General features: G+C 71.1%; 108 protein-coding genes, 2 tRNA genes, 3 pseudogenes and 1 riboswitch (1 of these 114 cut by a window edge). Of the genes and pseudogenes, 58 read left to right on the top strand and 55 right to left on the bottom strand.

Annotated features, from left to right (window positions below; translation table 11 throughout):
• From ACLF5H_RS36350 to ACLF5H_RS36325, 6 genes are all read left to right on the top strand, one after another.
• Positions 1-678, top strand: partial view of a sensor histidine kinase gene (locus ACLF5H_RS36350; protein ID WP_421680335.1) — the 3' portion only. It extends 516 nt beyond the left edge of the window; the window shows 678 of its 1,194 coding nt (coding positions 517-1,194); its start codon lies beyond the left edge, outside the window; the stop codon is at positions 676-678.
• Positions 675-1,256 carry a response regulator gene (locus ACLF5H_RS36345; protein WP_421680255.1) on the top strand — a complete coding sequence of 194 codons (582 nt, stop codon included), beginning with the start codon at positions 675-677 and terminating at the stop codon, positions 1,254-1,256. Before ACLF5H_RS36350 ends, ACLF5H_RS36345 begins: the two co-directional genes overlap by 4 nt.
• Before the next feature lie 67 nt (positions 1,257-1,323).
• The gene (locus ACLF5H_RS36340; protein ID WP_421680254.1) at positions 1,324-1,896 is read left to right on the top strand and encodes a M48 family metallopeptidase; all 573 of its coding nucleotides are present in this window, start codon (positions 1,324-1,326) and stop codon (positions 1,894-1,896) included.
• A 146-nt stretch (positions 1,897-2,042) separates the two neighbouring features.
• Entirely contained in the window at positions 2,043-3,884 is a 1,842-nt protein-coding gene (locus ACLF5H_RS36335) for a TerD family protein (RefSeq protein ID WP_421680253.1), read from the top strand.
• Between the two features lie 11 nt (positions 3,885-3,895).
• Complete coding sequence (locus ACLF5H_RS36330) at positions 3,896-4,576, top strand: AIM24 family protein (protein WP_128791596.1); 681 nt, start codon at positions 3,896-3,898, stop codon at positions 4,574-4,576.
• 17 nt (positions 4,577-4,593) lie between these two features.
• Complete coding sequence (locus ACLF5H_RS36325) at positions 4,594-5,349, top strand: AIM24 family protein (RefSeq protein WP_421680252.1); 756 nt, start codon at positions 4,594-4,596, stop codon at positions 5,347-5,349.
• Positions 5,350-5,444: 95 nt separating this feature from the next.
• On the opposite strand, the gene ACLF5H_RS36320 is transcribed toward ACLF5H_RS36325, so the two are convergent.
• Entirely contained in the window at positions 5,445-5,966 is a 522-nt protein-coding gene (locus ACLF5H_RS36320; protein ID WP_421680251.1) for an NUDIX hydrolase, read from the bottom strand.
• Positions 5,963-7,414, bottom strand: coding sequence for a zinc-dependent metalloprotease (locus tag ACLF5H_RS36315; RefSeq protein ID WP_421680250.1), 1,452 nt, complete (start codon positions 7,412-7,414; stop codon positions 5,963-5,965). Before ACLF5H_RS36315 ends, ACLF5H_RS36320 begins: the two co-directional genes overlap by 4 nt.
• Positions 7,415-7,605: 191 nt before the next feature.
• Here ACLF5H_RS36315 and ACLF5H_RS36310 point away from each other — a divergent pair, with 191 nt between their 5' ends.
• The 4 genes from ACLF5H_RS36310 to ACLF5H_RS36295 all read left to right on the top strand — a co-directional run bounded on the left by ACLF5H_RS36310 (position 7,606) and on the right by ACLF5H_RS36295 (position 10,840).
• Complete coding sequence (locus ACLF5H_RS36310; RefSeq protein ID WP_421680249.1) at positions 7,606-8,730, top strand: SDR family oxidoreductase; 1,125 nt, start codon at positions 7,606-7,608, stop codon at positions 8,728-8,730.
• A 136-nt stretch (positions 8,731-8,866) separates the two neighbouring features.
• Entirely contained in the window at positions 8,867-9,328 is a 462-nt protein-coding gene (locus tag ACLF5H_RS36305; protein ID WP_421680248.1) for a molybdenum cofactor biosynthesis protein MoaE, read from the top strand.
• A gap of 191 nt (positions 9,329-9,519) precedes the next feature.
• A complete protein-coding gene (locus tag ACLF5H_RS36300) occupies positions 9,520-9,693 on the top strand; it encodes a hypothetical protein (RefSeq protein ID WP_167532281.1) in 174 nt (57 codons plus the stop codon).
• A 49-nt stretch (positions 9,694-9,742) separates the two neighbouring features.
• Positions 9,743-10,840 carry a PDZ domain-containing protein gene (locus tag ACLF5H_RS36295; protein WP_421680247.1) on the top strand — a complete coding sequence of 366 codons (1,098 nt, stop codon included), beginning with the start codon at positions 9,743-9,745 and terminating at the stop codon, positions 10,838-10,840.
• 117 nt (positions 10,841-10,957) lie between these two features.
• Here the strand turns inward: ACLF5H_RS36295 and ACLF5H_RS36290 are convergent, their stop codons facing one another.
• Positions 10,958-11,500 (bottom strand): PPA1309 family protein, encoded by a 543-nt coding sequence (locus ACLF5H_RS36290; RefSeq protein WP_421680246.1) that lies wholly within the window; start codon positions 11,498-11,500, stop codon positions 10,958-10,960.
• 164 nt (positions 11,501-11,664) lie between these two features.
• Here ACLF5H_RS36290 and ACLF5H_RS36285 point away from each other — a divergent pair, with 164 nt between their 5' ends.
• The 4 genes and pseudogenes from ACLF5H_RS36285 (at position 11,665) to ACLF5H_RS36270 (ending at position 16,946) form a co-directional block, all read left to right on the top strand.
• The gene (locus ACLF5H_RS36285; protein ID WP_421680334.1) at positions 11,665-14,577 is read left to right on the top strand and encodes a UPF0182 family protein; all 2,913 of its coding nucleotides are present in this window, start codon (positions 11,665-11,667) and stop codon (positions 14,575-14,577) included.
• Positions 14,578-14,618: 41 nt separating this feature from the next.
• Positions 14,619-14,692, top strand: a tRNA-Met gene (locus ACLF5H_RS36280).
• Between the two features lie 250 nt (positions 14,693-14,942).
• A pseudogene (locus ACLF5H_RS36275) lies at positions 14,943-16,759 on the top strand (sel1 repeat family protein).
• Positions 16,760-16,872: 113 nt separating this feature from the next.
• A tRNA-Met gene (locus ACLF5H_RS36270) sits at positions 16,873-16,946 on the top strand.
• Between the two features lie 106 nt (positions 16,947-17,052).
• Here the strand turns inward: ACLF5H_RS36270 and ACLF5H_RS36265 are convergent.
• Positions 17,053-17,469: a Fur family transcriptional regulator gene (locus ACLF5H_RS36265; RefSeq protein WP_421680245.1), complete on the bottom strand. Its 417-nt coding sequence runs from the start codon at positions 17,467-17,469 to the stop codon at positions 17,053-17,055.
• A gap of 145 nt (positions 17,470-17,614) precedes the next feature.
• Between ACLF5H_RS36265 and ACLF5H_RS36260 the strand changes: the two genes are divergently transcribed.
• Complete coding sequence (locus ACLF5H_RS36260) at positions 17,615-19,069, top strand: catalase (RefSeq protein ID WP_421680244.1); 1,455 nt, start codon at positions 17,615-17,617, stop codon at positions 19,067-19,069.
• 99 nt (positions 19,070-19,168) lie between these two features.
• Here ACLF5H_RS36260 and ACLF5H_RS36255 read toward each other — a convergent pair whose 3' ends face one another.
• On the bottom strand, positions 19,169-19,576 hold the full coding sequence (locus tag ACLF5H_RS36255; RefSeq protein WP_421680243.1) for a cyclic nucleotide-binding/CBS domain-containing protein: 408 nt from the start codon (positions 19,574-19,576) through the stop codon (positions 19,169-19,171).
• 148 nt (positions 19,577-19,724) lie between these two features.
• Complete coding sequence (gene hisN / locus ACLF5H_RS36250) at positions 19,725-20,525, bottom strand: histidinol-phosphatase (protein WP_421680242.1); 801 nt, start codon at positions 20,523-20,525, stop codon at positions 19,725-19,727.
• Positions 20,526-20,734: 209 nt separating this feature from the next.
• On the opposite strand from hisN, the gene ACLF5H_RS36245 reads away from it, so the two are divergent.
• Positions 20,735-21,328: a TetR/AcrR family transcriptional regulator gene (locus ACLF5H_RS36245; RefSeq protein ID WP_421680241.1), complete on the top strand. Its 594-nt coding sequence runs from the start codon at positions 20,735-20,737 to the stop codon at positions 21,326-21,328.
• Positions 21,329-21,444: 116 nt separating this feature from the next.
• Here ACLF5H_RS36245 and ACLF5H_RS36240 read toward each other — a convergent pair whose 3' ends face one another.
• From ACLF5H_RS36240 to ACLF5H_RS36225, 4 genes are all read right to left on the bottom strand, one after another.
• A complete protein-coding gene (locus tag ACLF5H_RS36240; RefSeq protein WP_421680240.1) occupies positions 21,445-21,768 on the bottom strand; it encodes a DMT family transporter in 324 nt (107 codons plus the stop codon).
• Between the two features lie 84 nt (positions 21,769-21,852).
• Positions 21,853-22,863: a ribosome small subunit-dependent GTPase A gene (rsgA, locus tag ACLF5H_RS36235; RefSeq protein WP_421680239.1), complete on the bottom strand. Its 1,011-nt coding sequence runs from the start codon at positions 22,861-22,863 to the stop codon at positions 21,853-21,855.
• Positions 22,864-22,872: 9 nt separating this feature from the next.
• Positions 22,873-24,189 (bottom strand): 3-phosphoshikimate 1-carboxyvinyltransferase, encoded by a 1,317-nt coding sequence (gene aroA / locus ACLF5H_RS36230; protein ID WP_421680238.1) that lies wholly within the window; start codon positions 24,187-24,189, stop codon positions 22,873-22,875.
• A 71-nt stretch (positions 24,190-24,260) separates the two neighbouring features.
• Positions 24,261-24,983, bottom strand: coding sequence for a M50 family metallopeptidase (locus ACLF5H_RS36225; RefSeq protein ID WP_421680237.1), 723 nt, complete (start codon positions 24,981-24,983; stop codon positions 24,261-24,263).
• A gap of 50 nt (positions 24,984-25,033) precedes the next feature.
• Between ACLF5H_RS36225 and ACLF5H_RS36220 the strand changes: the two genes are divergently transcribed.
• The 8 genes from ACLF5H_RS36220 to ACLF5H_RS36185 all read left to right on the top strand — a co-directional run bounded on the left by ACLF5H_RS36220 (position 25,034) and on the right by ACLF5H_RS36185 (position 32,540).
• Positions 25,034-25,849: an SOS response-associated peptidase gene (locus ACLF5H_RS36220; RefSeq protein WP_421680236.1), complete on the top strand. Its 816-nt coding sequence runs from the start codon at positions 25,034-25,036 to the stop codon at positions 25,847-25,849.
• Position 25,850: 1 nt separating this feature from the next.
• Complete coding sequence (locus ACLF5H_RS36215; protein WP_421680235.1) at positions 25,851-26,477, top strand: alpha/beta family hydrolase; 627 nt, start codon at positions 25,851-25,853, stop codon at positions 26,475-26,477.
• A gap of 256 nt (positions 26,478-26,733) precedes the next feature.
• Positions 26,734-27,429, top strand: a complete 696-nt coding sequence (sigR, locus tag ACLF5H_RS36210; RefSeq protein ID WP_037660184.1) for an RNA polymerase sigma factor SigR — start codon at positions 26,734-26,736, stop codon at positions 27,427-27,429.
• Complete coding sequence (gene rsrA, locus ACLF5H_RS36205; protein WP_037660188.1) at positions 27,426-27,728, top strand: mycothiol system anti-sigma-R factor; 303 nt, start codon at positions 27,426-27,428, stop codon at positions 27,726-27,728. Before sigR ends, rsrA begins: the two co-directional genes overlap by 4 nt.
• A 217-nt stretch (positions 27,729-27,945) precedes the next feature.
• A complete protein-coding gene (locus ACLF5H_RS36200; RefSeq protein WP_111584863.1) occupies positions 27,946-28,926 on the top strand; it encodes a hypothetical protein in 981 nt (326 codons plus the stop codon).
• Positions 28,927-28,998: 72 nt separating this feature from the next.
• On the top strand, positions 28,999-29,649 hold the full coding sequence (gene def / locus ACLF5H_RS36195) for a peptide deformylase (protein WP_421680234.1): 651 nt from the start codon (positions 28,999-29,001) through the stop codon (positions 29,647-29,649).
• A gap of 435 nt (positions 29,650-30,084) precedes the next feature.
• Positions 30,085-31,170 carry an epi-isozizaene synthase gene (gene cyc1, locus ACLF5H_RS36190; RefSeq protein WP_421680233.1) on the top strand — a complete coding sequence of 362 codons (1,086 nt, stop codon included), beginning with the start codon at positions 30,085-30,087 and terminating at the stop codon, positions 31,168-31,170.
• Positions 31,167-32,540: a cytochrome P450 gene (locus ACLF5H_RS36185; RefSeq protein WP_421680232.1), complete on the top strand. Its 1,374-nt coding sequence runs from the start codon at positions 31,167-31,169 to the stop codon at positions 32,538-32,540. The genes cyc1 and ACLF5H_RS36185 overlap by 4 nt, the downstream gene beginning before the upstream one ends.
• Before the next feature lie 47 nt (positions 32,541-32,587).
• Here the strand turns inward: ACLF5H_RS36185 and ACLF5H_RS36180 are convergent, their stop codons facing one another.
• The gene (locus tag ACLF5H_RS36180) at positions 32,588-33,550 is read right to left on the bottom strand and encodes a GlxA family transcriptional regulator (RefSeq protein ID WP_421680231.1); all 963 of its coding nucleotides are present in this window, start codon (positions 33,548-33,550) and stop codon (positions 32,588-32,590) included.
• Positions 33,551-33,642: 92 nt separating this feature from the next.
• Between ACLF5H_RS36180 and ACLF5H_RS36175 the strand changes: the two genes are divergently transcribed.
• Positions 33,643-33,885 (top strand): hypothetical protein, encoded by a 243-nt coding sequence (locus ACLF5H_RS36175; protein WP_078967568.1) that lies wholly within the window; start codon positions 33,643-33,645, stop codon positions 33,883-33,885.
• On the opposite strand, the gene ACLF5H_RS36170 is transcribed toward ACLF5H_RS36175, so the two are convergent.
• From ACLF5H_RS36170 to nagB, 6 genes are all read right to left on the bottom strand, one after another.
• Positions 33,798-34,808 carry a ribonucleotide-diphosphate reductase subunit beta gene (locus tag ACLF5H_RS36170; RefSeq protein WP_037660197.1) on the bottom strand — a complete coding sequence of 337 codons (1,011 nt, stop codon included), beginning with the start codon at positions 34,806-34,808 and terminating at the stop codon, positions 33,798-33,800. The genes ACLF5H_RS36175 and ACLF5H_RS36170 overlap by 88 nt on opposite strands.
• Before the next feature lie 56 nt (positions 34,809-34,864).
• Positions 34,865-37,222: a ribonucleoside-diphosphate reductase subunit alpha gene (locus ACLF5H_RS36165; protein ID WP_421680230.1), complete on the bottom strand. Its 2,358-nt coding sequence runs from the start codon at positions 37,220-37,222 to the stop codon at positions 34,865-34,867.
• A 123-nt stretch (positions 37,223-37,345) separates the two neighbouring features.
• Positions 37,346-37,480: riboswitch (cobalamin riboswitch) on the bottom strand.
• A 126-nt stretch (positions 37,481-37,606) separates the two neighbouring features.
• Entirely contained in the window at positions 37,607-39,235 is a 1,629-nt protein-coding gene (mctP, locus tag ACLF5H_RS36160; RefSeq protein ID WP_421680229.1) for a monocarboxylate uptake permease MctP, read from the bottom strand.
• Positions 39,232-39,495 carry a DUF3311 domain-containing protein gene (locus tag ACLF5H_RS36155; RefSeq protein ID WP_421680228.1) on the bottom strand — a complete coding sequence of 88 codons (264 nt, stop codon included), beginning with the start codon at positions 39,493-39,495 and terminating at the stop codon, positions 39,232-39,234. The genes mctP and ACLF5H_RS36155 overlap by 4 nt, the downstream gene beginning before the upstream one ends.
• Positions 39,496-39,642: 147 nt before the next feature.
• A complete protein-coding gene (locus tag ACLF5H_RS36150) occupies positions 39,643-40,407 on the bottom strand; it encodes a GntR family transcriptional regulator (protein WP_085566480.1) in 765 nt (254 codons plus the stop codon).
• A gap of 183 nt (positions 40,408-40,590) precedes the next feature.
• Positions 40,591-41,376, bottom strand: a complete 786-nt coding sequence (nagB, locus tag ACLF5H_RS36145) for a glucosamine-6-phosphate deaminase (RefSeq protein ID WP_421680227.1) — start codon at positions 41,374-41,376, stop codon at positions 40,591-40,593.
• A gap of 508 nt (positions 41,377-41,884) precedes the next feature.
• On the opposite strand from nagB, the gene ACLF5H_RS36140 reads away from it, so the two are divergent.
• Complete coding sequence (locus tag ACLF5H_RS36140; RefSeq protein ID WP_421680333.1) at positions 41,885-43,351, top strand: sensor histidine kinase; 1,467 nt, start codon at positions 41,885-41,887, stop codon at positions 43,349-43,351.
• Between the two features lie 235 nt (positions 43,352-43,586).
• Here the strand turns inward: ACLF5H_RS36140 and ACLF5H_RS36135 are convergent, their stop codons facing one another.
• Positions 43,587-43,844, bottom strand: a complete 258-nt coding sequence (locus ACLF5H_RS36135) for a WhiB family transcriptional regulator (RefSeq protein ID WP_003992873.1) — start codon at positions 43,842-43,844, stop codon at positions 43,587-43,589.
• A 320-nt stretch (positions 43,845-44,164) separates the two neighbouring features.
• On the bottom strand, positions 44,165-45,133 hold the full coding sequence (locus ACLF5H_RS36130) for a diacylglycerol/lipid kinase family protein (protein WP_421680226.1): 969 nt from the start codon (positions 45,131-45,133) through the stop codon (positions 44,165-44,167).
• Positions 45,134-45,280: 147 nt separating this feature from the next.
• Here ACLF5H_RS36130 and ACLF5H_RS36125 point away from each other — a divergent pair, with 147 nt between their 5' ends.
• Positions 45,281-45,730, top strand: a complete 450-nt coding sequence (locus tag ACLF5H_RS36125) for a hypothetical protein (protein ID WP_421680225.1) — start codon at positions 45,281-45,283, stop codon at positions 45,728-45,730.
• A gap of 12 nt (positions 45,731-45,742) precedes the next feature.
• On the opposite strand, the gene ACLF5H_RS36120 is transcribed toward ACLF5H_RS36125, so the two are convergent.
• From ACLF5H_RS36120 to ACLF5H_RS36110, 3 genes are all read right to left on the bottom strand, one after another.
• Positions 45,743-46,846, bottom strand: a complete 1,104-nt coding sequence (locus ACLF5H_RS36120; RefSeq protein ID WP_421680224.1) for an RNA polymerase sigma factor SigF — start codon at positions 46,844-46,846, stop codon at positions 45,743-45,745.
• A gap of 20 nt (positions 46,847-46,866) precedes the next feature.
• Positions 46,867-47,283: an anti-sigma regulatory factor gene (locus ACLF5H_RS36115; RefSeq protein ID WP_009190566.1), complete on the bottom strand. Its 417-nt coding sequence runs from the start codon at positions 47,281-47,283 to the stop codon at positions 46,867-46,869.
• 321 nt (positions 47,284-47,604) lie between these two features.
• Positions 47,605-47,865, bottom strand: a complete 261-nt coding sequence (locus ACLF5H_RS36110; protein WP_421680223.1) for a UBP-type zinc finger domain-containing protein — start codon at positions 47,863-47,865, stop codon at positions 47,605-47,607.
• Positions 47,866-47,926: 61 nt separating this feature from the next.
• Here ACLF5H_RS36110 and ACLF5H_RS36105 point away from each other — a divergent pair, with 61 nt between their 5' ends.
• Positions 47,927-49,522: a Na+/H+ antiporter gene (locus ACLF5H_RS36105; RefSeq protein ID WP_421680222.1), complete on the top strand. Its 1,596-nt coding sequence runs from the start codon at positions 47,927-47,929 to the stop codon at positions 49,520-49,522.
• Positions 49,523-49,583: 61 nt separating this feature from the next.
• On the opposite strand, the gene ACLF5H_RS36100 is transcribed toward ACLF5H_RS36105, so the two are convergent.
• Positions 49,584-50,483, bottom strand: a complete 900-nt coding sequence (locus ACLF5H_RS36100) for a 1-aminocyclopropane-1-carboxylate deaminase/D-cysteine desulfhydrase (protein WP_421680221.1) — start codon at positions 50,481-50,483, stop codon at positions 49,584-49,586.
• A gap of 192 nt (positions 50,484-50,675) precedes the next feature.
• Here ACLF5H_RS36100 and ACLF5H_RS36095 point away from each other — a divergent pair, with 192 nt between their 5' ends.
• The 3 genes from ACLF5H_RS36095 (at position 50,676) to ACLF5H_RS36085 (ending at position 53,822) form a co-directional block, all read left to right on the top strand.
• The gene (locus ACLF5H_RS36095; protein ID WP_421680220.1) at positions 50,676-52,082 is read left to right on the top strand and encodes a family 2B encapsulin nanocompartment shell protein; all 1,407 of its coding nucleotides are present in this window, start codon (positions 50,676-50,678) and stop codon (positions 52,080-52,082) included.
• A 112-nt stretch (positions 52,083-52,194) separates the two neighbouring features.
• Positions 52,195-53,331, top strand: coding sequence for a family 2 encapsulin nanocompartment cargo protein polyprenyl transferase (locus ACLF5H_RS36090; protein WP_421680219.1), 1,137 nt, complete (start codon positions 52,195-52,197; stop codon positions 53,329-53,331).
• 158 nt (positions 53,332-53,489) lie between these two features.
• Complete coding sequence (locus tag ACLF5H_RS36085; protein ID WP_421680218.1) at positions 53,490-53,822, top strand: DUF952 domain-containing protein; 333 nt, start codon at positions 53,490-53,492, stop codon at positions 53,820-53,822.
• 23 nt (positions 53,823-53,845) lie between these two features.
• Here the strand turns inward: ACLF5H_RS36085 and ACLF5H_RS36080 are convergent, their stop codons facing one another.
• Entirely contained in the window at positions 53,846-54,262 is a 417-nt protein-coding gene (locus tag ACLF5H_RS36080; RefSeq protein WP_421680217.1) for a VOC family protein, read from the bottom strand.
• Between the two features lie 71 nt (positions 54,263-54,333).
• A complete protein-coding gene (locus ACLF5H_RS36075) occupies positions 54,334-54,777 on the bottom strand; it encodes a helix-turn-helix transcriptional regulator (RefSeq protein WP_421680332.1) in 444 nt (147 codons plus the stop codon).
• Between the two features lie 95 nt (positions 54,778-54,872).
• Between ACLF5H_RS36075 and ACLF5H_RS36070 the strand changes: the two genes are divergently transcribed.
• The 4 genes from ACLF5H_RS36070 to ACLF5H_RS36055 are packed head-to-tail and all read left to right on the top strand — an operon-like array spanning position 54,873 to position 57,884.
• Positions 54,873-56,027, top strand: coding sequence for an inorganic phosphate transporter (locus ACLF5H_RS36070; protein ID WP_421680216.1), 1,155 nt, complete (start codon positions 54,873-54,875; stop codon positions 56,025-56,027).
• A 16-nt stretch (positions 56,028-56,043) separates the two neighbouring features.
• A complete protein-coding gene (locus ACLF5H_RS36065; protein ID WP_421680215.1) occupies positions 56,044-56,271 on the top strand; it encodes a hypothetical protein in 228 nt (75 codons plus the stop codon).
• A 42-nt stretch (positions 56,272-56,313) separates the two neighbouring features.
• Positions 56,314-56,883: a TetR/AcrR family transcriptional regulator gene (locus ACLF5H_RS36060; protein ID WP_421680214.1), complete on the top strand. Its 570-nt coding sequence runs from the start codon at positions 56,314-56,316 to the stop codon at positions 56,881-56,883.
• A gap of 35 nt (positions 56,884-56,918) precedes the next feature.
• A complete protein-coding gene (locus tag ACLF5H_RS36055; protein WP_421680213.1) occupies positions 56,919-57,884 on the top strand; it encodes an alpha/beta hydrolase in 966 nt (321 codons plus the stop codon).
• Between the two features lie 69 nt (positions 57,885-57,953).
• Here the strand turns inward: ACLF5H_RS36055 and ACLF5H_RS36050 are convergent, their stop codons facing one another.
• The 3 genes from ACLF5H_RS36050 to ACLF5H_RS36040 form a co-directional block, all read right to left on the bottom strand.
• Positions 57,954-58,553 carry a cysteine hydrolase family protein gene (locus tag ACLF5H_RS36050; RefSeq protein WP_421680212.1) on the bottom strand — a complete coding sequence of 200 codons (600 nt, stop codon included), beginning with the start codon at positions 58,551-58,553 and terminating at the stop codon, positions 57,954-57,956.
• 22 nt (positions 58,554-58,575) lie between these two features.
• Positions 58,576-59,055 (bottom strand): MarR family winged helix-turn-helix transcriptional regulator, encoded by a 480-nt coding sequence (locus ACLF5H_RS36045; protein ID WP_421680211.1) that lies wholly within the window; start codon positions 59,053-59,055, stop codon positions 58,576-58,578.
• Positions 59,056-59,147: 92 nt separating this feature from the next.
• Positions 59,148-60,410 (bottom strand): cytochrome P450, encoded by a 1,263-nt coding sequence (locus tag ACLF5H_RS36040; protein WP_421680210.1) that lies wholly within the window; start codon positions 60,408-60,410, stop codon positions 59,148-59,150.
• Between the two features lie 143 nt (positions 60,411-60,553).
• On the opposite strand from ACLF5H_RS36040, the gene ACLF5H_RS36035 reads away from it, so the two are divergent.
• On the top strand, positions 60,554-61,027 hold the full coding sequence (locus ACLF5H_RS36035) for a MarR family winged helix-turn-helix transcriptional regulator (protein ID WP_421680209.1): 474 nt from the start codon (positions 60,554-60,556) through the stop codon (positions 61,025-61,027).
• Positions 61,028-61,548: 521 nt separating this feature from the next.
• Here the strand turns inward: ACLF5H_RS36035 and ACLF5H_RS36030 are convergent.
• Positions 61,549-62,073: a MarR family winged helix-turn-helix transcriptional regulator gene (locus ACLF5H_RS36030; RefSeq protein ID WP_421680208.1), complete on the bottom strand. Its 525-nt coding sequence runs from the start codon at positions 62,071-62,073 to the stop codon at positions 61,549-61,551.
• 141 nt (positions 62,074-62,214) lie between these two features.
• Here ACLF5H_RS36030 and ACLF5H_RS36025 point away from each other — a divergent pair, with 141 nt between their 5' ends.
• A complete protein-coding gene (locus ACLF5H_RS36025; protein ID WP_421680207.1) occupies positions 62,215-62,952 on the top strand; it encodes a hypothetical protein in 738 nt (245 codons plus the stop codon).
• On the top strand, positions 62,847-64,421 hold the full coding sequence (locus tag ACLF5H_RS36020) for an FUSC family protein (RefSeq protein WP_421680206.1): 1,575 nt from the start codon (positions 62,847-62,849) through the stop codon (positions 64,419-64,421). The genes ACLF5H_RS36025 and ACLF5H_RS36020 overlap by 106 nt, the downstream gene beginning before the upstream one ends.
• A 43-nt stretch (positions 64,422-64,464) precedes the next feature.
• On the opposite strand, the gene ACLF5H_RS36015 is transcribed toward ACLF5H_RS36020, so the two are convergent.
• Both ACLF5H_RS36015 and sodN read right to left on the bottom strand, forming a co-directional pair.
• Complete coding sequence (locus tag ACLF5H_RS36015) at positions 64,465-64,824, bottom strand: ASCH domain-containing protein (protein ID WP_421680205.1); 360 nt, start codon at positions 64,822-64,824, stop codon at positions 64,465-64,467.
• Between the two features lie 90 nt (positions 64,825-64,914).
• The gene (gene sodN / locus ACLF5H_RS36010; RefSeq protein WP_421680204.1) at positions 64,915-65,310 is read right to left on the bottom strand and encodes a superoxide dismutase, Ni; all 396 of its coding nucleotides are present in this window, start codon (positions 65,308-65,310) and stop codon (positions 64,915-64,917) included.
• A gap of 145 nt (positions 65,311-65,455) precedes the next feature.
• Between sodN and sodX the strand changes: the two genes are divergently transcribed.
• On the top strand, positions 65,456-65,890 hold the full coding sequence (sodX, locus tag ACLF5H_RS36005; protein ID WP_421680331.1) for a nickel-type superoxide dismutase maturation protease: 435 nt from the start codon (positions 65,456-65,458) through the stop codon (positions 65,888-65,890).
• Here sodX and ACLF5H_RS36000 read toward each other — a convergent pair.
• Complete coding sequence (locus ACLF5H_RS36000; RefSeq protein ID WP_421680203.1) at positions 65,794-66,423, bottom strand: CGNR zinc finger domain-containing protein; 630 nt, start codon at positions 66,421-66,423, stop codon at positions 65,794-65,796. The two genes, sodX and ACLF5H_RS36000, sit on opposite strands and share 97 nt — an antisense overlap.
• 100 nt (positions 66,424-66,523) lie before the next feature.
• Here ACLF5H_RS36000 and ACLF5H_RS35995 point away from each other — a divergent pair, with 100 nt between their 5' ends.
• Positions 66,524-67,282 carry a class I SAM-dependent methyltransferase gene (locus tag ACLF5H_RS35995; RefSeq protein ID WP_421680202.1) on the top strand — a complete coding sequence of 253 codons (759 nt, stop codon included), beginning with the start codon at positions 66,524-66,526 and terminating at the stop codon, positions 67,280-67,282.
• An 84-nt stretch (positions 67,283-67,366) separates the two neighbouring features.
• On the opposite strand, the gene ACLF5H_RS35990 is transcribed toward ACLF5H_RS35995, so the two are convergent.
• From ACLF5H_RS35990 to ACLF5H_RS35980, 3 genes are read right to left on the bottom strand one after another with little or no spacing between them, the layout of a single operon-like run.
• On the bottom strand, positions 67,367-68,170 hold the full coding sequence (locus ACLF5H_RS35990) for an amino acid ABC transporter ATP-binding protein (protein WP_421680201.1): 804 nt from the start codon (positions 68,168-68,170) through the stop codon (positions 67,367-67,369).
• Entirely contained in the window at positions 68,167-69,099 is a 933-nt protein-coding gene (locus ACLF5H_RS35985) for an amino acid ABC transporter permease (RefSeq protein WP_421680200.1), read from the bottom strand. Before ACLF5H_RS35985 ends, ACLF5H_RS35990 begins: the two co-directional genes overlap by 4 nt.
• 40 nt (positions 69,100-69,139) lie before the next feature.
• A complete protein-coding gene (locus ACLF5H_RS35980; RefSeq protein WP_421680199.1) occupies positions 69,140-70,096 on the bottom strand; it encodes an ABC transporter substrate-binding protein in 957 nt (318 codons plus the stop codon).
• A gap of 620 nt (positions 70,097-70,716) precedes the next feature.
• Between ACLF5H_RS35980 and ACLF5H_RS35975 the strand changes: the two genes are divergently transcribed.
• Positions 70,717-71,940: an NAD(P)-dependent malic enzyme gene (locus tag ACLF5H_RS35975; protein WP_421680198.1), complete on the top strand. Its 1,224-nt coding sequence runs from the start codon at positions 70,717-70,719 to the stop codon at positions 71,938-71,940.
• A gap of 199 nt (positions 71,941-72,139) precedes the next feature.
• The gene (locus tag ACLF5H_RS35970; protein ID WP_421680197.1) at positions 72,140-73,105 is read left to right on the top strand and encodes a zinc-binding dehydrogenase; all 966 of its coding nucleotides are present in this window, start codon (positions 72,140-72,142) and stop codon (positions 73,103-73,105) included.
• Positions 73,106-73,154: 49 nt separating this feature from the next.
• Here the strand turns inward: ACLF5H_RS35970 and ACLF5H_RS35965 are convergent, their stop codons facing one another.
• Both ACLF5H_RS35965 and ACLF5H_RS35960 read right to left on the bottom strand, forming a co-directional pair.
• Complete coding sequence (locus ACLF5H_RS35965) at positions 73,155-74,129, bottom strand: PadR family transcriptional regulator (protein WP_421680196.1); 975 nt, start codon at positions 74,127-74,129, stop codon at positions 73,155-73,157.
• Between the two features lies 1 nt (position 74,130).
• Positions 74,131-74,982, bottom strand: coding sequence for a DUF4097 family beta strand repeat-containing protein (locus ACLF5H_RS35960; protein ID WP_421680195.1), 852 nt, complete (start codon positions 74,980-74,982; stop codon positions 74,131-74,133).
• 191 nt (positions 74,983-75,173) lie between these two features.
• Between ACLF5H_RS35960 and ACLF5H_RS35955 the strand changes: the two genes are divergently transcribed.
• Positions 75,174-75,353, top strand: a complete 180-nt coding sequence (locus tag ACLF5H_RS35955) for a DUF6104 family protein (protein ID WP_046418474.1) — start codon at positions 75,174-75,176, stop codon at positions 75,351-75,353.
• A 92-nt stretch (positions 75,354-75,445) separates the two neighbouring features.
• Here the strand turns inward: ACLF5H_RS35955 and ACLF5H_RS35950 are convergent.
• From ACLF5H_RS35950 to ACLF5H_RS35935, 4 genes and pseudogenes are all read right to left on the bottom strand, one after another.
• Positions 75,446-79,209 (bottom strand): annotated as a pseudogene (locus ACLF5H_RS35950) (multifunctional oxoglutarate decarboxylase/oxoglutarate dehydrogenase thiamine pyrophosphate-binding subunit/dihydrolipoyllysine-residue succinyltransferase subunit).
• A 302-nt stretch (positions 79,210-79,511) separates the two neighbouring features.
• Positions 79,512-80,630 (bottom strand): ATP-binding protein, encoded by a 1,119-nt coding sequence (locus ACLF5H_RS35945; RefSeq protein WP_085566513.1) that lies wholly within the window; start codon positions 80,628-80,630, stop codon positions 79,512-79,514.
• Between the two features lie 2 nt (positions 80,631-80,632).
• Positions 80,633-81,382, bottom strand: coding sequence for a response regulator transcription factor (locus ACLF5H_RS35940; protein WP_421680194.1), 750 nt, complete (start codon positions 81,380-81,382; stop codon positions 80,633-80,635).
• Positions 81,383-81,493: 111 nt separating this feature from the next.
• On the bottom strand, positions 81,494-82,171 hold the full coding sequence (locus tag ACLF5H_RS35935) for a spermidine synthase (RefSeq protein ID WP_421680193.1): 678 nt from the start codon (positions 82,169-82,171) through the stop codon (positions 81,494-81,496).
• A gap of 186 nt (positions 82,172-82,357) precedes the next feature.
• Here ACLF5H_RS35935 and ACLF5H_RS35930 point away from each other — a divergent pair, with 186 nt between their 5' ends.
• The 3 genes from ACLF5H_RS35930 (at position 82,358) to ACLF5H_RS35920 (ending at position 85,175) form a co-directional block, all read left to right on the top strand.
• Positions 82,358-83,086, top strand: coding sequence for a rhomboid-like protein (locus ACLF5H_RS35930; protein WP_421680192.1), 729 nt, complete (start codon positions 82,358-82,360; stop codon positions 83,084-83,086).
• 342 nt (positions 83,087-83,428) lie between these two features.
• A complete protein-coding gene (locus ACLF5H_RS35925) occupies positions 83,429-83,920 on the top strand; it encodes a DUF4365 domain-containing protein (protein WP_421680191.1) in 492 nt (163 codons plus the stop codon).
• Entirely contained in the window at positions 83,913-85,175 is a 1,263-nt protein-coding gene (locus ACLF5H_RS35920; protein WP_421680190.1) for a hypothetical protein, read from the top strand. Before ACLF5H_RS35925 ends, ACLF5H_RS35920 begins: the two co-directional genes overlap by 8 nt.
• A 463-nt stretch (positions 85,176-85,638) precedes the next feature.
• On the opposite strand, the gene ACLF5H_RS35915 is transcribed toward ACLF5H_RS35920, so the two are convergent.
• Positions 85,639-85,956: a hypothetical protein gene (locus tag ACLF5H_RS35915; protein WP_421680189.1), complete on the bottom strand. Its 318-nt coding sequence runs from the start codon at positions 85,954-85,956 to the stop codon at positions 85,639-85,641.
• 561 nt (positions 85,957-86,517) lie between these two features.
• Between ACLF5H_RS35915 and lon the strand changes: the two genes are divergently transcribed.
• The gene (lon, locus tag ACLF5H_RS35910) at positions 86,518-88,938 is read left to right on the top strand and encodes an endopeptidase La (protein ID WP_421680188.1); all 2,421 of its coding nucleotides are present in this window, start codon (positions 86,518-86,520) and stop codon (positions 88,936-88,938) included.
• Positions 88,939-89,069: 131 nt separating this feature from the next.
• On the opposite strand, the gene ACLF5H_RS35905 is transcribed toward lon, so the two are convergent.
• Complete coding sequence (locus ACLF5H_RS35905) at positions 89,070-89,894, bottom strand: lysozyme (RefSeq protein ID WP_421680187.1); 825 nt, start codon at positions 89,892-89,894, stop codon at positions 89,070-89,072.
• A gap of 251 nt (positions 89,895-90,145) precedes the next feature.
• Here ACLF5H_RS35905 and ACLF5H_RS35900 point away from each other — a divergent pair, with 251 nt between their 5' ends.
• Positions 90,146-90,637, top strand: coding sequence for a MarR family winged helix-turn-helix transcriptional regulator (locus ACLF5H_RS35900; protein WP_037660260.1), 492 nt, complete (start codon positions 90,146-90,148; stop codon positions 90,635-90,637).
• Positions 90,638-90,656: 19 nt separating this feature from the next.
• Here ACLF5H_RS35900 and ACLF5H_RS35895 read toward each other — a convergent pair whose 3' ends face one another.
• Positions 90,657-91,445: a protein phosphatase 2C domain-containing protein gene (locus tag ACLF5H_RS35895; protein ID WP_421680186.1), complete on the bottom strand. Its 789-nt coding sequence runs from the start codon at positions 91,443-91,445 to the stop codon at positions 90,657-90,659.
• A 384-nt stretch (positions 91,446-91,829) separates the two neighbouring features.
• Here ACLF5H_RS35895 and ACLF5H_RS35890 point away from each other — a divergent pair, with 384 nt between their 5' ends.
• From ACLF5H_RS35890 to ACLF5H_RS35870, 5 genes are read left to right on the top strand one after another with little or no spacing between them, the layout of a single operon-like run.
• Complete coding sequence (locus ACLF5H_RS35890; protein WP_421680185.1) at positions 91,830-94,685, top strand: nitrate- and nitrite sensing domain-containing protein; 2,856 nt, start codon at positions 91,830-91,832, stop codon at positions 94,683-94,685.
• The gene (locus ACLF5H_RS35885; protein WP_037660264.1) at positions 94,682-95,173 is read left to right on the top strand and encodes a roadblock/LC7 domain-containing protein; all 492 of its coding nucleotides are present in this window, start codon (positions 94,682-94,684) and stop codon (positions 95,171-95,173) included. Before ACLF5H_RS35890 ends, ACLF5H_RS35885 begins: the two co-directional genes overlap by 4 nt.
• A complete protein-coding gene (locus ACLF5H_RS35880; RefSeq protein WP_037660266.1) occupies positions 95,170-95,583 on the top strand; it encodes a DUF742 domain-containing protein in 414 nt (137 codons plus the stop codon). Before ACLF5H_RS35885 ends, ACLF5H_RS35880 begins: the two co-directional genes overlap by 4 nt.
• Positions 95,564-96,223, top strand: coding sequence for a GTP-binding protein (locus ACLF5H_RS35875; RefSeq protein ID WP_416481291.1), 660 nt, complete (start codon positions 95,564-95,566; stop codon positions 96,221-96,223). Before ACLF5H_RS35880 ends, ACLF5H_RS35875 begins: the two co-directional genes overlap by 20 nt.
• 23 nt (positions 96,224-96,246) lie before the next feature.
• Positions 96,247-97,500, top strand: coding sequence for a styrene monooxygenase/indole monooxygenase family protein (locus tag ACLF5H_RS35870; RefSeq protein ID WP_421680184.1), 1,254 nt, complete (start codon positions 96,247-96,249; stop codon positions 97,498-97,500).
• A 64-nt stretch (positions 97,501-97,564) separates the two neighbouring features.
• Here ACLF5H_RS35870 and ACLF5H_RS35865 read toward each other — a convergent pair whose 3' ends face one another.
• The 3 genes from ACLF5H_RS35865 to ACLF5H_RS35855 all read right to left on the bottom strand — a co-directional run bounded on the left by ACLF5H_RS35865 (position 97,565) and on the right by ACLF5H_RS35855 (position 99,657).
• On the bottom strand, positions 97,565-98,587 hold the full coding sequence (locus ACLF5H_RS35865; protein ID WP_421680183.1) for an NlpC/P60 family protein: 1,023 nt from the start codon (positions 98,585-98,587) through the stop codon (positions 97,565-97,567).
• A gap of 115 nt (positions 98,588-98,702) precedes the next feature.
• Entirely contained in the window at positions 98,703-99,011 is a 309-nt protein-coding gene (locus tag ACLF5H_RS35860; protein ID WP_421680182.1) for a hypothetical protein, read from the bottom strand.
• Positions 98,998-99,657 carry a TetR/AcrR family transcriptional regulator gene (locus ACLF5H_RS35855; protein ID WP_421680181.1) on the bottom strand — a complete coding sequence of 220 codons (660 nt, stop codon included), beginning with the start codon at positions 99,655-99,657 and terminating at the stop codon, positions 98,998-99,000. Before ACLF5H_RS35855 ends, ACLF5H_RS35860 begins: the two co-directional genes overlap by 14 nt.
• A gap of 119 nt (positions 99,658-99,776) precedes the next feature.
• On the opposite strand from ACLF5H_RS35855, the gene ACLF5H_RS35850 reads away from it, so the two are divergent.
• Positions 99,777-100,355, top strand: coding sequence for a HutD family protein (locus ACLF5H_RS35850; protein WP_421680180.1), 579 nt, complete (start codon positions 99,777-99,779; stop codon positions 100,353-100,355).
• Positions 100,356-100,468: 113 nt separating this feature from the next.
• On the top strand, positions 100,469-101,065 hold the full coding sequence (locus tag ACLF5H_RS35845) for a hypothetical protein (RefSeq protein ID WP_421680179.1): 597 nt from the start codon (positions 100,469-100,471) through the stop codon (positions 101,063-101,065).
• Between the two features lie 70 nt (positions 101,066-101,135).
• Here ACLF5H_RS35845 and ACLF5H_RS35840 read toward each other — a convergent pair whose 3' ends face one another.
• Positions 101,136-102,074: an AurF N-oxygenase family protein gene (locus tag ACLF5H_RS35840; RefSeq protein WP_421680178.1), complete on the bottom strand. Its 939-nt coding sequence runs from the start codon at positions 102,072-102,074 to the stop codon at positions 101,136-101,138.
• A 124-nt stretch (positions 102,075-102,198) separates the two neighbouring features.
• Between ACLF5H_RS35840 and ACLF5H_RS35835 the strand changes: the two genes are divergently transcribed.
• Positions 102,199-103,308 (top strand): ferritin-like domain-containing protein, encoded by a 1,110-nt coding sequence (locus ACLF5H_RS35835; RefSeq protein WP_421680177.1) that lies wholly within the window; start codon positions 102,199-102,201, stop codon positions 103,306-103,308.
• Positions 103,309-103,399: 91 nt separating this feature from the next.
• Positions 103,400-104,275 (top strand): hypothetical protein, encoded by an 876-nt coding sequence (locus ACLF5H_RS35830; protein WP_421680330.1) that lies wholly within the window; start codon positions 103,400-103,402, stop codon positions 104,273-104,275.
• Here ACLF5H_RS35830 and ACLF5H_RS35825 read toward each other — a convergent pair.
• The 6 genes from ACLF5H_RS35825 to ACLF5H_RS35800 all read right to left on the bottom strand — a co-directional run bounded on the left by ACLF5H_RS35825 (position 104,259) and on the right by ACLF5H_RS35800 (position 110,466).
• The gene (locus ACLF5H_RS35825; protein WP_421680176.1) at positions 104,259-104,744 is read right to left on the bottom strand and encodes a DUF3291 domain-containing protein; all 486 of its coding nucleotides are present in this window, start codon (positions 104,742-104,744) and stop codon (positions 104,259-104,261) included. The genes ACLF5H_RS35830 and ACLF5H_RS35825 overlap by 17 nt on opposite strands.
• A 44-nt stretch (positions 104,745-104,788) precedes the next feature.
• Positions 104,789-106,246, bottom strand: coding sequence for a penicillin-binding transpeptidase domain-containing protein (locus ACLF5H_RS35820; protein ID WP_421680329.1), 1,458 nt, complete (start codon positions 106,244-106,246; stop codon positions 104,789-104,791).
• A 38-nt stretch (positions 106,247-106,284) separates the two neighbouring features.
• Entirely contained in the window at positions 106,285-107,646 is a 1,362-nt protein-coding gene (locus ACLF5H_RS35815; protein ID WP_421680175.1) for an FtsW/RodA/SpoVE family cell cycle protein, read from the bottom strand.
• Positions 107,647-107,813: 167 nt separating this feature from the next.
• Entirely contained in the window at positions 107,814-109,085 is a 1,272-nt protein-coding gene (locus ACLF5H_RS35810) for an ATP-binding protein (RefSeq protein WP_421680174.1), read from the bottom strand.
• Positions 109,082-109,840 carry a hypothetical protein gene (locus ACLF5H_RS35805; RefSeq protein ID WP_421680173.1) on the bottom strand — a complete coding sequence of 253 codons (759 nt, stop codon included), beginning with the start codon at positions 109,838-109,840 and terminating at the stop codon, positions 109,082-109,084. The genes ACLF5H_RS35810 and ACLF5H_RS35805 overlap by 4 nt, the downstream gene beginning before the upstream one ends.
• 119 nt (positions 109,841-109,959) lie before the next feature.
• Complete coding sequence (locus ACLF5H_RS35800; protein WP_421680172.1) at positions 109,960-110,466, bottom strand: protein-tyrosine phosphatase family protein; 507 nt, start codon at positions 110,464-110,466, stop codon at positions 109,960-109,962.
• 99 nt (positions 110,467-110,565) lie between these two features.
• On the opposite strand from ACLF5H_RS35800, the gene ACLF5H_RS35795 reads away from it, so the two are divergent.
• Complete coding sequence (locus tag ACLF5H_RS35795; protein WP_421680171.1) at positions 110,566-111,369, top strand: nuclease-related domain-containing protein; 804 nt, start codon at positions 110,566-110,568, stop codon at positions 111,367-111,369.
• A 31-nt stretch (positions 111,370-111,400) separates the two neighbouring features.
• Here ACLF5H_RS35795 and ACLF5H_RS35790 read toward each other — a convergent pair.
• Positions 111,401-111,499 (bottom strand): annotated as a pseudogene (locus tag ACLF5H_RS35790) (IS982 family transposase); the annotation flags it as partial.

The following is a 111,499-nucleotide window of genomic DNA, read 5'->3' as shown; positions in this document are numbered from 1 at the left end:
GGCCAACTGGTGCGCACCACGATCGAGTTGCGCAAGGCCCGGGCCACCGTCGCCCAGCTCGCCGCCAACGAGGAGCGGCTGCGCCTCGCCCGCGACCTGCACGATCTGCTGGGCCACTCGCTCTCCCTGATCACGCTCAAGAGCGAGCTGGCCGGGCGGATGCTGCCCGAGCACCCCGACAAGGCGGCCCAGCAGGTCAATGACATCGAACAGGTCAGCCGCCAGGCCCTGGTGGACGTCCGGGAGGCCGTCACCGGCTACCGGCGTCCCCGGCTCGCCGTCGAGCTGGCCGGCACCCAGGTGGCCCTCGCGGCCGCGGGCGTCACCGCCGAACTGCCGGTCGAACCGGACCTCGCCGGGGTGCCCGAGGAGGCCGAGTCGGCGCTCGCCTGGGCGCTGCGCGAGGCGGTCACCAACGTGGTGCGGCACAGCGGCGCCGACCGGTGCGCCGTACGGCTCACGCACCGCCAGACGCTGGACGGGCCGATGCTCGAACTCGCCGTCGAGGACGACGGGTCGGGCACCGGCAACGGCGGCTTCGGCAACGGTCTGACCGGGCTGACCGAACGGCTGGAGAAGGCCGGCGGGACGCTGGAGGCGGGCCGGGTCAGGCACGGCTTCCGGCTGGTCGCCCGCGTGCCCGTGGCCCCCGCGGGGGACGTAGGATCCGGGGCATGACGAGCACCATCAGGGTCCTGCTGGCCGAGGACCAGTCCATGGTCCGCGAGGCGCTGGCCGCGCTGCTCGGCCTGGAGGACGACATCGAGGTCGTCGCGCAGGTCGCACGCGGGGACGAGGTGCTCGGCGCGGTCGCGGCGCACGACGTGGACGTGGCGCTGCTGGACATCGAGATGCCGGGCTGCACCGGCATCGAGGCCGCGGCGCGGGTCAGCCGGTCCACCAGCACGTCCACCCGGCCGTCGGGCAGCTTCAGCCGGCGGCCCTCCGCGCGCAGGAGCGGCAGCCCCCGGGTGCCGTTGAGCAGGTCGAGGAAGCCGCTCGTGGCGGTGTCCATCGGACCCAGCGTCAGGGCGTGCGCGGGAGTCATGCCGAACTGCACCGTGCCGAGATCACGCCAGCCGCGCCGCAGCGCGGGTTTCATCACCGGATGCATGACAGATCCCCCGAATCCATGTATCTGCGTATCTCTCAAGGTATCGGCGGATTGGTCGTGTTCCGCCGACGCCTGCCAGCATGCCCGCTCGGTCCGCGGGGCGTGGAAAGTTATCCACAGGCAGTGGGTGATCTTCATATGAACCGGCAGGCGCGTCGAACCGTCCGGGAGCCGGGACTTTGCCCCGGTCCAGCGGGTAACGTCGGGGCGTGTCCGCCGACCCGCTTCAGCACCGTGCCGGAAAGCCAGAACACAGCGCGACGAGCGCGATCGAGGTCCGCAGGAGTGCCCGGCGCCGCCGGACGGTCTCCGCCTACCGTGAGGGCGATCGCACTGTCGTACTGATCCCCGCCCGGATGTCGAAGGCGGAGGAGCAACGCTGGGTGACCGTCATGCTCGACAAACTCGCCGCCCAGGAGAGCCGGCGGGTGCTCGGCGACGCCGAGCTGGCCGAGCGCGCCGAGCGGCTGTCGGCGCAGTTCTTCGACGGCGGCGCCCGCCCGGCCTCCGTGCGCTGGGTCACCAACCAGAACACCCGCTGGGGCTCGTGCACCCCGGCGGAGGGCAGTATCCGCCTCTCCCACCGGCTCCAGGGCATGCCCGAGTACGTCATCGACTACGTGCTCTGCCACGAACTGGCGCACCTTCTGGTGCCCGGTCACGGCCCCGACTTCTGGCGGCTGCTGGAGGCGTATCCGCGCACCGAGCGGGCCCGGGGCTACCTGGAGGGCGTGGTCGCCGCCGCCCGGCTGCCGCACGTGCCCGACGCGCGGGGCGAGTGACCCCACCCCGCGCGGCTCGCGTGTGTGTGGCCGGAATCGGTTCTGTACCGGGTCTGTACCGACGGGGACCGGCCGGGGTGGTTGTCGGTCACAGCCGTTAGCCTGGCGCGACTCACATATTTCGGGATGGGGGACGGTCGTATCGCATGGCCAGGGAATTCCAACGCGGGCACAAGGCCAGGATCAGTGACCTCACGGCGGGCACCGATCTGTACGTAGGCGTGCAGATCGCCGGCCCCGGACTGACCTTCGACATCAGCTGTTTCGGCCTGGACGCCGCGGAACGGCTCTCGGACGACCGGTACTTCGTCTTCTTCAACCAGCCGAAGTCGCCGGAGGAGTCCATCCAGCTGCTCGGTGCCCAGGCGGGCGACACGGAGTCGTTCCGGGTCACGCTCGACCGGATCCCGGAGGGGATCCGCAAGCTGTCCTTCACGGCGACCCTCGACGGCGCCGGGCAGATGTCGCAGGTCGGCCCCGGCTACCTGCGCATCGTCGCGGGCGGCGAGGAGGTCGCCCGGTACTCCTTCACCGGCGCGGAGTTCTCCACCGAGCGGGCCGTCATGCTCGGCGACATCTACTTCAAGGACGCCTGGCGGTTCGCCGCGGTCGGACAGGGCTTCGACGGCGGTCTGGAGGCGCTGCTGAAGAACTTCGGCGGCGAGGTGCTGGAGGAGGAGGCCCCCGCCGCCCCGGAGCAGGGGCCGCAGCCCGGCGCCGCCCCCGGCTTCGCCCCGCCCGCGTTCGCCCCGCCCACCGAGACCGCCACCCCACCGGCCCCCGCTCCGACCCAGGCGCCGGTACCCGCCGCCCAGGGCTACGCCCCACCGGGCGGCAACACACCCCCGCAGGACTTCACCCTGCCGGGCTCCACGCCTCCTCAGGGCTTCCCCGCCCCCGGCAGCACCCCGCCGCAGGGCTTCACACCCCCCGGCCAGACCCCGCCCCCGCCTCCGGCCCCGGCCGCGCCGGATGTGCACGGCGCGCCGACCGTCATCGCACCCCTGGCCCCGCCCCCCGGGCCGACGGGCACCGTCCCGCCGCCCGCCCCGGCCCCCGCGCCCTACGGGCAGCCCCCGCAGCAGCCGTCGTACGGCGGTCAGCCCCCGCAGCCCTCGCACGGCGGTCAGCCGTCCGCCCCGATGCCTCCCGGCTACGGCGCCCAGCCCGGCGCGCCCGTGCCCCCCGGCTACGGCGCCCAATCCGGCGCGCCCATGCCTCCCGGCTACGGCGCCCAATCCGGCGCGCCCATGCCTCCCGGCTACGGCCAGGTACCCGGTCAGCAGACCGCCTCCTACGGCGTGCCCCAGGGCGCTCCGCAGGGCGGTGCCGGTGTGGGCGTCGCGCTCCAGAAGTTCAAGGAGACGCCCACCGGGCAGCGCTGGACGCAGCAGAACAAGAAGCTCATGCGCGTCGACCTCGGCATCGGCGGGCAGCCGGTGCTGGCCAAGCAGGGCAGCATGGTGCTCTACCAGGGCAAGGTCGATTTCAGCTACAAGGGCGCCGGTTTCGCCGGACGCATCGTCGGCAACGCCACCGGCCAGGAGATGCAGCTGATGCGCTGCACCGGCCAGGGCCAGGTGTTCCTCGCCGAGAACGCCACCTATCTGCACCCGATCGAGCTCCAGGGCGACGCGATCTGCGTGTCCGCCGAGAATGTGCTCGCCTTCGACGAGACCCTCCAGTACGAGGTCCGGCGCGTCGAGGGCCACGGCATCCCCGGCGGCGCGCTGTTCACGATGCAGTTCCAGGGCACCGGCACCATCGTCGTCAAGACACACGGCACGCCCGTGGTGCTGCCGGTCACCCCGACCACCTTCGCCGACTGCAACGCGGTGGTGGCCTGGTCGGCGGCGGCCCAGGTGATCGTCTCCAGCCAGGTCCGGATGCGCCGCAACGCCTACCCGGGCGACACCGGGGAGAGCGTGAACCTCCAGTTCCGGGGCGCGCCCGGCAACTTCATCGTCGTCCAGCCGTACGAGGTCTGAGGGAGCCCGTCATGAACCAGCCGCTCGCGGGCTTCGCTCCCGCACCCGTCACCGCCCGCATGGAGAACCACGGGCACCACATGCTCAAGGTCGCCATGCAGACCGGCAACGACCTCTTCGCGCGCGTGGGCTCGATGGTCGCCTACGAGGGCTTCGTGCAGTACGAGCCCAACCCGCCGGCGGTCCGCCAGATCGCCCGGGACTGGATCACCGGCGAGGGCGCCCCGCTGATGAAGTGCTCCGGGGACGGGCTGCTCTATCTCGCCGACTACGGCGCGAACGTCGTCGTGATCAACCTCAACGGCGACGGCATCTCCGTCAACGCCACCAACCTCCTCGCCTTCGACGCGCACCTGAGCTGGGGCGTGGAGCGGGTGAAGGGGCTCGCGAAGTTCGCCGGGCAGGGCCTGTGGAACACGCGGATCTCCGGGCAGGGCTGGGTCGCGCTGACCTCCCGGGGCACGCCGATCGTCGTGGACTGCGGCGGCGGCGAGGACGAGACGTACGTCGACCCGGACGCGCTCGTCGCCTGGTCGCCGAACCTGAAGGTCAAGGGCAAGCGCAGCTTCAAGGCGCAGTCGCTGATCGGCCGGGGCAGCGGCGAGGCCTACCAGATGGCCTTCTCCGGACAGGGCATCGTCGTCGTCCAGCCCAGCGAGGACAGCACCGACCGCCTGCGGGTCCGGGGCTGAGGGGGAGTCAACACGCCATGCAGAGCCCGATTTTCGCGTACAACGACAACCAGACGCAGGAGCGCTGGAGCCTCCAGAACTCGCAGCTGCTGCGCGTCGTCCTGGAGGGCCACGACGACATCCTCGCCCGCAAGGGCAGCATGGTCGCCTACCAGGGACTGGTCGAGTTCGACGCCGAGTACCGCAGCGGCAACCAGCGGCGCGCGCGTGCCCACACCGGCGAGGGCCTGGACCTGATGCGCTGCCACGGACAGGGCACGGTCTATCTGGCCAACCTCTCCCAGCACGTGCACATCATGGACGTGGAGCAGGACGGGCTGACCGTCGACAGCTCCTACGTGCTCGCCATGGACTCCTCGCTGCACCACGAGGTCATCGCCGTCGACAGCCTCTACGGCATCTCCGGCTCCGGGAAGTACCAGCTGAACATCACCGGGCGCGGCCGGGTCGCCCTGATGACCTCCGGGTCGCCGCTGCTGATGCAGGTCACCCCGGACCGGTACGTCAACTGCGACGCCGACGCGATCGTGGCCTGGTCGACCGGGCTGCGCGTGCAGATGCAGGCCCAGACGCACTCCTCCGGGGTGTGGCGCAGGCGCGGCAACACCGGTGAGGGCTGGGAGCTGAGCTTCATGGGCTCCGGGTTCGCGCTGGTGCAGCCCAGCGAGCTGCTGCCGCCGCAGAACGCGGTGATCGGCCACGGCGTCGCCGCCCAGTTCGGCATGGGCCAGCACGGGGCGCGCGGCGGCAACCAGGGCAACGTCTGGAGCTGACCGCCCGGGAAAAGCGCACCCGTAGGGCAGAAGTAAGGGGCGACCGCTTGGCGGTCGCCCCTTACCGCTTCCCGGGGCAGCCGCCCCTCACCGCTTCACAGCCTCGCGCGGGTCGCGTCCAGGAGTCGTACGACCGACTCGTCGGCCACGCTCGCGACCTCGTCGTAGGGGAACCAGCGCAGGTCCAGGGACTCGTCGCTGATCGCCGCCACCGCGCCGGAGGGCGCCAGCGCCGCGTACTGGACGTCGTAGTGCCAGTGGCACGGCGCGGGGATCGGATGCCGGTCCAGGCGCACCGGGCCGCCGGGCAGCAGCGTGAGCCCGGCCATGCCCGACTCCTCGGTCGCCTCGCGCAGCGCGGCCGCCGAAACGGTGGCGTCACCCGGCTCGCAGTGGCCGCCCATCTGGAGCCACATCCGCAGCTTGCGGTGGAGCGTGAGCAGCACCCGGCCGTGCTCGGGGTCGATCACCAGGGCGCTCGCCGTGACATGGCCCGCCTGACAGGCCTTCCACATGCCGTCGGGGTGGGCCGCCAGGTGGTCCAGGTAGGACCGGCGCAGCTCGTCCTGGCCCTCGTACCCCTTCAGGACGAGGACCGCGTCTTCGTACAGGCTCACTCGGTGTCGTCGCCCTCGGACTTGTCGTCCTTCGCGGCGTCCTTCTCGACGTCCTTCTTCAGGTTCGGCTTGTCGGCGGCCTCGCCGAGCATCTTGTCCAGCTCGGAGAAGTCCATCTGCTCGCGGTGCACGAAGCCGTCCGGGTCGTCCAGGTCGGTCGCGGTCGGCAGCATGTCCGGGTGGTGCCACAGCGCGTCCCGGCCGTCGACACCGCGCGCGTCGGTGAGCGAGGCCCACAGGCGGGAGGCGTCGCGCAGCCGGCGGGGGCGCAGCTCCAGACCGATCAGCGTGGCGAACGTCTGCTCGGCCGGGCCACCGGTGGCGCGGCGGCGGCGCAGGGTCTCGCGCAGGGCGTCGGCGGACGACAGACGGGGCTTGGCGGCCGCGTGGACCACCGCGTCGACCCAGCCCTCCACGAGCGCCAGAGCGGTCTCCAGGCGCGCCAGGGCGGCCTTCTGCTCGGGAGTGTCCTCGGGCTGGAACATGCCCTGCTGAAGCGCGTCCTGAAGCTGCTCGGGGTTCTGCGGGTCGAACTGGCCGACCACGTCCTCCAGCTTGGCGGTGTCGACCTTGATACCGCGCGCATAGCCGTCGACCGCGCCGAACAGGTGCGAGCGCAGCCACGGCACATGCGCGAACAGGCGGTGGTGGGCGGCCTCGCGCAGGGCCAGGTAGAGCCGCACCTCCTCCAGCGGCACGCCCAGGTCCTTGCCGAACGCCTCCACGTTGGCCGGCAGCAGCGCGGCCTTGCGGGCCGGGCCGAGCGGCAGGCCGATGTCCGTGGAGCCGACGACCTCGCCCGCGAGCACGCCGACGGCCTGCCCGATCTGCGTGCCGAACATGGCGCCGCCCATCGAGCGCATCATGCCGATCAGCGGGCCCGCCATAGCCTGCATCTCCTCCGGCAGCACATCGCCCATGGCCGCCCCGACCCGCTCGGCGACCGGATCGACCAGCTCCCGCCAGGCGGGCAGGGTCGCCTCGACCCACTCCGCGCGCGACCAGGCCACCGCGGAGGCGGAGCCCGACGGCAGCGAGGTGGCGTCGTCCAGCCACAGATCGGCCAGGCGTACGGCCTCCTCCACGGCCTTGCGCTCGGACGGGCCGACGCTCGCGTCCTTGGAGCCGTCCGCGGTGCCCTGGGCGACCGTCTGGCGCGCGATCTGCTTGGCCATGTCCCAGTTCACCGGGCCGCCCTCGTAGGAGAGCATCTGGCCCAGCTGCTGGAACGCGGCACCGAGGTCGGTGGGGTTCAGCGAACCGAACATGGCAGCGAGCGGATTGTCGGCGCCGGGGCCGCCAAAGCCACCGGCTCCGGGCATACCGCCGAAACCGAAGGGGTTGGCCGGTCCCTGACCACCACCGCTCTGCTGGTCCTTCTTCTTGCCCTCGTCGCCGTCCTCCGGCTCCTCCGGCGGAAGGCCGAAACCGAATGGGGTGTCACTCACGGGATTCCTCGGCTGGTAAGGCCACCGGTCTTCTCCGGCGGCGCGGCTGCCCGACAACACCACCCAGCGTAGACACCCGGACCCGATCGGGCCTCGATGCTCCGCCCGCGGAAGGCCTGCGGCAGGATGGATGCACCTCGTACGTGCGCGTCTGACACGCCCGTACTGAAGACAACCGCTGGAGATGCCGGGTGAGTTCCCCAGATCCGCAGGTTCGCGCAGCGCGAAACCACTCAGAGGCGTCCGCCGGGCGCAGATCCGCCGTGCGCGGGCCCGTCGTGGCGGTCACCGGCGCGGCGACCGGCGTCGGAGCCCTGCTCACGGCGCGGCTGGCCGCGTCCGAGGAGATCCGGCGGGTCGTCGCGATCGACGAGCGGCGAGGGGAGTGCGAAGAGGCGCAGTGGCACATCCTGGACGTCCGCGATCCGGCCATCGCGGACAAACTGCGCGGCGCCGACGTGGTCGTCCACCTCGCGCTCGACCTGGACCTCGGCAGCGACGCGGCCGCGCGGACCGCTTACAACGTCCGGGGGACGCAGACCGTGCTGACCGCCGCGGCGGCGGCCGGTGTGCACCGGGTGGTGCTGTGCACCTCGGCGATGGTCTACGGCGCGCTGCCGGACAACGAGCTGCCGCTGTCGGAGGACGCCGAGCTGCGCGCGACGGCCGAGGCGACCGGCGTCGGGGACCTGCTGGAGATCGAGCGCCTCGCGCGCCGCGCGCCCCGCGCACACCCCGGCCTGAATGTCACCGTCGTACGGCCCGCCGTCCTCGTCGGCGGCACGGACACCGCGCTGACCAGGTACTTCGAGTCGCCGCGGCTCCTTGTGGTGGCCGGTTCGCGGCCCGCGTGGCAGTTCTGCCATGTCGAGGACCTGTGCGGGGCCCTGGAGTACGCCGTCCTGGAGAAGGTCGAGGGGGAGCTGGCCGTCGGCTGCGACGGGTGGCTGGAGCAGGAGGAGGTCGAGGAGCTCAGCGGGATCCGGCGCATGGAGCTGCCCTCGGCGGTCGCGCTGGGCGCGGCGGCACGGCTGCACCGGATCGGGCTCACCCCGTCCCCGGCGGGCGACCTGGCCTACACGATGTACCCGTGGGTGGTGAGCGGGAGCCGGCTGCACGACGCGGGATGGCGGCCGAAATGGACCAACGAGGAGGTCCTCGCGGAGCTGCTGGAGGAGGCCGCGGGGCGGCATACGGTGGCCGGTCGGCGACTCGGCCGCAAGGACGCCACGGCGGCCGGTGCGGCCGGTGCGACGGTGGCCCTGCTGGGCGCGGCGGCGGTGGTACGCCGGGCCCGCAAGGCGCGCCGCCGGTAGGCCGCGCCCCCGCGAGCGCCGCGGCAGGGTGCGAGCGTCACGGCGCCCGCGTCCGTACGAGCATCCAAGGGGCCCGCGCCCGTGCCGGGTGAACCTCGTATTCCTCGACGTCTTCGGCGTGCGGCACGATGGGGGCATGGCTGAGATGAGCGAGCACCCCGGGGAGCGGGCCGCGCAGGATCCCGTCAAGCTGATCGGCGTCAGGGAGCGCGCCCTCTCGGTGGACGAGGTGTTCCGGGCGGTCGGGGACGAGGCGGCCGGCGGCATCGCGCTGTTCGTGGGGACGGTGCGCAACCACGACGGGGGCGCCGACGTGGACGCGCTCGGCTACTCCTGCCACCCCAGCGCCGAGGCCGAGATGCGGCGGGTCGCCGAGAAGGTCGTCGCGGACCACCCGGTGCGGGCCCTGGCCGCCGTGCACCGGGTCGGGGAGCTGGGCGTGGGGGACATAGCGGTGGTCGTCGCCGTGGCGTGTCCGCATCGCGCGGAGGCCTTCGAGGCGTGCCGGAAGCTGATCGACGACCTCAAGCACGAGGTGCCGATCTGGAAGCACCAGACGTTCTCGGACGGCACCGAGGAATGGGTGGGGGCCTGCTGAAACAGGCGGGCGGCCGGGCTGAGAGGGGCGGGACCCGGCGAAACAGGGCGCGGCACTGCGCCGAACCGGTCACTCCCGGCCCACCGGCGACTCCAGTTGCGTAACCGCCCCCCGCACGTGAGCGTTGTCAGTGCGGATGGTTAATCTGCTGATCAGTCAGTTGCGGACGCTCACGGCGTAGGGAGGTCGGCATGGGCGCGCTTGTCTGGCTGCTGATTCCGCTCATGGGTGCGGTCGGCGGCGGGCTGTGGGGCAGTTGGGCCAACCGGACGCGCAGGGCGCGCAGCGACGGGCCCGAGCTGGACGGATACGCCCGGTTCCGGGAGGCGATGGAGCGGTCCCGCACGGGCGCGGACGGCGCCTGACGGGGGTACCTGACAGTGCGCCGACAGGTGCGTCACGTACTGTCGAGGCATGCCACGCCGCACCGCGACGATGCTCGCCTCCACCCTGATGCTGATCGCGCTCCTGTGCGCCGGAGTGCTCATCCCCGTGCCGTATGCGGAGATGTCCCCCGGCCCGACCGTGAACACGCTCGGGAACCACCAGGGCGAGCCGGTGCTGCAGATCTCCGGACGCAAGACGTATCCGACGGACGGTCATCTGAACATGACCACCGTGCGCGTGACCAGCGTGGACTTCCGGATGAACCTGGTGGAGGCCGTCTACGGCTGGCTGTCGCGCGGCAGCAAGGTCGTGCCGCACGACACGCTCTACCCGAAGGGCACGACGGAGGAGCAGTCCTCGCAGCAGAACGCCGAGGAGTTCAGCCAGTCCCAGGAGAGCGCCAAGGTCGCGGCCCTGAAGCAGCTGGACGTCCCGGTGAAGTCCTGGGTGATCGTCTCTACCGTGGTCAAGGACTCCCCGGCCGAGGGCAGGCTGCACGCCGGTGATGTGATCAAGGCGGTCGACGGCCACGCGGTCAAGCAGCCCTCCGACGTCGCCACGTTCGTCACCAAGCACAAGGCGGGCCAGAAGGTCGTCTTCACCGTCGTCCCGGCCAAGGACCAGGCCGCCGCCGAGAAGGCCCACAAGACGGCCACCAGGACGCAGGACGTCGCGATCACCACGGCCGCGTCCGCCGACAGCGGGCCCAAGCGGGCCATCGTCGGGATCTCCGCCGGGACCGATCACACGTTTCCGTTCAGCATCGACATCAAGCTCGCCGACGTCGGCGGCCCCAGCGCCGGTCTGATGTTCGCGCTCGGCATCTACGACAAGCTCACCCCGGGCAGCCTGACCGGCGGCAAGTTCGTGGCCGGTACCGGCACCATCGACGACAACGGCACGGTCGGGCCGATCGGCGGCGTCGACATGAAGACCCTCGGCGCGCGCGGCAAGGGCGCCCAGTACTTCCTGACGCCCGCCGACAACTGCGCCGAGGCCACCGCGGACAAGCCGAGCGGGCTCACCCTGGTCAAGGTGAAGACGATCAAGGACGCGCTGGGCGCGCTCAAGGACATCCGCGGCGGGAACACCGCGGCCCTGCCGAAGTGCACCGCCAAGGGCTGAGATCCCGTGTGACGTGACAGGACATGACCGGGGGCGCCCACTCTGACGAGGGGCGCCCCCGTTGTCGTACCAGAAGGCCAGAAGGCCAGAAGGCCAGAAGACCAGACGATCAGACGATCAGTCGGCGAACGTCGCCGACAGGGCGTCCGCGAGGCCCGGGACCAGGTCGGGGCCGGTCAGGACCTCGGTCGGGGTGTCCTTCTCGCGCAGCCGCAGCGCCGACTCACGGGTGCCGTCGCGCAGCACCGCCACCGTCATCCGGACCTCCTGGCGCGCGGGGTGCTCGGCCACCCACCTGGCCAGCTTGGCCTCGCTGAGGTTCTTCGGGACCTGCGCCTCGGCGGACGGCGGCAGCATCAGCCGCTCCACGGTGAGCGCGCAGCCGGCCACCGCGTCGGGCCAGGCGATGGTGGCGAGGAACTCGTCGAGCGGCTTGCCGGACGCGATCTCGTCCTGCTCGATCGGGGTGAGACCGGCGGTCTCGGACTCGACCTCAAGGCCCAGCTGGGCCGCGAGCGCGGGTTCCTGGCTGCGCAGCCGAGCGGTGTCTACGAGGGCGAAGAGGCGAGCGGGCTGGTCCCAGCCGAGGCCGGAGGCGTACTCGTCGATCTCGAGTACGGCCCGGGTGAGCGGGTTCGCCGCCATGGGAGTGTTGGACATGGTCACAATCCTGCCTCGTTCCCCACCGGAATCGGGAACCGAGCAGGCGCTGAGTAAGTTGCATATGTGTCGGCCCGCGATCACGGGGGGCCACCGGGGCCCGCGGAGCACGGGGGCCCGATGGATCGAGAGCGATTTTCGAGGGGCGCACCTTGGCTTTCCAGATGCCGGACCGCGGCCAGGGCCCAGCGGGGCCACGGACGGGGGCGGGCCGACCATCCCGGCGGGTCAGGGTCCTGCTCCTGACGCTGGGCGTGCTCGCCGTCCTCGGTATGACATTCAGCATGTTCGCCGGCTTCTGGACGAACTGGCTGTGGTACCGGTCCGTGCACTACTCGTCCGTGTTCACCACCACACTGTGGACCAAGATCGGGCTGTTCTTCGTCTTCGGTCTGCTGGCGGCGTTCATGGTCGGCCTCAACATCTGGCTGGCCCACCGGCTGCGGCCCCCGCTGAGCGCCATGTCCATGGAGCAGCAGAGCCTGGACCGCTACCGGATGGGCCTCGCGCCGTACAAGACCTGGCTGCTGGTCGGCGTCTGCGCCCTGGTCGGGCTGATCGCGGGCGCCTCGGCGGCCGGCCAGTGGCGCACCTGGCTGATGTGGGTGAACGGCGTCTCCTTCCACCAGAAGGACCCCCAGTTCCACCTCGACATCTCCTTCTACGCCTTCGACCTGCCCTGGTTCCGCTTCCTGCTGGCCTTCGGCTTCGCCGCCGTCATCCTGTGCCTGATCGCCGCCGCCTTCACGCACTACCTGTACGGCGGGCTGCGCCTGACCAGCCCCGGCGCGCGCGCCACCGCCGCCGCGACCAGCCATCTCTCGGTGCTGCTCGGCCTGTTCGTCGCCCTCAAGGCGATCGCCTACTGGCTCGACCGGTACGGCCTGGCGGTGAAGTCCAGCGACTTCAAGGCGACCGGTGACTGGACCGGTCTGCGCTATGTCGACGCCAACGCCTATCTGCCGGCCAAGACGATCCTGTTCTGCATCGCCGTCATCTGCGCCCTGCTGTTCTTCGCCACCCTGTGGCGGCGCACCTGGCAGCTGCCCGTCATCGGCTTCGGCCTGATGGTCCTGTCGGCGATCCTGATCGGCGGGCTCTACCCGGCGATCGTGCAGAAGTTCCAGGTCGAGCCCAATGAGCAGGCCAAGGAAGCCCCGTACGTCCAGAAGAACCTCACGGCGACCCGCGAGGCGTACGGCATCGACGACACCAAGGTCACCCAGTACGACGGAAAGTCCACCGCCACGGACGACGCCAAGCTGCGCGCGGACGCGAACGACGCGGCGAGCATCCGGATCATGGATCCGAACATCGTCTCGCCCACGTTCGAGCAGGCGCAGGAGATGAAGGACTACTACAGCTTCCCGGCCAACCTGGACGTCGACCGCTATCCCACCAGGGACGGCAAGCTCCAGGACACCGTCATAGGTCTGCGCGAGCTGAATCTCAAGGGCATCCCGAAGCACAACTGGATCAACGACCACTTCCGTTACACGCACGGCTACGGAGTCGTCGCCGCCAAGGGCACCGAGGCCGACGACGGCCAGCCCGTCTTCACCGAGTACGACCTGCCCTCCAAGGGCGATCTGGGCACCTACGAGCAGCGGGTCTACTACGGCGAGAAGACCACCACCTACTCCATCGTCGGCGGTCCCCAGAAGGAGATCGACCACCCCACCGACAACAACGGCGAGGTGACCACCAGCTATGCGGGCAAGAGCGGGGTGAACCTCGACAACCCGCTCAACCGGGCCGCGTACGCGATGGCGTTCAACGAGCCGCAGATCCTGTACTCGGGCGCGATCGGCAAGGGCTCGCGGATCCTGTACAACCGCACGCCCAAGGAGCGCGTCGAGGCGGTCGCCCCCTGGCTGACCATCGACGGCGACGCCTACCCGGCCGTCGTCGACGGCCACATCCAGTGGATCGTCGACGGCTACACGACGTCGAACGGCTACCCGTACTCCTCCCGTACGACCCTCGGCGACACCACGGCCGACTCGCTGACCGCCGGGAGCGACAACCGCAGCGTGGTGGCCCCGCAGAACCAGGTCAACTACATCCGCAACTCGGTGAAGGCGACCGTCGACGCCTACACCGGTGAGGTCAAGCTGTACCAGTGGGACTCCAAGGACCCGGTGCTGAAGACCTGGATGAAGGCGTTTCCCGGCACGGTGCTGCCGAAGAGCGCGATCTCCCCGACGCTGCTGTCCCATCTCCGGTACCCCCAGGACCTGTTCAAGGTCCAGCGCGAGCTGCTCACCCGCTACCACGTGACGGATCCGCAGACCTTCCTCACCGGCAGCGAGGTGTGGCAGGTGCCCGACGACCCGACCAACAAGTCGGGTGACGCGGTGCCGCCGTACTACCTGAGCATGAAGATGCCCGACCAGAGCAAGCAGGCGTTCTCGCTGTCGACGACGTTCACGCCGACCGGCCGGGACAACCTCAGCGCGTTCATGTCGGTCGACTCCGAGGCGGACAGCGCCGACTACGGCAAGATCAGGATCCTGAAACTGCCCACCAGTACGACGGTCGACGGACCCAAACAGGTCCAGAGCCAGTTCAACTCCGAACAGGACGTCGCCGCCGCGATCAAGTACCTCAAGGGCGGGGACTCGGCGGTCGAGTACGGCAATCTGCTGACCGTGCCGCTGGACGGCGGACTGCTCTACGTGGAGCCGGTCTACGTACGCGGCGGGGGACTGAAGTACCCGTTGCAGCGCAAGGTGCTGGTCACCTACGGGGACCGGCCGCCGGCGTTCGAGAACACCCTCGGCGAGGCGCTGGACAAGCTCTTCGGCACCAGCTCCGCCGCGGCGGGCCCGCCGGACACCGGCTCCAAGGCACCGCCCGCGGCGAGCGATCCGGGCGTCCAGCAGGACCTGGCCGACGCCCAGAAGGCGTTCGACGCGGGGCAGCGGGCGCTGAAGCAGTCCGGCGGTCCCGACTGGGACGCGTACGCGAAGGCGCAGAAGGATCTCAAGGCGGCGCTGGAGCGGGCCCAGGACGCGCAGAAGCAGCAGAAACAGCAGAAGCCGGACCAGTCGAAGCAGCCGAGGCAGAAGGGCTGATCAACACCGTCCCGCGCCGTGATACGGTTGGCTCACAACGGCGCGGGGTGGAGCAGCTCGGTAGCTCGCTGGGCTCATAACCCAGAGGTCGCAGGTTCAAATCCTGTCCCCGCTACTGAAATACGAAGGCCCGGATCCTTAGAGGATCCGGGCCTTCGTGGTGTGTGAATCCGGTGAATCCGGTGAACTCACGGTGTGCGAACACAAGTTGGGGAGGGAGCCACCGCCGCGCGCCGCCGTGAGGAGTTCGGCGCCGTGTGTTTGACTTGTCGTCCTGTGGGCATGTCGACAAAACGCTGAAGTGACCTCACGGGGTGGGGTATACCGGGTGTACCCAGGTTGCGGGTGGTGCGACGATGGACGTTATGGGGGACAAGGCAACTCTGTTCGAGTCAGGGCGATTTGTACAGAATTTCGGTGAGGGGCCGGCCCGCGACGAGGTGGGCGACATGGCCGACGCCGCCGACGAGGTACGCCTCGCGCTCGCCGCACGCAGCGGTGACGAGGAGGCCGCCAGCGTCCTCGGCGCCATGCTGCTGCGCCGCGGTGACCTCGACGGTGCCGAGACCCATCTGCGGGCCGCCACCGCGGCCGGTGACCGGGCCGCCGCCAACAACCTCGGTGTCCTGCTGCACCAGCGGGGGTACGGCGAGGAGGCCGCCGGATGGTGGCGGATCGCCGCCGTCGCCGGTTCCGCGGCCGCCGCGCACGCGCTCGGCCGCTACCACCGCGAACGCGGGGACGAACCCGCCGCCGAGTACTGGCTGCGCCAGTCCGCCGAGCAGGGCCATGTCCTCGGCGCCTACGCGCTCGCCGATCTGCTGGAGCACCGCGGGGACGCGGCGGCCGGGCACTGGATGCGGCTCGCCGCCGAGCGCGGGCACCGGGAGGCGGCCTACCGGATAGCGCGCGCGCTCGACCGGGGGGCCGAGGACCGGGGCGAGAGCGGGGGTGACAACGCTGTCGCGGAGGCCGAGCAGTGGTACCGGCAGGCCGCCGCGCGCGGGCACCGACGGGCCGCGCTGCACCTCGGGGCGATCCTGGAGCAGCGCGGGGAGCTGAAGGAGGCCGGGCGCTGGTATCTGACCTCCGCCAAGGACGGTGAACCGCGGGCCGCCTGCGCCCTCGGCTTCCTGCTGCGGGACGCCGGGGACACCGAGAGCGCGGCCGTCTGGTGGCTGCGCGCGGCCCAGGAGGGCGACGGCAACGCGGCCAACGCCCTCGGCGCGCTGCACGCCGAGCGGGGCGAGACCCAGACCGCCGAGCGCTGGTACCGGGCGGCGCTGGACGCGGGGGACGACAACGGCGCGTACAACCTCGGGCTGCTCTGCGCCGAGCAGGGGCGCACCGCGCAGGCCGAGCAGTGGTACCGGCGCGCCGCGTACGCCGGGCACCGGGAGGCCGCGAACGCGCTGGCCATCCTGCTGCTCCAGGTCGGCGACACCTCCGGCGCGGAGCCGTGGTTCTCCAAGGCGGCCGAGGCGGGCAGCGTGGACGCGGCCTTCAACCTCGGCATCCTGTACGCGGGGCGCGGTGAGGAGCGGATGGCGCTGCGCTGGTACGAGCGGGCGGCCTCGGCCGGGCACACCGAGGCCGCGCTCCAGGTCGGCATGGCGCGGCTGCGTGAGCGCGACGAGCGGGCGGCGGAGCGGCATCTGCGCTGCGCGGCGGGCGGCGGCAGGCGGGCGGCGGCAGCGCGGAGGCGGCGTACCGGCTGGCCGCCCTGCTGGACGCCCGCCGCCCGCCCCGGCCCGCGCACGAACTGGGGGAGAGCGCGCACGAGAAGGCCGAGTGCGAGGAGTGGTACGAGCGGGCGGCGCAGCAGGGCCACCGCCGGGCGCAGGTGCGGGTCGGCATGCTCGCCTCCGCGCGCGGCGACGTGGTCGAGGCGGCGCGCTGGTACCGGGCGGCGGCCGAGGCGGGATCGCGCAACGGCGCGTTCAACCTCGGACTGCTGCTCGCCCGCGAGGGCAGCGAGCCGGAGGCCGTGGTGTGGTGGACGCGCGCGGCGAACGACGGCCACGGACGCGCGGCCCTCCGCCTGGCCCTGGTCTGCGCCCGCCGCGGCGATCTGGACGAGGGGCAGCGCTGGGCGACGCGCGCGGCGGAGCTCGGTCCGGCCGAGGTCACCGAGCGGGCGGGCCGGCTGCGGGACGCACTGCGCGAGGAGCTGTCCGCGTGACCGACCCTCGCGTGACCGGCCCTGGTGCGAGCGGCCCTGGAGTGGCCCTGGTCACTCGGGGCCGAATGGATTTGCCTTCGTCGGCTTCCCCCGCGTAATGTCGTGTTCACCGACGCGGGGTGGAGCAGCTCGGTAGCTCGCTGGGCTCATAACCCAGAGGTCGCAGGTTCAAATCCTGTCCCCGCTACTGAAGGCCGAGGGCCGGAATCCAGAAATGGGTTCCGGCCCTCAGTCGTTTCCGGGGCAAGAGAAAAAGGGGGCTCGCGCCCCCTGAGACTCTCCCGGCCTTCCGGTTACGCGCCCGCGCACTCCGGGCACAGCCCCCGGTACGTCACCTCGACATCCGACACCGTGAAGCCGAAGCGCTCGGTGTCGGGGAGGTCCGCCAGCGGGTTGCCCGTGGGGTGGACGTCGCGGATCGCGCCGCAGCGGGCGCAGACCAGATGGTGGTGCGGCCGGTGCGCGTTCGGGTCGTACCGCTTGGCGCGCTTGTCCGTCGAGACTTCCAGCACCTCGCCGAGTGTGACCAGCTCGCCCAGCGTGTTGTAGACGGTCGCCCGGGAGATCTCCGGCAGCTTGACGACGGCCCGTGCGTGCACCTCGTCGGCCGTCATATGGACGTGCTCGCCGTCGAGGACCTCGGCCACCACGCGTCGCTGCGCGGTCATCCGCCATCCGCGTCCACGCAGCCGTTCCAGAAGGTCGCTCATGGCCACCAGCCTAACAGCAAGGGGGACCAGGACGGGAATAGGTGTGAGATTGGAACTCTGTTTGACTTGGACTAAGTCCAATGTAGGATCGGGAACGGCTTTGGCCGATGGACAGGATCGGCCGGCGTAGACGCAGGAGGCGCACGTGACGCAGGGACCGCTCACCACGGAGGCCGGTGCTCCGGTCGCCGACAACCAGAACAGCGAGACGGCGGGTGTCGGCGGCCCGGTGCTGGTCCAGGACCAGCTGCTGCTGGAGAAGCTGGCCCACTTCAACCGCGAGCGCATCCCGGAGCGGGTCGTGCACGCCCGCGGCGCCGGCGCCTACGGCACCTTCACGGTGACCGCGGACATCACCCCGTACACCAGGGCCGCCTTCCTCGCCGAGGTGGGCAAGGAGACCGAGGTCTTCCTGCGCTTCTCGACGGTGGCCGGGAACCTGGGCTCGGCGGACGCGGTCCGCGACCCGCGTGGTTTCGCGCTGAAGTTCTACACCGAGGACGGCAACTACGACCTCGTCGGCAACAACACCCCGGTCTTCTTCATCCGGGACGCGATCAAGTTCCCCGACTTCATCCACACCCAGAAGCGCGACCCCTGCACGGGCAGCCAGGAGGCCGACAACGTCTGGGACTTCTGGGGGCTGTCGCCGGAGGCGACCCACCAGGTGACCTGGCTGTTCGGTGACCGCGGCATCCCGGCGTCGTACCGGCACATGGACGGCTTCGGCTCGCACACCTTCCAGTGGAACAACGAGGCGGGCGAGGTCTTCTGGGTCAAGTACCACTTCAAGACCGACCAGGGCATCAAGAACCTCACCGCCGGTGAGGCCGCGGTGCTCGCGGGCACGGACCCCGACTCCCACCAGCGCGATCTGCGCCGGTCGATCGAGCGGGGCGAGTTCCCGAGCTGGACCGTGGGCGTGCAGATCATGCCGGCGGCGGAGGCGGCGTCGTACCGCTTCAACCCGTTCGACCTGACCAAGGTGTGGCCGCACGCGGACTACCCGGTCATCGAGATCGGCAAGCTGGAGCTGAACCGCAACCCGGGGAACGTCTTCGCCGAGGTCGAGCAGTCGATCTTCAGCCCCTCGCACTTCGTGCCGGGTATCGGCCCCTCGCCGGACAAGATGCTCCAGGGCCGGCTCTTCGCGTACGGCGACGCGCACCGCTACCGCGTCGGCATCAACGCCGACCATCTGCCGGTCAACCGCCCGCACGCCACCGAGGCCCGCACGCACTCCCGTGACGGCTTCCTCTACGACGGCCGGCACGGCGGCGCCAAGAACTACGAGCCCAACAGCTTCGGCGGGCCCGCGGGGACCGGCCGGGCGCTGTGGCAGCCGTTCGACGGCTTCGGCGGCGGCACCGGCGACCACCCGACCCCGCGGCACGCCGAGGACGACGACTTCGTGCAGGCCGGGAACCTGTACCGGCTGATGTCGGAGCAGGAGAAGGAGCGGCTGATCGCCAACCTCGCCGGGTCGATCTCGCAGGTCTCGCGGGAGGACATCGCGGAGCGCGCGATCGGCAACTTCGCGGCCGCGGACGCCGACTTCGGCAAGCGTCTGGAAGCGGCGGTGCGGGCCCTGCGCGACTGAGACGGCGGCACCCGTCCGCCGGGCGGGCCGGATCCCTGGTGCTCGGGGTCCGGCCCGTTCGTCAGGTCCGGGACTCCTCGCGCTCCCGGTGCGGCGTGCTCAGGAGCCCGCCCGGGCGAGCGCGGCGGGCTCGCGGGCCGGGGACCAGCAGCGGATGATGTCCCGGACCGAGACGATCCCGGCGACCTCGCCCCGGTCGAGGACGATCAGATGCCGGAAGCCGCCGTGCGCCATGGCGCGGGCGGCCTCCTCCAGCGTCCAGGTGGGCGCCGCGAAGACGACGTCGGTGGTGGTGTGGGCGTGGGCGCGCTCGGTGTCGGGGTTCTGCCCGAGGCCGACGGAGTTGAGGATGTCGCGCTCGGTGAGGATGCCGATGCCGCCGGCGTCCGGGTCGAAGACCACGGCGGCACCGATGCGCCGGGCGGACATCAATGTGGCTGCTTCTCGGAGGGTGTGGGCGGGGCCGAGGGTGAGGATCACCGTGCTCATGGCGTCGCGGACCAGCATGGGTGGGGCCACCTCCTGGGATCCAGGGACCTTGTCCCCGGATTCACAAATTCACAAGTGGGGGTGACTCCAGAGTCTCAGGTCAAGGCCGGGTCAACAAGAGGGCGCGCGTGGTCCGCCGGGGGCGTGCGCAAGCGCCCCGCCTGTCTCACTGGCGCCGGTTGAGATACCCCAGCAACTCGTCGTGCAGCAGACCGTTGGACGCCGCCGCGTTGCCGCTGTGCGGTCCCGGGCGGCCGTCGAGCCCGGTGAAGGTGCCGCCCGCCTCGGTGACGACGATGGCGGGGGCGGCCATGTCCCACAGCGAGAGCTCCGGCTCCGCGCAGATGTCCACGGAGCCCTCGGCGACCATCATGTAGGGCCAGAAGTCGCCGTACGCGCGGGTGCGCCACACCTGGCGGCCGAGGTCCAGGAAGCCGTCGATGCGGTCCTGCTCCTCCCAGCCGGACAGGGACGAGTAGGCGAAGGAGGCGTCCGCGAGGGTGTTGACGCCGGAGACATGGATACGGCTCGCGGAGGTCAGATTGCGGCCGGTGAAGGCGCCATGGCCCTTCGCGGCCCACCAGCGGCGGCCGAGCGCGGGGGCGGAGACGAGGCCCACGACCGGGTGGTACCCGCCCTCGCCCGCCTCCATCAGCGAGATCAGCGTGGCCCACACCGGGACGCCGCGCACATAGTTCTTGGTGCCGTCGATCGGGTCGATCACCCAGCGCCGGGGGCCGGTGCCCTCGACGCCGTACTCCTCGCCGAGGACCGCGTCTCTGGGGCGGGCGCGCTTGAGCTGGCCGCGAATGAGCTCCTCGGCCGCCTTGTCCGCTTCGCTCACCGGCGTCATGTCCGGCTTCGTCTCCACCTTCAGGTCCAGGGCCTTGAAGCGGTCCATGGTGGTCGCGTCGGCCGCGTCCGCGAGGACGTGGGCGAGACGGAGGTCGTCGAGGTAGTCGGGCATGCGCATCACGCTATCGGCTGGGCGGGTACGGGAGCCACCGGGGGCGTACGCGTGTCGAACCGGCCGTGCGCGGCGCCCGTGAAGGCGTGAGCGACCGCCGCGCGTCCGCACGCGGTACACGGCCCTCCGCTCCCGGCGAGCGACCCCTTGACATCACCTGAAAGTCCGTCAAATCTGGGCGGAACGCCGTTGACTCCAGGGAGACGACGATGGCTGCTGCCCGGGAATCCTTGCTGGACGCCGCTTTCGCGGCCCTGGCGCGCCGGCCGTGGTCCGCGGTGCGCATGGTGGAGGTGGCCGCGGCGGCGGGCGTGTCCCGGCAGACCCTGTACAACGAGTTCGGCGGCAAGGACGGCCTCGCGCGGGCGCTGGTGCGGCGGGCGGCCGACGGCTATCTCGCCGGTGTGGAGCGTGCCCTCGCGGGCGGCGGCGGCAGCTGGGAGCGGCTCACCGCCGTCGCCGAGTGGACGGCGGCCGCGGCCCAGGAGGACGCGCTGGTACGGGCGTTGCTCACCGGCTGCTGGAGCGAGCGGCTTCCCGCGCCGCCCCGGGGCCCCTCCCCGGTACCGGCACAGCGCCGCCCGGAACAGCCGCTGCCCTCGCCCCCCGACCTCGTCCGGGCGGTCCGCGACCGCGCCGTCATCGCGCTGTCCGGCCCCGGCACGACCCCCGCCGCCACCGTCGAACTGGCCCGCTCCTGCGAACTGGTCGTCCGCCTCGCCCTCTCCTGCGTCACGGCACCACCGGGGGAGGGCGGGGTCGCCGGACTGATCCGGACCGCCGCACCCCGCACGGCGCACTGACCGACGCCGACAGAACGGCTTTCGCCTGCCCCCGAGTCGGGCGCCGACCAGCCCGCCGTCCCGGCACGGAGCCTCTCTGGCCGAGGTGCCCCGGGGACGTGCCCCGCGCCGGACCTCTAGTGGCTCGACCCCGACAGTTGCAGACCGATGATCCCCACGATCACGAAGCCGATCGAGATGATCTTCAGGGTGGAGACCAGGTCGCCCAGGAAGATCATGCCGTAGACCGCCGTGCCGGTCGCGCCGATGCCGGTCCAGACGGCGTACGCGGGGCCAACGTCCAGTTTGCGCAGCGAGAGGGTCAGCAGGCCGAAGCTGCCGAGGGCGAAGGAGGCGAAGGCGATGGTCGGCCACAGCCGGGTGAAGCCGTGGGAGAGCTTGAGGCACACGGCGAAGCCGGTCTCCAGCATTCCGGCCACGATGACCAGCAGCCACGCCATGCGCTGTCCTCCCGTTGATCCGGATCTCCGGCCCGGTGCGATTATGCACTTGCCGCACCGCGCCCCGGGCAAACAACGCGAAGGTCAGTCGCCCTCCGTGCGCTCCCGCGTCGCCAGCAGCCGCCGCAGCGAGTACAGCCGCGCCGGATCCGCGTGCCCCGCCTCGACCCACGCGTCCAGCGCGCAGTCCGGCTCGTCGTGGCTGCACGCGCGCGGGCAGTCCGCCGTGCCGGGCTCCAGGTCGGGGAAGGCGTGGATGACCCGGGACGGATCGATGTGGGCCAGGCCGAAGGACCGTACGCCCGGAGTGTCGATCACCCAGCCGCCGTCGCCCGCAAGCGGCAGCGCCAGCGCCGATGTGGTGGTGTGCCGGCCGCGGCCCGTCACCGCGTTGACATGTCCCGTCGTACGCCGTCGCTCCTGCGGCACCAGCGCGTTCACCAGCGTCGTCTTGCCCACGCCGGAGTGCCCCACGAACGCGGTGATCCGCCCGTGGAGGAACTCCCGCACCCGGTCCGCCGCGTCCCCGTTCTCCAGCTCCTCGCGGCTGGTGACCACGTACGGGATGTCCAGATGGCCGTACAGCTCCAGGAGTTCGTCCGGCGCGGCCAGATCGGACTTGGTCATCACCAGCAGGGGTTCGAGCCCCCCGTCGTACGCCGCGACCAGACAGCGGTCGATCAGCCGGGGCCGCGGCTCCGGGTCGGCGAGGGCCGTGACGATCGCCAGCTGGTCGGCGTTGGCGACCACCACGCGCTCATAGGGGTCGTCGTCGTCCGCCGTGCGCCGCAGCACCGACGCCCGCTCCTGGATCCGTACGATCCGCGCGAGCGTGTCCTTGTCGCCGGACAGATCGCCGACCAGCATCACCCGGTCCCCGACCACCGCCGCCTTGCGGCCCAGCTCGCGCGCCTTCATCGCCATCACCACCCGGTCCTCCACCAGGCAGGTCAGCCGCCCCCGGTCCACGGTCAGGACCAGGCCCTCGGCCGCGTCCTCGTGCTTGGGCCGGATGTTCGTCCGCGGCCGGTTGCCCTTGCGGTTGGGGCGGGTGCGGATGTCGTCTTCGTCGGTGTGCTTGCCGTAGCGGCGCATGGCGTGTCCCTACTGCCCGAGCATCCCGGTCCACAGCTCGGGGAAGTCCGGCAGGGTCTTGGCCGTCGTCCCGATGTTCTCGATGCGTACGCCCTCGACCGCCAGGCCGATGATCGCGCCGGCGGTGGCCATGCGGTGGTCCTCGTAGGTGTGGAAGGTGCCGCCGTGCAGAGCGCGCGGGCGGATGTGCAGACCGTCGGCCGTCTCCGTGACGTCACCGCCGAGCTCGTTGATCTCCTTGGTGAGCGCGGCGAGCCGGTCCGTCTCGTGCAGCCGCAGATGGGCCACCCCGCGCAGCGTCGAGGGGGAGTCGGCGAGCGCGGCGACTGCCGCGATGCCGGGGGTCAGCTCGCCGACGTCGCTCAGGTCGACGTCGATGCCGTGGATCGCGCCCGAGCCGGTGAACACCAGCCCGAACTCGGTGAGTTCGCAGGTGCCGCCCATCTCGGTGAAGATCTCGCGCAGCCGGTCACCCGGCTGGGTGGTGCGCTCCGGCCAGTCCGGGATCAGCACCTTGCCGCCGGTCACCAGGGCCGCCGCCAGGAACGGCTGCGCGTTGGACAGGTCCGGCTCGATCGTCAGATCCCGGCCGAGCAGCGCGCCCGGCGTCACCCGCCACACGTTCGGCTCGCCGCCCGACTCCGGGGTGTCCACCTGGGCGCCGACCGCGCGCAGCATGTCCACCGTCATCCGGATGTGCGGCATGGACGGCAGGCTGGTGCCGGTGTGCCGGACCTCGACGCCCTGGTTGAAGCGGGGGCCCGAGAGCAGCAGCGCGGAGACGAACTGCGAGGAGGACGACGCGTCGATCGACACCGGGCCGCCGTCCAGCGCCCCGCCGCCGTGCACGGTCAGCGGCAGCGCGCCCCGGCCGTCGTCGTCGATCCGCGCGCCGAGCTGACGCAGCGCGTCGATCACGCCGTGCAGCGGACGCTCGTACGACCGCGGGTCGCCGTCGAACCGGATGGGTCCGTCGGCCAGCGCGGCCACCGGCGGCAGGAAGCGCATCACGGTGCCTGCGTTGCCGACGTCCACCGTGGCCGGGCCGTGCAGGCCGGTCGGCAGCACCCGCCAGGCCTCGCCGGTGCCGTCGGGTCCCACGCCCTCCTCGATCTCCACGCCCAGCGCGCGCAGCGCGCCCGCCATCAGCAGGGTGTCCCGGGAGCGCAGCGGGCGGCGCAGCCAGCCGGGCTCGGAGGCGAGGGCGGCCAGCACCAGGGCGCGGTTGGTGACCGACTTGGACCCCGGCACATGGACGGTGGCGTCGACGGCGCCGCTCGCGTGCGGAGCGGGCCAGAGGGCAGGGGAGGCGGTGTTCGGGGCCATGGGCCCACTTTATAAGGAGGGCGGGGCCGCAACCTTCCGGCAGCGGCCCCGCCCGTGCGCTCGAACGGCCCTCAGACCTCCAGCAGCCAGCGCCCGCCGCCGATCAGCGAGCACAGCGAGACGGCGTAGAACAGGAACAGCCACAGAGCCGCCGGGACATGCGTCAGCCGGGACAGCTGGTCCGCGTCCGAGTCGCCGGCCTCGCCCCGCCGCCGCTTGCTCTGCAGCTCGAACGGCGGTCGTACGCCCCCGAACAGCAGGAACCACACCACCGCGTACGCGAAGGCCGCCTGCACCTGCGGTCCCGCGAGCCACGACACCAGGAGGAACGCGCCGCCCGCGAGCACCACGGTGAGCACGCCGTACGCGTTGCGGATCATCACCAGCATCACCGCGAGCAGGGCCGTGGCCGCCCACAGCAGCAGCGTGATGCGGCCCGCGGCGAGCAGCGCCGCGCCGCCGAGGCCGAGCAGCGAGGGCGCGATGTAGCCCGCGGCGGCGGTGAGGATCATGCCGAGCCCGTACGGCTTGCCCCGGCTCACCGTGAGCCCGCTGGTGTCGGAGTGCAGCCGGATACCGGTGAGCTGCCGGCCGGTGAGCAGGGCGACCAGCCCGTGGCCGCCCTCGTGCGCGATGGTGATCGCGTTGCGCGACACCCGCCACAGCGGATGCGGCACGACCACCACCAGCGCGGCGGCGAGGGTGGCGAGCACCACCCACAGATCGGGGTCGGGCTGGATACCGGTGAGCCGGTCCCAGAGGCCGGACGGCGCGAGGGCGGCGAGGCTGTTCATGAGTCCGAGTGGCTCCCTGGTGGCGGGCGGAGTCTGGCAGTGTGGCACGTATGTGCGGACGGTATGCAGCCAGTCGTGGGCCCGAGGACCTCGCCAAGACCTTCGGGATCGAGAGGTGGGAACCCGAGGAGACCCTGGAGCCGGACTACAACGTGGCCCCCACCAAAGAGGTCCACGTCGTGCTCGACCGCCCCTTGAAAGACGCGGACTCACCGCGTCCGGTTCGCCAGCTGCGCACGCTCAGATGGGGACTGGTGCCGTCCTGGTCGAAATCCCCCGAGGGCGGCGCCCGGATGATCAACGCCCGCGCGGAGACCGTGCACGAGAAGCCGTCCTACCGCCGCGCCTTCGCCGCCCGCCGCTGCCTCGTGCCCGCCGACGGCTACTACGAGTGGGTGACCGGGGAGCAGGAGCGTGAGCTGGAGGTCGAGGGGCGCAAGAAGCGGCCCCGCAAGCAGCCGTACTTCGTGCTGCCCGCCGACGGCTCCGTGTTCGCGATGGCCGGCCTGTACGAGTTCTGGCGCGACCGCACCCTGCCCGACGACCACCCCCGGGCCTGGTGGGTCACCTGCTCGGTGATCACCACGGAGGCCGAGCGGACCCCGCTGGCCGTGGCCCCCGCCGACGGCCCCCGCTCGCTCGCCGACATCCACCCCCGGATGCCGCTGATGCTCACCCCGGACCGCTGGGACGCCTGGCTCGACCCCTCCCGCACCGACCCCGAGGAGCTGCGGGACCTGCTCGCCCCGCCCCCGCCCGGCCTGATGCGCGCCTACCCGGTCGCCACCGCCGTCAGCAACGTCCGCAACAACGGCCCGGAGCTGCTGAAGGAGCTGGAAGCCCCCGAAGAGGGCACACTCTTCTAGCGTGATCGAGATCATCGAGACCGACGCCGGAACCACCCGCATCACCTGGCACCGGGCCACCGAGCCCCGCGCCGTCCTCGCGCTGAGCCATGGCGCGGGGGGCGGCATCGAGGCGCGTGACCTCCAGGCGCTCGCCGGGGCCCTGCCCGGACACGGGGTGAGCGTGGCCCTCGTCGAGCAGCCCTGGCGGGTCGCGGGCAAGAAGGTGGCGCCCGCCCCGAAGACGCTGGACACCGGATGGCGCGGGGTCTGGCCCGCGCTGGCCGGCATGGAGCTGCCGGTGATCTCCGGCGGGCGCAGCGCCGGTGCCCGCGTCGCCTGCCGCACCGCCCGCGAACTGGGCGCCCGCGCCGTGCTCGCCCTGAGCTTCCCGCTGCACCCGCCGGGCAGGCCCGAGAAGTCCCGCGCGGGCGAACTGCTCGGCACCGGTGTGCCCACCCTCGTCGTACAGGGCGGCAACGACCCCTTCGGCGGGCCCGCCGAGTTCCCCAAGGGTGACTTCCGGCTGATCGAGGTGCCCTACGGCGACCACGGCTTCGCGATCCCCAAACGCGCCGGGATCGGCCAGGAACAGGCCCTGGAGACCCTCACCGACGGGGTCGTCGAGTGGACCGCGTCACTCGTGTGACCCCCGGGAATGCCGTGCGCGGGAGCGCTGTTGTCACGCACAGAAGTGCTGAGGCCTCGGCACCGACGTCGTGGGAAGGGAAGTCCGCCGCATGGGTTCGACCATCTGCCCGGCCCGTCAGACCGGCGCTGAGCTGGACTGGACGGTGCTGCGCGCGCCCAAGACCACCTCAATTCGAGGGGCGGCGGGTACGGGTCGTGTTCTATCCTCCGAATCGAGTGGGACCACTCCCGGTCCTGCCCGGGATCTTGAGGAGGTGGGTCCGGTCACAGGGACCGACGCGGGGACCGACAACGGCCAGGCGGAAGAGCCCGAGGGCCGGGGCACGAGCGCGGAGGCGTCCGCCGAGTCGACCGCGGAGCGCAGCGCGCGCTTCGAGCGGGACGCGCTCGAGTTCCTCGACCAGATGTACTCGGCCGCCCTGCGCATGACGCGCAACCCGGCCGACGCCGAGGACCTCGTGCAGGAGACGTACGCCAAGGCCTACGCCTCCTTCCACCAGTTCCGCGAGGGCACCAACCTCAAGGCGTGGCTGTACCGGATCCTCACCAACACCTTCATCAACTCGTACCGCAAGAAGCAGCGTGAGCCGCAGCGCTCCGCCGCGGAGGAGATCGAGGACTGGCAGCTCGCCCGAGCCGAGTCGCACATGTCGACGGGGCTGCGCTCCGCCGAGTCGCAGGCGCTCGACCATCTGCCCGACTCGGATGTGAAGGAAGCGCTCCAGGCGATCCCCGAGGAGTTCCGCATCGCCGTGTATCTCGCGGATGTGGAGGGGTTTGCCTACAAGGAGATCGCGGACATCATGGGGACACCCATCGGTACGGTGATGTCCCGGCTGCACCGGGGCCGCCGTCAACTGCGCGGCATGCTGGAGGACTACGCCCGTGAGCGCGGGCTGGTCCCGGCGGGCGCCGGAGAGTCGGACGAAGCGAAAGGCTCGGGCTCATGAGCTGCGGAGAGCCGCACGAGACGGACTGCGGTGAGGTCCTGGACCATCTGTACGAGTTCCTCGACAGCGAGATGCCGGACGTCGACCGCGACAAGTTCCGGCACCACTTCGAGGAGTGCTCGCCGTGCCTGGAGAAGTACGGCCTGGAAGAGGCCGTGAAGAAGCTGGTCAAGCGGTGCTGCGGCCATGACGACGTGCCCGCCGACCTGCGCGCCAAGGTCATGGGGCGGCTGGACCTGATCCGCTCGGGACAGCCCGCGCCCGACCACGACATCACCTCCACGGCCCAGGACAACTGAGCCCGCGCGCCGCCCGCGCCCCGCACCCTCCCGCCGAGCCCGCCCGGCCGCGCCCCGGCTCGGGCGAGACGTACGGCACTGTCTGATCCCGCCTGCACCTGGGTAACCCATGGGTAATGAGCGCCGTTCCCACCGCACGTGGTTGGATGCGAGGGAGAGGGCGCCTGGGGGCACAAGCCAGCCCACTGTGCGGAACTGGAACTGGCAGGCGGGAATCGTGAGGATCTTCGGCAAGGTACGGCACCGGCCCTCCGCCTCCTGGCGGCAGGCCACCGACCGCGCGTTCACGCTCATCGGCGACGGCCGGTACGAGGACGCGGGCGAACTGCTGACCCGCGCCGCCGACCTGGAACCCTGGCTGTCGGAGTCCTGGTTCAACCTCGCGCTGCTGCACAAGTTCCGGCACGACTGGGAGCAGGCCCGCGCCGCCGGACTGCGCGCCGTGGCCCTGCTCGACCGCGAGACCGGCGCCCCCGACTGGTGGAACGTGGGCATCGCCGCGACCGCCCTCCAGGACTGGCCGCTGGCCCGCCGCGCCTGGCAGGCGTACGGCCTGAAGGTGCCCGGGGGCGCGACCGCCGCCGGGGAGCCCCTCGGCATGGAGCTGGGCAGCGCGGCCGTACGGCTCTCACCGGAGGGCGAGGCCGAGGTGGTCTGGGGCCGCCGGCTGGACCCCGCGCGGATCGAGGTGCTGTCCATCCCGCTGCCCTCCTCGGGGCGGCGCTGGGGCGAGGTCGTGCTGCACGACGGTGTCCCGCACGGGGAGCGCACCACGTCCGCCGGGCACAGTTACCCCGTCTTCGACGAGATCGAGCTGTGGGCGCCCTCGCCCGTGCCCACCTGGGTGGTCCTCCTGGAGGCGGCCACCGAGGCGGACCGGGACGCGCTGGAGCAGCTGGCCGCGGACGCCGGGTTCGCCGCGGAGGACTGGTCGTCCTCGGTGCGGCTGCTGTGCCGGATGTGCAGCGAGTCCCGGATGCCGTCCGACGAGGGCGAGGGGGAGCACCTGGACCCCCACGACCACAGCGAACCGGGCCACCCGGGCCCCCTGGGGCACCGCACGGACGGGCAGCTCTGGGTGCCGGAGCGGGAGTGCGGGGTGGCCGCGCCGCCCTCGCTGGTTCGGGGGCTGTTGGACGGATGGGTCGCCGACAGCCCGGATTCGCGGGACTGGCGGGATCTGGAAGAGGTTTGCTGAGCAGCGGGTGACCGGCCCCTTTAGGCTGTACACGCAGAATTTTCCAGGCTTGCAGGAAGGCGTACGTCGGTCATGGCGCAGCAGGACACCGATCAGCAGCACGCGGGCGTGCTCCCCGTCGACGACGAGGGCTATGTCGTGGACACGGAGGACTGCGAGGAGCGCGAGACGGCCTGGCGGGAGAGCGGCACCTCGCGGCCGATCACGGTCGTCGGCAATCCGGTGCTGCACAAGGAGTGTGGGGACGTCACCGAGTTCGGCGAGGAACTGCGGCAGCTGGTCGCCGACATGTTCACCAGCCAGCGCACCGCCGAGGGCGTGGGCCTGGCCGCCAACCAGATCGGTGTCGGTCTGAAGGTCTTCGTCTACGACTGCCAGGACGACGAGGGCGTCCGGCACGTGGGCGTGGTGTGCAACCCGAAGCTGGTCGACCTGCCCGCCGAGCGGCGCCGGCTCGACGACAACAACGAGGGCTGCCTGTCGGTGCCCGGGGCCTACGCCGAGCTGGCGCGTCCCGACTACGCCGAGGTGACCGGCCAGGACGAGCGGGGCAACCCGATCAAGGTCCGCGGCACCGGGTACTTCGCACGGTGTTTGCAGCACGAGACCGACCACCTCTACGGCTACCTCTACATCGACCGGCTGTCCAAGCGCGACCGCAAGGACGCGCTGCGGCAGATGGGCGAGAACGAGCCGCGCTACCCCGTGGTCGCCAACGACTAGAGCCCGTGGGGCCGTTGGGGGGGGGGGGGGGGGGGAGGCCGGGAATTTTCCCTCCTTCTTTTTCCCCCCCCTCCCCCCCCCCTTCTCCCCAACCAGTACTTTTTTTTTTAACCGCCCTTTTCTCCCTTGTTGTCCAAACAACCGGGGTCGTGTGGGTCTTTGGCGCACTGGACCGACCCCCCCCCCTCCCCGGCGCCCTTCTTCTTGCCCTTCTTCGCTCATCAGTGCGTCGCACAAATGGTCGTTTCTGTGGTGCTGGTGATCATTAATCAGTCACACAGGGGAGGAATCTCGGCACCATGGGGTAGTGAGGGGCGCAAATCCGTTCCCACGACGGTCAGTTGTGGTGCTGAATGGGAACTGCGGGATAGGTAACGAGACGCACCGGCCCCACCCGAGCGGGTGCGTATCCGGCGGCTGAGAGGGGTTTGTTCTGTGCAAGCTTTCCCACACAGCACCACAGAGACGACGACGGCGGTCGTGGTACCACCCTCACTGGCGCTCCCGGTGATCGAGTCCGGCTTTCCCCGGCGACTGCACCCGTATTGGCCGCGGCTCCAGGAGAAGACCCGGCTGTGGCTGCTGGAAAAGCGGCTGATGCCGGAAGACAAGGTGCGGGAGTTCGCCGACGATCTGCGCTACACCGACCTCATGGCGGGCTACTACACGGACGCCCGGGACGAGGTGCTCCAGGCCATAGCGGACTACAGCGCCTGGTTCTTCGTCTGGGACGACCGGCACGACCGCGACATCGTGCACGCGCGCACGGGCGACTGGCGGCGGCTGCGCCACCGGCTGCACGCGGCACTCGACGCACCCAGGCACCATCTGCACCACCCGGACCCGCTGGTCGCGGGGTTCGCCGACAGCGTGCTGCGGCTCTACGGCTTCCTGCCGGACACCTGGAACCAGCGCTTCGCCCGACACTTCCACACGGTCATCGAGGCGTACGACCGTGAATTCCGCAATCGCACCCAAGGGTATGTGCCCGGCGTCGACGAGTATCTCGCCCTGCGCCGGCTCACCTTCGCGCACTGGATCTGGACCGACCTTCTCGAACCCAGTGCCGGATGCGAACTCCCCGACGCCATAAGGAAGAATCCATCCTATCGCCGGGCCGCCCTGCTCAGTCAGGAATTCGCCGCCTGGTACAACGATCTGTGCTCGCTCCCGAAGGAAATAGCGGGCGATGAGGTCCACAATCTCGGAATCAGTCTCATCACCTATGAGGGGCTGACGCTCGAAGCGGCGGTCGACAATATCAGGCGGCGCGTCGAGACCTGCATCGATGAATTTCTCGCGGCCGAACGCGAAGTGCTCAGGTTCGCGGATGCACTTGCCGACGGCACCGTGCGCGGAAAGGAATTGAGCACCGCCGTCCGTATCTGCGTCGGCAATATGCGCAACTGGTTCAGCTCGGTCTACTGGTTCCACCACGAGTCCGGCCGTTACATGGTGGACAGTTGGGCCGACCGCTCCACACCCCCGTATGTCACCAACGAAGCGGCAGGTGAGAAATGACCGTAGAGTCCGTGCAGCCCGAGACCTCCGTCGACCCGGTACAGCTGCGTGAGCCCCCTCTGGCCGGGGGTGCCGTCCCGGTCTTCGGGCACGGTCTCCAACTGGTGCGCGACCCGCTGGACTTCATGTCCTCGCTGCGCGCCCACGGCGACATCGTGCGGCTCAGGCTCGGCCCCAAGACCGTGTACGCCGTCACCACCCCGGAGCTGACGGGCGCGCTCGCCCTCAGCCCCGACTTCAAGATCGACGGCCCGGTGTGGGAGTCGCTGGAGGGCCTGCTCGGCAAGGAGGGCGTGGCCACCGCCAACGGCCCCCTGCACCGCCGCCAGCGGCGCACCATGCAGCCCGCGTTCCGGATGGACGCCATACCCAACTACGGCCCCGTCATGGAGGAGGAGGCGCACGCGCTGACCGAGCGCTGGCGCCCCGGCACCCCCATCGACTGCACCTCGGAGGCATTCCGGGTGGCGGTGCGCATGGCCGCCCGCTGCCTGCTGCGCGGCGACTTCATGGACGAGCGCGCCGAGCGGCTGAGCACCGACCTCGCCACCGTCTTCCGCGGTATGTACCGCAGGATGGTGGTGCCGCTGGGGCCCCTGTACAAGCTGCCGTTTCCGGCCAACCGTGAATTCAACCGCGCATTGGCCGATTTGCATCTGCTCGTGGACGAGATCGTCGCCGAGCGAAGGGCATCTGGTCAAAAGCCGGACGATTTGCTGACGGCATTGCTGGAAGCGAAGGACGACAATGGGGATCCCATCGGGGAACAGGAGATCCACGACCAGGTCGTCGCGATAATCACCCCCGGCGCCGAAACGATCGCGTCCACGATCATGTGGTTGCTCCAGGCGCTGGCGGAACACCCGGAGCATGCCGAGAAGGTGCGCGCCGAGGTCGAATCCGTGACCGGCGGCCGGCCCGTCGGATTCGAGCACGTCCGCTCCCTCAGGCACACCAACAATGTGATCCTGGAGGCCATCCGGCTGCGCCCCGCCGTATGGATTCTGACGCGCCGGGCGACCGCCGACACCGCGCTCGGGGAGTATCGCATTCCGGCCGGGGCCGACATCATCTACAGCCCGTACGCCATTCAGCGCGACGCCCGCTCGTACGACCGACACCTCGACTTCGACCCGGACCGCTGGCTTCCGGAGCGGGCCAAGGAGGTGCCGAAGTACGCCATGAGCCCCTTCAGCGTCGGCAACCGCAAGTGCCCCAGCGACCACTTCTCCATGGCCCAGCTGAGCCTGATCACCGCGGCGATCACGGCGAAGTACCGCTTCGAACCGGCCGACGACAGCGACGACTCCGTCCGGGTGGGCATCACGCTGCGCCCGGACAACCTGCGGCTGCGGCCGCTGCCCTGGTGAGACACCCCGGGTGACCCCGGGAGGGACGTGCCGCTACCGGCGCGTGTTCAGGCGGCCTGCGGGCCCCGGAACGCGCGCCGGTAGGCGTTCGGGGTGGTACCGAGCGCCCGCACGAACTGGTGGCGCAGCGCGGCCGCCGTACCGAACCCGGTGCGCGCGGCGATCGCGTCCACCGTCTCGTCGGTGCCCTCCAGCAACTCCTGGGCGCGCAGCACCCGTTGCCGCAGGATCCAGCGGTACGGCGTGGTCCCCGTCTCCTGCTGGAAGCGGCGGGCGAAGGTGCGCGGCGCCATATGGGCGCGGGCGGCGAGCTGTTCGACGGTCACCTCCAGATCGAGGTGCTCCTCCATCCACACCAGCACCTCGCCGACGGTGTCGCACGGGGCCTTGGGCAGCGGCCGTTCGATGTACTGGGCCTGGCCGCCGTCCCGGTGCGGGGGCACCACCATCCGGCGGGCGATCTTGTTGGCGACCTCGGGGCCTTGCTCCTTGCGCACCAGATGCAGACAGGCGTCGATGCCGGCCGCGGTACCGGCGGAGGTGATCACCGGGTCCTCGTCCACATAGAGCACGTCCTGCTCGACGGCGAGCCGCGGATAGCGCCGGGCCAGCTGCTCGGCATGGTGCCAGTGCACCGCGCACCGGCGCCCGTCCAGCAGCCCCGCGGCGGCCAGCACGAACACCCCGGAGCAGACGCTGAGCACCCGGCAGCCCCGCTCGACGGCCCGGCGCAGCGCGGCGAGCAGCTCGGGCGGATAGTCCCGGTCCACATAGCTCTCACCGGCCGGTACGGCGATCAGATCGGCCTCTTCCAGCCGCTCCAGGCCGTGCGGCGTGGATACGGTGAACCCGCAGTGGGTGCCGAGGTCGGGCCCCTCGGCCGAGACCACGGCGAAGTCGTACACCGGCAGTCCCTCGTCGCTGCGGTCGATGCCGAACACCTCGCAGACGACGCCCAGCTCGAAGGGGTGCACTCCGTTCAGCAGCACGACGGCCACGTTCTTGAGCATGCCCCCAGTGTGCCTCAGGGCTGGCAGTAATTCGAGGGTGCCCGGCAGTCCTGCCACTCCCGGTCAGCAGTGTCCGGCAGGACAGTAGTGGCATGACTGGAAACCAGATCCAAGGCCTGATCGGAATGACCGCGACCCTCGGGATCCTCGTCCTCCTGGTCCTTCCCTCCGTGCTCGGCATCCTGCGCGAGCGGCGCATCGACCGGCAGATCAGGAAGGCCCAGGAGGCCCATGGGGAGAAGGAGGCTCAGAAGTCCTCGTCCAGGTCGACGGTGCCCTCCACCGCCACCTGGTACGCCGACGGGCGGCGCTCGAAGAAGTTGGTCAGCTCCTGAACACCCTGGAGCTCCATGAAGGAGAAGGGGTTCTCCGAGCCGTAGACCGGCGCGAAGCCCAGCCGGGTCAGGCGCTGGTCGGCCACGCACTCCAGGTACTGCCGCATGGAGTCGGTGTTCATGCCCGGGAGGCCGTCACCGCACAGGTCGCGCGCGAACTGCAGCTCGGCCTCGACGGCCTCCCGCAGCATGTCGGTGACCTCCTGCTGGAGCTGGTCGTCGAACAGCTCCGGCTCCTCCTTGCGGACGGTGTCGACCACGTCGAAGGCGAAGGACATGTGCATCGTCTCGTCGCGGAACACCCAGTTGGTGCCGGTGGCCAGGCCGTGCAGCAGGCCCCGGCTGCGGAACCAGTAGACGTACGCGAAGGCGCCGTAGAAGAACAGGCCCTCGATGCACGCGGCGAAGCAGATCAGGTTCAGCAGGAAGCGGCGGCGCTCCGACTGCGTCTCCAGCCGGTCGATCTTGTCCACCGAGTCGATCCACTTGAAGCAGAACTCGGCCTTCTCGCGGATCGAGGGGATGTTCTCGACGGCCGCGAACGCCGCCGCGCGGTCCTCCGGGTCGGGCAGGTAGGTGTCCAGCAGCGTCAGATAGAACTGGACGTGCACCGCCTCCTCGAACAGCTGACGGCTCAGGTAGAGCCGCGCCTCGGGGGAGTTGATGTGCTTGTACAGCGTCAGCACCAGGTTGTTGGCGACGATCGAGTCACCCGTCGCGAAGAACGCGACCAGGCGGCCGATCAGGTGCTGCTCGGCCGGGCTGAGCTTCGCGAGGTCGGCGACGTCCGAGTGGAGGTCGACCTCCTCCACGGTCCAGGTGTTCTTGATGGCGTCCCGGTAGCGCTCGTAGAAGTCCGGGTAGCGCATCGGACGCAGGGTCAGTTCGAAGCCCGGGTCGAGCAGGTTCTGGTTGCGGATCATTGCTTTCGGCGCGAAGCGCCGTCCTCCAGGGGTGGTGGTCGGGTGGCGGGTGGGAATTACTGGCAGGCCTCGCAGGACTCGGGGTTTTCCAGGGAGCAGGCGACGGCGTCGGGGTCGGCGACCTGCTGGACGGGGATGGTCTTCTGCGCCTGGGCGGCGCGGGCGATCCGGGTCGCCGGGCGCGAGCGCAGGTAGTACGTCGTCTTCAGCCCGGACTTCCAGGCGTACGCGTACATCGAGGAGAGCTTGCCGATCGTCGGCGTCTCCAGGAACAGGTTCAGGGACTGCGCCTGGTCGAGGAACGGGGTGCGCGCCGCCGCCATGTCGATCAGACCGCGCTGCGGGATCTCCCACGCCGTGCGGTACAGCGCCCGCACCTCCTCGGGGATCCACGCGAAGCCCTGCACCGAGCCGTTGGCCTCGCGCAGCGCCTCCCGGGTGCGCGCGTCCCACACGCCCAGGTTCTTCAGATCCCGCACCAGGTACGAGTTGACCTGGAGGAACTCACCGGACAGCGTCTCGCGCTTGAACAGGTTGGACACCTGCGGCTCGATGCACTCGTAGACACCCGCGATGGAGGCGATGGTGGCCGTCGGCGCGATCGCCAGCAGCAGCGAGTTGCGCAGGCCGACCTTCGCGATCCGGGTCCGCAGCGCCGCCCAGCGCTCGGGCCAGCTCTCCTCGACGTCGTAGTGGTCGGGGTGCAGCACACCGCGCGCGGTCCGGGTCTGCTCCCAGGCCGGCAGCGGGCCGCTGCGCTCGGCGAGGTCGGCGGACGCCTCGTACGCGGCGAGCATGATCCGCTCGGCGATCTTGGTGGACAGCGCCTTCGCCTCGGGGGAGTCGAAGGGCAGCCGCAGCTGGAAGAAGACGTCCTGGAGGCCCATCGCGCCGAGGCCCACCGGGCGCCACCTGGCGTTGGAGCGGCCGGCCTGCTCGGTCGGGTAGAAGTTGATGTCCACCACGCGGTCGAGGAAGGTGACGGCCGTGTGGACGGTCTCGTCCAGGCGCGCCCAGTCGATGTCCCCGTCGACCACGAAGGCGCCGAGGTTGACGGAGCCCAGGTTGCAGACCGCCGTCTCGCCGTCGTTGGTGACCTCCAGGATCTCCGTGCAGAGGTTGGAGGAGTGGATGACCTGACCCGGCTCGGCGGTCTGGTTGGCCGTGCGGTTGGCGGCGTCCTTGAACGTCATCCAGCCCTGGCCGGTCTGCGCGAGGGTGCGCATCATGCGGCCGTACAGCTCACGGGCCGGCATGGTCTTCTTCGCGAGGCCCTTGCGCTCCGCCTCGCGGTAGGCGGCGTCGAACTCCGCGCCGTACAGGTCCACCAGCTCGGGCACGTCCGCCGGGGAGAACAGCGACCACTGGCCGTCGGCGTTGACCCGGCGCATGAACTCGTCCGGCACCCAGTGCGCGAGGTTCAGATTGTGCGTACGGCGGGCGTCCTCACCGGTGTTGTCCCGCAGCTCCAGGAACTCCTCCAGGTCGGAGTGCCAGGTCTCCAGGTACACCGCGGCCGCGCCCTTGCGCCGGCCGCCCTGGTTCACCGCGGCCACCGAGGCGTCCAGGGTCTTCAGGAACGGCACGATGCCGTTGGAGTGCCCGTTCGTACCGCGGATCAGCGAACCGCGGGCGCGGATACGGGAGTACGACAGACCGATGCCACCGGCGTGCTTGGAGAGCCGGGCGACCTGGTGGTAGCGGTCGTAGATGGAGTCCAGCTCGTCCAGCGGGGAGTCGAGGAGGTAGCAGGACGACATCTGGGGGTGCCGGGTGCCGGAGTTGAACAGGGTGGGGGAGGAGGGCAGGTAGTCGAGCCGGCTCATCAGGCGGTAGAGCGCGGCGACCTCGTCCACGGAGCGGGCCGAGTCGTCCTCGGCCAGGCCGGCGGCGACGCGCAGCATGAAGTGCTGGGGCGTCTCGATGACCTGACGGGTGATCGGGTGGCGCAGCAGATAGCGGCTGTGCAGGGTGCGCAGGCCGAAGTAGCCGAAGCGGTCGTCGGCGGCGCGGTCGATCAGGTTGTCGAGCCGGGCGGCGTGGATCCGGGTGAACTCGGCCGTCCGGTCGGCGATGAGCCCCTCGCGGTGACCGACGGCGACCGACTCGGTGAAGGACGTCACGCCCTGCGAGGCGGCCTCGGCGCGGATGGAGATGGTCAGCAGCCGGGCGGCGAGCCGGGAGTACGCGGGGTCCTCGGAGATCAGTCCGGCCGCGGCCTCGGTCGCGAGCTCGCGCAGCTCCGCCTCGTCGGCGTGGGCGGAGCGGCCGCGCAGCGCGGCGGCGGCGACCCGGCCCGGATCGGCGTCGGGGAGGTCCCCGGTCAGCTCGGTCAGGGTCCGCAGCAGCGCGGTACCGGGACCGTCGTTCTCCAGGCCCTGGGCTGAAGCCGGTTCGGCTGGCGCGATGGTCACGTGGGGCTCTCCCTCGCTCGGCACGGGGCCTGGCGGAGGGCAGGGGCGGTCACGAGCGCACGGGGCGTCGCGTCCACCGGCCCACTCCGCGAGGCCCGGACGTCTCAGAGCACCCGAACCGGTGGGCCGGGTGCGCTGCCGGCAGGTCCTCGGACTGATCCCCGTGCGCGGATACGCACAAGTACACCGTTGCGGGACAGTTCCGGATTCGCACCGGATTCCCCTGCGACGACAGCGACCATGAGCATACATCTAGTGCCGGGTCGTCATGCCACCCCCAGATGTTGTGTCACGTTGTGTCTACGGGGGGTATGCGAAACGGGCCGCCGACGCCCTTGGCACCGACGGCCCGCCCCTGGCCGCCCGGGTTTCCCGGGCGCCTCGCTAGTGCGTGCTGCCCGCCGTGGCGGGCGGCAGCTCGACCTGTACGCCGGGGTCGCCCGCGTCCGCCGTGTAGTCCTCGGGACGGGTCTCGTCGACGCCCTCGGGGGCCTTCACGGCCTTCAGGACGACGGTCAGGACGACCGTGACGAGGACGTTGAGGACGAAGGCCGTCATGCCGATGTAGCCGATCTGGCCGATGCCCGGGATGTCGTCGGCGGAGCCGCCGAAGTGCTTCTGGGTCGGGGAGGCGACACCGTACGCGGCGAGGGTGCCGTAGACCATGCCGACCGCCCAGCCCGCGAGCAGCGCCCAGCGGTGGAACCAGCGGGTGAACAGACCGCCGACCAGGGCCGGGAAGGTCTGCAGGATCCAGATGCCGCCGAGCAGCTGGAAGTTGATGGCGACCGTCTTGTCCATGCCCAGGACGAAGATCAGCGCGCCGACCTTCACCAGCAGCGACACGAACTTGGAGACCTGCGCCTCCTGCTTCGGCGTGGCGTCCGGCTTGATGAAGTCCTTGTAGATGTTGCGCGTGAACAGGTTCGCCGCCGCGATCGACATGATCGCCGCCGGGACCAGCGCGCCGATGCCGATCGCCGCGAACGCCACACCGGTGAACCAGTCCGGGAACATGTCCTCGAACAGCTGCGGGATCGCCAGCTGCCCGTTGGTGACCTTCACCCCGGCCGCGATCGCCATGAAGCCCAGCAGCGCCAGCAGGCCCAGCATCAGGGAGTAGAGGGGCAGGATGGTGGTGTTGCGCCGGATCACGTTACGGCTCTTGGAGGAGAGCGTCGCGGTGATCGAGTGCGGGTACATGAACAGCGCGAGCGCGGAACCGAGCGCCAGCGTGGCGTACGTCCACTGCCCGGCGGGCGCCGGTGCGAGCGCCCCGCGCGGCTTGCCGGTGGCCGGGTTGACCTGGCTGAACGCGTGCGCCGCCTTGGCGAAGACGTCGTCGAACCCGCCCAGCTTGATCGGGATGTAGATGATCGCCACCAGGATGACGAGGTAGATCAGACCGTCCTTGACGAACGCGATCAGCGCGGGCGCCCGCAGACCCGAGGAGTACGTGTACGCCGCCAGCACCGCGAACGCGATCAGCAGCGGCAGGTCCTTCACGAACCCGTTGGTGTGGTCGCCGCCGCCGACGCCCATCACGTCCAGCACCGCCTGGATGCCGACGAGCTGGAGCGCGATGTACGGCATCGTCGCCAGGATGCCGGTCACCGCGACCGCGAGCGAAAGGCCCTTCGAGCCGAACCGGCCGCGCACGAAGTCGGAGGTGGTGACGTAGCCGTGCCGGTGCGAGACCGACCACAGCCGCGGCAGGAAGGTGAAGATCAGCGGGTAGACCAGGATCGTGTACGGCACCGCGAAGAAGCCGGACGCGCCCGCCGCGTAGATCGCCGCCGGTACGGCCACGAAGGTGTAGGCCGTGTAGAGGTCGCCGCCGAGCAGGAACCAGGTGATCCAGGTGCCGAACGACCGGCCGCCCAGCCCCCATTCGTCCAGCGTGTGCTCGTTCTCGGCCCGGCGCCAGCGCGCGGCGAGGAAGCCGAGGACCGTGACGGCCAGGAAGAAGAAGATGAAGACGCCCAGTGCGACGCCGTTGACTCCGGTCTTCACTTCGCGGCACCCCCCTGCGCGTCACGACGGGAGCGCTGGTCGTGCTGCCAGAGCTTGTACGCGATCATGGTGAGGGCGGTGGAGATCAGCACCCAGACCATCTGGTACCAGTAGAAGAACGGAATGCCGATGAACGTCGGGTCCGTCTTCGCGTAGGAGCCGACCCAGAGCATCGCCACGAAGGGCGCGACGAGACAAATGCCGATGACCACGCGGAGCGGTGTCACCACCGGTGGTCCCACTTCGGGCGTTTCTGACATGCTGCGGCTCCGTCCCCTCGCTGATCACCTGTGTAATGCGCAGGCAATCTAGGTGACGGTATCCAGCTGGTGGAAGACCTCGTCTCAAGCTGTGTGTATCGATTCGGCGAAGGAACGGACGCCTCCGAACCGGCCGCGGGAGACTCCCTAGTCCATCGGGCGCTTGAGGCGGGCGACGAACTTGTAGCGGTCGCCGCGGTACACCGAACGGACCCACTCGACCGGCAGTCCCGCGCGGTCCAGCGAGTGCCGGGAGAGCATCAGCATCGGCAGCCCGACGTCCGTACCGAGCAGACCGGCCTCGCGCGGGGTGGCCAGCGAGGTCTCGATGGTCTCCTCGGCCTCGGCGAGATGGACGTCGTACACCTCGGCGAGCGCGGTGTAGAGGGACGTGTACTTCACCAGTGAACGGCGCAGCGCGGGGAAGCGCTTGGCGGAGAGATGGGTGGTCTCTATGGCCATGGGCTCGCCGTTGGCCATGCGCAGCCGCTCGATGCGCAGCACCCGGCCGCCGGCGGAGATGTCGAGCAGCTCGGCGAGCCGGTCGTCGGCGGTGATGTAGCCGACGTCCAGCAGCTGGGAGGTCGGCTCCAGGCCCTGGGCGCGCATGTCCTCGGTGTAGGAGGTGAGCTGGAGCGCCTGGGAGACCTTGGGCTTGGCGACGAAGGTGCCCTTGCCCTGGATGCGCTCCAGGCGGCCCTCCACGACCAGCTCCTGAAGGGCCTGGCGGACGGTGGTGCGGGAGGTGTCGAACTCCGCGGCCAGCGTGCGCTCCGGCGGGACCGGCGTGCCGGGCGCCTGCGTCTCCGTCATGTCGAGCAGGTGCTTCTTCAGGCGGTAGTACTTCGGCACACGCGCGGTACGGACGGTCGTGCCGGCCTCGTTCTCCGCACTGCTGACATCGGTGCTCATGCTCCGCCTTCCCGGCTCCGGATGCCGAAAGCGACCGGCATCCCCATCGGCCACGGCTCACATCGTGGCACGGCTTACTGTGTCAGGACTCCACCCGCACGCTCCGTGATCCCCTCTGTATACCGTCGGGACCCGAGCTGGTCTAGTCCAACAGGGGTCCCTCGGGCACCGGGTCAGGGCGTCCTAGATCCCCTGCCACCGCGGCTTGTTCGCGTAGGTGTGCCGGAAGTAGTCCGCCAGCTTCAGCTTCGAGGCGGCCGCCTCGTCCACGACGACGGTGGCGTGCGGGTGCAGCTGGAGCGCCGAGGCCGGGCAGACGGCCGCCACCGGACCCTCGACCGTCGCCGCGACCGCGTCCGCCTTGCCCTCGCCGGTCGCGAGCAGCACCAGGTGCCGGGCCTCCAGGATGGTGCCGATGCCCTGGGTGATGACGTGGTGCGGGACCTGCTCGATCTCGCCGTCGAAGAAGCGCGCGTTGTCCACCCGGGTCTGCTCGGTCAGGGTCTTGATCCGGGTGCGGGAGGCGAGCGAGGAGCAGGGCTCGTTGAACCCGATGTGCCCGTCGGTGCCGATCCCGAGCAGCTGGAGGTCCACCCCGCCGGCCGCGGCGAGCGCGCGGTCGTACGCCTCGCACGCCGCCTGGACGTCCCGCGCCGTGCCGTCGGGGCCGAGGAAGGAGTCCATGCCGATGCCGAGCGGCTCCAGCACCTCGCGGCGCAGCACCGAGCGGTAGGACTCGGGGTGCTCGGCGGGCAGCCCCACGTATTCGTCGAGCTGGGCTATCCGGGCCTGCGCGGTGTCCACGGCCCCGGCCCGCACCCGGGTCGCGAGCGCCTGGTAGACGGGCAACGGGGTGGAGCCGGTGGCGACGCCGAGCAGGGCGTCGGGCTTGCGTCGCAGCAGCTGCGCCATGGCCTCGGCGATCAGCTCGCCACCCGCCGCGGCGTCCGGAACGATGACAACTTCCACGCTGGGCCTGCCGTTCTGGAGAGGGCTCGTGCGTCTATGTGGTTTAGACCAATCTAACAGAGCGGGCCTCTCGCGCCGATGCCTCGGTGCCAGGGCTCACGGAAAATACCGGCGCCTTCTGTCCCCATGGTCGACCCGGGCGGGCTAGGCTGCGTGGCATCGAGTGCCATGGGCCGCGTCTGCCGTAAGGGCATGGACATGCCCCATGGTCTAGTCCACAATCGAAGAGACTGTTCGAACAAGCGGTTCGAAGCGACACGCGGGCGAACAGTACGAAGCGAACAAGCCCCGTCTTCCCCGCACAGGAAGGCGGATCGAGGAACCGGCGCTCTCTGCCCTGACTGCCCCGGATCCTCGGCCTTCGGCCGACCGGGACCGCACACCCCACGGCCGATGATGCTCCGGGCTGCGGTGCCGGGAGGGTTGAGGGTCCCTTCCAGGCGCCGCGGCCCGCGGGTGTTTTTCGGCCATGCCGAGGCCCGCGGGTACCCTCGCGAACGTGCCCTCCATGAACGAGCTGGTCCGCCAGCACACCGCCCTCGACGACTCCGATCTCGAGTGGCTCCATCTGCTGGTCTCGGAGTGGCAGCTGCTCTCCGACCTCTCCTTCGCCGACCTGGTCCTGTGGGTGCCCACCCGGGACGGCACCCGGTACGTCTCGGTCGCCCAGATGCGACCCAACACCGGCCCCACCTCCTACCAGGACGACATGGTCGGCCACCTCGTACCGCGCGGCCGGCGGCCCATGCTGGACGTGGCGCTCGACGAGGGCCGGATCGTGCGCGAGGGCGACCCGGAGTGGCGCGAAGAGGTCCCCGTACGGGTCGAGTCCATCCCCGTACGACGGGAGGGCCGGGTGCTCGGGGTGATCGCCCGCAACACCAACCTGCTCACCGTGCGCACCCCGAGCCGCCTGGAGCTGACCTACCTCCAGAGCGCCTCCGACCTCGCCCAGATGATCGCGGCCGGGTCCTTCCCCTTCCTCGGCCAGCAGGTCGACATGGACGCCTCGCCGCGCGTCGGCGACGGACTGATCCGGCTGGACGCCGACGGCATCGTCCAGTACGCCTCCCCGAACGCGCTGTCCGCCTACCACCGCCTCGGCCTCGCCGCCGACCTGGTCGGCCACCACCTCGGGCACACCACCGCCGAACTCGCCCCGAGCCGGGGCCCGGTGGACGAGGCGCTGGCCAAGGTGGCCAGCGGCTGGGCGCCGCGCGAGTTCGAGATCGAGTCGCCCGACGGGGTGATCCAGTTCCGGTCCATCCCGCTCAAGCCCAAGGGCACCCGGATCGGGGCGCTGGTGCTGTGCCGGGACGTCACCGAACTGCGGCGACGCGAACGCGAGTTGATCACCAAGGACGCGACCATCCGGGAGATCCACCACCGGGTGAAGAACAACCTCCAGACGGTGGCCGCCCTGTTGCGGCTCCAGGCCCGGCGCATCGACTCCGAACGCGGGCGCGCGGCCCTGGAGGAGGCGGTACGCCGGGTCGGCTCCATCGCCATCGTGCACGAGACGCTCTCCCAGAACCTGGACGAGCGGGTGGAGTTCGACGACATCGCCGACCGGGTGCTGTCGATGGTCGCCGAGATCTCCCCGGGCAAGGTGACCGGCCGGCGCAGCGGGCGCTTCGGGATACTCGACGCAGAGGTGGCGACACCGCTGTCGATGGTGCTCACCGAGGTGCTCCAGAACGCCCTGGAACACGGGTTCCGCGAGGGCGAGACCGGCACGGTGGAGGTCTCGGCGGTGCGCGGCGGCAGCACGAAGGAGGCCCGTCTCCTCGTCACCGTCCAGGACGACGGCGTCGGCCTGCCCGAGGGCTTCGACCCGCACCGCTCGGGCAATCTGGGGCTCCAGATCGTACGGACCCTGGTGGAGGGCGAGTTGGGCGGCACGTTCGACATGGTCCCGGCGCCGGAGCGGGGGACGAGGGTGATCCTGGACATCCCGGTGCGCGCGCAGAAGTAGTCAACGGCCCCCGGGGGAGGGGGCGGTTGGTATGAACCAATGGCGGTGGACGCGCCGGGGGCGGTTCCGGACAGCAAAAAGCCCCGGACCGTCTTTGGTCCGAGGCTCGTGCTCGTTGCTGCGCTGCTGTTCGCTGGGCGGCATCGGGGGATACTGCGCGCTGCTGCTCGGGGGCGGGAGATGCGTGCTCGATGCACGCGCCGCCAAGCTCAGGCTGTCAGCTGGGGTGGGTGTGTCAGGCGGAGGCCTGACGGGCCCGGTTGCGGGCGGCACGGCGCTTCATCGCGCGACGCTCGTCCTCGCTGAGGCCACCCCAGACGCCGGAGTCCTGGCCGGACTCAAGCGCCCACTGCAGACACTGCTCGATCACCGGGCAGCGACGGCAGACGGCCTTGGCTTCCTCGATCTGCAGCAGCGCGGGACCGGTGTTGCCGATGGGGAAGAAGAGCTCGGGGTCTTCCTCGCGGCAAACGGCGTTGTGACGCCAGTCCATGGCTGCTACCTCTCCTTGGTATTACGTGCAAGTTGCTTGTGAATGTGAACGCTTTCACGAATCCCTCGACAAGTGAAGGGCCGAACGCCGAGTCTTCCCCGGCGGGGTCCTTGGTATGAAGAGGGGTTCCGGTGATCAGTGGAGGCCGGTGTTGGGGGCCGTCCCGATCGCCACGTAGAGACTCGCAAACCTCAGCGGCGGATACAACCCCTTCCGGAAAGTTTTTTTTGATTCCTCGGTGTCGACTGGGTCACAGCCGTACTTCCATGGGGTGGATCCTGGCCTAAACGTTCGAGTGAAAGGACTTTCGCCTCTTCCACTCACACAATCACACGCAGTGCGCGGCGTACGCCTGTGAACGTCACGCTCCTGCGCAGCCCCAGGTGGTCACCGTCCATCTGCAGAGGCAGAGGAGCCTTCGAATGCAAGGTGAAGCGGTCCAGATCATGGAGCGGGAACGCATGCCTGCCATGGGGTCCGCGCTCGGGGGACGAAGTGAGCAACTGGGTGCCATACCGGGCAACCGCGGCCGTCGACAGGCGGCTGAGACCGAGCACGTCGATGCCCGTGTCGAACGAAGCCTTAGGCGATGTGTACATGGGGCGATTGCCGAGATACGTCCAAGGGGACGTGTTCGAGACTATGGCGACAACAAGATCCTCGATCGGGTCCTCGCCGGGCCGCTCCAGAGTGATCAGGCCGTGCCGGCGATTGGCCTCGCCGAGGAACTGCCGGATCACCTGCCGTACGTACAGCGCGTGCGTCGACTTCTTACCCAGCTCGCGCTGCTGCTCGACCCGGCCGACGACGCCCGCGTCGAAACCGAGTCCCGCGTTGAAGGTGAACCAGCGGGCCGGCACCCCTTCGTCCTCGGTACCGGGGGTGCCGGAGGCGAGGCCGAGGCCCACCACCCGCTCCCGCTTCTCGCGCAGCGCGTCCAGCAGGGCGCCGGTGGCCTCGACGGGGTCGTTGGGCAGGCCGAGGGCGCGGGCGAAGACGTTGGTGGATCCGCCGGGCACGACGGCGAGGCCGGGCAGCCGGTCCAGCTCGGGTCCCGCGTGCAGCAGCCCGTTGACCACCTCGTTGACGGTGCCGTCGCCGCCGAGGGCCACGACCATGTCGATGTCGTCGCTCTCCGCGGCCTGCCGGCCCAGGTCCCGGGCGTGTCCGCGGTACTCGGTGGTGACCGCCTCCAGCTTCATCTCGCTGGCGAGCGCGTGGGTCAGCACATCACGCCTGCGTGCGCTTGTGGTGGTTGCCGCCGGATTGACCACGAGGAGAGCACGCATGCACGTCAGCGTACCTACCCGGCGGTACCGGGCCCAGGCCGAGGTAGGGAACGGGTAAGAGGGGAGGGCGTGAGCCCGCACACGCGGGCGGGCGCCGGTGACCGAGCCCACCCCCGGCCCGCTGCCGCCGACGGCTACCCTGCTGAGGTGAGCAGTGAGCAGACCTCCGTACCGGACACGGCCGAAGCCGACGGCACCGGCCCCCGCCCCCGTCGGCTGACGTACGCCGCCACGCTGGCCGGCCTGGAAGGCGTCGCGTTGTTCGGCGGCGGCCTCTGGGTCCTCGTGCTCGGCATCACCGGCGCCCCCGACGACCGGCAGCAGGCCGTGACGCTGGGTATCACCCTCGCCGTACTCGCCCTGCTCCCGCTCCTCGCCGCCCGCGGCCTTCTGCTGCGCCGCGGCTGGAGCCGGGGTCCCGCCGTGATCACCCAGCTGATGGCCCTGCCGGTGGGGCTGAACATGCTCAAGTCCGGCGGCCTCGCCGTGCCGGTCGGTATCGTCCTCGCCGTCGTGGCCGTCACGGCTCTCGTGCTGCTCGTCAACCGCGAGACGACCCAGGCCCTGAACATCAAGGGCCCGGGCCGCGCCGAGTAGGGCGGGCGCGCTCTACTCCTCCACCAGCAGCTTCTCCCGCAGCTGCGCCAGGGTGCGCGCCAGCAGCCGGGAGACGTGCATCTGGGAGATGCCGACCTCTTGCGCGATCTGGGACTGCGTCATGTTCCCGAAGAACCGCAGCAACAGGATGCGCTTCTCCCGCGGCGGCAGATCCTCCAGCAGCGGCTTGAGCGACTCCCGGTACTCCACTCCCTCCAGCGCCTCGTCCTCCGCGCCGAGCGTGTCGGCGACCGCGGGGGACTCGTCGTCGGTGTCGGGGACGTCCAGGGACAGCGTGGAGTACGCGTTCGCCGACTCCAGGCCCTCCAGGACCTCCTCCTCGGAGATCGCGAGCTTCTCCGCCAGTTCGTGCACCGTGGGGGAGCGGCCGTGCAGCTGGGACAGCTCCGCCGTCGCCGTGGTCAGCGCGAGCCGCAGCTCCTGGAGGCGGCGCGGCACCCGGACCGCCCAGCCCTTGTCCCGGAAGTGCCGCTTGATCTCGCCGACCACGGTCGGCGTGGCGTACGTGGAGAACTCCACGCCCCGCTCCGGGTCGAACCGGTCCACGGACTTGATCAGACCGATCGTGGCGACCTGGGTGAGATCGTCCAGCGGCTCGCCGCGGTTGCGGAACCGGCGCGCCAGGTGCTCCACCAGCGGCAGATGCATACGGACCAGCTGATTGCGCAGCTCCGCGTACTCCGTGCTGCCCGTGTCGAGCCCGCGCAGTTCGACGAACATCGCACGGGCCCCGCTGCGGTCGTGCGGGTCGTGCGGTGCGGCCTCCGCGCTCAGCGCGCCGTCGTCCGCGTATCGCTCGTGCTCGCTCATCGTCCCGCCCGTAGCCCTTCCCCGAGCCCTCGCCCCCGCGCGGCCGGCGGGAGCGTCCCCGCCGCGCGCCTCGGGCGGGGTGTCGGGGCCTGCGCCCGCACCGCCTGGCCCTGCGGAGTGGTCCTCCGGGTGTGGCCTGGCCTGCTCGGGGATGCCGTCGATGCCGTCCGCCATGCGCCGGGAACCGTCGCGGGGGTTCTCCCCGGAGGTCTCCGCCGCACTCGACCAGGGGGCACCCCCGTCCCCGGTCGGCAGCTCACGCGTGCCGCGCTCTTCGTCCCGCACCGGACCGTCCCCGTTCTCCCTCACGCCGGCCCGGGACCCGCGCCGCGCTGTTTGTAGAGGCTGATGGACACCGTCTTGTCCTCGTCGACGGCGGACGAGACCTTCCCCGCGAGGGCCGACAGCACGGTCCAGGCGAAGGTGTCCCGCGAGGGGGCATGGCCGTCCGTGGTCGGGGCCGACACCGTGACTTCCAGCGAGTCGTCGACGAGCCGGAAGACACAGCTGAGCACCGAGCCCGGCACGGCCTGCTGCAGCAGGATCGCGCAGGCCTCGTCCACGGCGATGCGCAGATCCTCGATCTCGTCCAGGGTGAAGTCCAAGCGGGCCGCCAGACCGGCCGTGGCCGTCCGCAGCACCGACAGGTAGGCACCCGCGGCCGGCAGCCGGACCTCCACGAAATCCTGGTTCGCCGCGGGTTCGCCTGCGATCTGGGACACCCTCACCTCCATGGTGGTACAAGCTTTACAGGGGCCGAGGGTCGCCCCCCGGGGCTAACGCGTAGGTGGTTCAAGCGGTGACGCTATCGCGCGCCGAATGTTTCCGTCCCCAGGACCCCGACCCCCTGGCGTCACTCACAGTAAAGCTGTGGATACGCTCCGTGTCTAGGGGGTGTGCGGCCCCAAATCGGAAGAGCGCGCGCCGGGTTGACGTACCCAGACGTCAGACGCCCGAACCGTCGTGCGTGCGCCGCCGCATGCAGTGTCACACGACACAGTGCCCGAACGAGAAGATGATCAACGATCGGACCCGGGTACCGCTCAGACGAGTACGTGGTCCACGAAGCACCACCGCCAGTCCTCGCCCGGTTCGAACGTCCGCATCACCGGGTGCCCGGTCTGCTCGTGATGCCCGGTGGCGTGCCGGCCCGGTGAGGAGTCACAGCAGCCGACATGGCCACAGCTCAGGCAGAGCCGCAGCTGCACCGGGTGCGTCCCGCTCGCCAGGCACTCCGGACAGGTCGCGGAGCGCGGCTCGGGTTCCGGATGTGGCAGCGCGTCGGCGTGCGTGCACTGTTTCATGATTGCCAGATTACGACGGGTGTGCGGGTGACCGCGCGGAAAATGAGGGTGGGCGAGAAGCATGGACGTGATGCCCCTGCTGTTGCTGGTCGCGGGCAGTGCCGCGGTCGCCGGGATCGCCCGGCGCACCCCGGTGCCCGCGCCGCTGCTGCTGGTCGCGGTGGGCCTGGTGATCTCGTACGTGCCCGGCATCCCCGACTACACGCTCGAACCCGATGTCGTGCTGCCCCTGGTGCTGCCCCCGCTGCTCTACAAGGAGGGCACCGAGAGCTCCTACCTGGACCTGCGGGCCCAGATGCGCCCGGTGGGGCTGCTGTCCGTCGGCTACGTGCTCTTCGCGACCTTCGTCGTCGGCTGGGCCGCCTATCTCGTCGTACCGGGGCTGCCGCTGCCCGCCGCGCTGGTGCTCGGCGCGGTCGTGGCGCCGACGGACGCGGTGGCGGCCGCCGCGATCGCCCGCCGGGTCGGGCTGCCGTCCCGGATCACCACGATCCTCCAGGGCGAGTCGCTGCTCAACGACGCCACCGCGATCACCGCCTACAAGGTGGCCCTCGCCGCCGCCGTCGGCGCGGGCTCCACCTGGGCGGGCGGCATCGAGGAGTTCCTGCGCGCGGCGGTCGGCGGCGTGGTCGTCGGCCTGGTGCTCATGGTGCCGATCCACTGGCTGCGCACCCGCCTGACCGAGGCGCTGCTCCAGAACACCCTCTCGCTGCTGATCCCGTTCGTCGCCTACGGGGTCGCCGAGCAGCTGCACGCCTCCGGAGTGCTCGCGGTCGTCGTGGTCGCCGTCTACCTCGGGCATCACGCCTGGGAGGTCGACTTCGCAACGAGGCTCCAGGAGGAGGCCGTGTGGAAGATGGTCGCCTTCGTGCTGGAGTCCGCCGTGTTCGCGCTGATCGGCCTCCAGCTGCCGCCCATCCTCAAGGGCCTCGCGGCCTATCACGGGGCCGACGCGGCCTGGTACGCGATCGCCGTCTTCCTGGTCGTCGTGGCCGCCCGGTTCGTCTGGACGTTCCCGGCGACCTTCCTGCCGCGCGTGCTGTCCCGGCGCATCCGGGAGCGCGAGGAGGACCCCACCTGGCGGGCGCCTGTCGTGGTCTCCTGGGCGGCGATGCGCGGCGTGGTCTCCCTGGCCATCGCCTTCTCCATCCCGGAGACGGTCCGGGGCGGCGCGCCCTTCCCGCAGCGCAACCTGATCCTCTTCCTGACCTTCACCACGGTCATCGGCACCCTGGTCGTGCAGGGCCTCACCCTCGCCCCGCTGATCCGCCTGATGAAGTTCCCCGGCCGCGACCGCCAGGCCGAGACCCTGGCCGAGGCCAACGCCCAGGCGCAGGCGTCCCTGGCCGCCGAACGCCGCCTGGAGGAACTCCTCGCCGACGAGCGCAACGCGCTGCCGCCGCCGCTCGCCGACCGCCTGCACGACGTTCTGGAGCGCCGCCGCAACGCCGTCTGGGAGCGCCTCGGCCAGGCGAACCCTGTCACCGGCGAGTCCGTGGACGACACCTACCGCCGGCTGTCCCGCGCCATGATCAGCGCCGAGCGGGAGGTCTTCGTACGGCTGCGCGACCACCGCTACATCGACGACGAGATGCTGCGCGCCCTGCTGCGGCACCTGGACCTGGAGGAGGCGGCGGCGTACCGGGAGACGGCGTAGCCCGCCGTGTCGCCAGGGCTCGGGGCCGCCAGGGCTCGGGGCCGCTGGGGCTTCGGGGCCGCTAGGGCTCGGGGAACGGCCGGCCGGTGACGACGGCCGCCAGGGTCGTGCCGCGCGGGAAGGCGCCTTCCTCGGCGAGGGCGGCAAGCCCGTGGAGCAACTTGGCGACATAGAGACGTTCCACGGGCAGCCCGTGCCGCTGCTCGAAGTCCTCGGCGAACGCGTCGAGTTCGGGGGTGGTCCGCGCGTACCCGCCGCAGTGGAAGCGGTCGTCCAGCGACCAGTCGCCGGTACGGCCGCCGAAGGCACGTTCCTGCAACGCCTCGACGTCGGCCGTCAGGAAGCCGCCCCTGAGGACCGGCACGCCGAGCGCGCGCTGCCCCTTCGCCAGCCCGCCCGCGAGCCCCGCGAGCGTGCCGCCGGTGCCGCAGGCGACCGCGACGACATCGGCGTGCCCGCGCAGTTCCGCCCCGAGCGCCGTGCAGCCACGCACCGCCGCCGCGTTGCTGCCGCCCTCCGGCACGACGTACGCCCCCTCGGCGCCGGCCGCGCGCAGGATCGCCGCCAGCGTCTCCGGCTCGGCCTTGTGCCGATAGGTCGACCTGTCGACGAACCGCAGCCGCATCCCGTCCGCCGCGCACCGGGCGAGGGAGGGGTTGAGCGGCCGGTCGGCCAGCTCCTGACCGCGCACCACACCGGTGGTGGCGAGCCCGAGCAGCCGTCCGGCGGCCGCGGTGGCGCGCAGATGGTTGGAGTAGGCCCCGCCGAAGGTGACCAGCGGCCGCCCGTCCGCCGCGGCGATGTTCGGCACGAGCTTGCGCCACTTGTTGCCGATCAGCTCCGGGTGGATCAGATCGTCCCGCTTGAGCACCAGCCGGATCCCGCGCCGGTCGAACCGCTCGTCCCGAAGCTCCCGAAGGGGCGAGGGAAGGCGGGAGGCGAGGGGATCGCTGCTGGTCACGGTGTCATTGTCGCCGACCTCGCGGACCCGCACCCGATCGAGGCCCCTTTTTCGCGGTCCTCCTTTCTGCCCACTAGTCCGATGATCCATTCCCCCTCTTTCGGGTAATGGCGTGGCAACCGTGCGTGATGGGACGCTCGATGCGAGACCGGCCCGTTGCGACCGGTGCATTACATGGGAGGGCATTTCCACATGTCGGTAGGCGAAGAGCTCCGCACGGATCAGGGCAAGCCGCAGCAGTCCCTCGGGACCGCGGCAGCGCGGAACCTGGCCACCACCACCAAGTCCGTTCCGCAGATGCAGGAGATCAGCTCCCGCTGGCTGCTGCGCACGCTCCCCTGGGTGGACGTCCAGGGCGGCACGTACCGGGTGAACCGCCGGCTGACGTACGCCGTCGGCGACGGCCGCATCACTTTCGTCAAGACCGGGGGCCAGGTCGAGGTCATCCCGGCCGAACTCGGCGAACTCCCGGCCCTGCGGTCCTACGAGGACGAAGAGGTGCTGGCCGAGCTGGCCCGGCGCTGCCGCCAGCGCGACTTCGCCCCCGGCGAGGTGATCGCCGACTTCGGCAACCGCAACGACGGGGTGCATCTGCTCGCCCACGGCCGCGTCGAGAAGATCGGCACCGGCCCCTACGGCGACGACTCGGTCCTCGGCGTCCTCGCCGACGGCTCCTACTTCGGCGACCAGGCACTCGTCGACCCGGACGCCATCTGGGAGTACACGGTCCGCGCGGACACCGCAAGCACCGTGCTGATCCTCAGCCGCCAGGACTTCGAGCAGATCGCCGAGCGCTCCGAGTCCCTGCGCGACCATCTGGCCCAGCTGCGCTCGATCCCGGAGCAGCGCACCAACAAGTACGGCGAGAAGGCCGTCGACCTGGCCGCGGGCCACTCCGGCGAGGCCGACATCCCGCACACCTTCGTCGACTACGAGGCCCGGCCCCGTGAGTACGAGCTGAGCATCGCCCAGACCGTGCTGCGCGTCCACTCCCGGGTGGCCGACCTCTACAACCAGCCGATGAACCAGACCGAGCAGCAGCTGCGGCTCACGGTCGAGGCGCTGAAGGAGCGCCAGGAGCACGAGCTGATCAACAACCCGGAGTTCGGTCTGCTCAGCAACTGCGAGTACGACCAGCGGATCCAGCCGCACGACGGCGCCCCGAGCCCGGACGACATGGACGAACTGCTCAGCCGCCGCCGCGGGACCAAGCTGTTCCTCGCCCATCCGCGCGCGATCGCCGCGTTCGGCCGCGAGCTGAACAAGCGCGGTCTGGTGCCGGAGACCATCGACATGGGCGGCAACCGCATCCCCACCTGGCGCGGGGTGCCCCTCTTCCCCTGCGGCAAGATCCCGATCAGCGAGGCGCGCACCACCTCGATCATCGCGATGCGCACCGGCGAGGACGAACAGGGCGTCATCGGTCTGCGGCAGTCCGGCCTCCCGGACGAGATCGAGCCGAGCCTGTCCGTCCGCTTCATGGGGATCAACGAGCAGGCGATCATCAAGTACCTGGTCACGGCCTACTACTCGGCCGCCGTCCTGGTGCCCGACGCGCTCGGCGTGCTGGAGAACGTCGAAATCGGCCGGTGGAGGTGACGTTTCCGCACGTCGCGGCCGTGTCCCCGACCGCCCGGACGGGTACACCCTCGGGGTACGCGTCCGGCCGGGCAGGATCCGCCGATGCCCGCGGACCTGGCGAGGGGGAGACATGGCCGAGTCCATGACGGAGACCGAACAACGTCCCTCCGGTGTGCCGTACCCCGGCACACCGGAGGGGCGGCGGGGGACCGGTGACCCGGGCCCCGCCCCGCACGACGGGCAGGAGGCGCCGGAGCTGCTGGAGCGGAGCCGGGCCCTGGTCGACCCGGCGATGCGCGCCGCCGTCGACTCGCTGCCCGCTTCCATGCGCCGGATCGCGCGCTACCACTTCGGCTGGGAGCACGTGGACGGCAGCCCGGCCGCGGGCCACGCGGGCAAGGTGATCCGCCCGGCCCTGGTGCTCGCCGCGGCCACCACGCTCGGCGGCCCGGCGGCCCGGGCGGCCGCCGTACCGGCCGCGGCGGCGGTGGAGCTGGTCCATAACTTCACCCTGCTGCACGACGACGTGATGGACCGGGACCCCACCCGCAGGCACCGGCCCACGGCCTGGACCGTGTTCGGGGACGCCGACGCGATCCTCGCAGGGGACGCGCTGCAGGCGCTCGCGCTGCGCCTGCTGGCCGAGGACCCGCACCCGGCCGCGGCCCCGGCCGCCGCCCGGCTCGCGGACTGCGTGATGGAGCTGTGCGCCGGCCAGCACACGGACACCGATCTGGAGCACCGCGCCCCGCAGGACGTCACGCTGGACGAGGTGCTCACCATGGCCGAGGCGAAGACGGGGGCGCTGCTGGGCTGCGCCTGCGCCCTCGGCGCGCTGTACGCGGGCGCGGGGCCCGAGGAGGTGGCCGCGCTGGACGGCTTCGGCCGTCAGGTGGGGCTCGCCTTCCAGCTGATCGACGATGTCATCGGGATATGGGGTGAGCCGCTGCGGACCGGCAAGCCGGCCGGTGCCGATCTCGCGGCCCGCAAGAAGTCCCTGCCGGTGGTGGCGGCGCTCGTCTCCAACACCCCGGCGGCGGCCGACCTCGCCGCGCTGTACGGAAAGCCGTACATCACCGGGGACAGCGAGGGCATAGCGCGGGCCGCGCTGGCCGTGGAGCAGGCGGGCGGCCGGGACTGGGCGCAGACGGAGGCGGCCGACCGGATGGCCCACGCCATGCAGGAGCTGGCCCGGGCGATCCCGGACCCGGAGGCGGCGGGCGAGCTGCTCGCCCTCGCCGAGTTCGTGACCCGGCGCAGCAGCTGAGCGCCGCGGTCCACGCCGCCGGTCCGTCCGGCGGCCCCGAGGACCCGGAGTCCCCGGGCCCGTGCGGCTCCTGACCCCGCACGGTGTCCCGGGGGCTCCGGTCGGCCGGGTCCCGTGAATCCCCACAGTTCACGGGACCCGCCGTCTACCGTGAAGCCATGCCGAAACCGTCCCGCATCGTCCACATCACCGAGCGCTCCCTGTGGGAGGCGGCCCGCGAGCGCGGCACCTACGAGGTGTCGACCCGGGGCCGCACCCTCGACCAGGTGGGCTTCATCCACTTCTCCTCCCGCGAGCAACTCCCGCCCGTCGCCGCGTTCTTGTACGGCGCGTACGACGGCCCGGACGAACTGGTGGTCCTGGTGGTCGACCCGGCGCGGCTCGACGCGCCGTTGGTGTACGAGCCGGGGACGCCGGGCGGCGAGGAATTCCCGCATCTCTACGGCCCGTTGCCGGTGAGCGCGGTGGTGGATGTGGAGCCGTGGGGATGAAGTGCCGCGCGCGGTAGGGGAGTTCAGGCCGCCGGGCGCTGGAAGCAGCGCAGCAGATTGCCCGCCGGGTCGCGGAAGGCGCAGTCGCGGACGCCCCACGGCTGGTCGGTCGGCTCCTGGAGGACATCGGCGCCGGACTCGCGCAGCCGCTCCCACAGCGCGTCGCAGTCGTCGGTGGCCAGGATGACCCCGCGCAGCATGCCCTTGGCGAGCAGCTCGGCCAGCGCCTGCCGGTCGGCCGGGGAGGCGTCCGGGTTGGCGCCCGGCGGCTCCAGCACGATCTCCACGTCCGGCTGCCGCGGCGAGCCGACGGTCACCCACCGCATCCCCTCGAAGCCCACGTCGTTGCGGACCTCCAGACCGAGGATGTCGCGGTAGAAGGCGAGGGCCTTGTCATGGTCGTCCACGGCGATGAAGCACTGCGCGAGTCGTACGTTCATGCGTTCACGCTAAGCCGGTGGGCAGGTCGGCGCGCGCGGCTCCGGGGAACGGTTCGGGGAGATCAGGGAGATCAGCAGGGGCGGCGGCGGGGCCGGGTGAACGCGCGGGCCACGCAGGAGGGGATCACCGCGGCCGGCTCGTGCGAGGCGGCACGATAGGCGCTCGGGGTCTGGCCGACCAGCTCGGTGAAACGGGAGCTGAAGGACCCCAGTGACGTACACCCCACGGCCAGGCACACCTCGGTCACCGTGAGGTCGCCGCGGCGCAGCAGCGCCTTGGCCCGCTCGATGCGGCGGGTCATGAGATAGCTGTACGGCGTCTCCCCGAACGCCTTGCGGAAGCTGCGCTGGAAATGGCCCGGGGACATCAGGGCGCCGCGCGCCAGCTCGCTCATCTCGAGCGGCTCGGCGTACTCCCGGTCCATCCGGTCCCGTACCCGCCGCAGCCGCCGCAGATCCTCCAGACTCACGCCCACCAGCTTGGCACAGCCCACCGACACCGGACCCGGGATCATCACGGGCCGCCTGCCCACCCCGTCTCCTCCTGGGCATTCCTGCGGTTTCGCTCCCAGTTCGCGCGGAATTGGCCGGGTCTTGGTTGGCTGGAGTCATGGACCACATCACGTTGCTCGTGGCGGTCGTCATCGTGACGGCGCTGGCGTTCGACTTCACGAACGGGTTCCATGACACCGCGAACGCGATGGCCACCTCCATCGCCACCGGCGCGCTCCGGCCCAGAATCGCGGTCCTGATCAGCGGTGTTCTCAATATCGCGGGCGCGTTCCTGTCCACCGAGGTGGCCCGGACGATCTCCGGGGGCATCGTGGACGACGCCCTGGTCACCCCCTCGATGATCTTCGCCGGGCTGGTCGGGGCGATCCTGTGGAACCTGGCGACCTGGCTCGCCGGGCTGCCCTCCAGTTCCTCGCACGCGCTGTTCGGCGGACTGATCGGCGCGGTCTGGGTCGGCGCGGGGTCCAAGGGCGTGCATCTGGACCAGGTGCTCGACAAGGTGCTGCTGCCCGCCGTCGTCTCCCCGGTGGTGGCCGGCGCGGCCGCCTGCGCCGCCACCTACCTCGCCTATCTGCTCTCCGCCCGCGCCCGCCCGGACCGGGTGACCAAGGGCTTCCGGCTCGGCCAGATCGCCTCCGCCTCCCTGGTCTCCCTCGCGCACGGCACCAACGACGCGCAGAAGACCATGGGCGTGATCACGCTGACCCTGATCTCCGCGGGCGCGCTCGGCCATGACGCCGGGCCACCGGTCTGGGTGATCGGCTCGGCCGGCCTCGCGATCGGCCTCGGCACCTATCTGGGCGGCTGGCGGATCATCCGCACCATGGGCAAGGGCCTGACGGAGATCCAGTCGCCGCAGGGCTTCGCCGCCGAGACGGCCTCCACCGCGGTGATCCTCACCTCCGCCCACCTCGGCTTCGCCCTGTCCACCACCCAGGTCGCCTCCGGCAGCATCCTCGGCGCGGGCCTCGGCCGCCGGCTCGCGGAGGTCCGTTGGGGCGTGGCCGGGCGGATGGCGCTGGCCTGGCTGATCACCCTGCCGTTCGCCGCGCTGGTCGGGGGCCTCGCGGCGAGCGTGGTCAAGCACGGCGGCAACGTCGGCACGGTCGTCGTCGCCCTGGTGGCGCTGGCGCTCGCCCTGGGCGTCGTCGTCATCTCCCGCCGCAACCCGGTGCACGCCGACAACGTCAACGACCACCACGAGGTCACCCTTCGCTCCCAGACCCCCACCGACATCGGCTCGGCCGTCTGAAACCCGGGAGTCCGCCATGCACATCGACTGGTCCGCCCTCGCCCGGGTCGCCGCGGTCAGCCTCGGCGTCACCGTCGCCGTGGTCGTCGTCTTCACCCTCGGCGTCCTGGGCCTCTCCCGCGCCGCCGACCGCCGCCCGGGCCCCGCCGCCACCCTGGCCCGCGCCCAGGCGGGCCTGTGCTTCCTGGCCTGCGCCGTGGTGGTGGGCTACGGCATCTACCTGATCGTGCCCAAGCTGCACTGAGCGGAATTTACAGAGTTCTACTTCAGTGTTAAATTTGTAGGCATGCCGAAGGTCCCCTCCGCCCAGCTCGTCCTCGAAGGCGCCTACCGCGCCTTCTGCCGTCACGGATTCCGTCGTACGACGATGTCGGACATCGTCGAGGAGTCACGGCTGTCCCGGCCGACCGTCTACAAGTACGCCGGGACCAAGGACGAGGTGTTCGCCACGATCGTCCGCACCGGACTGGAACGGGCCGCCGCGGCGGCCGAGCGGGCCGCGGCGGAGGCGGGCACGGCCGAGGAGAAGGTGCTCGGCGTGCTCACCGTGAAGCTGAAGGTGGCCGTCCGGCTCTGGCAGGACAGCCCCACGCACGCCTACGAGCTGCTGGCCGCGGCCTCCGCCCACACCCCCGAGCCGGTCGGCGCCTACATGGACCACCTCGCGCGGCTGCTCACCGATGCCCTGGCCGAAGCCGTCCCCGGCACCGCCCGGCAGGCGGCCGAGGTGCTGCTCACCTTCACCCGGGGCCTGGAGGACGACCTGCGCGATGCCGAGGCCGCCCGCCGGGACCTCGGCACCGGCGTGCGGATGATCACCCGAGGGGCGCTGGGCAGCCCCTCAGCCCCCGCCTGACCCACCAGCAGGCCCCAGCCGGAAGGCACCCCCTCATGAGCTCCACCACCCCCACCTCCTACCGCGACCAGCAGGCATGGCGCGACCTCCAGCGCTTCCTGCCCGAGCGGCTGCGCCTGACCGACGAGACCGCACCCGAGGAGGAGTTCTGGGACTGGCGCGGACACCGCGTCCACCTCGACCGGTACCCGAACCCCGAGGCGCGCGCCAAGGTCGTACTGCACCACGGCGTGGGCACCAACGGCCGCCAGATGTCCCTCGTCCTCGGCGCCCCGCTCGCGCGGCTCGGCTTCGAGACCGTCGCCCTCGACAACCTCGGCTACGGCCTCACCCAGGTCAGGCCGGGCACGACACCGTCGTACGACGACTGGGTCGATCTGGTCCTGGACTTCCTCGCCCATGAGCGCGCCCGCGACGACCGCCCGATCGTCCTGTACGGGCTCAGCGCGGGCGGCATGCTCACGTACCACGTGGCCGCCAAGGCGCCGCGCGGCACCCTGGCCGGCATCGTCGGCATGACCTTCCTCGACCAGCGCCTCCAGCAGGTCCGCGACGAGACCGCGCACGACCGGATCGCCGCCCGCCTCGGCGGCCCCGCGATGGGACTGCTGGCCAGGACCCCGGCCGCCGGGCTGAAGTGCCCGATGAGCCTGGCGAGCAAGATGTCGGCGCTCGCCAACGACCCCGGCGCCATGAAGGTGTTCCTCAAGGACCGCACCTCGGCCGGGAACTGGGTCAGCGTCCGCTTCCTCGACCGCTACATGAACTACGCCCCCGCGGTCGAGCCCGAGGACTTCGACGCCTGCCCCGTCCTGCTGACCCAGCCCGCCGAGGACCGCTGGACCCCGCACCACCTCAGCGTGCCGGTCCTGTCCCGCATCACGAAGGTCCCGGTCGACACCGTCCTGCTCGACAACGCGGGGCACTACCCCCTGGAGGAGCCCGGGCTACGGCAGATGCGGGACGCCATCGCGGACTTCGTCACGAAGTGCGCTGCCTGAGCGCCCACTTGAGCGCGGGCGCGGCGCGGGCGCAGGCGCGTGCGCGGGGCGGGACCGGCGTGCCAACGGTCAGGCGGAGCGCAGCAGTTCGCGCAGCTCCGCGATGCCGATGACGTACGACCGCATCGGGAACACCTTCTCCAGCAGCACCCGGTGGACCTCCTGGTCCCGGTCGGCGACACCGTCGGACAGCACGATGACCCGGTAGTCGCGGTCGGCGGCGTCGGTCAGCGTGGACAGCACGACACCGCTGGTGCTGATGCCGGAGAGGATCAGCGTGTCGATGCCGCGCTCGCGCAGCCGCTCGTACAGATCGGTCGTGGAGGCCGCGCCGATGCGGACCTTGCGTACGACGATGTCGCCGTCCTCGGGCGCGATCCGCGCGTCGACCTGGGTGTCCGGGTCCTCGTGGTGGTTGCGCTTGGCCGCGGCGAGCGGGCTGAAGGACTTGTTGGTCTCCGGGATCGCGGCCCAGTCGTCCTCGGTGAAGGCGACCCGGACATAGCCGATGGCACCACCGGCGGCGCGGACGTCGGCGATGGCGCCCTTGACCCGCTCGACCAGGGCGTCCGGGTCCGGGACGAGCGGCAGGATCCCGCCCTGGAGGTCCATCGCCAGCAGGGCGGTGCGCGCGGGGTCGATGACGGGCAGGGCGGCGGGGCTGGTCATTCGGTGGTTCTCCTCGCGGATCTCAGGGGATGTGCGGGTGGATCTCGGCCCCGGCAAGACGCTCCAGCAGCTCGACGGCCTTTTCCAGGTCGGCGCGCTCCTCCGGCCGCACGACCTGCGTGATCGCACGGGCCAGGAACGACGCGCGCCCCGCGAGCAGCCGCTCGATCAGCGCGCCGGCCGAGGGGTCGGCGCTGATCAGCTTGCGGCGGCCGTCCCGCGGGTCGGGCGCGCCGTGCACCAGCCCGGCGGCCTTCAGCACCGCGAGACTCTGGGCGATGGCCTGGGGTGTGACGTGCTCCAGCGCGGCGAGCCGCGCCGCCGTGACCGGGCCCTCGCGCACCACCTCGGCCAGCACGGCGAGTTGGGTGGCGGTCAGCCCGGTCGCGTGCTGCCCCGACTCCGCGCGCAGCCGCGCCCGCAGGCGCTTCATCGCCTGGTTGAGCCGCTGCGCGGTGTCGGAGGGGGGTGCCGGGAGAGCGGGAGTGGGGCCGGTGGTCACGCCCTCACCGTAGATTTCATCAAGTAAATTTGCCAAGTTACTTGATGAAATCTTGGGCCGGGCTCCCCGCGGAGGGCGTCCGTGGGGTCACGTCACCAGACCACGGGCAGCTCGTACACCCCGTAGACGGCCATGTCCTCCCGGAACGGGATCTGTGCCAGCGGCCGTTCCAGGCGCAGGCCCGGGAACCGGCGCAGCAACGCGGGGTAGGCGACCTGGAGTTCCATCCGGGCGAGGTTCTGGCCGAGGCACTGGTGCGGGCCGGTGCCGAAGGCGATGTGCCGGCGGGCGGCCCGGTCGATGTCCAGCCGGTCGGGGTCCTCGAAGACCTCGGGGTCGCGGTTGGCGAGATCGGTGGCGAAGACGACGCCCTCGCCCGCGCGGATCACCTGCCCGCCGACCTCCACGTCCGCGACCGCGACCCGGCGCCGGCCCAGATGCACGATGGTCAGGTACCGCAGCAGCTCCTCGACGGCGTTCACCACCCGGCGCGGCTCGCCGTCGCGCACGGCCGCGAGCTGCTCGGGGTGCTGAAGCAGGGCGCAGACGCCGAGCGCGATCATGTTGGCCGTCGTCTCGTGCCCGGCCACCAGCAGCAGCCGGGCCTGCTTGGCGCATTCGTCGCGGGTGCTGATCCCGGTCCGCAGGTACTGGACGGCCATCCGGCTGAGCAGGTCGTCGCCGGGGTCCTTCTCCTTGGCGGCCACCAGGTCGCCGAGGTAGTCCACCAGCTCCTGGGAGGCGGCGAGCGCGTCCTCGGGGGTGCTGCGGATGTCGATCATCACCGCGCTGACCCGCTGGAAGAAGGCGTGGTCGGTGTAGGGGACACCGAGCAGTTCGCAGATCACCAGCGACGGCAGCGGCAGCGCGAAGTCCCGCACCAGGTCGGCCGGGGGTCCGGACCACTCCATCGCGTCCAGCAGCTCGGTGACGATCGCCTCGATCCGGGGTCGCAGCTCATTGATCCGCTTGACGGTGAAGTCGGCGGTGAAACGCCGCCGTTGCTCATTGTGCTCCGGCTCGTCCATCGAGATGAACGTGCGGTTGTGGGCGCGGGTGGCCTGGCTTCCGGCGCTCACGCTCGGGAAGTTCGGCAGCCGGTTGTCCGCGCTGATCCGCTCGTCCCGCAGCAGCGCGACCTGGTCGGCGTGCCGGGTCACCAGCCAGGCGGTGTTGCCGTCCCACAGGGAGATACGGGCCAACGGGCCCTCGGTGAGCAGCCGGTGGCGCTCGGGCGGGGGGTCGAAGGGGCAGCCGGGGGCGCGGTGGGTGGCGTAGGCGGGGGGCGCGGCCGGGGCCGGGTTCGGTGCCGCGGTCGGGGCCGGGGCCGGCGGCACGGTGGGGGTCTCGGTCATCGTCGTGGACCTCCTCGGTTACTTAACAAAAGTAAGTAAGTTACTTTCATGTTACTCCGGTGGGTGGGCGGCGCGGAATGGGTGTAGGGGGCAAGTTTCGGCCAGAGGCGCCGGGGGCGGGGACCGTACGACATGATCGGTGGATGGACCGACGGGTGGACCCCATGGAACCCGAGGGGCGGGCGGCCCTGGACGGCCTCTACACCGCGCTCTCGGCGCTCGCGTACACCATGACCGGCAACCGCGCGCACAGCAGGCTGCGCCGGGAGGCCGGGGTCTCGGTGGACCGGGCGTCCCTCGCGGTGCTGCGGGTCCTGGCCGCGTCGCCGGAACCCCTGCGGATGGGCGAGCTCGCCGAGGCCCTGATGGTGAACGCCCCGCATGTCACCCGCGAGGTGCGCCGACTGGAGGACGGCGGCCTGGTCGCCACCACCCGGGAGCCGGGAGACCAGCGGGCACGCCGGGCGCGGGCCACCGGCGAGGGCCGCGAGGCGGTCGCGCGCGCCGAGGCCACGGGGAAGCGGTGGCTGGGCGAGGCGCTGGAGGAGTTCTCGCCGGAGGAACTGGACACGGCGGCGGCGGTGATCAACCGGATCGTGGCGGTGTTCCGGCCGTGAGGGGTGTGGGGTGGCTGGGCGGAGTGGTGGCCGGGGTTTCGGTGGGGTTGCCGGGTGGGCCGGTGGCCGGGGACTCGACGGGTCGGCCGGGCTGAGCGGTGGCCGGGGTCTTGGTGGGTCGGCAGGGCTAGGTGGTCGTCGGGGGCTTGGTGGGTCGGCCCGGCTGGGTGGTGGCTGGGGTCTTGGCGGGTCGGTCGGGGGAGGCGGTGGCCGGAGCCTCGGTCGGGTGGCCGGGGTTTCGGTGGGGTTGCCGGGTGGACCGGTGGCCGGGGACTCGGCGGGTCCTCCGGGCTGAGCAGCGGCCGGGGACTCGACGGGTCGTCCGGGCCAGGCGGTGGCCGGGGACTCGGTGGGTCGGCCGGGGGGAAGCGCTGGCCGCAGGGCGTCGGCGGGGCCGGCTGCCGGGCTAGGTGGTGGCCGGGGACTCGACGGGTCGTCCGGGGTAGGCGGCGGCCGGGGGCACGGTGGGTCGGCCGAGGGGAAGTGCCGACCCCGGGGCCTCGGCGGGGCCGGCTGCCGGGCTACGCGGTGGCCGGGGCCTCGGTGGGATCCGTCGTGCTCGCGCGGGTCGTCGCCTCCGTGGGTGCCTCCGTGGGCGGGGTGAGGAGGTAGCGCGCGGCGACCGCCCGGTTGTACCGGTCCAGCATCGCGCCCAGCGTCCGCAGGTCCTCCGGGTCCCAGTCGCCCAGCAGTTCGGCGTGGCTCTCGGTGCGCCGGTCCCGTACGACCCGCATCTCGCGCAGCCCGTCCGGGGTGGGCGTGACCACCCAGCGGCGCCGGTCGGCCGGGTCGGCGGCGCGTTCGACCAGTCCGGCGGCGGTGAGCGCGGAGACCTGCCGGCCCGCGGTGGAGGGGTCGAGGCCGAGGGTGCAGGCGAGGGTGGTGATGGTCATCGGGCCGCCGTCGCTGAGGGTGCGCAGCAGCAGATACTGCGCCCGGTCGAGACGGTCGTGGACATCGGTGCGCCGGTGCAGCAGCTCGAAGTTGCGCATCAGCACGGCCGTCTGACGCTCGATCACATTGAGCGCCGGGTCCGCTCCGGTCATCGTGTACCGCCGTCTCGCCGTCGACTGATACCAGTATCGCATCAGCGGTTATCGGTATGATACCGATAGTTACCGGTATCGTACCGGGATTGCAAGGATCCGGACCTGAAGGTTCCGGATCATTGGGGGGAGTGGACAGGGGTGGACCGAGGAGTGGCCGCGCTGCGCGGAATACGGGACAGGGTGGTCGGCTCGGACCCGGGGCTGAACCGGCTGCGCATGGCCCTGTCGGCGGCGCTGGCGATGGCCAGCACCCTGGGCATCGAGTACCTGTACGCCACCGCGACCTACGCGGGCCCCCAGGGCACCTTGATCGCGATGCTGCTCGGCACCGTCATGGCGATGATGGGCTCGATGGCCCTGTCCGGCACCGGCGTCTGGCCGAAGGTGCGCACCGCCGTCTTCTTCCCGCCGGCCATCGGCATCGGGATGCTCGCGGGCGTCGCGGTGGCCGGTCGTACGGATCTGATGCTGTGCGTCTTCGTCGCCGTGATGTTCGTGGCGGTCTTCGTACGCCGCTTCGGCATGGCCTTCTTCTTCTACGGCTTCATGATCTGGATGGGCTACTTCTTCGCCGCGTTCCTCGGCGCGCAGCTGTCCATGCTGCCCGCCCTGCTGTCGGCGGTCGGTGTCGCGACGGGCTGGGTGCTGCTGCTGTCGCTGACCGTGCTGCGCACCAATCCGCGCCGCACCCTGCGCCGGGTGCGCGAGGCCTTCGGCGCGCGGGCCCGTGCGGTGGCCCGCGCCGGCGCCGATCTGCTGGCGGCCGACCCGTGGCCCGCGCCGGCGCCGATCTGCTGGCGGCCGACCCGCGCCGCCACGCCCGGCTGCGTCGTCGGCTGCATGCCCGCCAACTGCGCCTGTCCGAGGCCGCGTTGATGATCGAGGGCTGGTCGGCGGAGCCCGGTGCGCTGCCCGTGGGCTGGTCCGGCCCCGCGCTGCGGCGGCGGCTGCTGGACGCGCATCTCGCGATCGACGCGCTGGCCGCCGCGGCCGAGACCCTGGCCGAGGACGGCGGGGAACTGCTCCCCGAGGCCGCCCGCATCGCCGGGCATCTGGGCCGCCGGGAGTACGGCGCGGTGGAGTACGTGGCCCGCCCCCTGCTGGAACCCCGTACGGGTACGGCGGCACCGGGCACCGGCCGCTGGCCCGCCCACCATCTGGCGGCCGCGGCCGTCGAGTACGTCACCCTGGCGCGCACCGCCACCGCCCCGCCGCCGTACGACGACATCACCGACGAGGCGTACGACCCCGTCGTCACCCTGGCCCAGGGCAATCTGCCCGGTTCGGCGGCGGTGGCCTCGGACGTCGCGGCGCGCGGCAGCCGCTGGAACCCGCTGAGCCGGCTGACGCTGACGACCCGGCAGGCGATCCAGGTCGCCGTCGCCGGCACCCTCGCGATCCTGGCGGGCCGGGAGCTGTCGCAGGCCCGCTACTACTGGGCGGTGCTGGCCGCGTTCATCGCCTTCGCCGGGACCGCGACCCGCTCCGAGACCTCCATCAAGGCGGTCAACCGGGTGGTCGGCACCCTCGTCGGCCTGGGCGCGGGCATCGGCCTCGCGCATCTCACCGCCGGGCACACCGCGTGGGTGCTGGTGGTGATCGTGACCAGCATGTCCCTGGGCTTCTACCTGGTGAACGTCAGCTACGCCTGCATGATCTTCTTCGTCACCATCATGGTGTCTCAGCTCTACAGCGTCCTGCACGAGTTCTCCGCCGGCCTCCTGCTGCTCCGCCTGGAGGAAACCGCCCTCGGTGCGGCGATCGGCATCGCGGTGGCCTACTTCATCCTCCCCACCAGCACCCGCGACACGGTGGAGACGGCCCGCCGGGCCTACTTCAGGGCGCTCGCGAACCTACTGGACCGCGCGACCCAGACGGGCGCGGACGGCACCGAACTCGACGCCCTCGCCCGCTCCCTGGACCACCGCCTCCAGCAACTCACCCTGGTGGCACGCCCCTTGACCCGCCCGATGACCTGGGGCGTCAACTCCCGTCTGGTCCGCCACCGCCTGACCCTCTACGCCGCCACCACCCGCCAGGCCCGCGCGCTGGTCCGCAGCGGCTTCCCGGTCCCACCGGAACTGGCCGACGCCTGCACCGCGTTGTCGCGTGCCGCCACCGCCCTCGCCGGGTCGACCCCCCGCCCCGACCACCCCGTCCCCGACGTCACCGAGGCCCTGAGCACGGCGGCCACCACCCTCCTGAGCCACCGCCCCCACCACCCGGGAACCCCGGTCACCCAACCCCTGGTCCACCTCCGCCAGCTGCTGACCGAACTGGCCATGCTCCCGACACCTCCGACGACCCCCGCCCCCGCCAACCAGCCGACGACCAGCCCGCGCTGACGCCCTCACCTACGATCGGTCCGGCTCCGGGGACAGCTTCGCCCTAGTGATCGGCGAGTAGTTCGACCTTGATGGCGAGCGCGCCGAGCGCTTCCTTCTCGGGTGGGTAGATGGCCCGGATGTCGGCGAGCTGCCGGTCGCGGCCGGCGTTCGGATTGACCTTGGCCGGGCCCTCGCCGTCGAGAAGAGCCTCGAAGTCCGGGTACTCGGTGACCCGCCCGACCCGCACGTCGCAGGTCTCGTCGGTGCCCTTGACCCGGAAACGGATGGTGTCGCCCGCCGCCAGGTCGGCGAGGTGCGGGTACTTCACCCGCACCTCCACGGTCTTGGCACCCACCGCGACAAGATCGAAGTACCGGCGATAGAGACTCAGCTCGCGAACGCGGGCGGGAGTGTCGGTCATGGGGCGGCAGGATGGCCGGGAGACCGCGCACACGCAAGGGGGCCCCGCCGGACATGCCGACGGGACCCCCTTGCGGTGGGAGAGGAAGGGTCAGGCCTTCTTCGTCTCCCAGAAGATCTTGTCGATCTGGGCGATGTAGTCGAGCGCCTTCTGGCCCGTCGCCGGGTCGGTGGAGCCCTTGGCGGCCGAGAGGGCCTTCAGGGTGTCGTTGACCAGCTGGTGCAGCTCGGGGTACTTCTCGAAGTGCGGGGCCTTGAAGTAGTCGCTCCAGAGGACGGAGACGTGGTGCTTCGCGAGCTCCGCGCGCTGCTCCTTGATGATGGTGGCGCGGGCCTGGAAGTGGGGGTCGTCGTTGCCGGCCATCTTGTCCTGGACGGCCTTGACCGACTCCGCCTCGATGCGGGCCTGGGCCGGGTCGTACACGCCGCAGGGCAGGTCGCAGTGGGCGCTGACCTTGACCTTGGGGGCAAACAGGCGGGAAAGCATGGAGCATTCCTTCCTCGTGATCGTCTTCTCAAGGGCGAGATTACTCCCTGAGGGACCTGTTTTCCTGAGTGCCCCCCAAGGCTTAGGACAAAAGTCCGGGGTCAGACTGAGACTGGTGGAGGAACGGACCGGGGAGGTGCCGGGAATGCCGGAGCTGTCGCAGGAGGGTGAGCGGGGCAGGTCGCCCGCGCCGTTCGGGCTGGCCGAGGTGACGGGGCCGTCCATGGTGCCCACGCTCCAGCACGGCGATCAGCTGCTGGTGCGGTACGGGGGCGTCGTCCGGCCCGGTGACATCGTCGTACTGCGGCATCCGTTCCAGCAGGATCTGCTGGTGGTCAAGCGGGCCGTGGAGCGGCGCGAGGGCGGCTGGTGGGTGCTCGGGGACAACCCGTACGCGGGTGGGGACAGCACTGATTACGGGGTGGTGCCGCAGGAGCTGGTGCTGGGCCGGGCCTGGCTGCGGGTGCGGCCGTTCAGGGCCGGTCAGCGTTCGCCGCTGGCCGTGCTGGGCTGGGCCTTCTCGGCCGTACGGCCGCTGCTCGGGGACCGGTCGGCCTCCAGGCGCTTGCGGGCCCGGTAGGCGGCCACGTTCGCGCGGGTGGCGCAGCGGTCGGAGCAGTAGCGCCGGGAGCGGTTGGTCGAGGTGTCCAGGTAGGCGTTGCGGCAGGGGGCCGCCTGGCACAGGCCGAGCCGGTCGACGCCGTACTCGGTGAGATGGAAGGCGAGACCCATCGCCGCGATCGCCGCGTAGCCCGCGGTGGCGTTGGAGGGGTGGTCGGCCAGGTGCATGTGCCACAGCGGGCGGTCGTCCTCGTCCCGGTGGTCGTGGCCGGAGATCTGGGGGCTGACCGGGAACTCCAGCAGCAGCGAGTTCAGCAGGTCCACCGCGAGCGTCTCGTCGCCCCCGTCGGCCGCCTCGAACACCGAGCGCAGCCGGGCCCGGACCGAACGGAAGCGGGTGACATCGGCGTCGGTGGCACGGCGGGCCGCGGACGCGTTGACGCCGAAGAGGTCACGGATGGCCTCGACCGAGGTCAGGCAGTCCTTGCCCCGGGTCGGTTCCTCGGTGTTGACGAGTCGTACGGCGTAATCCGAGTAATAGGCCAGTTCCACTTGTAGTCCTTACGGGCGCGCTCTATCGTCGTACCAGCGGTCGGGTAACAGTCGATCGTGCATCCAGGGTATTACGCGAGCGAGGGGAAAGGCGGGCTCCATGACCACGAGTACCGGAACCGACTGGGCGGCCTGGCAGAACAGCTGGGACCGGCAGCAGGAGTGGTACATGCCGGACCGTGAGGACCGCTTCCGGATCATGCTCGACATGGTCGAGGCCCTCGTCGGTACGGCGCCCCGCGTGCTCGACCTCGCCTGCGGCACCGGCAGCATCACCGCCCGGCTGCTGGCGCGGTTCCCCGAGGCCACCAGCACCGGCGTCGACCTCGACCCGGCCCTGCTCGCCATCGCGCGCGGCACCTTCGAGGGCGACGACCGGGTCTCCTTCGTGACCGCCGATCTCAAGGACCCCGACTGGGCGACGGGGCTGCCGTACGAGTCGTACGACGCCGTGCTGACCGCGACGGCCCTGCACTGGCTGCACAGCGAACCCCTCGCGGACCTCTATGGCCGGATCGCGGAACTCGTCCGCGCCGGCGGTGTGTTCATGAACGCGGACCACATGATCGACGACAGCACGCCCCGGATCAACGCGGCCGAGCGCGCCCAGCGGCACGCCCGTATGGATCAGGCCAAGCGGGACGGCGCCCTGGACTGGGCCGAGTGGTGGCAGGTCGCGGCGAAGGACCCGGTGCTCGCCGAGCCGACCGCCCGCCGCTTCGAGATCTACGGCGAGCACGCCGACGGCGACATGCCCTCCGCGGACTGGCACGCGCGCACCCTGCGGGAGAGGGGCTTCGCCGAGGCCAGGCCCGTGTGGTGCTCCCCGTCGGACAGTCTGGTCCTCGCCCTCAAGTAGGGCCTCGGGCAAGGGCGGACGGGGGACGGGCGAAGGGTCGGTGCGCGCACCGACCCTTCCCCCGTCCGTTCGTCTCGCGGTCGGTTACAGAACCTTCGACAGGAACGACTGGGTCCGCTCGTGCTGCGGATTCGTCAACACGTCCCGCGGATGGCCGGATTCGACCACGACACCGCCGTCCATGAACACCAGGCTGTCGCCCACCTCGCGGGCGAAACCCATCTCATGGGTGACGACGACCATCGTCATCCCGGACTCGGCGAGGTCGCGCATGACGTCCAGGACATCGCCGACCAGCTCCGGATCCAGGGCCGAGGTCGGCTCGTCGAACAGCATCAGCTTGGGGTCCATCGCGAGCGCCCGCGCGATCGCCACCCGCTGCTGCTGGCCGCCGGAGAGCTGCGAGGGGTAGTTGCCCGCCTTGTCGGCCAGGCCCACCCGCTCCAGGAGCTGCCCGGCACGCTCCCGCGCCTCGCCCTTGGCCACGCCCTTGACCTGGACCGGCGCCTCCATGACGTTCTCCAGCGCCGTCATGTGCGGGAACAGGTTGAAGCGCTGGAAGACCATGCCGATGTCCCGGCGCTTCATGGCGACTTCGCTGTCCTTGAGCTCGTACAGCTTGCCGCCCTTCTGGCGGTAGCCGACCAGCTCGCCGTCGACGTACAGCCGCCCGGCGTTGATCTTCTCCAGGTGGTTGATGCACCGCAGGAAGGTGGACTTGCCCGAGCCCGAGGGGCCGATGAGGCAGAACACCTCGCCGGGGCGCACCTCCAGATCGATGCCCTTGAGCACCTCCACATGCCCGAACGACTTGTGGACGCCCTCCGCCCGGACCATCGCGGCGGTGTCCGCGGCCACCGAGTCCGGCTTGCTCAGCTTGTCGCTCATGCCATGACCTTCCTGCTGGAGAAGGTCGTCAGATGCGCCCTGACCTTCTGCCACGGGGTGGGCGGGAGGCTGCGGCTGGAACCGCGGGCGTAGTACCGCTCGATGTAGTACTGGCCCACGCTGAGCACCGAGGTCATGATCAGGTACCAGGCCGCGGCCAGGAAGTACATCTCCACCGGGGCGCCGGAGTTCTGGCCGATGTCCTGGGCGTAGCGGAACAGTTCGGGATACTGGACGGCCGCCACGAGCGAGGTCGTCTTCAGCATGTTGATGACCTCGTTGCCGGTCGGCGGCACGATCACCCGCATCGCCTGCGGGATGACCACCCGGCGCAGCGTCCTCGCGTGGCTCATGCCCAGCGCCTGGGCCGCCTCGGTCTGGCCCTCGTCCACCGCGAGCAGGCCCGCCCGGCAGATCTCGGCCATGTACGCCGCCTCGTTCAGACCCAGGCCGAGCAGCGCCGTCAGCAGCGGCGTCATGAAGTTCGACCAGTAGTCCTTGTAGAAGGGCATCAGGTTGATGTACTCGAAGACCAGGCCCAGGTTGAACCACAGGAACAGCTGGACCAGGACCGGGGTGCCGCGGAAGAACCAGATGTAGAACCACGCGATGGACGAGGTCACCGGGTTCTTCGAGAGCCGCATGACGGCCAGGACGACGCCGCCGACGATGCCGATCAGCATCGAGAGGACCGTCAGCAGAAGCGTTTTGCTGACACCGGTCATGATCCGGTGGTCGAAGAAGTACTCCGGCACCGCATGCCAGTTGATCTTGCCCTGGCTGAAGGCGTTGATGATCGCGACGAGGATCGCGATGGCGACGACGGCGGACACATAGCGTCCGTAGTGCCGCACCGGGATGGCCCGGATGGCTTCCGGGCCGGCCGGGGGAGTGCCCTGCCCCCCGGCCGTCTTCTCTATGTCAGTCACGGATGTGCTGCCTCTCGGTGGCCGCTGGGTACGCCGCGGGTCACTTGCCGCCGTTGATCACGGATTCCTTGACGGCGCCGTCCTGGGCGCCCCACTTCTCGAGGATCTTCTGGTACTCGCCGTTCTTGATGATCGCGTCCATCGCGGCCTTGAGCGCGTCCCGCAGCTGGCCGGACTCCTTGGAGACCGCGATGCCGTACGGCGCCGCCGAGACCTGGTCGCCGACGATCTGGAAGTCCTTGCCGCCGCCCGAGGTCTTCGCCGCGTACGCCGCGACCGGGAAGTCGGAGGAGGCCGCGTCCACGCCGCCCGAGCGCAGCCGGGTCTGGGACTGCTGGTCGTCGTCGAAGGGTTCGATGGAGAGCTTCTTGCCGGCCGGACACTTCTTGGCCTCGGCCTTGGCCAGGTCCTCCGAGACGGTGCTGCGCTCGACGGCGATCTTCTTGCCGCACAGGTCGGACCAGCCGGTGATGCCCTGGGTGTCGCCCTTGCGCGTGTAGATCGAGACGCCGGCGGTCAGGTAGTCGACGAAGTCGACGCCCTCGCCGACCTTCTTGCCGGTGTCCGGGTCGATGCCCTGCTGGCGGTCCTTGTTGTCGGTCATGGCCGACATGGCTATGTCGTAGCGGCCCGAACGCAGGCCGGTGAGCAGGGCGTCGAAGGTGCCGTTGCGGAACTCGAAGGTCACCCCGAGCTGCTTGCCCAGCGCGGCGGCGAGGTCCGGGTCCAGACCGACGGCCTTGCCGCTGGAGTCCTTGAACTCCACCGGGGCGTACGCGATGTCCGAGCCGACCAGGATCTTGCCCTTGCCGCGGATGGACTGCGGGAGCTTGCTCGCGAGCGGGGCACCGGACGCGGTGCCGCCGGAGTCGTTGCTCTTGTCCTTCGTCTGGTCACCGCAGCCGGTGAGCAGCAGGGCGCCTGCGACCGCGATCGCACCGACCGCAGCCAGCCGGGGACGCGTGGCGGTCGAACGACGGGTGGAACGTGCGGTCATCGTGGATTCCTCCGGCGTATGCGAAGAGTTTGCCGCTGGGTAGACGAGAACACACACCATTGGGTGGCGCGACCTCGCGGGTTTACGGCATCTTGCCATTCGGACTACGCCATTCAGGGGCGCCGATATGTCAAAATCGGATAACGGGTGACCCCCGAACCCCATCAGGTCGGTACATCCTTGGTCTCTCGGTGCCATACCGCACCGGGCCACCTGCGCGAATCCCGTCCCACCGCCGGAGAACCTCCGGCACATCTCAACATGTGGACGACCGGACATGTGGGTGTCGTACGACCGTGTCGTACGCCCGCCGCAGCCGTCCGGGCCCCCGCCGAGTCCCGGAGCCCCGCGTCGCCGTCAGCGCGGCCGTCAGCGAGATGTCATCTCTGTGTGGCGAACTGGTTCCGAGATGTGACCTTGCACCTTTTGGACTCGTCGTGAGCGCCGTCCGTCCGGTAAGAAGGTTCTTTACACCCCTCATCCGGGGCCCAGGGCGCGTGTGCGGCGCGCCCGTCGCGCATGACCCGTGCGTATCCGCAATCGGGCCCTGCGCGGTGCCCGCCCACCCCTCACCAGGAGTGGTCGACCCTCAAACCATGCATACCTAAGGGGTAGAACAAGTGGCAGCGGAGATCGTCAATCCTCGCAGCGACATCGGTACGGACCAGGACGGCGGGGCCGAGCCCCTCGATTCCTTCGATCCGGTGTTCGCTCTGCACCGCGGCGGCAAGATGGCTGTGCAAGCCACCGTGCCGGTCCGCGACAAGGACGACCTTTCCCTCGCGTACACGCCCGGCGTCGCTCGCGTGTGCACCGCGATCGCGGAACAGCCGGAGCTGGTCAACGACTACACATGGAAGTCCTCCGTCGTCGCCGTCGTCACCGACGGTACGGCGGTGCTCGGACTCGGGGACATCGGTCCCCAGGCCTCCCTCCCCGTGATGGAGGGCAAGGCGATCCTGTTCAAGCAGTTCGGCGGCGTCGACGCGGTGCCGATCGCGCTCGACTGCACCGACGTGGACGAGATCGTGGAGACCGTCGTCCGGCTCGCTCCCTCCTTCGGCGGAGTCAACCTGGAGGACATCTCGGCGCCCCGGTGCTTCGAGATCGAGCGCCGCCTCCAGGAGCGCCTGGACATCCCGGTCTTCCACGACGACCAGCACGGCACCGCCGTGGTGACGCTGGCGGCGCTGCGCAACGCGGCGCGGCTCAGCGGCCGGGAGATCGGACAGCTGCGCGCCGTGATCTCGGGCGCCGGCGCGGCCGGTGTCGCCATCGCCAAGATGCTGGTCGAGGCCGGCATCGGCGATGTGGCCGTGGCGGACCGCAAGGGCGTCGTCTCCGCGGACCGCGAGGACCTGACCCCGGTCAAGCGCGAGCTGGCCGGCTTCACCAACAAGGCCGGTCTCAGCGGCACGCTGGCGGACGCGCTCAAGGGCGCGGACGTCTTCATCGGCGTCTCCGGCGGCACCGTCGCCGAGGAGGCCGTGGCCGGTATGGCCGAGGGTGCCTTCGTGTTCGCGATGGCCAACCCGAACCCCGAGGTGCACCCCGAGGTCGCGCACAAGTACGCGGCGGTCGTGGCCACCGGGCGCTCGGACTTCCCGAACCAGATCAACAACGTGCTGGCCTTCCCCGGCATCTTCGCGGGCGCGCTCCAGGTGCGGGCCTCCCGGATCACCGAGGGCATGAAGATCGCGGCGGCCGAGGCGCTGGCCTCGGTGGTCGGTGACGATCTCGCGGCGGACTATGTGATCCCGTCGCCGTTCGACGAGCGGGTCGCTCCGGCGGTCACCGCGGCGGTGGCCGCGGCGGCTCGCGCGGAGGGTGTCGCGCGTCGCTGACGCCGGTAGAGATGGCCCCGCCCGTGTCCCGGGCGGGGCCATTTCCTTCTCCCCCCGGCCCGCCTGGATCTCGTGTCGCGAGATGCCTCTGGAACGGCCCTGTGGCGAACCGCGCCGCCCGGGTGCCCTCGTGCAAGAGGGCATGTGTCACAGCGCGGCCCGGTTCCCCTGGCCGCCCGGCACACCTATCGTCGGCAGCATGTTCGCCGTCTACGCCGCCCGAATCGACCGCGACCAGCCGCTGTCCGGCCTTGAGTTGGGGGAGCGTCCGGCTCCCGAGGCCCGCCCCGGCTGGAGCACCATCGATGTGCGCGCCGCCTCCCTCAACCACCATGACCTCTGGTCCCTGCGGGGCGTCGGCCTCCCGGAGGACCGGCTGCCGATGATCCTCGGCTGCGACGCCGCCGGGGTCGACGCGGACGGCAACGAGGTCGTCCTGCACTCCGTCATCGGCCAGACCGGCCACGGCGTCGGCCCGAAGGAGCCGCGCTCCATCCTGACCGAGCGCTACCAGGGCACCTTCGCCGAACAGGTCGCCGTACCGACCTTCAACGTCCTGCCCAAGCCGAAGGAACTGTCCTTCGCCGAGGCCGCCTGTCTGCCCACCGCGTGGCTGACGGCGTACCGGATGCTGTTCACCAACGCGGGGGTACGACCCGGGGACTCGGTCCTGGTGCAGGGCGCGGGCGGCGGGGTCGCCACGGCCGCGCTCGTGCTCGGCAGGGCGGCGGGGCTGAAGATGTTCGCCACCAGCCGGGACGAGGCGAAGCGGAAGCGGGCCCTGGAGCTGGGCGCGGTGGAGGCGGTGGAGAGCGGGGCGCGGCTGCCGCAGCGGGTGGACGCGGTCATCGAGACCGTGGGCGCCGCGACCTGGTCGCACTCGGTGAAGTCGCTGCGCCCCGGCGGGACGATCGTCATCTCCGGCGCGACCAGCGGCGACCGGCCCTCGCACGCCGAGCTGACCCGGATCTTCTTCCTCGAACTGAAGGTCGTCGGCTCCACCATGGGCACCAAGGACGAGCTGGAGGACCTGCTCTCCTTCTGCGCCACGACCGGCGTACGGCCCGTCATCGACGAGGTGCTTCCGATGGACCGCGCCCGCGAGGGCTTCGAACGGATGGAGTCCGGCGGGCAGTTCGGGAAGATCGTACTGACCACGTCCTGACCTTGTTGGCGGGGCGCGGGCGGGTCCGGGGTGCCGGGCCCGCCCTTCGCTATCCCTTCGGCGGGCGCAGGACCGAGGTGATCTCCGCCGCCGCGCGCGACAACCGCTCCCGGGCCGTCCGGAGCTGGTCCGGGGTCACGCCGTGGTCGCGGGACAGATCGCGGATGTCGTCGCGGAAGCGGTCCAGCAGCCGGTCGAGGTCGCGGGCGGGGTTGTCGGTGGGGGGTTCGTGCGTCCAGGAGGGGACGTACTCGGCGGGGAAGTCCGTCGTGGTGTAGGTCGGGGCCGGGGCCGGGCGGGGGCTGGTCCAGTCCTTGCTCAGGTCGCCCAGTTCCCGGGCCAGTTCGGTCAGGCCCTCGCGGACGCCCGCGGGCCAGTTGCCGCGCGCGAAGTGGTCCTGGACGCGGCGGGCGACCCGCTGCATCTCCTCCTGCGCCTGGGCACGGGCGCGGGCCTGCGCCTCCTGGGCCTGGTGGCGGGCGCGCTGGGCCTCCTCGCGGGCCCGGCGGCTCTCGTCCTTGGCGCGGCGGGCCTGCTCCTTCCACTCCTGCCTGACCCGGCGCATCTCCTCCTTGGCGGCGCGCCAGGCGTCCTTGTCGTCCCCGGGGGCCCCGGCGTCCCCGGCGTCGGCACCCCCGTGGGCCTCGGTCGCGGCGGCGCGCATCTCCCGGCGCAGATCACCGGCCGCGCCCCGCACATCGGCCTTGATCTCGGCCGCCAGCTCCGCCACCGACTCGCGGATCTCCAGCTCCAGATCGGCCAACTCGCCACTGCGGTCCGCCAGTTCGGCGCGGCCGGCGTCCGTGATGGCGTACACCTTGCGGCCGCCCTCGGTGGTGTGGGTGACCAGGCCCTCGGCCTCCAGCTTGGCCAGCCGGGGATAGACGGTGCCCGCCGAGGGCGCGTACAGCCCCTGGAAGCGCTCCTCCAGAAGGCGGATCACCTCGTAGCCATGGCGCGGGGCTTCGTCCAGCAGCTTGAGCAGGTACAGGCGCAGGCGTCCGTGAGCGAAGACGGGGGGCATGTCAGAGCACCTTCTTGTCGGTCAGGCCGTCGGTCGGGCCGTCGGGCGACCGGTCGGGGCGCCGGAGCAGGGCGATCGCGCCGGAGACCGTGGTGGCCCGCAGCCGTCCCGTGCCCGCGCCCAGCCGACCGGTGATCTTGTGGGCGCCCCACTGGCCGTGCACCCGCAGTCCGTCGAAGGCGTTGGAGATCCGGCCGCTCGCCGTGTTCGCCTCCACCTCCGCGTCCGCCGGGTGCGGCAGCCTGATGGCGATCTCGCCCGAGACGCTGGTGAGGTGGACGTCCGTCGGTCCCTCCGGGTCCAGGTCCACGATCATCGAGCCGCTGACCGAGTCGGCCCGCACCACGGGGCCCGAGCCCTCGACCACGGTCAGGTCCCCGGAGACCGAGGTGAAGCGCAGCTCGCCGGTGACCGCCTGCGCCTCCAGGTTCCCGGACACGGTGTTCGCCTGGACCGGTCCGGAGAGGCCGACCAGCGCGGTGTCACCGGTGACGCCCCGGACCACCGCCGGGCCCCGGACGCCGGAGATCACCGCACCGGCGCCGACCGTGCCCACCTCCACCCGGGCGTCCGCCGGGACCGCGAGGGAGACGACCGCGCTGCGGCGCCAGCGCTTGCGGTCCAGGAACTTGGTGAAGCCCTGCCAGGTCAGGTCCTCGTACCCCACCGTCAGGACGCCGTTCTCGTGGGTCACCAGGAGCGGGGGGCCCTCTATGTCCGAGACCTCCAGGCGGGCGGGGCCCTCCTCGGTTCCCATCACATTCACCGTGCCGCCCGCGATGCGCACCTGGAGGGTGCTCACCGGGGCCTCGAACGTCAGCTTCTGTGGCTCGGCGACGGACCACTCGGACATGGGGGACCTCCTCGGCCGTACACGATCGCGACGCGCCATATCGCGTCTGTCCACAAACACGATATATCGTGGCTCCCCGAAGTCAAGACACTCTTTCGGGAACACCGCCCCGCGCATTGCTTAGGCTGGTGACGACGCCGACGCCTGTCCCATCGGCCCGGGCGCATACGCACACCAGGAGACGCAACCCCATGTACTTCACCGACCGCGGCATCGAGGAGCTGGAGAAGCGGCGCGGCGAGCAGGAGGTCACCTTCGAGTGGCTCGCCGAGCAGCTGCGCACCTTCGTGGATCTCAACCCCGACTTCGAGGTGCCCGTGGAGCGCCTGGCCACCTGGCTCGCCCGCCTCGACGACGAGGACGACGAGTAGGACGAGTAGGACGACAAGTAAGCGGGGGCGGAAAAACGCCGAGGGCCCGGTTCCGTACGGAACCGGGCCCTCGGCGTTGTCGTGCCGCAGGCTTACGCCTCGAACACCTCACGCACCAGCTGCTCCTGCTCGGCCTGGTGGCGCTTGGCGGAGCCCACCGCCGGGGACGAGGAGTGCGGGCGCGAGATGCGCCGTAGCCGCTCGCCGGCCGGGATGTCCGCGCCGACCGCCAGGTCGAGGTGGTCGATCAGGTTGAGCGCGATGAACGGCCAGGCACCCTGGTTCGCCGGCTCCTCCTGGACCCACAGGTACTTCTCGGCGTTCGGGTACTTGTTGACCTCCGCCTGGAGCTCGGCACCCGGCAGCGGGTACAGGCGCTCGATGCGGATGATCGCCGTATCCGTGGCGCCGCGCTTCTTACGCTCGGCCTCCAGGTCGTAGTAGACCTTGCCGGAGCAGAAGACGACCCTGCGGACCGCGGCCGCCTCGGCGGTCGCGTCGCCGATGACCGGCTGGAAGCCGCCCGTCGTGAACTCCTCCGCCTTGGAGGCGGCGGCCTTCAGGCGCAGCATCGACTTCGGGGTGAAGACGACCAGCGGCTTGTGGGCCGGGTTGTGCACCTGCCAGCGCAGCAGGTGGAAGTAGTTCGACGGCGAGGTGGGCATGGCCACCGTCATGTTGTTCTGGGCGCACAGCTGGAGGAACCGCTCCGGGCGCGCGGACGAGTGGTCCGGGCCCTGGCCCTCGTAGCCGTGCGGCAGCAGCAGGACGACGCCGGAGGTCTGGCCCCACTTCTGCTCGGCCGAGGAGATGAACTCGTCGACGACCGTCTGGGCGCCGTTGACGAAGTCGCCGAACTGGGCCTCCCACATCACCAGCGCGTCGGGACGCGCGAGCGAGTAGCCGTACTCGAAGCCCATGGCCGCGTACTCGGACAGCAGCGAGTTGTAGACGTTCAGCCGCGCCTGGTCCTCGGCGAGGTACTGGAGCGGGGTGTACTCCTCGCCGGTCTCCCGGTCGATCAGCACCGCGTGGCGCTGGCCGAAGGTGCCGCGCTGGGAGTCCTGGCCGGCGAGCCGGACCGGGGTGCCGTCGAGCAGCAGGGAGCCGATGGCCAGGGTCTCGCCCATGCCCCAGTCGATGGTGCCGTCCTCGACCATCGCCGCACGGCGCTGGAGCTGCGGCTGGAGCCGCGGGTGCACGGTGATGTGCTCGGGGATGTTGACCTGGGACTCGGCGATCCGCTTGACGACCTCGGCGGAGATGGCGGTCGGGACCGCGGCCGGGAAGCCGTCCTGGGCCTCCTGGGGGGCACCGGCGGCCGGCTGCGCGGTGGCCTCGCGGACCTCCGTGAAGACCTTCTCCAGCTGGCCCTGGTAGTCCTGGAGGGCCTGCTCGGCCTCTTCCAGGGTGATGTCGCCGCGACCGATCAGGGACTCGGTGTAGAGCTTGCGCACCGAGCGCTTCTTGTCGATCAGGTCGTACATCAGCGGCTGGGTGAAGGCCGGGTTGTCCGACTCGTTGTGACCGCGGCGGCGGTAGCAGATGAGGTCGATCACCACGTCCTTGTTGAACGCCTGGCGGAACTCGAAGGCGAGCCGCGCCACGCGCACGACGGCCTCCGGGTCGTCGCCGTTCACGTGGAAGATCGGGGCCTCGATCATGCGGGCCACGTCCGTCGCGTACATGGAGGAACGCGAGGACTCGGGGGCCGCGGTGAAGCCGACCTGGTTGTTGATGACGATGTGCACGGTGCCGCCGGTGCGGTAGCCGCGCAGCTGCGACATGTTCAGGGTCTCGGCCACCACGCCCTGGCCCGCGAAGGCCGCGTCGCCGTGGATCGCCACCGGCAGGACGGTGAAGTCCGTGCCGCCCTTGTTGATGATGTCCTGCTTGGCGCGGGCGACGCCCTCCAGGATCGGGTCGACCGCCTCCAGGTGGGAGGGGTTGGCGACCAGCGAGACCTTGATCTGCTCGCCGTCCAGGCCGGTGAAGGTGCCGTTGGCGCCCAGGTGGTACTTCACGTCGCCGGAGCCGTGCATCGACTTCGGGTCGAGGTTGCCCTCGAACTCGCGGAAGATCTGCGCGTACGACTTGCCGACGATGTTGGCGAGCACGTTCAGACGGCCGCGGTGGGCCATGCCGATGACGACCTCGTCCAGGCGGGACTCGGCGGCGGAGTCGATGACCGCGTCCAGCAGCGGGATGACGGACTCGCCGCCCTCCAGGGAGAAGCGCTTCTGGCCGACGTACTTCGTCTGCAGGAAGGTCTCGAACGCCTCGGCGGCGTTCAGCCGGCGCAGGATGCGCAGCTGCTCCTCGCGCTCCGGCTTGGCGTGGCCGCGCTCGACCCGGTCCTGGATCCACTTGCGCTGCTTGGGGTCCTGGATGTGCATGAACTCGATGCCGGTGGTGCGGCAGTACGAGTCGCGGAGCACCCCGAGGATGTCGCGCAGCTTCATCATCGACTTGCCGGCGAAACCACCGACGGCGAACTCGCGCTCCAGGTCCCACAGGGTGAGACCGTGCTCGACGATGTCCAGGTCGGGGTGCTTGCGCTGGCGGTACTCCAGCGGGTCGGTGTCGGCCATGACGTGGCCGCGGACCCGGTAGGAGTGGATCAGCTCGAAGACGCGCGCGGCCTTGGTGACGTCGTCGTCGTGGGACGCGTCGATGTCCTTGAGCCAGCGGACCGGCTCGTAGGGGATGCGCAGCGCCTCGAAGATCTCGTCGTAGAACTTGTTCTCGCCGAGCAGCAGGTTGGCGACCTGGCGCAGGAACTCGCCGGAGGCGGCGCCCTGGATGACCCGGTGGTCGTAGGTCGACGTGAGGGTCATGACCTTGGAGACACCGAGCTTGTTCAGGGTGTCCTGGCTGGTGCCCTGGAACTCGGCCGGGTAGTCCATGGAGCCGACGCCCATGATCACGGCCTGGCCGGGCATCAGACGCGGCACGGAGTGCACGGTGCCCAGGCCGCCGGGGTTGGTCAGGGAGACCGTGACACCGGTGAAGTCGTCCATGGTCAGCTTGCCCTCGCGGGCGCGGCGGACGATGTCTTCGTAGGCCTGCCAGAACTCGAAGAAGTTCAGCGTCTCGGCCTTCTTGATCGCCGCGACGACGAGCTGGCGGTCGCCGTTGGGCTTGACCAGGTCGATGGCGAGACCGAGGTTGACGTGGGCCGGCTTGACCAGCGTCGGCTTGCCGTCCTTGACGGTGAACGAGTGGTTCATCGCCGGCATGGCCTTGATGGCCTGCACCATCGCGTACCCGATGAGGTGCGTGAAGGAGATCTTCCCGCCGCGGGCGCGCTTGAGGTGGTTGTTGATGACGATGCGGTTGTCGAACAGCAGCTTCACCGGGACGGCGCGGACCGAGGTGGCGGTCGGCATCTCCAGCGAGGCGTCCATGTTCTTCGCGACCGCGGCGGCCGGGCCGCGCAGAGTGATCTGCTCGGGACCCGCGGGGGCCTCGGCGGCGGGAGCGGCCTGCGCCTTGGGCTGAGCGGGCGCCTGTGCGGGTTGCGCCGGCTTGGCCGGGGAGGGGGCCGTCTTCGCCGCGGGAGCCGCGGCCGGAGCTGCGGCGGGCGGGGCGCCGGAGCGGCCTGGGGCGCCGGGGTGGGGGTCGCTGCGACCCCCGCGGCCGCAGTACCCGCCGGCGCGGGCGTGGCAGGCGCGCCCGGCTTGTAATCGGCGAAGAAGTCCCACCAGGCACGGTCTACCGAATTCGGGTCCTGGAGGTACTGCTGATAGATCTCGTCGACGAGCCACTCGTTCGCGCCGAACGCGGCCGCGGGGTTCTTCCCGGTGGCTTGGTCGTCGGTGGAGATGCTCGAGTTACTGGGGGACTGTGGCGACACGGCGGCAACCGCCCTCTTCCGCTTCACAAGGTGATGGACAGCGGGAATAAAGGCTACGCCTTGGAGACGGTGAAGGTCAGGTCGGGCCCGTTCATCGTCGTGTAAGTCACACCGAAAATCTTGTTTCAGGGCTTGAAATGGCGGGAAACAAGCGTGGTTCCGGATGTACGAGGGTGCACTTGCCCGGCCCTGCGCCCCCGGCATCTGCGGGGCGGCGCGGGCCTGTGTCGCTCCACACGTGCCCAGCTGCGCGAAGACGGCGCGGGCAGCCGTGGATCTTGAGCCTTCGCTGGAACTTTACGTCAACTTGAAGCGGAGTTCGCTCCCGGAAGGGTGACGATGATCCGGCAGCCGCGCTCTGATTCGGCCACCCCGATCCGGCCGCCGTGCAGATCCACCGCCCAGCGGGCGATCGCCAGCCCGAGGCCCGTGCCGCCGTCGCTGCCCGGACCGTGCGGCCGGGTCACGGCGCCCCGGTTGAACCGCTCGAAGACCCGGTGCCACTCCGAGCGCGGGATGCCCGGACCCTCGTCCAGGACCTCCAGCTCCAGCGAGTGCGGCTGGGGCCCGCGCCGCGCCTTCACGGTCACCCGGCCGTGCGGCGGGCTGTGCTTGACCGCGTTGTCGATCAGATTGGCGACGACCTGGTGGATGCGCTCGGGGTCCGCGTGCGCGGTCAGCTCCGGCGGGGAGACGTCCAGGTGCAGATGGACGTCGGTACGGGTGTGGCTGCCGGAGCCGGTGGCCATGCCCGCGCGCGCCGAGGCGACCATGTTGGCCTCCTTCAGTACGCCCGACAGGTACGGCCACACCTCGAAGCGCCGCATCTTCAGCGGTACGACGCCGTTGTCGAGCCGGGACAGGTCCAGCAGGGTCTCCACCAGGCGGCCGAGCCGCTCGGTCTGCTTCAGGGCCGTCCGCATGGTCTCCGGATCGGCCTCGGTGACCCCGTCGACGATGTTCTCCAGCACGGCGCGCAGTCCCGCGATCGGGGTGCGCAGCTCATGGGAGACGTTCGCGACCAGCTCCTTGCGCTGCCGGTCCTGGGCCTCCAGCTCGTCGGCCATGACGTTGATCGTCTGCGCCAGGTCGCCCAGTTCGTCCCGTCTGCTCTCGCGCACCCGGCGGGTGTAGTCGCCCTGCGAGATGGCGCGGGCGACGGTGTTCATCTCGTCCAGCGGCATGGTGAGCGAGTGCGCCACGAACTGGGTGATCAGCAGGGTGGCGATCATCGAGAACACCGTGATGAAGCGCAGCTCCGTCTTGGTGTGCACCGCGACGATCGACAGACCGGTGGTGATCAGCACCGCGATGACCACCAGCGCGGTCAGCTTGGTCTTGATCGAGAACGGGCGTACGCCGCCCCACGGGTCCTCCGTGCGGGCCCGGGGGCTCCGCCGTGCGGCCTGGCGCCCGCTCACGCTCACGGGTTCGGCGTCTCCAGCGCGTAGCCCACACCGTGCACGGTGCGGATGCGCTCGGCGCCGATCTTGCGGCGCAGCGCCTTGATGTGGCTGTCGACGGTGCGGGTGCCGGAGGCGTCCGCCCAGTCCCAGACCTCGGCCAGCAGCTGTTCACGGGAGAGCACCGCGCGCGGGGTGTTGGCCAGGCACACCAGCAGGTCGAACTCGGTGGGCGTCAGATGGACGTCCTCGGACTTCACCCGCACCCGGCGCTGCGCGTGGTCGATCTCCAGCTCGCCGAGGCGCAGGATGCCGGAGCGGGGCGTGGAGGCGGCGATGGCGGCCCGCTCCACCCGGCGCAGCAGCACATGCACCCGCGCGGCCAGCTCGCGCATGGAGAACGGCTTGGTCATGTAGTCGTCGGCGCCGACGCCGAGCCCGACCAGCATGTCCGTCTCGTCGTCCCGCGCGGTGAGCATCAGCACCGGCACCGGGCGCTGGGCCTGTACGCGCCGGCAGACCTCCAGGCCGTCGAAGCCGGGCAGCATGATGTCGAGGATCAGCAGGTCGGGCTGCCACGCCTCGGCCGTGTCCACCGCGGCCGGTCCGTCGGCCGCGGTCTGCACGAGGAAGCCCTCGGCGCGGAGCCGGGCCGCGATGGCGTCGACGATCGTGGTGTCGTCCTCGACGACCAGTACCCGGCGCTGGGCGCCCGGAGTGGTGGTCGTCGTCGCCGCCGTGCCGCTCTGGGAGGTGTGTGTCTGCTCCATCGCCCGCCCCTGCTTGTTGCTTTCCGGAACCCGTGGGGTGATCCCATGTCTGCGCTCGACGCGAAAGATCCGCGTCAGGGCAGCACCCTACGGGGATCGGCGGTGCCGTCGCTATCCAGGGCGGACGCCGAGGTGCACGGCGTCCGGAACTCCCCGGGCAACGGGCACCTCTTCGGTACGCACCCGTCGGAACCCGGCATTCCGCAAGGTTCCTTCAAATTCCGGAGACGGCTTCGCCGACCATACGGCAAGCACCCCGCCCGGTCTCAACACCCGTGCGCAGGCGGCCAGTCCGGCCGGTGAGTACAGGCTTTCGTTGTCCTCGGTGACCGTCCATCCGGGCCCGTTGTCGATGTCCAGGCACAGGGCGTCGAACGTGTCCGATGTCTCATTGACGTAACGGACGAGGTCGTCTCGGACGATCCCGGTGCGCGGGTCGGCCAGTGCGCCGCGGGTCAGTTCGGACAGGGGTCCGGCGCGGTGCCAGTCGACGACGGCGGGCTCCCGCTCCACGACCGTGATCCGTCCCCAGCGAGGATCGTCGGACGCGTGTGCGAGTGAGAATCCGACGCCGAGCCCGCCGATCAGCACGGCCGGTGCCGGGCGCCCGTCGAGGGCGTCGTACGCCGCGTCGATCAGCAGCCGCTCCGAGCGGCCGTCCGAAGTGTCCATGAGGAAACAGCCGTTGGCGATGATCTGGAGCAGCGTGCCGTGTCTGCGCAGCACCACCTCGCCGTACGGCCCCTCGCGCCGGTCCAGCACCACGGGGGAGTCGTCTGGGGCAGCCATGGGTCCATCCTGCTTGAACAGGGCTTTGCTTTCACGGCAATTACGGATGTCGGGCCCGTGGGGCGGGGGGTGCCGGACGTGGCCGGAACTTATGAGGTTGCCGTGAAATCGCTCTCCCCGGGCTCCGGACGTGGACAGCGGCTTCCTCCAGCACGGAGGGTGGGGCGGAACGGAAGGAGCGCCACCGTGGAACGGATCGCGCCGAAGACCGTGGGCGCGGACCTGCTGGACGGTGTGCCCCGCCAGCGGTCCGTGCTGCCCGCGCCGCCGCCCGCCCGGCGTCTCGCGATGCCGCTCGCGCGCCCCTGGCCGCTGCTGCCGACGCCCGCCCGGACGCCGTTCACCTTCGGCTACGCGGCACTGCTGGCCGTCACCTCCCTGGTCGCGGCGAAGGCGCCGCCCTCCCTGGTGTACGCCCTCTATCAGGGCTCCAGCACGGACGTGGCCCACCTGGTGCGCTCGCCCGCGGTGGTGCTGCTGACCAGCGCGCTGTGGATCGCGGGCGGGCTCGTCTCGCCGTACGCGGTCGCGTTCGTCCTGGTGCTCACCGCGCTGGAGCGCCGGATAGGGGGTGCGCGGGCCGCCTGTGTCTTCCTCACCGGTCATGTCCTGGCGACCCTGGCGACGGAGGTCCCGGTGGGCCTCGCGGTCCTCGCCGGGCATCTCCCTGAGACCTCCCTGCACCGCCTGGACTACGGCATCAGCTTCGGCGTCGCCGCGAGCACGGGCGCCCTGGCCGGCCTCCTGCGCCCCTGGCTGGGATGGCCGCTGCTCGCCGGTACGGCGGGCCTCCTGCTCAACGACCTGCTCGCCTATACGGACCCCATGACGAACTGGGGCCATCTGATCGCGCTGACGATCGGCGTGTCGACATGGCCCGTCATACGCCGCTGGGCGGCCGCCGAGACCCCTTGAGGCCGCCTCGCCTGCACTGATGCCCAGTGCCACAGGAGTCTGTATGGGACGGTGGCCGCGGCCGGCGCGATGGAGGTTTTGTCTGCGCGGTCGGCACAAGCGTGTGCAGATCAATCCGGCGTTGCCGGAGGGCGGGGATGCTCGATCGCTCGTCCCGCCTTACGGCGGTCCACTTGTCAGTGGCAGTCAATAGTGTGAGGCAACAGGGGCTGGACGGCCGGCTGAGAGGGGACCGTATGCTGCGCTCACTGGGGGAGGGGCAACCAGAGGGGGGCGCCCATGGCGCAAGCTGTGAGGGGCGGCATAACAGAGCCTGTCGATCGACGCACGTTTACCACCTGCATGGAGCAGCTCCAGGAGGGCTACATGCAGAGCGTTGCGGCGACCGCAGGCTGTCTTTTCATCAAACAGGGCCGAGACATGTTCGGCGCCGACGCCATGCTGGTGCGCACGTCCTCCGACCCTCTGGGGGAGGAGACGAGCTTCTACGTCCAGATGAAGAGCACGACCCAGATAGCCATCGACGGCAATGCGGAGTCGTTTCGTTACCGCTTCGAGAAGCGGGAATACATGGAGCGTCTCGTACGCCCTCGCTTGGGCATGAAGTCCCTCTTGGTCGTCATGGCCATACCCAAGGGGCAGGCGGAGTGGACACGGACAGCCCACACGCACTTGGAGGTCATGCAAGCCTGCTACTGGATGAGCCTTGAGGGGATGACAGTCCCTCCGGCCGAGAAGCCGTCGGTTCATGTTCCCACTTCCAACCTCTTCAACGCCGGGGCACTGACCGCCATCATGGAAAAGATCGAGAGGGGTGAGTCGCTCCATGCCTGAGTTGGCGTCGACCGAACTCGATCTGTGGCGCGTCGATCCGACGCGGCTCACCACGCTCATGACTGAAGCAGGCTGGACACTCGTCGGCAGGCGCAGTGGCATCTACAACCGCCTCGCTCCTCCTGGTGAGCCCGACGCCCGAGCCGGATCGTTTGTCGTACCGCTGGACCGTGAAGCGCCGGAGTACATCGAGGTTCTGCAAAGCCTGCTCCAGCAGGTCACTGCTCCCAACTTCCGAAGTCTGTGGGCCCGGTCGATCGCGCCACGGCTCTTCACCGACCCTACGGATGAGTTCCGCTTCCGCAGGGAGGCGGCCTTCCCCAGTGGCCTGATTTCCTGGCGAGAGGGCGAGCGGCTCATCTCATCCGCTCGCCGCACTCTGGTTGCAGGCGCCAAGTCGTACATCGACCAGACGCGGCACTTCGGCAACCGGCACGGCCAGTTCGCCAACCGCTACCTCGACTCCGTACTTATGGGGCAGACAGAGCCGGGCAGCTACATCGTCAAGGCTTTCGCTCCCTCGGCAACGACCGTACCGCTGCGCAAACTTTCTGCCGCCTCACCGTCCTTGGATTTGGGCGCGGCAGTGGGACCGTACGGTCGAGACGTGAGCCATGCCGTAGTGAGAGCCCTGTCCGCGACCGCCGAAGCCATCGATCACTATCGCTCCAGCGGATCGCTCACAGGTTTTGACGCCGGCGTGCGAGAGGGGGTGTCATACGAGATGGCAACCGCGATTCTCGGCATCGCCGAGCACTCGGATGGTTCGGACATCACGATTGAATGGGACACCTCTGTGCCGGGAGGATTCGAGGAACCTGTATCGCGATACGAATTCTCTGGTGGCGATGCCCCCATCCTTGAGAAGGCTGCACATCGGCTGGCCGCGGCAGAGGACTCCGGCTTTGTGACCGTGACCGGACGAGTTCACCTACTGGCCCGCAAGGAAGCCGATGGTCCAGGCGTCTTCGGCGTCGACAACGTCATGGGAGGGCAACCCCGAAAGGTGCGAGTACGGCTGGCAGACGAGGATCAGTACTATGAGGCTATTCACGCCTACGAGGAGAACCTCGGCCTACAGGTCTACGGCCGACTAGAGCGTGAAGGTAATCTGCATTGGCTCTACGACGCCAGCGTTGTGCGCACGGTTGGTCACTTGGATGCCTTGCTGCACGTTGAGGCTATGGAACAACCGCAAATCACCCAGGGGCAGATGAGCATCGACGACACGGATTTAGGTGCGACCTCTTCATGAGGCTGGTCGGCTTCACCAGTTCCTGTGGGCCTGCGACCGGCTCGGCATGTTGGTGCAGAGGTGTGTGTCTCCGCTTCCAGGGCCTCCCCGATGGCCGCGACCAGCCGGGCGTCCGCTCGCCCCTTCGCCTGCCAGGCATGGATCGCCCGCTGGTCCAATAGCCCCCAGACCCCTGCCGGACGTCGCACGACCGGCAGGGGGTCCCGTCTCGATCTCCACCATGTGCCGTTCCCATTCGCGCGCCGCCTCCCGCACCGGCTCCGGCAACGTCGCGAGCAACCTGGACAGCTCCACTGCGGGCAGTGGCTCTGCGCCGGTGACAGCGAAGCCAGCACCACCGAGCTCCCGTCGCCGACCGCAGCCGCACGGACGTCGGCGAGCGCCACCACCTGGTGTTCTCCGTTGTCGTAGGTGATCCAGCCCCCTGGCCGCAACACCGGCTTGCCCTGCCCGGCCATCACCTTCATAGCCCGGCTGACACCAGCGCGACAGCTGACATCGGCACCGAGACATCCACCGTCAGCTCGTGCGACCGCAGCAGGTGGAACAGCACCGGCAGCATTCCGATCGAGTCCCCCGCTGAGGCTCCCGGCACCAGCGGCTGTGGCTCGGCGAACACGGCCAGCGACTCGGTGGCCACGGGCTCTAGCCGGTGGCGGGAGCGGCGGTAGCCCGCCAGCCGGCGCACATTGCCCATCACGATCGCGTCCGGTGCCCCGACCAGCCGGAACTCCCATCCCACCTGGATGCAGGCTGCCTGCGGCGCCCCGAACTTCACCACGTCCCGAGGCTCGTGCCGTTCCGCCGGACGGCAATCGACCACCACCCCGTGCCGTTCTCGCAGCGGGCGAAGTAGTCCGGCGCATGCGAGATGCCCTTGCTCGCATCTGATCGCCAGAACAGCTGAGACGAGATTCACGCCACCGACGAGTCGAAGTCCAGGAGCATCACGTGGTCACGCTCCAGCCAGGACTCGTACCCGGCTCGCCCGCCCATCGTGGACGACCACCACAGGCCCGGCAGATGCCGCTGACCCCTGTACGACTTGAACGCGCGTACCGGCGCGAGGGTCCCGAGCCGGAGTGCCAGGCATCCACTAGCGGGGGGCGGAACTCCGGCAGTACCCCCAACGAACCTGTCGTGACTCTAACCAGAGCCCGCGACGAAAGGGCACTCTGCAAGACAAGAGACCAGACGAAGCATGAAGCTGCAAAGCTGAAGAGAGCCAGGTCAAGGGCCAACCGACAAGGCGATCGCTGACAGCGAACGCCCCGTTGGGAACATTCCCCCGGCGACAGACATTGAGTCGGCATAACTCAAGTTGACTGCCGAAGGGGAGATCATGGCTGCTGAGTCATCGGCGTTCACGCTCGTCCTGCCCGTGCTGCCGCTCGACGATGAGGTCGTGCTGCCCGGCATGGTGGTTCCGCTGGACCTGAGCGATGCCGAGGTCCGCGCCGCGGTGGAGGCCGCACAGGCCGCCGCGCGTTCGGAACCCGGCAAGCCAAGGGTGCTGCTGGTGCCCCGGGTGGACGGCACGTACGCCAGGACCGGTGTGCTGGGCACGGTCGAGCAGGTGGGCCGGCTGGCCGACGGCGACCCCGGCGCGCTGATCCGCGGCCGAAGCCGCGTCCGCATCGGCGCCGGTACCACCGGACCGGGCGCCGCCCTGTGGGTCGAGGGCGCCGAGGTGGACGAGAGCCTGCCCGAGCCGCTGCCCGGCCAGGTCGCCGAACTCGTCAAGGAATACAAGGCACTCGCCACCAGCTGGCTGCGCAAGCGCGGCGCCTGGCAGGTCGTGGACCGCGTCCAGGCCATCGACGGCGTCTCCGCGCTCGCCGACAACTCCGGCTACTCGCCCTTCCTCACCACCGAGCAGAAGGTCGAACTCCTGGAGACCGCCGACCCGGTGGCCCGCCTCAAGCTCGCCACGCAGCAGCTGCGCGACCACCTCGCCGAGCAGGACGTGGCCGAGACCATCGCCAAGGACGTCCAGGAGGGCGTCGACAAGCAGCAGCGCGAGTTCCTGCTGCGCCGTCAGCTGGAGGCCGTCCGCAAGGAGCTGCGCGAGCTGAACGGCGACCAGGAGGGCGCGGAGTCCGACGACTACCGCTCCCGGGTGGAGGCCGCCGACCTGCCGGAGACGGTCCGCGAGGCCGCGCTCAAGGAGGTCGACAAGCTGGAGCGGTCCTCCGACCAGTCGCCGGAGGGCAGCTGGATCCGCACCTGGCTGGACACCGTCCTCGAACTGCCCTGGAACGAGCGGACCGAGGACGCGTACGACATCCGGGGCGCCAAGGCGGTCCTCGACGCGGAACACGCGGGCCTGGAGGACGTCAAGGAGCGCATCACCGAGTACCTGGCCGTGCGCAAGCGGCGCGGCGACCGCGGACTCGGGGTGATCGGCGGGCGGCGCGGGGGCGCGGTGCTCGCGCTGGTCGGCCCGCCCGGTGTCGGCAAGACCAGCCTGGGCGAGTCGGTCGCGCACGCCATGGGCCGCAAGTTCGTCCGCGTCGCGCTCGGCGGCGTCCGCGACGAAGCCGAGATCCGCGGTCACCGCCGTACGTATGTCGGCGCGTTGCCCGGCCGGATCGTGCGCGCGATCAAGGAGGCCGGGTCCATGAACCCGGTCGTGCTCCTGGACGAGATCGACAAGGTGGGCTCGGACTTCCGGGGCGACCCGGCCGCCGCCCTCCTGGAGGTGCTCGACCCGGCGCAGAACCACACCTTCCGCGACCACTACCTGGAGGTCGAACTCGACCTGTCCGACGTCGTCTTCCTGGCCACCGCCAATGTCCTGGAGGCGATCCCGGAGGCGCTCGCCGACCGGATGGAGATCGTCCGTCTGGACGGCTACACCGAGGACGAGAAGGTCGTCATCGCCCGGGACCACCTGCTGCCGCGCCAGCTGGAGCGGGCCGGGCTCGACTCCGGCGAGGTCATGCTGGCGGAGAGCGCGCTGCGCAAGCTCGCGGGCGAGTACACGCGGGAGGCGGGCGTGCGCAATCTGGAGCGCTCGATCGCCCGGCTGCTGCGCAAGGTCGCGGCCCAGCACGAACTGGGCGAGCGGGAGCTGCCGTGCACCGTCGCGGACGACGACCTGCGCGCCCTGATCGGGCGGCCGCACCATGTGCCCGAGTCGGCGCAGGACCCGGCCGAGCGCCGTACGGCCGTGCCCGGGGTGGCGACCGGGCTCGCGGTCACCGGCGCGGGCGGCGACGTGCTCTTCGTGGAGGCGTCCCTCGCCGACCCGGAGACCGGCGCGGCGGGGCTGACCCTGACCGGTCAGCTGGGCGATGTGATGAAGGAGTCGGCGCGGATCGCGCTGAGCTTCCTGCGCAGCCACGGCGCCGAACTGGAGCTGCCGGTGACCGATCTGAAGGACCGGGGCGTGCACATCCACTTCCCGGCGGGCGCGGTCCCCAAGGACGGCCCGAGCGCGGGTGTCACCCTGACCACCGCGCTGGCCTCGCTGCTCTCCGGCCGTCAGGTGCGCACGGACGTGGCGATGACCGGTGAGGTCTCGCTGACCGGCCGGGTGCTGCCGATCGGCGGGGTGAAGCAGAAGCTGCTCGCCGCGCAGCGCGCCGGGGTGACCACCGTGATCATCCCCAAGCGCAACGAGGCCGACCTGGACGACGTCCCGGCCGAGGTGCTGGACAAGCTCGACGTGCACACCGTGACCGACGTCCGCCAGGTCTTGGAGCTGGCGCTGGTGCCCGCGGCCGACGCGGCGGCGCCGGAGGTTCCCCTGGCGGCGTGACGGACGCTTCGGGGAAGGGCAGGGCCCGGGTCCCGTGAGGGAGGCCCGGGTCCTCGCCGTGCGCACGCCCGGCTCGGTGAGCCGGGCGTGGCGGGGCGTCGGCCGATGACGCCCGGTGGCCGCCCCGGCCGTCAGCCGTTGGCGAGCGCCTGGACGCGGTCGAGCGCGCCGTTGAAGTAGTCGTGGTCGCCGACGGTCGCGCCGGAGGAGGTGTACTGCCACATCGTGTAGTACGACCAGCCGCCCGGCAGCGTCCCCACGGACGAGGCGTAGCGGGCGACCCACAGCGGGTTGTTGGCCGCGAAGCCGGCGTAGTTGCCGGTGCACTCGGTCCACCAGCTGGTGGCGGTGTAGATCACGGCGTCCCGGCCGGTGAGGGACTTGTACGTGTTCAGGAAGTCCGCGATCCAGCTGACCATCTGGCTCGCCGTCTTGCCGTAGCAGTCGGCGCCGTACGGGTTCCACTCGATGTCGAGCACGCCCGGCAGGGTCTTGCCGTCCTTGGACCAGCCGCCGCCGTGCGCGACGAAGTAGCTCGCCTGGGTGGCGCCGCTGGTGGTGTCCGGGGTGGCGAAGTGGTACGAGCCGCGGATCATGCCCACGTTGTACGAGCCGTTGTACTGCTGGGTGAAGGAGGGGTTCGTGTAGTACGTGCCCTCCGTCGCCTTCGTGTAGGCCCAGCGGACCCCGCTGCCGTACAGCGTCGACCAGGCCACGCTGCCCTGGTAGTTGGAGACGTCCACACCCTCGGTCTGGGTGGCGTCGCCGCTGGTGGGGGTGCCGTGGGTGCCGTCGTGCGCGGCGACGGTCTCGCCCATGTAGGCGGTGCCGCGGGTGGGCGTGGACGCGGCCTCGGCGGTGGTGAGGGGGAGTGCGCAGGCCATCGCCGCGAGCAGGGCCGTGACCATGACGGCGAGCGGGCGCGGGCGGAGTGAGCGAGGTCTGGGCGCGGGCATGACGTGCCTCCGGGGAGGGTGGGGAGGGTGGGGTGAAAGTGGGGGGAACATGGCAGTGACCTCGAAAGTGGCGCACTGTCGTGGGCATGTCATTCAATGCCCTGACGAAAAAGCTACGCACGTAGACAGCGGCGTGGGAAGGGGGTCCGGCCGCCGCCGTTGGTCTACGCCTGCGAAATACTTACGGAGCTGCGGCTATGACGGCGTTTGGCAGAAACTTTCAGGACCGCGAAACCGATCAGGGGTGTGACGTGCACGAGGACGGAAACGGCGCAGAAGCACGCGTCGCCGAGCAGGTGACGCCCAGTGGTGCAGACCAGGAATTCCTGGCACTCGAACGCGAGTTGACCGTACTGCTGCGACGCGCCCGCGCCAACCAGGGCGAGATGGCCCGGGAGGTCCACCCCGACCTGGAGTCCTCCGCGTACGGACTGCTGATCCGGCTGAACGAGCACGGCGGCCGGCGGGCCACCGAACTCGCCGGCTACTTCGGCGTCGGCAAGGCCACCATGTCCCGCCAGCTGCGCGCCCTGGAGGAGCTGGGCCTGATCACCCGGGAGCCCGACCCCGCGGACGGCCGCGCCTGGCTCGTCACCCTCACCGAGGAGGGCCACCGCCGGGTCGGCACGGTCCGCGAGGCCCGCCGCGCCCGGTACGTCAGCCAGCTCGCCCACTGGGACCGCCGCGAGGTGGCCGAGCTGGCCCGGCTGCTGCACCAGCTGAACGGCGTCATGGAGAAGTGACCCGCGGCTGAAAGAGGTGTCACAGCTCGACGTACACCACCGTCGCGTCGTCGTGCGTCTTGCTCCGCCCCAAAAACGCCCGCTCCTCCTCGTCCGCCGACTCCAGGTGCCGTACCCGGTCGACGAGCGAGCGGGCGCCGTCCTCGGCGAGGACGGTGAACAGACCGGTCCAGTCGCCCTGGTGGAACGTCTCCGTCCAGCGGGTCGCGCCGTCCGTCAGGGCGGCCAGCTCGGCGACCTCGCCGCGGGGCACGGTGCCGGTCACCGCGCGGGCGGCGACGGACGGGTCCGCGGCGGCCGTGAAGAAACCGCCCTCCTTGTTGCGCAGGTTCGCGTCCACCAGGGCGTCGGTGGCCAGCGCCGAGCGGGGCAGCCGGGCGAGCCGGTCGTCCAGGACCGCGGTGACCTCCCCGGCGGGCGAGCGCAGCAGCAGCGCCGAGTCGGAGAGGACCAGGTACTCGACCGTCTCGGCGGACCACCGGACGATGACCACGGTTGCCTGAGGCGTGCGCGGGTGAGAAAGGTCACAGGTGTCCGCATGTGTCTGCGCGGTGCGCTCGATCGCCCGGGAAAGGATGTCGGCCGGCGTCAGATCTCGGCCAGAAACGGTCAGTTCGGTCAGGGCCCCGCCGAGCCGGGCGGTGAACCAGGGGACGGAATGCAGACAGCCGGTCTCCCCGGCGGGCGGTGTCACCCCGTCCAGCAAGATCACACAACCGCCCTGTCCGGAGGCGGGTAGTCCGACATCGGCGAAGTCCTCGTTGGGTCGGGTCGCGTCGCCTGGTTCCGAAACGAGATCAGTTCGCATTCGGCCAGTCTGCACGAGCCCTTCACGGCCTCTCCCGAAGGCCGGCAATCGCCTGCGGATTGTCATGCTCGCGCAGGTCAGGCGCCTGGTTTGGGCGGTAATGGGTCACTCCGAAAAAGCGCGGTGGCGAATACTGCCAAACCCTTTCGCGCGCGTCCAACCGGCCCACCGGGGAACGGCCCGGCACACGCCAGAGGAACTTGCCCGCCAACTCCCCTCCGATGTTCACTCCTTCGGGTGGCGGGTCAGGTGATGCGCGACCACTGCCCACCGGCGCTGGGAGGGTCGGGAACCGTACGAACCGGGTGCACGCACCACTTGGCACCGAGCTGACGGGGCGCCACCCGGGCCCTTGGGTAGACGAGTTCAGGAATGCGAGCACCGGTGCAGATGAAGCGGCCTCGGCGCACAGGCAGGCAGACGGCCCCCGAGAAGGCCGCCCCCGAGACTCCCGTGGGCACCGGGCGGCCCACGCATGTGCGCACCCGGCTGATCGTCGCCGTCGCGGTCGTGGCCGCCGCGGTCGCCGGTGCCGGAGCCCCCTCTCTTCTCACCGCGTCCTCGGACGTGAGCGACTCCCAGGACCTGGTGACGCTCGCCTCCCGCACCCAGGACGCCCTCGCCCTCGCGGGCTCCCTGGCCGACGAGCGCGACGAGGTCACCTCCTACATCGCGGCCGGCCGCCCCGAGTCCAAGGCGCCCTCCGAGGACCGCAGCACCCGCGTCGACCGTCAGGTGGCGGATCTGCGCGCGGACGGCGGCGCCCCGGCGGACCTGCGCGGCGACCTCGACCGCATCGCGACCGTCCGGCGCGCCGCGCTCACCGGCAAGAGCACGGCACTCGAAGCCCACCAGGCGTACTCGGCGACGATCACCGAACTGCACCGGCTCGCCGAGCAGCTGGCCGAGCGGATGCCCCGGCGGGCCGGTTCCGGCGCCTACGCGCTCGCCGAACTGGACACCGCGGTCCAGCAGTCCGCCGCCGCCCGCGGCCTGCTGCTCGCCGCGCTGAACGTCCCGGCGACCACCCAGACGGTGTTCAACCCCGTCACCGGACTGCCCACCACCACCTCCGTGCCCACCGAGGCCGGCCGCAAGCAGCGCGACGCGCTCACCGCCGCCGCCCAGCAGGCCCGGCTGCGCTCCGACGCTGCCCTCGCCGACTTCCGCGAGAACGCGCCCAAGCCGGCTCTCGACGCGTACGACTCCACGGTCACCGGCGCCGACGTCAACTCGGCCGAGAAGTATCTGGACACCTTCACCGCCCAGCCGACCTTCCCGGACAGCGCCTCGGGCACCAGCGCCACCAAGCTGGACGCGGCCCTGTCCGGGCGGATCGACCTGATGCGCGGCGCGGAATCGGCCCTCTACGAGCACCGCACCCGGGACCTGGAGAAGCTGCGGGACGACGACGTCACCGCGCTGGAGATCCGGGTCGCGGTCCTCGGCGTGCTGCTGCTGGTCGCCGTCGGCATCGCCACCGCCATGGCCCGCACCCTCACCCGGCCCCTGTCGGTGCTGCGCCGCGGCACGGCCCGGCTCGCCGAGCCCGGCGACGCGGCCGGCCGCGAACCCATCGCCTTCACCGGCCGCAACGACGAGTTCGCGCAGGTCGTCCGCTCCGTCAACGCCCTGCAGGCGCACGCCGCCGCCCTGCACGAGCGGGTCACCACCCTGGAGACCGACCGCAAGCACCTGGTCGGGCAGCGGCAGAAGATGGCCGACGCCCGCGAGGAGCTGCGCGCCGAACTCGCCGAGGCGGCGGCCGAACTGGCCCGGGTGCGCGCCGGTATCGGCGGCACCTTCGTCAACCTGGCGCTGCGCACCCTCGGCCTGGTCGAGCGCCAGCTCGCCGTCATCGAGGGCCTGGAGGACCGGGAGCAGGACCCCGAGCGGCTCGCCACCCTCTTCAAGCTGGACCACTTCGCCACGGTGATGCGCCGGCACAACGAGAACCTGCTGGTCCTCGCCGGTACCGAGCATGTCCAGCAGCACCACGGACCGGTGCCGCTGGTCGACGTGGTGCGCGCCGCGGTCAGCGAGATCGAGCGGTACGAGCGGGTGCGCATCGCCGCGCTGCCGCCGCACGCGCACATCGCGGGCTTCGCCGCGGACGACCTCTCGCACCTGCTGGCCGAACTGATGGAGAACGCCACCACGTTCTCCCCGCCGGACGTGCCGGTCGAGGTCTCCGGCTGGCTCCTGGAGTCCGGCGAGGTCATGCTCTCCGTGCACGACGAGGGCATCGGCATGGCGGACGACCGCCTCATCCGGCTCAACGCGCGGCTCGCCGACTTCGACCCCGAGGCCGGGTACGACCAGGAGGGCGACGACGGACTCGGGCTCGGCCTCTACGTCGTGGCCCGCCTCGCCCACCGGCACGGTGTGCGGGTGCAGCTGCGCGAGCAGAAGCAGGGCGGGGTCGCCGCGGTCGTGGTGCTGCCGGCCACCCTGCTGTCCGAGGCCCCCGCGACGGCCGTACCCCCGCAGGCGGCCACCTCCACCACCGGCACCTTCACCCTGCCGGGCGCCGCCGCCGAGGCCAACTCCAATGTCCTGCCCACCCGCCCGAAGGACGGCGCCGAGCCGCAGGACCCGCTGGTGGCGCTGGCCGAGAAGGCGGTCAGGGACGCCGGTGCGGAGCCGGAGCCGGAGCCCGAGCCCGAGCCGGAGGCCGCCGCGGACACGGCCGCGCCCGGAGCCGCGGCGTCCAAAACCGCCGACGACACGACGCACGAGCAGGCGGGGCCCGGCGCTGAGGAGGCCGAGGCCCGTCCCAAGGCCCCGGTGGAGACCTTCGCCGAGACGACGATGGAGCTGCTGCTCCCGCTCACGGACGAGGCACCGCGGAAGGCACCGGACGAGGACCCCGACGACCAGCCGGATGAACAGTCTGACGACCAGCCGGACGAACAGTCGGTCGACCGGCCGGTCGAGCGGCCCGCGGCTCCCGTCGACGCCGAACCCATCAGCCACGCGCGGCCCATGACCGGGGCCGCCGACGACGGCGAGGCCGAGGAGCGGGTCACCAGCAAGGGGCTGCCCAAGCGCACCCCCAGGATCACCGCACCCGCACCCCCGCCCCGCCAGCGCAGCACCAGCGTCGACGCCGAGGCCCTGCGCCGCAGGCTCGGTGGCTTCCGCCGAGGAGCACAGGCCGGCTACCGCGACGTCGAGGCAGAGATCGAAGACCATTCCGAGGACACCACGGGGGGCCCCATCGAGGAGGCAAGCAGTTGACCGCTCCCAGTACCTTCGGGCTGAGCACTGAGGCCCGCAATCTGCACTGGCTGCTGACCAACCTGGTCGAGGAGGTCCCCGGCATCCAGTCCGTCGCCGTGGTCTCCTCGGACGGTCTGCTGCTGCTGTCGTCCGACCCGGGCCACACGGAGCAGTCCCGCCAGGCCCGTCCCGGCAAGGGCCCCCGCGGCTCCTCCGCCGACCTCGCCACCATCGTCTCCGGCATCGGCAGCCTCACCGTCGGCGCCGCCAAGCTGATGACGTTCGGCGGGGTCAAGCACACCATGGTCGCGATGGAGGAGGGCAGCCTGTTCGTGATGTCCATCAGCGACGGCTCACTGCTCGGCGTGCACGGCTCCGCCGAGTGCGACATGAGCGTGGTGGCCTACCACATGGCGCTGTTCGTCGGCCGCGCCGGTCACGTCCTCACCCCGGAACTCCGCAGCGAGCTGCGCAAGTCCCTGGAGTCGGCCGGGAGCGCCCGATGAGCGGCACACCGAAGCTCCCGGTGCGCGGCGGTGAGCGCAAACCCGCCCGCGTGCGCCCCTACTCGCTCACCGGCGGCCGCACCCGCTTCGGGCACGTCCTCCTCGTGGAGACCTTCGTGGCCAGCACCGCGGCCATCGAGGCGCCCGAGGAGCGCAGAGAACTGACGAAGGGATCGCTCGCCGGTGTCATGCCGGAGATGCGGGCCATCGTCGAACTGTGCCGCCGTATGCGCACGGTGGCCGAGATCGCCGCGCTGCTGAAGATGCCGCTCGGCGTGGTCCGCGTGCTCCTCAGCGACCTCGCGGACCAGGGAAAGATCCGTGTGTACGGCACCGGAACCGGTCATGGCACCGGCCGCCCGGACCGCGCTCTGCTGGAAAGGGTGCTGAGTGGACTTCGCCGTCTCTGACGCCACCGCCTCCCTCGGAGGCGCCGCCCCCCTCGTCGCCGGCTTCGCCGAGCCCGACGAGGACCTGAAGGCCTGGCAGACGGACCGGACGCGGGCCCCCGTCGCGACGAAGATCGTGGTGGCGGGCGGCTTCGGCGTCGGCAAGACCACCCTGGTCACGGCCGTCTCGGAGATCACGCCGCTGCAGACCGAGGCGCTGATGACCCAGGCGAGCGAGGGCACCGACGACCTCTCCGGCACTCCGGACAAGGTCACCACCACCGTGGCCATGGACTTCGGCCGCATCACGCTCGACGACGACCTGGTGCTCTACCTGTTCGGCACGCCGGGTCAGCAGCGGTTCTGGTTCATGTGGGACGACCTGGTGCGCGGCGCGATCGGCGCCGTGGTGCTGGCCGACACCCGCCGCCTCAAGGACTGCTTCCCCGCCCTTGACTACTTCGAGAGCTGCGGACTGCCGTACGTCGTCGCGGTCAACCACTTCGACGGCAGCGAGCGGTTCGACATCGAGGACGTCCGGGAGGCGCTGACGATACCCCCGCACATCCCTGTCATGATCATGGATGCGCGGCGGCGGATTTCGGCCATCGAGACCCTGCTGGCCCTGGTCGGCCACGCGCTGGACGAAACCCCCGAGTAGTCCTGTAAGGAGCCACCACCCGCATGCGGAAGATACTCGTCGTCGGAGCCGGTCAGTCCGGCCTCCAGATCGCCCTCGGCCTTCAGTCGCACGGCTACGAGGTCACCCTGATGTCGAACCGGACCGCGGACGAGATCCGGTCCGGCCGCGTCATGTCGACGCAGTGCATGTTCCACACCGCGCTGCAGCACGAGCGCGACCTCCAGCTGAACTTCTGGGAGTCCCAGGCCCCGAAGATCCAGGGCCTCGGCGTCTCGGTCGCGGCCCCCGGCTCGCACGACCCCGGCCCCACCCAGCGCGCCATCGACTGGGTCGGCAAGCTGGACGGTTACGCCCAGTCCGTCGACCAGCGGGTGAAGATGGCCGGCTGGATGGAGACCTTCGCCCAGCGCGGCGGCCAACTGGTCATCCACGGCGCGGCGGTGGGCGACCTCGACTACTTCTCGCGCACCTACGACCTGGTGCTGGTCGCCGCAGGCAAGGGCGAGCTGGTGTCCATGTTCGGCCGCGACGCCGCGCGCTCCCCGTACAGCGAGCCGCAGCGGGCGCTCGCGGTGGCGTACGTGCACGGGCTCGGGCCGCGCCCCGAGCACCCGGAGTTCGACGCGGTGCGCTGCAACCTGGTGCCGGGCGTCGGCGAGCTGTTCGTCATGCCGACGTACACCGTCTCCGGGCGCGCCGACATCCTGTTCTGGGAGGGCGTGCCGGGCGGCCCGCTCGATGTCTTCAACGGCGTCAAGGACCCGGCCGAGCACCTCTCCCTGACCCTGGAACTCATGGAGAAGTTCACGCCCTGGGAGTACGCGCGGGCGACGAAGGTCGAACTCACGGACGCCGGTGGCACGTTGGCCGGGCGGTACGCGCCGACCGTGCGCAACCCGATCGGCCGGCTGCCCTCGGGCGGCCTGGTGCTCGGCGTCGCCGACGTGGTCGTCGCCAACGACCCGATCACCGGCCAGGGCTCCAACTCCGCGTCCAAGTGCGCGGCTTCCTACCTCGCGTCGATCCTGGAGCGCGGGGAGCAGCCGTTCGACGAGGAGTGGATGCGGGGGACGTTCGAGCGGTACTGGCAGACGGCGCGGCACGTCACGAAGTGGACGAACGCGATGCTGGCGCCGCCGCCGGAGCACGTCCTGAACCTCATCGGCGCGGCCGGGCAGTTGCCGCCGGTGGCGGATCGGTTCGCCAACGGGTTCAACGACCCGGCCGACTTCGAGAACTTCTTCTTCGAGCCGGAGAAGGCGGGGGCGTACCTCTCGGCTGTGGCGGGGGCCTAGCCGCCGTGGGGGCGCGGGCGCGTGCGCGGCTGGTCGCGCGGTTCCCCGCGCCCCTGAAGGGGCGCTAGCCGGGGCGTACGGCTCCCAGTACGGGATTCGACGCCACCGGGGAGATCTTGATCCGGGTGCCCGGTCTCGGGGCCTGGACGACCTTGCCGTCGCCCGCGTAGATCGCCACGTGGGTCGCCTCGGGGAAGTAGATCACCAGGTCGCCGGGGCGTAGTTGGCGCAGCGGGATGTGGGGCAGGTGTCTCCACTGTTCCTGGCTGGTGCGGGGGATCGGGGTGCCCGCGTGCTGCCAGGACTGGGAGGTCAGGCCGGAGCAGTCATAGGAGGAGGGGCCCTGTGCACCCCAGACGTAGGGCTTGCCGACCTGTCTCAGGGCGAAGCGGACGGCGCGTTCGCCCTGGCGGGAGGCCGGGTGGTCGTCGGCGAGCGAGCCGGCGAGGGACCGCTGGGCCGCGCTGACGCCCTGCTGTTCGAGGCGGTCGACGGCGGCCAGCCGGTCCGGGTCGAGGGTGGCCAGCAGGCGCTCCACGTCGGCGAGTCTCGCCTGGACGGCCGCGCGCTGCTTCTTCTGCTGTCCGGCGAGGGCCCGTTGGGTGTCGAGGGCCTTGCGGGCGGTGCGGGCGACGGCGTCCGAGTGCCGCTCGGCGCCGGTCAACCGGTCGACCGTACGGGCGCGTTGGCGGGCCAGTTCGCCGAGCACATGGCCCTCGTCGAGGGCGCGCTGCGGATCCGGGGCGAACAGCAGGCTGACATAGGGGCCGAGTCCGCCGGAGGCGCCCTGGTACTGCTGGCGGGCCAGCCGGCCGGCGTCGGCGCGGCCGGCCTCCAGGGCGCGCCGGGCGCGGCTCAGCTCCTTGTCGAGGCGGGCCACCTCCGACTTCTGCCGCCCCAGCCGGTCGGCGGTGGCGTCATAGGTCTCGGTGGCCTGCTCGGTCTGCCGGTACAGCTTCTGGAGGTCCGTCAGCAGTTGGGAGACGGAACGCTGCGGCTCGGGCGCGGCGGTGGCGGGCACGGGCGCGAGGACGGCCTGGGCCGCCACCGTGGCCGTACAGGCCAGGCGCACAAGCTTTCCTGACACGTCATCACCTCGGGTGCGGAGGGGGAGGGCGCATTGCCGTTCCCTATCCGACCGCGATAATCAGACGTATCCCTGTCGGGCGCGCGCCGCGTGTGCGCGGTTCGGCGCAACCCTGTCACCCCTGCGTGTCACCCGGCTTGCCGGACGGCTTGGACCAGGGCCAGCGCAGGCGGCCGCCGGAGGTGTCGTCGGGGTCGTACGCGTACTTCCAGCCCTGGATCAGGCCGAGCCGCTTGCTGTGGCCGCGCGGCACGCGCCGGTAGACGTACACCGTGGGCGGGCCGCCGTCCGGGTCGGGGACGGGGATGCGGTACGTCTTCGGGGGATGTCCGGTCGGCCCGAGCAGGACGGGCAGTACGCGTCCGTCCATGGGGCCGCCCTCGAACGGGGTGTCCTGGCTCTTCACGGTCTCAGTCTCGGCCATCCCGGGTGAGGGTGCCCACGAGGGCCGCCGTCTGCTCGTCGCGGGCCGCGGTGACCGAGAGGGCGGCGACGAACTGGTCCACCAGCCAGTCGCGCAGCTCGTCGGTGGGCGGCTGCTTGTCCTCGTCCAGCCAGATCAGGGAGGCCGCCTCGACGGCCGTGATCCACATCCGGATGGTCATGCGCAGCCGGGGCCCGGGGTCGGTGGCGCCGAGATGGCTGAGAATGTGCTCGGCGGCGGCCCGCCGTACCCCGTCCACGATGGCGGTGGTGCGCGAGGTCTCCGCCACGCTGCCGCCCCGCAGCAGCGCCGCGAAGCCGGTGTCGTGCTCGTCCACGAAGGTCAGATAGCGGGTGAGGGCGCGGGTCAGCCGGGCCAGCGGGGAGCCGGTGCGGGGCTCGTCGAAGCACTGCCGCAGCTCGTCCGCGGCCGACCCCAGCGCGGCCTCGTACAGCTGCTGCTTGCCGCCGGGGAAGTACCGGTACACCAACGGCCGCGACACCCCGGCCGCCTCCGCCACGTCGTCCAGCGACACGTCCTCGGGCGCCCGGTGCGCGAACAGCGTCAGCGCGGCGTCGAGCAGCTGGCGCCGCCGCTCCTCGACGCTGAGCCGGCGATACGCGGGGGTGGCGGTCTGGGGGGTCATGCCACGCAGCGTAACTTGCGGGCCCGGGAGAGCGGGGGGTGCCGGTCGGCCGACCGCGCTCGACAGCGGGGGCGGTCCGCGGATACACACGGGGGACATCGGACGAGAGGGAGTGCGGGATGACGGTGCGGGTGCTGAGGGCCGAGGGACGTCCGGCGACGCCGTGGAAGAACGGGGGCGGGCTGACCCGGGAGATCGCGGCGGGCCCCGAGGGCGCGGACATGGCGGACTTCGCGTGGCGCGTCAGCCTCGCCGATGTGGCCCGGGGCGGCCCGTTCTCCCGCTTCGAGGGGGTCGACCGGGTCATCACCCTGGTCGAAGGACCCGGCATGGTGCTCACCGTCGACGGGTCCCCGCACCCGGTGGCCGAGCCGTACGCCCCCTTCGCCTTTCCCGGGGACGCCGACACCGACTGCCGGCTGCTCGGCGGCCCGCTCGTCGACTTCAACGTGATGACCCGGCGCGGCCGGGCCACCGCGCGGGTGGAGATCGTACGGGGGCGGGTGGCACTGCCCGCGCGGTCCGCCGCGCCCGTGCTGCTCGTCGTGGTGCTGGAGGGTTCCGCCGTCCTCGAGGGGACGGGCACGGGCCTCGGCCGCCTCGACGCGGCCCTGTGCACCGGCGCCCGTGGCGAGGCCCTGGAGGTCGAGGGGGTCGCCGCGCTGGTCGCCTTCAGCGAGGTGACCGCGGCGGCCTAGGAGCCTTCGCGTTGTTACCAAGTGCGGACAGAACCGGGTGAACTGCGTTGGCACAGAGGTCATCTGATGGGGCGTAGGGAATGACCACCCGATGCCCGAGGGGGATTTCGATCATGACCGCTCGCACTGTGCGCCGCACCACCCGCACCGCCCGTACCGTTCGCACCACCGGCCTGGTGGCCGTCGCCGCGGCCGCCGCGCTCTCGCTGGCCGCCGTCTCCGCGCACGCGGCCACGTCCGCCGCCGCCGGTGGCGCGCACCATGCCGCCGTGTCCGCGGTCGCGGCGAAGAAGTCGGCCCCGGAGCGCACCCAGAAGCTCCCGGACGGCAGCACGGCCGAGATCTACAAGCTCGGTGAGCAGAGCTACCGCGCCAAGATCGTCAACCGCGGCTCGGTGCTGGCCACCCTGGACACGAACGGGCACGACGCCGGGCTCGACGCCAATGACATGTTCATCGTGCTCACGCTGGGCGGCGAGCTGCACGCCTGGATGGGCGGCGGCCACCAGGGTCCTGGCACCTTCAAGGTCGCGGGCGGCTGGACCGTCAAGGTGACCAAGTTCGGCGAGCTGCGCTACCGCGCGCAGATCATCGGCCACGACGGGGTGGCCGCCACCATCGAGACGAAGGACCAGCACGACGTCGGCCTCGACGCCAACGGCGTGTACATCGTGCTCAGCAACGGCGGTGTGCTCAGCGCCCACGAGTAGGAGGGCGCCGGTACGCCGAAGTCCCCGCCGGGCGAGGGGAGTTCCACCGGCGGGGACTTCGCGCGTCCGGCTACGCCAGCAGCCCCGACGACTGCCACAGCCGCCGCCCGACCCCGCGCAGCACGCCGATGTCGTCCAGGAAGTCGGTCAGCCGCTTGGCGCCGGTCTGCATGATCTCGCGGCGGTGGCCGCTGGCCTTGACCTGGGCCATGGCCTCCCGCCTGTCGAGCCCGACGTTGGTGTACACCTCCGGGTTGACGAAGGCGACGGAGAAGACGCGCGCGAACTCACCGGAGGTCACCCGGGTGAACTCCTGGGACCAGCGCGGCGCGGTCACCATCTGGCGGCGCAACTCCTCACGGGCGTACCGCACATGGCGCGCCTCCTCGACCACATGGATCCGCGTCACGCCCCGCACCAGCGGCTGCACCCGCTCGTCCGGGAAGGTCAGGCGCTGCATCCAGTCCAGGACCTCCTCGCCCAGCAGGGTCGCCGTGAAGGAACCCGGGGTGGTGGAGATGGTCTTGAAGAGGCGGCCCAGGTTCAGATGCGCCCTGCTGACCGGGTACCAGGGGGTGTCGCCGCGCTCGATCAGGCGCGCGAACATCTTCGAGTGGCGGCACTCGTCCTCGATCTCGGTGAGGGCGTAGCGCACATGCGCGCTGGTGGCGGACTTGTCGTAGATGTGCCGCACCAGCAGCTGCATCAGGATGAGTTCGAACCAGATGCCGAGCGAGGCCAGCGCCGCCGCCTCGTGCTGGGAGAGCAGGATGCGCTGCTCCTCGCTCATCCGCCGCCACATCGGCGTGCCGTACAGCGAGACCAGCTCGGGCGGCCAGTACCACTTGCCCTCCTCGAAGGGCGCGTCCCAGTCCAGCTCCTTGTCGGGGTCGAAGGAGTGCTTGGCGGAGGAGACCAGCAGCCGTTCGGCCACCTGCTCCCGGTCCTTGAGCAGGCCGAGCGCGTCGCGCAGGCCGTCCAGCGCGTCCGCTTCCGTCAGGGTCGTCATGGCTCCCTCACCTCGTTACCCGGGGGTATGTCGTCCAGTAACTTATGAGACTGCCTGTCAGCAAGGTCGTCAATCCCCTGCGCAGGACTTGTTGACCGCGCGTCTACGTGTGAGCCTGCGGGATATGTCCACCCATGACCTGTACGCCGACCAACCCGGAGAGCCCGCCTGGCAGGTGCCCGCGTCCGGCGCGGCCCGGTTCAGCTGGGAGTACGACGACGGCCGCGAGCGGCTGCTGGCCCTGTACCAGAAGGGCAAGGACAAGCAGTGGGACGCCACCCGGCGCATCGACTGGGACCTGGAGGTCGACCCCCACGACGTGCTCGGCACCCCCGACGAGGCGACCGCCCTGTACGGGACGCCGTACTGGGACCGGATGAGCGGGCGCGAGCGGGGCGAGCTGCGCCGGCACTTCGCCTCCTGGCAGTTCAGCCAGTTCCTGCACGGCGAGCAGGGCGCGATGATCTGCGCCGCCCGGATCGTGGAGTCGGCGCCCGACCTGGACGCCAAGTTCTACTCCGCGACCCAGACCATGGACGAGGCCCGGCACGCCGAGATCTACAGCCGGTTCCTGAAGGAGAAGGTCGGGCTCGTCTACCCCATCAACGACAACCTCCAGGCGCTGCTGGGCGACACCCTGCGCGACAGCCGCTGGGACATGCCCTACCTCGGCATGCAGGTGCTCATCGAGGGGCTGGCGCTCGCCGCCTTCGGCCTGATCCGGGACACCACCGACAAGCCGCTGCCCCGGCAGATCCTCACCTATGTGATGCAGGACGAGGCCCGGCACGTGGCCTTCGGCCGGATGGCGCTGCGCGACTACTACCGGCAGCTCACCGACGCCGAACTGCGCGAGCGCGAGGAGTTCGTCGTCGAGGGCTGCTATCTGATGCGCGACCGGCTGCGCGGCGTGGAGGTGCTGGAGAACTTCGGCATCCCGCGCGCCGAGGCCGAGGAACTCACCGAGCACACCGAGTTCCTCCGGCTCTTCCGCAAGCTGCTGTTCAGCCGCATCGTGCCCTGCGTCAAGGACATCGGCCTGTGGGGCGAGCGGCTCCGGCGGGCGTACGTCGACCTCGGCGTGCTGGAGCTGGGCGACTCCGATCTGGAGCGGCTGATGGCCGAGGACGAGGAGCTGGCCGACCAGTTGGACGCGCGGCGCTTCGCCGCGGAGGAGCGGGCGCGGGTGGCGGAGGTGAGGGAGGCGATCGAGGCGGGGGCGGAGGAGGGCTGAGCGGGCCGGTGGATGTGCGGGAACGCGGCGGGACCGGTGCCGACTCGGTGCCCGCCCGTTCACCCGCGTGCAGTAGCGTGCTGGCGTGTCCATGCCTCCGTCGCCGCAGCAGCCGCCGTACCCGAACCAGCCCGGTTCCCCGTACGGCCAGCAGCCCCCTTACGGGCAGCAGTCCCCTTACGGCCAGCAGTCCCCCTACGGGCAGCCGCAGCCGCAGAACCCCGGCCCCTACGGCGGCTCGCCGTACCCCCCGCAGGGCGCCCAGCCCCAGGGCCCGCAGCAGCCGCCGTACCAGGGCTGGGGCGGTATGCCGCCCGTCGTGCCGCCGCCCCCGAAGAAGAGCCGGGTCGGCCTGATCCTCGGGATCGTCGGCGGCGTGGTCGTGCTGATCGTGGGCGGTCTGGTCGCCCTCGGCGCGATCGGCTACAAGGCGGCCACCACCTTCCCCGACGCCAAGAACAAGCTGACGCTGCCCAAGACGCTGCTCGACGGCAAGTACGCGTTCTACAAGGACCTCTCCAGCGCCGACGGCCAGGCGATCGAGAGCGAGGCGGACTCCTCCTGGAACGCCAAGGACGTCCACGCCGTGGTGGGGACGTACACCCTGGGCGGTGATGTGACCAAGGGCAACCTGGTGGTGTCGGGCATGTACGGCCGGTTCAAGGACAGCGACCAGATCCGCCGGAACATGATGAAGGGCGGCGCCGAGAGCGCCGACACCACGGTCGCCGTGCCCGTCAAGGACTTCGACCTGGGCGTCACCATCAGCTGCGAGGTGCTGGTCCAGGACCACGCGGGCACGAAGATCACCATGCCCTCCTGCGCCTGGGCCGACGGCAACACGGCCGCCACGATCGCCATCGTGGACATGAGCTCCATGTCGCAGGACCCCTCCCAGGTCGACCTGGCCGCGCTCGCCAAGGAGACCCTCCAGGTCCGCTCCGAGTCGATCAAGCCGATCGGCTGACCGCCGCCTCCTCCCCGGGCGCGAACGGCGCCCGCAGCGTGAAGGCGTACGGCGTCGGGCCGTGCGCCCTCAGGTGCAGCAGCCGGTCCTCCGCCTCGGCGACCGCCGGGCGGTGGCCGGCCGGCACCCACCACAGCGCGGTCACGGCTTCCTCCAGCCGCTCGAAGAACTCCCGGCGCCTGGCCAGCAACTCCCGGTGCAGCCCCCGGTACATGAACGCGGTGAGCGCCTCCGGGTCCCGCCACACCGACAGGTTGACGATCATCCACGCGTCCCCGAGCACCGGGACGTCGGTCGCGTTGCCGGAGTCGCTCTTGAGCCGCCACACGAAGCCGTCCGAGGCGTCGGCGACCGCGTTCACCGGGTCGAGCCCGTCGACGAAGTCCTTCAACTCGGCCGAGTCCAGCGGGTGTTTGAGCCGGGCGATGTTCACCTGGGCCAGTTCGTACGCGGGTGCGGTATCCGTCATGGTCGCACCCTAAGGAGATCCGGGCCGCCCGCGGCAGCCCCGTCTCACCGGCCGAGCACCGCCCGCATCACGTCCCGGGCGATCGGCGCCGCGTCGCCCCCGCCGCTGATCTCGCCCCGGTCCGCCGAGGCGTCCTCCACCACCACCGCGACCGCGACCGCTGGCTCCACCGCGTCCTGGTCCTGCGCCCAGGACACGAACCAGGCGTACGGCAGGCCGGTGTTGCCCACCCCGTGCTGCGCGGTGCCGGTCTTGCCGCCGACGATCGCGCCGGGGATCGCCGCCCGGGTACCGGTGCCCTCCCGCACCACCCCGGTCATCAGCTCCTTCAACTGCTCGGCGGTGTACGGGTGCATGACCTGCCGCACCGGATGCGTCCCGCTGCCCGCGACCGTCTCACCGTCGTGCCGGGTCGCCCGCTCCACCAGGTACGGCGTGTGCAGCCGCCCGTCGTCGGCGACGGCCGCAGCGACCATCGCCATCTGGAGCGGGGTGGCCCGGGTGTTGTACTGCCCGATCGAGGAGAGCGCCAACTGGGCCTTGTCCACATGGGAGTCGAAGGTGCTGGGCGCGACCGGGAAGGGCACGCGCATCCCGCCGTCGTTGAACCCGAACGCCTCCGCCGTGGCCGTCATGTCCCGCACCCCGACGTCCACGCCCAGCTTGGCGAAGACCGTGTTGCAGGACCACTCGAAGGCGTCCCGCAGCGAGGTGTCCGCGCAGCCGTCGCCCTCGTTGGTCAGCGTGGTGCGGGTGCCGGGCAGCCGATAGGGGTCGGGGGAGTCGGTGCGCGCGTCCGGGTCGGTGACCACCCCCGCGTCCAGCGCCGCCGCCGCGGTGACCACCTTGAACGTCGAACCCGGCGGATAGGTCTGCCGTACCGCCCGGTTGAGCATCGGCTTGTCCGGGTCGCCGTTGAGCCGCGCCCACGCGGACGCCACCGACTCGGCGTTGCCGGAGAGCTGGGCCGGGTCGTACGAGGGGCTCGTCACCAGGGCCAGGATCCGCCCGGTCGAGGGGTCGACGGCGGCCACCGCGCCCTTGCGCCCGCCGAGCCCCCGGTAAGCCGCCTCCTGCGCCGCCCGGTTGAGCGTCGTCACGACATCGCCGCCCGGTTCGCGGCCCCGGGTCAGGTCGTTCCACAGCGGCAGCGGCGCGAGCATCGGATCGGCGCCGGAGAGCACCCCGTCCTCGGAGTGCTCCAGGAACGTGGTGCCGTACGACTGGGAGGCGAAGCCGGTCACCGGGGCGTACAACGGGCCGTCCTGGTAGGTGCGTTCGTAGCGCAGCTGCTCATGGGTGTCCACGGAGCCGGTGACCGGCTTGCCGTCGACCAGGATGTCGCCGCGCGGCTGCTGGTAACGGGCGATGGCCGCGCGCCGGTTGGCCGGGTTACCGGTGTAGTCGCCGGCCTGGACGAGCTGCACCCGGGCCGCGTTCACCAGCAGCGCCGCGAGCAGCAGGGTGCAGAACGCGCAGGCGTGCCGGATGTACCGGGCCATCGGCCGCCCGCCCTCGCCGCCCATCCCGGTGTAGTCGCTCATGGCGCCTGCCTGCCGTCGTACTGGCGGCGCGCCGAGTCGCTCACCCGGATCAGCAGGGCCACGATCGTCCAGTTGGTGACCACCGAGGAGCCGCCCTGGGCGAGGAAGGGCATCGCCATGCCGGTCAGCGGGATCAGCCCGGTGACCCCGCCCGCGATCACGAACACCTGGAGCGCCAGGATCGAGGCGAGGCCCACCGCGAGCAGCCGCCCGAACGGCTCGCGCAGCGCGAGGCCCGCCCGGTAGCCGCGCTCCACCAGCAGCGCGTACAGCAGGATGATCGCCGCCAGGCCGGCGAGGCCCAGTTCCTCGCCGGCCGTGGCCAGGATGAAGTCCGACTTGGTGGCGAAGCCGATGAGCACCGAGTGCCCGAGCCCGAGCCCGGTGCCCAGCAGGCCGCCCGCCGCGAACGCGAACAGCGACTGGGACAGCTGGTTGGGGCCCCGCCCGGCCTCGATGGTGGCGAACGGGTGCAGCCAGTCCACGATCCGGCCGCCGACATGCGGCTCCACCCGGCCGACGGCCACCGCGCCCAGCACGGCGAGCACCAGCCCCACCGCGATCCAGCCGGTGCGCCCGGTGGCGACGTACAGCAGCACCACGAACAGCCCGAAGAAGAGCAGCGAGGTGCCGAGGTCCCGCTCCAGGACCAGCACCCCGACGCTGAGCAGCCAGATCGTCACGATCGGCCCGAGCACCCGCCCGGTCGGGAACTGCATCCGCCAGATCCGGCGGCCGGTGTACGCGAGCGCGTTGCGGTTGGCGGCGAGGTAGGCGGCGAAGAACACCGCGAGCAGCACCTTCGCGAACTCGCCCGGCTGGATGGAGAATCCGGCGGCCCGGATCCAGATCCGGGCGCCGTTGACCGCCGGGAACAGGATCGGCAGCAGCAGCAGGACGAGCGCGGCGACCACGCACACGTACGCGTACCGCTGGAGCAGCCGGTGGTCGCGCAGCAGCAGGACGACGACGATGAACAGGGCCACCCCGAGCGCGGACCACACCAGTTGGGCGGGGGCGGCCCGGTCGCCCGGTGTCTCCAGGTCCAGCCGGTAGATCAGCACCAGGCCGAGCCCGTTGAGCAGCACCCCGATGGGCAGCGGCAGCGGATCGGCGTACGGCGCCCGCAGCCGTACGGCGAGATGCGCGAGCAGCGCGAGCACCCCGAGCCCGGCCCCGTACGCCAGCGCCCCCGGCGGCACCCGCCCGGCCCGGGCCAGCCCCACCGCGCAGTAGCCGTACACCGACAGCGTGACGGCCAGCACGATCAGCGCGAACTCGATCCCGCGACGCCGGGGCAGCCGGGCGACGGGCACGGCGGCCGGGGCCGTCGCCGCGGCGGTTCCGGCGTCGGTCATGCCGTGAACCTACCTAAAGCAGGCAATTCCGCCCCGCTGCAACGCGCCCCCTGAGGGGCGCGGGGCTGTGTCCGATATGCGGCTCCGCCGCGTGGGCGCGATCAACCACTTACGGCCCGCACCTGCCGACGAACCGCCCCGGCCGAGCCCTACCGCCCGGCGGAGCCCTACCGCACCGGCGGAGCCACCCGCGTCGGCCAAGCCACCGGCAGGACGAGCGTCGCCACCGCCCCGCCGTCCACCGCGTTCCGGAACGACAGCCGCGCGCCCAGCACCTCCGCCTGCCCCACCGCGATGGTCAGCCCGAGCCCGTGCCCCTTCACCCCGCCCTCGGTGCGGAACCGCTGCGGCCCGTGCGCGACCAGGTACTCCGGATACCCGCCCCCGTGGTCCCGCACTGTCACCACCGGCCCGTGCACCGTGAGCAGCACCGGCGCCGCCCCGTGCTTGTGCGCGTTGGCCACCAGGTTGCCCAGCACCCGCTCCAGGCGCCGCCGGTCCGTCTCCACCAGGGCGTCCCGTACGACCCGTACCTCGGTCTCCGTCCCCGACGCCCGCACCACCCGCTCGGCGAGCGCGCCCAGCCCCTCGGCGTCGGCCTCCAGCCGCTCCCGGCCGCTGTCCAGGCGGGAGATCTCCAGCAGGTCCTCGGTGAGCGTGCGCAGCGCGGCCACCCGGTCCCGCACCAGTTCCGTCGGCCGTCCGGGCGGCAGCAGTTCCGCCGCCGCGTGCAGACCGGTGAGCGGGGTCCGCAGCTCGTGCGCCACGTCCGCGGTGAACCGCTGCTCGCTGAGCAGCTTGCCCTGGAGCGAGGCGGCCATCGAGTCCAGCGCGGCGGCCACCGCGGCCACCTCGTCCTGGGGCCGGGTCGGATCCTTCGTACGGGGGTCGCCGACCCGGGCGTCCAGATCGCCCGCGCTGATCCGGCGGGCCACCCGGGCCGTCGTGTGCAGCCGCCGGGTCACCCGGCTCACGGCGAACACACCGACCAGCACGGTCGCGCCGATGGCGAGCGCGGAGGACCACAGGATCGAGGTGTCGAGGCTGGCGATGGTGCCGGACTGCTGCGAGTAGTCGATCTCCACGGCGAGCGCCCGGTGCCCCTGGACGGGGCCCGCCGCCCACATCGTCGGCCGCCCCCGGTGCGTGGACACCATGGTGCCGCGCCGCCCGGCGGCCGCGAGCGTCCGCAGCGAGTTTGGCAGCCCCTCGGGGTCGACCCCGGCATTGGGCAGGAGGGTGTCCCCGGCCTCGTAGGCGCGGGTGGCGTCCGCGAGCCGGGACAGGGCGAGGTCACGGGCCTGGCCGACGGTCTGGTCGGTCACCGAGACATGCACGAGCACCCCGAGCAGCGCGGCCAGCGCGCAGCACATCACGGTGATGAACCCGGCCGCCTTCACGGCGAGCGGCCCCGCCCAGCGGGCCAGCAGCAGCCTCATGACGCGCCCGGGGAGGCGGCGGGGGAGGCGGACGGGCGCGCGGAGGGGTGCGCGGAGGGGCTCCCCTTGCGCAGCCGGCGGCCCGTGCCGGTGTGCAGGTACTCGTCGCGGGAGAACACCATCGCGCGCTGGCCGGGGTCCCACTCCCAGGTGGTGCGGTACTCGTAGCCGGAGATGTCCGCCGGACTGCGCTCGATCAGCGCGCGCCCGGCCAGCTCCACGCCGAGGATCGCGTCGTTGTCGGCCAGCACCTGCACCAGGCGGCGGCCCTCGACGGTGTAGACCCGCACCGCCGTCTGGTTGGTCGGGTAGAGCCGGAAGCCGAGCGTGAGATCGGGCCGGCCGTCGCCGGTCAGGTCCCGGTAGTACGGCTTGAGCAGCGGGCACAGCGCCCGGTCGCCGCCCGCGCGGCACTCCTTCACCCGGTCCACGGTCCCGTGGAACGCCCCCTTGGACCCGTAGTCGGCCGGGTGCGCCTTCAGCTCCGCCTCCAGGATGTCCACCGGATCGATCCGGCGTATGTCGCCGCCGGGCACGGTCAGGCCCTTGACGGTCTCCCTCGTCGCCACGTCGTACGGGTACGCCGGGCTGGACGCCGGGTGCAGGTCGGGCCAGAGCTTGGCGGGGCTGTCCGCGGTCTGGGTCGGCCCGGCGCTCTGCAACTGGCCGGCGTCCCCGCAGGCCGCCGCCGTCGCCGACAACAGGGCGACGGCGGCCGCGGCGAAGGCGGTGCGCACAGGGCGACGGACGGGCACGGTGCTCCAGAGGCGATGGTTTTGCAGGTCAGTAGGCCAGTATGCACATAGATTCCAAGGAAGCCCCTTTTCGTCCGTTCTGTGCACCTGAGCCGTGCGCCGGTGCCGGGACAGAGAGGCTACTCGGCCAGTTCCTCGAGGAGCCGTACGGTATGCAGCCCCGCGCGCAGATACGCCACGAACAGCTCGTTGTGCAGCGCCCACGCCGAGCGGCGGGCCCGGATCAGCCGGATGGCCTCGTCCGGCGTGCCGCCCCGCCGCACCAGCGCGTGCGCCACGACCAGGCCCGAGCGGTTGTACCCGTGATAGCAGCGCACCAGCACCCGGCGGCCCGCGTCCAGCGCCTCGTTCGCCGCCCGCGCCAGCCGGATCACCCCGGCGAGCTGCGTCCCGTCCAGCGGTCCGTCCGGGATCGGCCACACATGGTGCTCGACGCCCGCGTCCGGGCCGTAGCCCGGCAGCCGCAGCAGCGACTGCACCACATCGAACTCGTCCCGTACGACGGCCGTCTCCAGCCGTCCCGTACGCCCCCGGTACTCGTGCCCGCCCATCCACAGGCCGGGCACGATCTCGCTCCACGGGCTCCGTGGAGCCGGCACGTCGGGCTGCGTTCCGCGGGTTCGCACCGGCGCCTCCCCAACTCCCCTGCGCGGGGCCGCTCTCCACGGTAGCCGCTCTTGCCCGGGAAGCACCCGGCCTGTTCCCATGGTCGAGGGGTGATGCGCATGAGCGGACTGCGCGTGGTGCCGGGCCGCCGCGGGGGCCGGGACCGGCTGTACGTCTGCCGCCCGGACGGCAGCCGGATCGCCTGGTACGACCGTGCCGCCGGCCGGGTCGACCTGCTCGCCGAGGACGAACGGGACCAGGTGCTCGAAGCCCTCAAGCCCTTCCTCACCGGCCCGGTGGCCGTGGGCCCGCCCCCGGTCCCCACCGCCGCCGAACTCGCCCGGCTCGCCCTGCACCCCGACGACGACCTCGCGCCCAACCGGCCCGGCGAGGCGCTGCTGATCGCCCTCGACCGCGACCCGGGCGCCGGGCACCGGCTGCGCCCCGACCCGCGTCGCCGCGCCCTGCTGGCCGAGCAGGCCGTGGGCGACGTGCTCGACGCTCTGGAGGGCGCGGGCTGGCTCGCCCTGCACTCGCTGCCGCTGCCCGGCGGCGACCGGGTCCACCATCTGCTGATCGGCCCCGGCGGGCTGTTCGCCGTGCACGCCCTGTACGCCCGCAGGGCGCGGGTGCGGGTCGCCGACCCGATGGTCACCGTGGGCCGGCGCGCCGCCGAGCCCCTGCTGCGCCGACTGCGCGCCCAGGCCGACCGGGCCGCCTACGCCCTGACCGCCGAGGTCCGCCCGGTGCTCGCCCTGACCGACCCCTCCGGGGTGACCCTGACCGCGGCGCCCCGGGGGATACGGGTCCTGTCCGCCGGGGATCTGCCGGGGCTGGCCCGGCTGGGCGGCGTACTGAAACCGGCGGACGTGGCGGCGCTGCACGCGATGGCGCGGGACCGCCGTACCTGGGAGAAGGTCTGAGCCGGGCCCTAGATGAGTGAGTCCGATGTTCTCAGTGGTCGTAGGCGATCAGGGATCGTTTGATCTTGGCGCCGGTGGTCCAGTTGTGCCAGATGCCGGCTGCCAGGGCGAGGAGTCGTTGTCCGGTGCG

This window comes from Streptomyces sp. LaBMicrA B280 (assembly GCF_049222185.1).
In the GTDB taxonomy this organism is placed as follows: Bacteria; Actinomycetota; Actinomycetes; order Streptomycetales; family Streptomycetaceae; genus Streptomyces; species Streptomyces murinus.
This window is presented reverse-complemented; position numbering and strand designations above follow the sequence as displayed.

Bases quoted from the DNA above. Each gene is read 5' to 3' on its own strand.
- ACLF5H_RS36345 (WP_421680255.1), top strand. From the start codon at position 675: ATGACGAGCACCATCAGGGTCCTGCTGGCCGAGGACCAGTCCATGGTC.
- ACLF5H_RS36335 (WP_421680253.1), top strand. From the start codon at position 2,043: ATGGCCAGGGAATTCCAACGCGGGCACAAGGCCAGGATCAGTGACCTC.
- ACLF5H_RS36330 (WP_128791596.1), top strand. From the start codon at position 3,896: ATGAACCAGCCGCTCGCGGGCTTCGCTCCCGCACCCGTCACCGCCCGC.
- ACLF5H_RS36325 (WP_421680252.1), top strand. From the start codon at position 4,594: ATGCAGAGCCCGATTTTCGCGTACAACGACAACCAGACGCAGGAGCGC.
- ACLF5H_RS36305 (WP_421680248.1), top strand. From the start codon at position 8,867: ATGGCTGAGATGAGCGAGCACCCCGGGGAGCGGGCCGCGCAGGATCCC.
- ACLF5H_RS36300 (WP_167532281.1), top strand. From the start codon at position 9,520: ATGGGCGCGCTTGTCTGGCTGCTGATTCCGCTCATGGGTGCGGTCGGC.
- ACLF5H_RS36295 (WP_421680247.1), top strand. From the start codon at position 9,743: ATGCCACGCCGCACCGCGACGATGCTCGCCTCCACCCTGATGCTGATC.
- ACLF5H_RS36290 (WP_421680246.1), bottom strand. From the start codon at position 11,500: ATGTCCAACACTCCCATGGCGGCGAACCCGCTCACCCGGGCCGTACTC.
- ACLF5H_RS36285 (WP_421680334.1), top strand. From the start codon at position 11,665: ATGCCGGACCGCGGCCAGGGCCCAGCGGGGCCACGGACGGGGGCGGGC.
- ACLF5H_RS36265 (WP_421680245.1), bottom strand. From the start codon at position 17,469: ATGAGCGACCTTCTGGAACGGCTGCGTGGACGCGGATGGCGGATGACC.
- ACLF5H_RS36255 (WP_421680243.1), bottom strand. From the start codon at position 19,576: ATGCTGGTCCGCGACGCCATGAGCACGGTGATCCTCACCCTCGGCCCC.
- hisN (WP_421680242.1), bottom strand. From the start codon at position 20,525: ATGCCCGACTACCTCGACGACCTCCGTCTCGCCCACGTCCTCGCGGAC.
- ACLF5H_RS36245 (WP_421680241.1), top strand. From the start codon at position 20,735: ATGGCTGCTGCCCGGGAATCCTTGCTGGACGCCGCTTTCGCGGCCCTG.
- ACLF5H_RS36240 (WP_421680240.1), bottom strand. From the start codon at position 21,768: ATGGCGTGGCTGCTGGTCATCGTGGCCGGAATGCTGGAGACCGGCTTC.
- rsgA (WP_421680239.1), bottom strand. From the start codon at position 22,863: ATGCGCCGCTACGGCAAGCACACCGACGAAGACGACATCCGCACCCGC.
- aroA (WP_421680238.1), bottom strand. From the start codon at position 24,189: ATGGCCCCGAACACCGCCTCCCCTGCCCTCTGGCCCGCTCCGCACGCG.
- ACLF5H_RS36225 (WP_421680237.1), bottom strand. From the start codon at position 24,983: ATGAACAGCCTCGCCGCCCTCGCGCCGTCCGGCCTCTGGGACCGGCTC.
- ACLF5H_RS36220 (WP_421680236.1), top strand. From the start codon at position 25,034: ATGTGCGGACGGTATGCAGCCAGTCGTGGGCCCGAGGACCTCGCCAAG.
- rsrA (WP_037660188.1), top strand. From the start codon at position 27,426: ATGAGCTGCGGAGAGCCGCACGAGACGGACTGCGGTGAGGTCCTGGAC.
- def (WP_421680234.1), top strand. From the start codon at position 28,999: ATGGCGCAGCAGGACACCGATCAGCAGCACGCGGGCGTGCTCCCCGTC.
- ACLF5H_RS36185 (WP_421680232.1), top strand. From the start codon at position 31,167: ATGACCGTAGAGTCCGTGCAGCCCGAGACCTCCGTCGACCCGGTACAG.
- ACLF5H_RS36180 (WP_421680231.1), bottom strand. From the start codon at position 33,550: ATGCTCAAGAACGTGGCCGTCGTGCTGCTGAACGGAGTGCACCCCTTC.
- ACLF5H_RS36175 (WP_078967568.1), top strand. From the start codon at position 33,643: ATGACTGGAAACCAGATCCAAGGCCTGATCGGAATGACCGCGACCCTC.
- ACLF5H_RS36170 (WP_037660197.1), bottom strand. From the start codon at position 34,808: ATGATCCGCAACCAGAACCTGCTCGACCCGGGCTTCGAACTGACCCTG.
- ACLF5H_RS36155 (WP_421680228.1), bottom strand. From the start codon at position 39,495: ATGTCAGAAACGCCCGAAGTGGGACCACCGGTGGTGACACCGCTCCGC.
- ACLF5H_RS36150 (WP_085566480.1), bottom strand. From the start codon at position 40,407: ATGAGCACCGATGTCAGCAGTGCGGAGAACGAGGCCGGCACGACCGTC.
- ACLF5H_RS36140 (WP_421680333.1), top strand. From the start codon at position 41,885: ATGAACGAGCTGGTCCGCCAGCACACCGCCCTCGACGACTCCGATCTC.
- ACLF5H_RS36135 (WP_003992873.1), bottom strand. From the start codon at position 43,844: ATGGACTGGCGTCACAACGCCGTTTGCCGCGAGGAAGACCCCGAGCTC.
- ACLF5H_RS36130 (WP_421680226.1), bottom strand. From the start codon at position 45,133: ATGCGTGCTCTCCTCGTGGTCAATCCGGCGGCAACCACCACAAGCGCA.
- ACLF5H_RS36110 (WP_421680223.1), bottom strand. From the start codon at position 47,865: ATGAAACAGTGCACGCACGCCGACGCGCTGCCACATCCGGAACCCGAG.
- ACLF5H_RS36105 (WP_421680222.1), top strand. From the start codon at position 47,927: ATGGACGTGATGCCCCTGCTGTTGCTGGTCGCGGGCAGTGCCGCGGTC.
- ACLF5H_RS36095 (WP_421680220.1), top strand. From the start codon at position 50,676: ATGTCGGTAGGCGAAGAGCTCCGCACGGATCAGGGCAAGCCGCAGCAG.
- ACLF5H_RS36090 (WP_421680219.1), top strand. From the start codon at position 52,195: ATGGCCGAGTCCATGACGGAGACCGAACAACGTCCCTCCGGTGTGCCG.
- ACLF5H_RS36085 (WP_421680218.1), top strand. From the start codon at position 53,490: ATGCCGAAACCGTCCCGCATCGTCCACATCACCGAGCGCTCCCTGTGG.
- ACLF5H_RS36080 (WP_421680217.1), bottom strand. From the start codon at position 54,262: ATGAACGTACGACTCGCGCAGTGCTTCATCGCCGTGGACGACCATGAC.
- ACLF5H_RS36075 (WP_421680332.1), bottom strand. From the start codon at position 54,777: ATGATCCCGGGTCCGGTGTCGGTGGGCTGTGCCAAGCTGGTGGGCGTG.
- ACLF5H_RS36070 (WP_421680216.1), top strand. From the start codon at position 54,873: ATGGACCACATCACGTTGCTCGTGGCGGTCGTCATCGTGACGGCGCTG.
- ACLF5H_RS36065 (WP_421680215.1), top strand. From the start codon at position 56,044: ATGCACATCGACTGGTCCGCCCTCGCCCGGGTCGCCGCGGTCAGCCTC.
- ACLF5H_RS36060 (WP_421680214.1), top strand. From the start codon at position 56,314: ATGCCGAAGGTCCCCTCCGCCCAGCTCGTCCTCGAAGGCGCCTACCGC.
- ACLF5H_RS36055 (WP_421680213.1), top strand. From the start codon at position 56,919: ATGAGCTCCACCACCCCCACCTCCTACCGCGACCAGCAGGCATGGCGC.
- ACLF5H_RS36050 (WP_421680212.1), bottom strand. From the start codon at position 58,553: ATGACCAGCCCCGCCGCCCTGCCCGTCATCGACCCCGCGCGCACCGCC.
- ACLF5H_RS36040 (WP_421680210.1), bottom strand. From the start codon at position 60,410: ATGACCGAGACCCCCACCGTGCCGCCGGCCCCGGCCCCGACCGCGGCA.
- ACLF5H_RS36035 (WP_421680209.1), top strand. From the start codon at position 60,554: ATGGACCGACGGGTGGACCCCATGGAACCCGAGGGGCGGGCGGCCCTG.
- ACLF5H_RS36030 (WP_421680208.1), bottom strand. From the start codon at position 62,073: ATGACCGGAGCGGACCCGGCGCTCAATGTGATCGAGCGTCAGACGGCC.
- ACLF5H_RS36015 (WP_421680205.1), bottom strand. From the start codon at position 64,824: ATGACCGACACTCCCGCCCGCGTTCGCGAGCTGAGTCTCTATCGCCGG.
- sodN (WP_421680204.1), bottom strand. From the start codon at position 65,310: ATGCTTTCCCGCCTGTTTGCCCCCAAGGTCAAGGTCAGCGCCCACTGC.
- sodX (WP_421680331.1), top strand. From the start codon at position 65,456: ATGCCGGAGCTGTCGCAGGAGGGTGAGCGGGGCAGGTCGCCCGCGCCG.
- ACLF5H_RS35995 (WP_421680202.1), top strand. From the start codon at position 66,524: ATGACCACGAGTACCGGAACCGACTGGGCGGCCTGGCAGAACAGCTGG.
- ACLF5H_RS35990 (WP_421680201.1), bottom strand. From the start codon at position 68,170: ATGAGCGACAAGCTGAGCAAGCCGGACTCGGTGGCCGCGGACACCGCC.
- ACLF5H_RS35980 (WP_421680199.1), bottom strand. From the start codon at position 70,096: ATGACCGCACGTTCCACCCGTCGTTCGACCGCCACGCGTCCCCGGCTG.
- ACLF5H_RS35970 (WP_421680197.1), top strand. From the start codon at position 72,140: ATGTTCGCCGTCTACGCCGCCCGAATCGACCGCGACCAGCCGCTGTCC.
- ACLF5H_RS35965 (WP_421680196.1), bottom strand. From the start codon at position 74,129: ATGCCCCCCGTCTTCGCTCACGGACGCCTGCGCCTGTACCTGCTCAAG.
- ACLF5H_RS35960 (WP_421680195.1), bottom strand. From the start codon at position 74,982: ATGTCCGAGTGGTCCGTCGCCGAGCCACAGAAGCTGACGTTCGAGGCC.
- ACLF5H_RS35955 (WP_046418474.1), top strand. From the start codon at position 75,174: ATGTACTTCACCGACCGCGGCATCGAGGAGCTGGAGAAGCGGCGCGGC.
- ACLF5H_RS35940 (WP_421680194.1), bottom strand. From the start codon at position 81,382: ATGGAGCAGACACACACCTCCCAGAGCGGCACGGCGGCGACGACGACC.
- ACLF5H_RS35935 (WP_421680193.1), bottom strand. From the start codon at position 82,171: ATGGCTGCCCCAGACGACTCCCCCGTGGTGCTGGACCGGCGCGAGGGG.
- ACLF5H_RS35925 (WP_421680191.1), top strand. From the start codon at position 83,429: ATGGAGCAGCTCCAGGAGGGCTACATGCAGAGCGTTGCGGCGACCGCA.
- ACLF5H_RS35920 (WP_421680190.1), top strand. From the start codon at position 83,913: ATGCCTGAGTTGGCGTCGACCGAACTCGATCTGTGGCGCGTCGATCCG.
- lon (WP_421680188.1), top strand. From the start codon at position 86,518: ATGGCTGCTGAGTCATCGGCGTTCACGCTCGTCCTGCCCGTGCTGCCG.
- ACLF5H_RS35905 (WP_421680187.1), bottom strand. From the start codon at position 89,894: ATGCCCGCGCCCAGACCTCGCTCACTCCGCCCGCGCCCGCTCGCCGTC.
- ACLF5H_RS35895 (WP_421680186.1), bottom strand. From the start codon at position 91,445: ATGCGAACTGATCTCGTTTCGGAACCAGGCGACGCGACCCGACCCAAC.
- ACLF5H_RS35880 (WP_037660266.1), top strand. From the start codon at position 95,170: ATGAGCGGCACACCGAAGCTCCCGGTGCGCGGCGGTGAGCGCAAACCC.
- ACLF5H_RS35870 (WP_421680184.1), top strand. From the start codon at position 96,247: ATGCGGAAGATACTCGTCGTCGGAGCCGGTCAGTCCGGCCTCCAGATC.
- ACLF5H_RS35860 (WP_421680182.1), bottom strand. From the start codon at position 99,011: ATGGCCGAGACTGAGACCGTGAAGAGCCAGGACACCCCGTTCGAGGGC.
- ACLF5H_RS35855 (WP_421680181.1), bottom strand. From the start codon at position 99,657: ATGACCCCCCAGACCGCCACCCCCGCGTATCGCCGGCTCAGCGTCGAG.
- ACLF5H_RS35850 (WP_421680180.1), top strand. From the start codon at position 99,777: ATGACGGTGCGGGTGCTGAGGGCCGAGGGACGTCCGGCGACGCCGTGG.
- ACLF5H_RS35845 (WP_421680179.1), top strand. From the start codon at position 100,469: ATGACCGCTCGCACTGTGCGCCGCACCACCCGCACCGCCCGTACCGTT.
- ACLF5H_RS35840 (WP_421680178.1), bottom strand. From the start codon at position 102,074: ATGACGACCCTGACGGAAGCGGACGCGCTGGACGGCCTGCGCGACGCG.
- ACLF5H_RS35835 (WP_421680177.1), top strand. From the start codon at position 102,199: ATGTCCACCCATGACCTGTACGCCGACCAACCCGGAGAGCCCGCCTGG.
- ACLF5H_RS35830 (WP_421680330.1), top strand. From the start codon at position 103,400: ATGCCTCCGTCGCCGCAGCAGCCGCCGTACCCGAACCAGCCCGGTTCC.
- ACLF5H_RS35825 (WP_421680176.1), bottom strand. From the start codon at position 104,744: ATGACGGATACCGCACCCGCGTACGAACTGGCCCAGGTGAACATCGCC.
- ACLF5H_RS35820 (WP_421680329.1), bottom strand. From the start codon at position 106,246: ATGGCCCGGTACATCCGGCACGCCTGCGCGTTCTGCACCCTGCTGCTC.
- ACLF5H_RS35815 (WP_421680175.1), bottom strand. From the start codon at position 107,646: ATGACCGACGCCGGAACCGCCGCGGCGACGGCCCCGGCCGCCGTGCCC.
- ACLF5H_RS35810 (WP_421680174.1), bottom strand. From the start codon at position 109,085: ATGAGGCTGCTGCTGGCCCGCTGGGCGGGGCCGCTCGCCGTGAAGGCG.
- ACLF5H_RS35795 (WP_421680171.1), top strand. From the start codon at position 110,566: ATGAGCGGACTGCGCGTGGTGCCGGGCCGCCGCGGGGGCCGGGACCGG.